The sequence below is a fragment of the Allobosea sp. NPDC003192 genome, from assembly GCF_050275675.1.
In the GTDB taxonomy this organism is placed as follows: domain Bacteria; phylum Pseudomonadota; class Alphaproteobacteria; order Rhizobiales; family Beijerinckiaceae; genus Allobosea.
Map to the genome: position 1 here is coordinate 107019 of NZ_JBNNPK010000004.1, position 114662 is coordinate 221680.

Here is a 114662-nt window from a genome sequence, read left to right on the forward strand (position 1 = left end):
CCTACAGCGTTTCGAAGGGCGCACTGGCGACACTGACGAAGAACGCCGCCTACGGGCTGCTTTCCGACCGCATCCGCGTCAACGGCCTCAATATCGGCTGGATGGCAACGCCGGGCGAGGATGCGATCATGCGCCTGCGCCATGATGCGCAGGATGGCTGGCTGGAGAAGGCCGAGGCCGGACGACCGTTCGGGCGGCTGATCGATCCGCGCGAGGTCGCCAAGGCCGTCGCCTATCTGGCGTCATCCGAATCGGGGCTGATGACCGGCGCCAACATCGACTTCGACCAGACCATTCTCGGCGCGCACGACTGAAGCGCCGCAGCACTCTCGAACCGCAGGACCACGGACGTGATGAGATTTGGATTGCTGGGCGCCGGCCGGATCGGGCGCATTCACGGGCTCAATGTCGCGACGCGCTCCGATGCGCAATTGGTCGCGCTCTCCGACGCCTCGGCCGAGGCCGCAGCCTCCCTCGCTCAGGCCTCCGGCGCCAAGGTCGCAACGACTGAGGCGATCCTCGCCGATGGCGGCATCGACGCCGTGGTGATCTGCACCCCGACCGACACCCATGCCGACCTGATCGAGGCGGCCGTTTCCGCCGGCAAGGCGGTGTTCTGCGAGAAGCCCGTCGATCTCGACGCCGGGCGCATCCGCCGCTGCCTGGAGGTGGTCGCGAAGTCCGGCAAGCCATTGATGATCGGCTTCAACCGCCGCTTCGATCCGAACTTCGCTGCGCTGGAAGGCCGCCTGCGTGCAGGCGAGGCCGGCGCGATCGAGATCGTCAGCGTGATCTCGCGCGATCCCGGTCCGCCGCCGGTCGAGTACGTCAAGCGCTCGGGCGGGCTCTTCCGCGACATGATGATCCATGATTTCGACATGGCCCGCTTTCTCCTCGCCGAGGAGCCGGTCGAGGTCTTCGCGCTTGGTTCGGCCCTGGTCGACCCGGCGATCGGCCAGGCCGGCGACGTCGACACCGCCGCCGTGCTGATGCGCACGGGGAGCGGCCGCATCGCCCAGATCTCGAATTCGCGCCGCGCCACCTACGGCTACGATCAGCGCATCGAGGTGCACGGCTCCAAGGGCATGCTGCGTGCCGGCAACATCCACGAGACCACGGTGGAGATCGCAACCAGCGCCGGCTTCCGAGCCGATCCCGTGCAGAACTTCTTCCTGGAGCGCTACGCCGCCGCCTATCGCGCCGAGCTCGATGCCTTCGTCACCGCCTGCCGCGACAGGCGTACGCCCTCCCCGTCCGGTCTCGATGGCTTGAAGGCCCAGATCCTGGCCGACGCCGCGACGGAATCCCGCCGCACCGGCAAGCCGGTCGCCGTCTCGCTGGAAGCGCTGTGATGACGCCTGCCGAACTCGAACTGCGCGAATATGCCGTGCTCGGCCTCGTCGCCGAGGCCAGCCATCTCGCGCTTGGCTATTTCGGGCGCAGCGACGCGCTTAACATCACGATGAAGGGCGCGCAGGACTGGCTGACTGCCGCCGACGGCGCCGTGGAAAACTTCCTGCGGGAACGGCTCGGACGGCTTTTCCCCTCCGATGCCGTGATCGGCGAGGAAGGCGGCGGCGAGGCGGCCGATGCGGTCTGGATCATCGATCCCATCGACGGCACCGCCAATTTCGCCCATGGCGATCTCAACTGGTGCATCTCGATCGGCCTCGTGCTCAACGGCCAGCCCGAGATCGGTGTCATCGCCGCCCCTGCGCTCGGCGAGGTCTACCGCGCCCGGCGCGGCAGCGGCGCAAGCCTGAACGGCCGGCCGATCCGGGTCTCGGGTACCAGCGATATCGGCCGCGCCAGCCTCGAATTCGGCTGGTCGAAGCGCAGGCCGCTCGACAGCTATATCGACATGGTCAAGCGCGGCTTCGAGGCCGGTGCAGCGGTCAAGCGCCCCGGCGCCGGCGCACTCGGCCTCTGCCACGTCGCCTGCGGCCGAACCGACGCCTATGCCGAGTTGCACATCAATTCCTGGGACGTCGCCGCCGGCCTGGTCATCGCGGCCGAGGCCGGCGCCCACGTCAACGACTTCTTCGAAGGCGATGCGATAGCGGCCGGCAACCCGGTCCTGTGCTGCACACCGGAGCTGACGGTGGAACTGGAGCGCATCACCGGAATCATGAGCCGGCACAGGGATCGTTGATCTTTTCCGGCGAACGGTCACTATCGACCCAACAAGAGCAAACAGAACCAACAATCGGGAGGACATCATGCAGGCATTGAACCGGCTCCGCGCCGGATTGTTCGCAATCGCAGCCACGGGTGCAGCCTTCGCCGCGGCTCCGGCCCAAGCCCAGGGCTCGCTCGTCATGTATTGCGGCGTGCAGGAGGAGTGGTGCCGCGCCATGAGCGGCGCCTTCGAGAAGGAGACCGGCATCAAGGTCGCGATGACCCGCAAATCGGCCGGCGAGATCTACGCCCAGCTCAAGGCGGAATCGTCCAATCCGCGCGGCGACATCTGGTGGGGCGGGACTGGCGATCCGCATCTGCAGGCGGCCGAGGAAGGCCTCACCCAGGAATACGAGTCGCCTGCCAACAAGGACCTGCACGAATGGGCGCTGGCGCAGTGGGAAGCCGCCAAGAAGCGCTCGGTCGGCATCTATGCCGGCGCGCTCGGCTTCGGCTACAACACCCAGCAGATCAAGGCCAAGGGTTTGAATGAGCCCAAATGCTGGGCCGACCTGCTCGATCCCAAGCTGAAGGACGACGTCCAGGTCGCCGACCCGAACTCCTCGGGCACCGCCTACAACCTGCTCGCCACGGTCGTGCAACTGATGGGCGAGGACAAGGGCTTCGACTATCTCAAGCAGCTGCACAAGAACGTCAGCCAGTACACCAAGTCGGGCGCCGCCCCGGCCAAGGCGGCGAGCCTCGGCGAGACCGCCGTCGGCATCGTCTTCATCCATGACGCCGTCGTCTTCTCCGTGCAGGGCGATCCGATCAAGGCCGTCGCCCCCTGCGAGGGCACCGGCTACGAGATCGGCTCGATGTCGATCGTCAAGGGTGCGCGCAATCTCGACAACGCCAAGAAGTTCTACGACTGGGCCCTGACCCCGGCGGCGCAGGCGCTCGCCGCGCCTGCCAAGTCCTATCAGGTGCCCTCGAACAAGAACGCGCCGGTTCCGGCCCAGGCGCCGAAGATGTCGGAGATGAAGCTGATCAAATACGACTTCGTCAAATACGGCTCGTCAGCCGAGCGCGTCCGGCTTCTGACCAAGTGGGACAAGGAGATCAAGGCGCTGCCCAAGTGAACGCACGCTGATCGCTGGCATCTGACACGGAAGGCGAGAGACGATGCGTCCCGCGACGAGGCTTGCGCTGCTGGCCGGCTGGCTCGGCTATGCGCTCATCCCCTGGTATCTGCCCGAGGGCATGAGCCTCGTCGGCTATCCCTTCGGCAGGGCCGGCACGGCGCTGGCGCTCGTGCTCTCGGGGGCAGCACCCTGGCTCGCGCCGGTCGGCATCGCCCTCCTGCTCGCCAGCCTGCTCAGCACCCGGCAGGAGAATGCCGGAACCGGCAAGCTCCTGGCCTGGATCGGCTTTGCCGGCCTCGCGTTCTTCTTCGCTCAGGGCTTTGCCGTCACGCTCAAGGACCAGGGCATGCCGGCGCTGGCGGCCCTGCTCGGCGGGGCAGGCGCGGCCCAGTCCGGCATGGGCTTCGGCGCGCTCATCACCCTCGTCTCGCTGCTGCTGCTGCTCTGCCACGGCCTCGCCTATCGCGGCCTGTGCCGTGGCGACCTGTTCACGACCTCCTCGATCGGCATCGTCATCATGCTGATCGCGCTGTTCATCTTCCTGCCGGTGGCGGTGATCCTGCGCAGCGCGCTGGTCGATTCCAGCGGCACGCTCGTCCTCGGCGAGTTCGTCGAGCGCTTCTTCAGCCCGACGATCTGGGGGCTTGGCTGCCTTTCGGCCAACGTCAACTGCGGCGTCGCCTGGAACACGCTGATCCTGGCAGTGCTGACCGGCCTCATCACCACCTTGCTCGGCCTCGCCTGCGCGCTCCTGATCCTGCGCACCGGCATGCCCGGCAAGCGCGCCATGCGCCTGCTCACCGTGCTGCCGATCATCACGCCACCCTTCGTCATCGGCCTGGCGCTGATCCTGCTCTTCGGTCGCTCGGGCCTGTTCTCGACGCTGATGTTCGACTGGTTCGGCATCCCGCGCTCGCGCTGGATCTACGGCCTGCCCGGCGTGCTGCTCGCCCAGGTGCTCGCCTTCGCGCCGATCGCCTTCCTCGTGCTGATCGGCGTCGTGCAGGGCATCGCGCCGAGCCTCGAGGAGGCCTCCCAGACGCTCGGCGCGAAGCGCTGGACCACCTTCCGCACGGTGACCTGGCCGCTGCTGCGGCCCGGCCTCGCCAACGCCTTCCTGCTCGGCTTCGTCGAGAGCATGGCCGATTTCGGCAACCCGCTGGTGCTCGGCGGCAATTTCGAGGTCCTCTCGACCAAGATCTTCTTCGCCGTGGTCGGCGCTGCGCATAATCAGGGCCAGGCAGCGGTACTCGCCATCGTGCTGCTCGGCTTCACGCTCGCCGCCTTCTGGGCCCAGCAACGCTGGCTCGGCGGCAAGTCCTACACCACTGTCACCGGCAAGGGCGATTCCGGCCTGCCGACGCCGCTGCCGCGCCGCATCACCTGGATCTCCGCCCTCGTCATCGGCCCCTGGGTGGCGCTGACAGCTGTGATCTACGTCGTCATCCTGATGGGCGGCTTCGTCAAGACGATGGGCCGCGACCACACCCCGACGCTGCAGCACTACATCACCGGCTTCTCGATCGACTTCAGTCGCGGCATCCATTTCGACGGCTCGGCCTGGCCGTCCTTCTTCACCACGCTGAAGCTGTCGATCATTGCGGCGCCGCTCACCGCCGTGATTGGCCTGCTCACCGCCTATCTGCTGACGCGCCAGCGCTTCGCCGGGCGCGGGGCGCTGGAATTTGCGACCATGCTGAGCTTCGCCATTCCCGGCACCGTGCTCGGCGTCGCCTATATCCTCGCCTTCAACGTCCCGCCGGTCGAGATCACCGGCACCGGCCTGATCCTGATCATCGCCTTCGTCTTCCGCAACATGCCGGTCGGCGTGCGCTCGGGCATCGCCGGCCTGTCACAGATCGACAAGAGCCTGGATGAGGCGTCGGCGACGCTCTCGGCCCGCAGCTTCACCACGCTCTGGCGGGTAGTGCTACCGCTGCTGCGCCCTGCCCTCGTCGCGGCGCTGGTCTACAGCTTCGTGCGCAGCATGACGACGGTCAGCGCCGTGATCTTCCTGGTCTCGGCCGAGTACAACCTCGCCACCGCCTATATCGTCGGCCGCGTCGAGGCTGGCGAGTTCGGCCTCGCCATCGCCTATTCCTCGGTGCTGATCGTGGTCATGGCGCTCGGCATCAGTCTGATCCAGCTCGGCGTCGGCGAGCGCAAGCTCGGCCGGCGCGGCACGCCCGCCCTCGCCTCCTCCGCCGCCGAGCCGATCAAGTAAGGACACGTTGCAGCCATGCCCAAGGCCGGCCCCGCCTCCGTCGAGTTCCGCAATGTCAGCATGCGCTATGGCGCGGTGACGGCGGTCGACAATGTCAATTTCTCGATCGAGGCCGGCAAGCTGGTGACGCTGCTCGGCCCCTCCGGCTGCGGCAAGACGACGACGTTGCGCATGATCGCCGGCCTGGAGATCGCCAGCGAAGGCGAGATCCTGATCGGCGGCAAGGACGTCACCCGGCTCTCCGCCGCCGACCGCGACGTCAGCATGGTCTTCCAATCCTATGCGCTGTTCCCGCATATGAACGTGCTCGACAACGCCGCCTATGGCCCGACGGTGAAGGGCCTGCCCAAGGCCAAGGCGCAGGAAATGGCGCTGGAGAAGCTGGCGCTGGTCGGCCTCAAGGGCTTCGAGAAGCGCTACCCCTCCGAGCTCTCTGGCGGCCAGCAGCAGCGCGTCGCCGTCGCCAGGGCGCTGGTGCTGGAGCCGCAGGTCCTGCTCTTCGACGAGCCGCTCTCCAATCTCGACGCCAAACTGCGCCGGCGCGTGCGCGAGGAGATCCGCGAGCTGCAGCAGGCGCTCAACCTGACCGTCGCCTATGTCACGCATGATCAGGAGGAGGCGCTCGCGGTCTCCGACCGCATCATCGTGATGTCGAACGCCCGCATCGCCCAGCAGGGCACGCCGCGCCAGCTCTATGAGGAGCCGGCCGACGCCTTCGTCGCCGACTTCATCGGCGACGCCAACATGGTCGGCGTCACCGTGACATCGGTCGCGGACGGGCGCGCGGATGTAGCGATCGGCCCGGCCCATGTCTCATTGCCGGCACGCGGCCTGCAGCCGGGGCCGGCCAAGGCGGCTATCAGGCCGCAGAGCCTGCTGGTCTCGCGCCATGAGAGTCAGGGCAGCCTGCCCGGCAGCATCAGAAAATGCGCCTATCTCGGCAACCATCTCGACCTGATGATCGAGACCGCTGTCGGCGAGCTCTTCGTCATCAGCCACGATGTCGACGACATGCTGGCGCCGGGCACGCCGGTCTGGCTGTCCTTCGCGAGTTCAGGGGTGATCCTGGTCCCCTGAGGCCGGCCGTCAGCCGCCGACCTGGAAGGAATAGCTCGCGCCGATGCCGAACGTGAACTGGTTGCGCTCCCCAAGCCTGTCGACGAGCGGCGAATTCCCGGCATCGCCAACCAGCCGGTCGTAGCGACCGAACAGCGTGGTGGAGAGGCTCGGCGACCACGCATATTCCAGCGATGAGGCAAGGCCGACCGATTTGGCGCTGGCGCCGGGCTTGTAGGCGGGGATCGTGCCATTGAGCGCTGCCTCTCCCGGCAGCACACCGAAATTCGTGCGCATATAGGAGGCGCTGCCGAGCGACAGGCGTGGGCCGACCGCGAAGGTGAAGCTGCCGAACCGCTCGACCCAATCGGCGGAGAAGTCGGCGACCACGCCATGATGGCCATTGAAGCCCTGGCGGACCTCGACGCGGGTGCGCAGCCGCTCGGGCAGCACCCAGTATTCGGCATAGAGGCCGGCCTCGACCGCCCAGGGAACGTCGCGCATGCCCCGGAGCCGATAGGTCGAGCCTGAATAGCGGCCGCCATTATAGGCGCCGACGACACCGACATCGAAGCGGTCGGTATCGTAGATGGCGTAGTCGAAACTGTCGTCCGGGGCGCTGAACCCGGCCGGTTCGCCGACCCGGCGCCAGGACAACGAGGGCATGAAGCCCGGGCCGAAGGACTTCGCGCCGTCATATTTCGGGCCAACCTGGAATGAGCCACCCAGCGTGATGATCCAGCCCTTGGCGGGTGTCGGATCAGTCAGGATCTTCTTGGTGTCATCATCGTCGTCATCATCATCGGCATCCGCCCGCACCGCCCCGTTGGAAAAGGCGAGCAGCGCAACGAGCCCGGCCAGGACGGCGGCGCGCTGGCGCCGGCCGCGGGCTGGGCGTTCATGACGTACGAGAGAAAGCATGGAGGAGGCGTCCCGTTGGTCGTCAGTCCGCGATCGCGCGGCCCAGCCTAATACCGAGTTTCTTAATGCGGTGCCAAAGGCTTCTTTCCGCTATGCCTAGCAATTTCGCAGCGCGCACCTGCACACCGTCACTGCGCCTGAGCGCCTCGATGATGAAATCGCGCTCGATCCGTTCCAGCTCGGCGTCGAGATCGCGCGGCAAGCCGTCCCGCTCGGCCCGGCGGCTGCCGTTGAACAGGTCCTGCGGCAGGTCGGCTGCGTCGATCGTCTGCGCCTTGGCGACGATCACCGCCCGCTCGATGCAATTGTGCAATTCCCGGATGTTGCCGGGCCAGTGATAGGCGCTCATCGCCGCCATGGCCGCCGGCGAGAAACCGGTGGCGCGCTTGCCCATCGCCTCGGCGAGCTCCGCCAGGAAATGCGCAGCGAGCAGCGGAATGTCGTCGGCCCGCTCGCGCAAAGGCGGCAGCTGGATCGGGAAGACGTTGAGCCGGTAGAACAAGTCCTCGCGAAAGCTGCCCTGGTCGACGGCCTGGCGCATATCCTTGTGCGTCGCGGCCACCAGCCGCACGTCGACCGTCTGCGTCCGGGTCGCCCCGACCGGCTCGAAGCTGCGCTCCTGGATCACCCGCAGCAGCTTGGCTTGGATCGGCAATGGCATGTCGCCGATCTCATCGAGGAAGAGCGTGCCGCCATCGGCGGCTGCGAAGCGCCCGATGCGGTTGGCAAGCGCTCCGGTGAAGGCGCCCTTCACATGACCGAAGAGTTCGCTTTCCAGCAGGGATTCCGGGATCGCCGCGCAATTGATCGCGATGAAGGGCTTGTCGCGACGCGGGCTGTTGAAGTGGATCGCGCGGGCGACCAGCTCCTTGCCGGTGCCGCTCTCGCCATTCAGCAATACGGTCGCCTTGGTCTCGCAGACCTCGGTGACCTGCTCGATCACGCGGCGGAAGCTGGCGCTGTTGCCGACCAGCGTATCGAAGCTGTGGCGGCCTTCGAGCTCGCTGCGCAGCCGCTCATTCTCGCGCACCACGTCGGCGAGGCGCAGCGCCCGCCTGATCGTGGCCGAGACGTCGTCGATCTCGAAGGGCTTGGCGATGTAGTCGAACGCCCCCTCCTTGACGAGGTCGACCGCGTCGCGCACCGCCGCGAAGGCGGTGATGATGATGACCGGGACCTCGGGCCAGCGCCTGCGGACCTCGCGCAACAAGGCGCGCCCGTCCATCACCGGCAGCCGCAGGTCGGTCAGCACCAGATCGAAGCGCGCCTGTTCGAGTTCTGCGAGCGCGGCGCGGGCGCTGTGCACCGCCGTGGCGCGGTATCCGAGATCTTCCAGCGCCGCTGCCAGCACGTCGGCGAGCCGTATCTCGTCGTCGACCACCAGGATGGACTGGTTCATGCCGGCGCTCCCGGTTTCGCCCGCGGCAGCGTGATGGTGAAGGCAGCGCCCCGTCCCGGCTCGCAGACGCAGGCCGTGCTGCCGCCATGGGCTTCCGCCACGCTCTGCACCTTGGCGAGTCCGAGCCCGGTGCCCTTGGCCTTGGTGGTGAAGAACGGGTTGAAGATCTCCTGCCGGATCGCGTCCGGCACGCCGGCGCCCTCGTCGCTGATCGTCAGCGAGACGGTCTCCTCGGTGGCGCGCAAGCTCGCCCGGATCATGCCGCCCTCCGGCATCGCGTCGATCGCGTTGAGGATGAGATTGAGGCAAGCCTGATACAACTGGTCGGGATCGCCAAGGACTGTCGCGCCGCCACTCTCGTCCTCGACGGACAGCTCGATCTTCTGACGGCCGAATTCGGGCGCCGCGATTGCCGCGACCCGGTCGATCACCGCGCGCAGCGGCATTTCGACCTTCACCGGCGGCTTTGGCTGGGCGAAGTCGAGGAAGTCGCGCACCAGCGTCTCGATGCGGCGGACCTCGTCGATGACATAGCCGAGCATCTTCTCCTCGGCGCCGCCGAGCTTGGCGCGGTTGCGCACCACCTCCGTCGAGGTCTTGATGATCCCGAGCGGGTTGCGCACCTCATGGGCGATCACCATCGCCGCCTGGCCGAGCGCCGACAGCCGATCCTTGCGCCTGAGCTCCGCCTCGAGTTCCTGCAGCTTGCCGAGCTGCTCGGCCATGCCATTGAAGCCGCTGGCGAGCTCGACGATCTCGCGCCCGCCACCCGCCGAAACGCGCTGGCCGAAATCTCCCGCCGCGATCGCCCGCACGCCATGGGTCAGGGCGCGCAGCGGCCGCACCAGCAGGTCCGAGGTCAGGATACCGACGACGATCGAGATCGCGCTGCCAAGCAGGAAGATGCCGAGGAACAGGCTCTCCCGACCGAGCTGCTCGAAGAAGCCCGCCTCGCTGCGCATGCCGATGAAGCTGATCGCGGCGAGCTCGCCATCGATCCCGCGCAGGCTCGAATAGACGGCCCGATAGCCACCGCCGTCGGCAGCCGGGTCAAAGACCGCCTCCTCTCCGGCTTCGAGCCTCGTCCGTACGCCGGCCGGTACCGTGGCGGTGCGATCGGGATGGGTCTGCATCACCGGTTCGAGCTGGCCGTTGAACAGCGCGAAGAGACGGATCTCCAGCGACGTCACCACCTTGATGCCGCCGAACGAGCCTTCGTCGAGCCAGGTCCCGATCAGGATATTGGCCGGCTGGCCGCCGATCTGCACGGCCTGAACGGCGCCCGCCATGATCCAGCGCTTGCCATCCGTCTCGATCCGGAACAGGCCGAGGCTGGTCTCCTCCGGCAAAGGTGTGAGGCTGCTGAAGTCGCGGGTCTTGAACAGGACATCGCCACCCGGGCGATAGATCGCGATCAGGTCGTAGCCGACCGAACTCAGCACCGCGAACTCGCGCTCGACGGTGCGCTGCATCTTATGGTCGTCGCCGGTCTGCTCCAGCCGGTGGCCGATGACGCCTGCGACGCGCTGCGCCTCCTGCGTCGCCTCGGCGATCTCCAGCGCGAAGAAGCGCGAGGTCTCGCCGAGCCATTGCTCGACATTCTCCTCGAAGGCGTCCGAGATCAGCCGGGCAGCGATATAGGCGGACGCCATCATCGCCGGCACGCTGACCAGCATGAAGCCGATCACCAGCCTGAATCTGAGCGATGTCATCCGTATCGACATGCCGGGGCTTGTTTCCTTCACCTGTGATCGTCGATCGACATCATGGTTGCCTCGACCAGGTATCATCGTCGCAGATCAGGCCGCCGAGCACGCAGCCACGTACCACAAGACTTTGCGACGAAGTCAGTTCGAGCGTGGTCCGATACATCTTGCCGTCGGCAGGGTTGTAGCCCTCGCCTTCCAGCCCCCCTTTTGCCGCCGGCTTGAAGCCGGAAAGAACCTGGAGGCCGATCAGCGAGCGCTTCCGCAAGCCCTCATTGGGGTTGAAGATGTCAAAGCGCGCCTCTTTCAGCCAGACGATCTTGCCGCACAGAGCCGACCCGCAGCGGCTGATCGCGATTTCCGATTCACCGTCCGAATCCCGCCAACGGCCAACGACATCGCTCATCGGGTCGGCGAGGGCCGGCAGTGCCACCAATAGAGCCGCCGCAACAAAAAAGGCCGGGCCAATCCCCCGCATCAGTCGTCACTCCCGAGCAGGACCACGCCTGCGATGATCAATGCGATTCCGCCGGCCCGCATCAGGTCGATCTGCTCGCCAAAGGTGGACCAGGCGAACAGCGGAACCGTGACATAGACCAGCCCCGTCATCGGGAAGGCGCGGCTGAGCGGCATGTCGCGCAGGATCGCCATCCAGACGACGAAGGTGCCGATATAGCCGAGCGTCGCGAACCAGACGCCCGGCAGCGACACCGCCTTCGCCATCATGGCGAGGCCGAACTCCATGTCGCCGAGCCCGTCCGCGCCCCATTTGAAGGCGAGCTGCGTGCCGGTGTCGAGCGCGACGAAAATGATCCAGATCGCGAGCTGGCGGGTCCAGGACGTCGTCGCCGGTGAAGAGATGCTGCTCATGCGGCCTTCCTTCGGGCGAGCGCTGCGAGGTCGGGGTCGAAGCGCTCGAAACCGAGCCAGGGGCTGAGCGAGCGCAGCGCCCATTGCAAGGGCGCAAGCCGGTGCCGGACATGCAGGGTCGAGGGCACCAGCCGGCTGCCGAAGCGCAGCTTGGAGGCATAGGCCGTCTGGCCGCTCTGCAACTTGCCGATGCCGCGCTCCAGGCAGAAGCGGACATTCGCCATCCAGCTCACGGCATAGAGGTTGTGCTCGCGGGCCAGCGGGTAGCGCATGCCCAGGAACTTATCGATCACGCGGTCGGGCTCGACCAGCAGCAGATTGAAGGCGGCAAGCTCCTCGCCGATCCAATAGAGCACGAACACCGCCCGCTCGCCGAGCGCCCGCGAGACGGCGCTGAAATAGCCGGGCGGCAGCACTTCGAGCTCGCCATAGTCGAGCCCGCTCCGTGCCCGTGTCGCCTCGTAGAGTTCGTCGATCCTGGGCTCCAGCCCGGCAATGTCGGTATGGGACGCGATGCGCACCTCCCCCGCCTTGGCGAGCTTGCGCCTGATGTCCTTGCGTGTCGCCGCCGAAAGCGAGGCGAGATAGGCCGCCTCGTCCTTGAAGGGCAGGTCGAGCAGCGCGATCGGCAAGCTGCCGAGCCGGGCGAAACCGGCCTGCTTCAGGCTGTGCCCAAAGCCCTCTTCCTCGACCGGCGCCAAGTCCTTCCAGATCACGAGATGGGCCTTCTCCTCGGCGGCCCGCCGCTCCAGCGCGGCAGCGAGCGCCCGGAAGGCGGCGGCGCGCCCGGCCGCATCGAGCTTCGGTGAAAAGCCGAGATGGCAGCGCTCTGCATAGGGCGAGCCTATGCAGAGCCCCTTCAGGGTGACCAGTCCCGGCGCATGACGGAACAGGGCGTCGCCAAGGCCCCTGAGCTTGCCCTGCAGCGGCGTATCGAGCCGATAGTTCAGCCGGAAGAACGGCGCCACCGCGACGACCTCGCCGCCCTCCTCGGCAATGGCCGCCGCCATGCGCAGCCCGATGCCGGTTTCCGCTGCGGCCGTGTTGCAGGCGCTGTAATAGGCATGGCATTCGGCTTCGCCGGGCAGGCAGGAGTCCCAGGCGGCCGGCGCGACCTCCGCGATACCTGCCAGGATGCGGACCCGGATCATGGTCATTCAGCCGCCACGAGCGGCAGCGCCGGCAGGCGGGCCTTGGCCAGCCGGGCCGCCAGGGCCAGCGAGCGCTCGATCACGATCTCATGCTGCTGGTCGATGGTGACGAGGTGATAGCTGTCGTCGAGGATCACCGCGTCGACCAGCCCGCCGAGCTTGCGCTGGATCTCGAAGGCGTTCTTGAGGTCGGCGATGTCGTCCTCGCGCGGATGCACCAGCAGCGCCGGGCATTTGACCAGATGGAGCTCGCGGCGGGTGACCGCGATCAGGTCCCACATCTCTTTCAGCGAACCCGAGGGCGTGCCGAGCAGCCCGGCCTCGGAGCTGTCGCCACTCGCCAGCGACGAGACCACCAGAGCGCGGGTGCGGGTGTCCTTCAGCCCGTAGGGTTCGCGCTCGACGAAACGATAGCGCCGCCCGAACGGGGTGTTGATGAACCACTTGAGCAGGAAGGCGTAGCGCGGGATCGACCAGCCATCATACCAGAAGGTCGGAGCATAGAGGGCGAGCCCATCGACCTGGCCGGGACGTTGGGCGGCGACATGCATCGCCAGCACCGCGCCCATGGACAGCCCGCCGACGATCACCGTGTCGCAGATCTCGCGCATGCGCCCGAGCTCGGCATAGACGCTTTGCGCCCAGTCGCGCCAGCCGGTGGCGAGGATCTCGGCCTCCCCGGCGCAATGCCCGGCAAGCTGCGGGCAATGCACGGTATGGCCGGCCCGGTGCAGCGCCCGGGCGACGAAGCGCAATTCGGTCGGCGTGCCGCCGAGGCCGTGGATGAGCAGGAAGCCGGTGCGGTCGCCGGAGAGGCGGACACTGAAATCGCGCATGGTCATCGGAACATGTCCGTCAGGCGGTTCGGGCGACGATGATGACGCCGCAGGTGATCAGGAAGGAGCCGATCCATTGCCGCCGGCCGACGCGCTCGCCGAGGAAGACGGCGCTGGCCAGGGTGATGGCAAGGAAATTGGCGCTGGCGATCGGGAAGGCGATCGAGAGCGGCACCTCGGCGAGGATGCGCAGCCAGATGAAGAACTCGGCGACATAGGTCGCGAGTCCGGCGGTGATCCAGCCGCAGCGGGCCACCGCCGCCGCAGTGGCCCGGAAATCGGCGCCCTGCGGCAGCCTGTCGGCGCCGATCTTGAAGCAGATCTGGCCGGCGACGTCGCAGACCACCGACAGTACGAACCAGAAGATGATCGTGGCATTCATGACAGCACTCGCTGGAAGCAGTCGATCAGCCGCGCGTTGACGCGGGCATTGACGGCGAGTTGCTCGGATGTCGGCCTGAAGCGCGCTGGATGGTCGAAATAGGCGAGCGTCGCGCGGAACGGATCGCTGAAGCGCGGCTCCGACCAGTCGCCGCAGACATCGGCGCCGACGATCCTGCGCTCGACCGCCAGCCGCTCCACCGCCGCCAGCAGATGCCGCAGGGGCAATTCACCCTGGTCCCAATTGGTGCAGGCCTCGCCCGGCCCGAGCACGTCCTTGTCGATCGTCAGCCAGACGGACTTGGTCGGGATCTGCGCGATCAATTCGTCGAGGAAATCCGACCAGTCCTCGTTCGCAAGGTTGCGCCAATGCAGGTGGCCGCTCTCCTGCCGGAAGCTCGCGGTCTTGCCATAGCGCCCCCAGACCCGCGACGGCTCATGCCGCCAGGGGTAGAGCGCGATCCGTCCGTCGGCCACGGCCCGTAAGTTTGCGAACTGCCATTCCGGGCGGACGAGGTCGTCGCTACATGGGCCGATCGTCACGACCTTATGGACATCAGGCAATTCCAGCGCCCGGTTGACCCAGGCGCCGCAATTCACCGTGGCGGGGAAGCTGACCCAGTCGGGATGGTTGTCGAAATGCACGACCGTGACCGGCTCCTCGACCCTGCCTAGCAGGACCGAGGTCAAGTGATGGAAATCGCCCGAGCCGTAGAAGAAGACGGGCACGCCCTGCCCTTCGCCATCGCGCCGGCCAAGCCGCTCCAGCAGCTCCGCCTTCGCCCGGCGGCCGGCTACGATGCGCAGCGCGCCAGCGAGGTCGGCGGCCTCGATACGCGCGGCGGTGCCGGCGTCGATGCGGTGGCGCAGCGGCTCCTGCGCCGCCACGCTGCCGTCGAGATCGATCGCACGCAGGCGCACCGGCCCCTCTCCGCTCTCAGGCGCCGGCGACGCGGGCGAAGAGCTGGTCGAGCAGCTCGATCGCGAGGTCGATTTCGGCATAGCTCATGGTCAATGCCGGCGCGAGGGTGATGACGTTCTTGTAGTAGCCACCGATGTCTAGCACGAGGCCGTAGCGCTTGCCGCCGACGTCGAGGTCGGCCTTCATGCCCTCGTCGCACATCAGGTCGACCAGCCGCTTCGACGGGGTGAAGCTGTCATGCGGCTCGCAGATCTCGATCCGCAGCGCCATGCCGAGGCCGTCGACCTCGCCGACGATCTTGTGCCGGCGCTTCAGCCCCTGCAGCCCCTCGAGGAAATACGCGCCCTTGGCCATGACCATGGTCTCGTAGTCCTCTTCCTCCATCATCTTCATCGCCTCGAGCGCCACGGCGGTGCCGAGCGGATTGGCGTTGAAGGTGGAGTGGGTCGAGCCCGGCGGGAACACGGTCGGATTGATCAGCTCTTCCTTGGCCCAGACGCCTGAGAGCGGGTTCAGACCGTTGGTGACCGCCTTGCCGAAGACGATCACGTCCGGCTGCACGCCGAAGTGCTCGATCGACCAGAGCTTGCCGGTCCGGTAGAAGCCCATCTGGATCTCGTCGACCACCAGCAGGATGCCGTGCTGGTCGAGCACCTTCTTGAGCTCGATGAAGAAGTTCGGTGGCGGGATCACGTAGCCGCCCGTGCCCTGCAGCGGCTCGACATAGAAGGCGGCGTACTCGGCCTCGCCGACCTTGGGATCCCAGACGCCGTTGTATTCGCTCTCGAACAGCCGGGCGAACTGCTGCACGCAGTGATGCCCGTACTCTTCCTTGCTCATGCCCTTGGGGCCGCGGAAATGGTAGGGGAACGGGATGAAATGCGCGCGCTCGCCAAAATGGCCGAAGCGGCGGCGATAGCGATAGGACGAGGTGATCGCCGAGGCGCCGAGCGTGCGGCCGTGATAGCCGCCCTCGAAGGCGAACATCAGGCTCTTGCCCTGCTTGGCGTTGCGCACGAGCTTGAGCGAATCCTCGACCGCCTGGGCGCCGCCGACATTGAAGTGGACGCGGCCCTTGGCGCCGAACTTACGTTGCGCGTCCTTGGCGATCATCGCCGCGAGCTCGATCTTCTCGCGGTGCAGATACTGGCTCGCCACCTGCGGCAGCGTATCGATCTGGCGCTTCAGCGCATTGTTCAGGCGCTGGTTGCCGTAGCCGAAATTGACGGCCGAGTACCACATCTGCAGGTCGAGGAAGCGGTTGCCCGCCGCGTCGAGCATGAACGAGCCCTCGCAGCCCGAGAAGATCTTCGGGAACTGCGTGTAGTGGACCGTGTCGCCATGCGAGCAGTATTCGGCCTCGAGCGCGAGCAGGCGAGCCTCCTCCTCGGCCAGCGTCGCCGCCGGCGCGGAGGAAACATCGACCGGCTCGGCGCGGTCGAGCAGGGTGAAGCCGTCATCCATTGATCATGTCCTTGCGTGCAGGGGCTGCCGGTTCCGTCGTGGTGTCCGACAGCAGGGTTTCGAGGAGGCCGACGGCCTCCGAGAAGGTGTTGAACGGGCGATGGCCGATGCCGTTGTCGCGGCAATGCGCGATCAGGCTCTTCTTGGCGAAGACGAGGTCGGCCTGGCCGGCGACGCAGAAATCCGAGCGGCCGTCGCCGACCAGCAGGGTCAGCGGGCGGCTCAGGCTGCTGGCGACGCGGCATTTGCAGGTGCCGCTCGTGCAGCCGCCGGAGGGGTCGGCATGTGGCGAGGTCAGCCGCCAGCGATCGCCGGGCAGCGGCTCGATATGATTGGCGACGACGGTGAGGCCATTGAGGCCGGCGCGGCCGAGCAGCGCGTGGATGGTGCGGTCCAGCCCGTCGGAGACGACCGTGACCGGGATGCTAGCGCGCTGGCACAGCCGCACGAAGGCGGCAAAGCCCCAGTCGATCGCCAGCGAGGAGACGAAGGTGTCGAACACGTCGGGCGAGGCGTGCAACAGCGCGACCTGGCGTTCCATGCATTCGCGCGAGCCGATCGCTCCGGCGACCCAATCGGCTTCGATCTCTTCCCAACCCGGTTCCGCGAAGCGCTGCAGTACGAGGTCGGTGGTGTCGTCGCGTGAGATGGTCCCGTCGAAATCGACGATAGCCTGCCAATTCATGCCCGCTGCGCTCCAGCCAGTCCGCGCGACGCTTCAGCAACCCCCGTGCCACACACCAAGCTATTGAAAAGGCGAGCTAAAGGGGCCGCGAGCCTGGACGGCGACTCCCGCTTTTTGGAGGCAGCTCCAATTTTTGGAGTTCTATGATCAGTTTAGGAGCGGCGAGCTTGCCCGGAGGTTGCCCGGTAACGGACGAGGGCCCCAGGCACTGGCTGCCCCGGGCGATAGCAGTGAAACCCGGGGCCATTCCGGAGGATTTCCGATCAAGCTTCAGGCAAGGATCCCGGCTCTACGCTGCGCTCCGGCCGGGATGACCCAGGTTCAATGGACCGGCGTGCGCCCTACCCCTTCGTCGATGGCGGCGTGCCGTGGGTGTGGAAGCTCTCGATCGTCTTCAGCCCCCAGGCCTGGCCCTTCTTCCGCTCTTCTTCCGTCCAGGTCACGGTCTGCCAGTCGGGATCGAGGATCAGGCGGGCGCCGGCATTGGCGATCTCGACGCGGTTTCCGGCGGGTTCGTAGACATAGAGGAAGAAGGTCTGCTGCACCGCATGCTTGTGCGGCCCGGTCTCGATGAAGACGCCATTCTCGAGGAAGAGATCGGCCGCCTCCAGGATGTGCTCGCGCTGGTCGACGGCATAGGTGACATGGTGGAAGCGCCCGCGCGCCGGCGTGTGATCGCGGGTGTAGGCGATGTCGTAGCTCTTGTTGTTGACGGTGAACCAGCAGCCGCCGACCTCGCCTGAATCGAGCACGATCTGCTCGGTGACGCGGCTGCCCAGCGCTTTCGGCATGAAGTCGCGGATCTTGGCGACATCTTGCGCCAGCAGATTGAGATGATCGAGCCGGCGCACCGCGCAGCCGCGGCCATGATTGCGCTGCGCCTGGTTCTTCAGCGCGGGCCGCTCCTTTTCCGGAGCGACATATTTCTTGGTGTCAAAGTAGATCTCGAAGACATGGTCGTCCGGGTCGCGGAAGCGATAGGCCCGGCCATGGCCGAGATCGCCCTCCGTCCAGCCTATGCCGCAGCCCATCGCCTCGATCGCCGCGACGCGGCGCAAGAGCGCCGCCTCGCTGGTGGCGCGGTAGCCGATATGGCCGACGCCGGTCGTCTTCGCCGCGGTGAGCTTCAGCGTATGGAACTCATAGTCGTCCCAGGCCCGCAGATAGACGCTGTCGCCCCCGCGCCCGCTCTCCGTCAATCCGAAGATCTCGACGAAGAAGTCGAGGCTTTCCTGCGGCTTGTCGGTGAAGAGCTCGACATGGCCGAGATGGGCGATATCGAAGCAAGGCTCGGTGCTCATCCCCAGACTTCCTTCGCCACTTCGAGGATGCGCGAGAGCTTTGCCCATTGCTCGTCCTCGGCCAGGACATTGCCTTCCTCGGTCGAGGCGAAGCCGCATTGCGGCGACAGGCAGAGCTGCTCCAGCGGCGCGTATTTCGAGGCTTCCTCGATCCGGCGCTTGAGATTGTCCTTGCTCTCGATCTCGCCGAATTTCGAGGTCACCAGCCCGAGCACGACCTGCTTGTCGCCCTTGGGCAGGAAGCGCAGCGGCTCGAAGCCGCCAGAGCGATCGTCGTCCCACTCCATGAAATAGCCGTCGACATTGATCTCGTTGAAGACCATCTCGGCGACCGGCTCGTAGCCGCCGGACGCGATGAAGGTCGACTTGAAGTTGCCGCGGCAGGTGTGCGTGGTGATCTGCATGTCGGCGGGCTTGGCCTTCAGCGCCGCGTTGAGCACGTCGCGATAGATGAAGACCAACTGCTCGGGATCGTCGCCCCGCTCCGCCAGCATCTTGCGCTGCTCGGGATCGCAGAAATAGGACAGGCTGGTGTCATCGAGCTGGAGATAACGGCAGCCGGCATCGTAGAAGGCCTTGATCGCCTTGGCGTAGACCTTGCCGAGATCCTCGTAATAGTCCTCGATCCTGAGATAGGCGCTCGGATCGATCGCCTTCCGGCCACCGCGATAATGCAGCATGGACGGGCTCGGAATCGTCATCTTCGGCACGCGGCCGGTCGTCGAGGCCAGGAACTTGAAATGAGCGAGATGCGGATGGTCGTCCGGGAAGTCGAGCTTGCCGGTGACGCGGACCGCATGGCCCTTGGTGGTGACGCCTTTGAACTGGATGCCTGAATCGGTCTCGAAGCTGGTGACGCCGGAGAGGCCGTCGAGGAAGTCGAAATGCCAGAAGGCGCGGCGGAACTCGCCATCGGTCACCGCCTGCAGGCCGACCTCCTCCTGCTTGCGCACGAGCTTCCTGATCTCCTCGTCCTCGATCGCGGTCAATTCGGCCTGACCGATCTCACCGGCCGCGAGCTTGGCGCGGGCATCCTTCACCGGCGCGCTGCGCAGCAGGCTGCCGACCATGTCGCCCCGGAACGGCGGCTTCTGTCTCTGGCTCATGGCGTTTCCTTTCCCTGGTTCTGTCGTTGATTCAGGCGGCTGCGAGGCCGAGATGGCGCTCCAGCCGTGACGGATCGGCGAGGAGCTCGGCACTCCCCGCGGCGAGGACGATGCGGCCGCGCTCGAGCACGATCGCCTCGTCGGTGAGTTCGAGGATCTTGCGGGCGTGCTGCTCGATCACGATCGCCGAGAGCCCCTCCTCGCGAACCAATCGCTTCAAGGCACGTAGCAATTCCTCGACGATGATCGGCGCGAGACCCTCGGTCGGCTCGTCCAGGAGCAGCAGCTTGGGATTGAGCATCAGCGCCCGGCCGATCGCCAGCATCTGCTGCTCGCCGCCCGAGAGCTGGTTGCCGAGATTGGCCTTGCGCTCAGCGAGGCGCGGGAACATCGCGAAGACGCGCTGCGTCGTCCACGCGCCCGGCGTCGCCACGGCGGTCAGGTTCTCCAGCACAGTCAACGACTTGAAGATGTTGCGCTCCTGCGGCACCCAGCCGATGCCGGCATGGGCGCGCTGCTCGGGCGAGGCCGTAGTGAGGTCGCGCCCAGCCAGCACGATCCTGCCGCCGCGCCGGCGGGTGACGCCGATGATGCTGTTGACCAAGGTGGTCTTGCCGACGCCGTTGCGGCCGAGCAGAGCGAGCGAACGCCCTTCGGCGAGCGAGAGATCGATGTCGAACAGCACCTGGGCCTCGCCATAGCCGGCGCTGAGGCGTTCGACATTGAGGAGCTCAGCCATGGCCGTGCTCCCCGAGATAGGCGGCGCGCACCGCCGGATCGTTGGCGATCTCGCTCGGCGTACCGTCCGCGAGCAGGCGGCCATTGACCAGCACGGTGATCCGCGTCGCGAAACGGAAGACGAGGTCCATGTCGTGCTCGATCAATAGGACGGAGACGTCCTCCGGCAGACCGGCGACCGTCGCCATCAACTCGCGCCGCTCCGCCTCCGGTACGCCCGCCGCCGGCTCGTCGAGCAGCAGCACGCTCGGCCTTGCCGCGAAAGCGGCGGCGATCTCGATCTGCCGCTGCTTGCCATAGGGCAAGGTCGCGATGCGCTCGTCCATGATGTCGTCGAGCTTGAAGCGGGCAAGGATTTCGGCCGTTTCGGCGACGAGTTCCTTGTCCCGATCGAGCGCCCGCAAGGACTGCCGGCCGCGGCCGAGCCGCTCGGAAGTAACCAGCGCGATCATCTCGACCGGCGTCATCGTTCCGAAGAGCTGGTTGATCTGGAAGGTCCGCGCCAGCCCGCGCCCAACCCGCGCCTCGCGCGGCAGCGTGGTGATGTCCTCGCCCATCAGTTCGACCCGGCCGGAACTCGGGCGCAGCACCCCGGTCAATTGGTTGACGAAGGTGGTCTTGCCGGCGCCGTTCGGGCCGATCAGCGCGTGGCGCGCGCCCTTCGCCAGGGTGAAATCGACATGATCGGTCGCAGTGATGCCGCCGAAGCTCTTGCAGAGATCGAAGGTCTGGAGCGCCACGCTCATGTCGGCGACCTCCGGCCGAGGCCCCCGATCCGGCCGACCACAGCCTTGATCCCACCGTGGATCAGCTCGCGTCCGCCGAGCACGAACAGGACGAGGAACAGACCGATCCAGAACATCCAGTATTGCGGCGTGAAGCTCGCGATCACGTCCTGCAGCAATTTGAAGGCGACCGCACCGATCAGCCCGCCATAGAGATAGCCGGCGCCGCCGATGATCAGCACCAGCATCAGGTCGGCCGAGCGATGGAAGGCGAGCACGTCGAGCGAGACGAACTGCGTGGTCTGGGCGAGCAGCGCCCCGGCCGCCCCGGCATAAGCCGCCGCGAGCGTATAGACCGCAACCAGCCGCCAGTGCAGCGGCACGCCCGAGGCCGAGGCGCGCAGGGGATTGTCGCGGATCGCCCGCAGCGACAGGCCGAAGGGCGAGCTCACAATGCGCCGCGCCAGCACGAACAGCACGAAGAGCACGGCGAGCGAATAGAGATAGGCGACACGGCCGAAGATATCGAACTCGAACAAGCCGAGCACCGGCCCCATCATGATGCCTTGCAGACCGTCGGCGCCGCCGGTGAGCCAGCCGAGCGAGTTCGCCAATTCCCCCAGGATCAGCGCGACGCCGAGCGTCACCATCAGCCGCGTCAGGTCGCTGCCGCGCAGGATCAGTGGGCTGGTGATGAGGCCGAGCAAACCGGCAGCGCCCATGCCGACCGCCAATCCCGCCAGCGGATCGGCGCTGGCATGCTTGGCGAACAGCCCGGCGGCATAGGCGCCGAAACCGAAGAAGGCGGCATGCCCGAGCGAGACGATGCCGGCATAGCCGAGGATCAGGTCGAGCGAGAGCGCGAACAGCCCGAGGATCGCGATCTCGTTGAGGATTAGGAGCTGGCGCGGCAGCAGGAAGAAGGCGGCCAGCGCCAGGACCCAGAACACGATCTCGGCCGGGTGCCAGCGCCGCGCGCCATAGAGCGAGCGCTGGACGCGCGCCTCGATGCTCTCCCCGCTCATGCCCGTCCCCTGGCGAAGAGGCCGTGCGGCCGGGTGATCAGCAGGACGACCATCAGCGCATAGATGATGAAAGCGCCGAGCTGCGGCACCAGGTACTTGCCGGCGACATCGGCGACCCCGAGCAGCATCGCCGCGAAGAACGGTCCGGAGATCGTCGAGGTGCCGCCGACCGTCACGACGATCAGGAAGTAGATCATGAATTTCAGCGGAAAGGTCGGATCGAGCCCCATCAATTCGATGCCGAGCGCGCCACCTAGCCCGGCAAGGCCCGAGCCAAAGGCGAAGGTCAGCGCGAACAGCCGGTTGACGGGGATGCCGAGGCCGCGTGCCACCCTGGCATCGTCGACCGCGGCGCGTAGCCGGCTGCCGAAGCGGGTGCGCGTGAAGCCCCATTGCATCGCGAAGGCCAGCGCGCCGCAGAGCAGGATGATGAAGAGCCGGTAGCGGCCGACCCCGATGCCGGCGACATCGAAGCGCCCGCTCAGCCAGGCCGGCAGCTGCACGAATTGCTGGCTCGAGCCCATCAGGTAGTCGGCGCCGGCGACCGCCATGAACACCAGCCCGATCGAGAACATCACCTGGTCGAGATGGCTCTTGGCGTACATCGGCCGGTACACCAGCCGCTCCAGCACCAGCCCCGCCAGCGCGGCGGCAAGGAAGGCCGCTGGCAATGCCATCAGGAACGGCAGGCCGAGCCGCTGCATCGCCAGCACGGTGACGTAGCCGCCGAACATGGCGAAGGCGCCGTGGGCGAGGTTGATGAAGTTCATCAACCCCATGGTCACGGACAGCCCGCAGGCCAGCACGAACAGGATCATGCCGTAGGCGACGCCGTCGAACAGGATGGTGAGCACGTCGGATCCGCCCTGGCCGGCTTACTTCTTCGCCTTGGTCGGATCCTTGACGTTCGGGATCGTCTCGAACTCCTGATTATAGAGCTCGCCGTTCACGCGCTCGACCTTGCGGATATAGACGTTCTGGATGATGTCGCGCGTCTCGGGATCGATCGAGATCGGCCCGCGCGGGCTCGTCCAGCTCATCCCCTTCATCGCGGTGACCAGCGCCTCGCCGCCTTCGCCCTTGGTCTTCTTCAGACCCTCATAGAGCGCGTGCATGCCGTCATAGCCGCCGACCGCCATGAAGTTCGGGCGCAGGCCGGGATTGGCCTTCTTGAAGCCCTCGACGAAGGCCTTGTTCTCCGGGCTGTCATGCGAGGCCGAATAGTGCTGGGCGGTGATGACGCCGAGCGCGATGTCGCCCATGCCGTTGAGGATGTCGTCGTCGGTCAAATCGCCGGTACCGATCAGCTTGATGCCGCTCTTGTCGAGGCCGCGCTCGACGAACTGCTTCATGAACTGGGCACCGACGCCGGACGGCACGAAGACCAGCAGCGCCTCCGGCTTGGCGTCGGCGACGCGCTGCAGGAAGGGCGAGAAGTCCGGGTTCTGCAGGGGCACGCGAATGTTCTCGACCTGGCCGCCGCCGGCCTTGAAAGCCTCCGAGAACGAGCTCTCGACGTCATGGCCGGGGCCGTAATCGGAGACGATGGTGATGACGCGCTTGGTGCCCTGCTTGGCGATCCAGGTTCCGAAGGGCGAGCCGATCTGCGGCACGACCTGGCTGGTGCGCACGATGAAGGGCGAGCGCTCGGTGATGATCCCGGTCGCCGCCGCCATCACCACCATCGGCGTCTTGGCCTGCGTCGCCAGCGGCGCGGTCGCGAGCGCCAGCGGCGTCAGGCCGAAGCCGGCAATGGCGGTGACCTTGTCGTTGACGATCAGTTCTTGCGCGATGCGGCGGGTGACGTCGGCGGTGCCGGTATCGTCCTTGACGATCAGCTCGACCTTCTTGCCGGCGACGGTCGCGCCCTTCTCCTGGATATAGAGATTGGCGGCAGCGGCGATCTGCCGGCCGGTCGAGGCGAAGGGGCCGGTCATCGGCAGGATCAGGCCGATCTTGACCGCATCCTGCGCCAGAGCCGCGCCGCTGACCGAAGTGGCCAGCGCAAGGCCGAGCATTCCTTTGAGAACAGTCCTGCGAATGGTCATGTCGTTCCTCCCGAGTGTTTAGCCGAGCCCCTTGCCGGGGCTTTCCTTGGATTATTCGCTGTCGTCGTCGCGATAGACGAGGCCCGCTTTGGCGAGGCCGTCGCGCATAGCGTACATGTCCAGCCCGAGTTCGCCAGCAGCCAGGCGTCTACGCTTTTCGTCTTCATTGGCCTCACGCTTACGGCCGGCGGCGGCGACCGCCTCGGCCTCGCGCCGCGGCACAACGACGACACCGTCATCGTCGGCGACGATCACATCGCCCGGATGGATCAGCGCCCCGGCGCAGACCACGGGCACGTTGACCGAGCCGAGGGTGGCCTTGACCGTACCCTTAGCCGAGATCGCCCGAGACCAGACCGGGAAGCCCATCTCGGTCAGCGTGCGCACATCGCGGACGCCGGCGTCGATGACGAGGCCGATGCCACCGCGCGCCTTCAGCGAGGTGGCAAGCAGGTCGCCGAACATGCCGTCGGTGTTGTCGGTCGTACAGGCGACCACGAGCACGTCGCCGGGCTGCACCTGCTCGATCGCGACATGGATCATCCAGTTGTCGCCGGGCTGGGCCAGCACCGTCACCGCCCCGCCGGCGATCTGGGCGCCGGCATAGATCGGCCGCATATAGGGCTTCAGCAGGCCGCTCCGGCCCATCGCCTCATGCGTGGTGGAGACGCCGAGCGCGGCGAGATCGGCCATCGCCGCAGTCGGGGCGCGCTTCCTGGTGCGGATGACGACGGGGTTCATGCCAGCGTCTCCAGCGCTTCCGGGAAGAGGCGCTGATAGGCCTCGCCATAGGTCATCGCCTTGCCGGAGTTGCGGCCACCCTGCATGCCGCGGTTCAGCGCGACGCGGGTGTAGTATTCCCAGAGATGCTTCTGCGCCGCGAGGATCTCGAACGCCTTGCGCTTCTGCTCCCAGACCTCGTCGATGTTGAGGATCACGTTCGGCTTGAAATTGCACTGCTCGGGCTGATGCGGCTCGAACAGGAAGACCGGCGGGGCGGCATAGGCGCGGCTGGGATCGGGCTTGTGGCCAGCCGCCTGCGCGATGATGCGGGCCTCCTGGGCGAAGCGCGTCGCCTCGGGATGGTCGACATTATAGGGGTCTTCGAGCGCATGGGTCAGCACGAAGCTCGGGTTCAGCTCGTGGAAGATGTCGATGGCGCGCTCCAGCATCGGCTCGGTGGTGCGCAGCGGATAGTCGCCGGCATCCATGAACTCGATCTCGGCGCCGAGCTCTGTTGCAGCCGCTTCCGCCTCCTCGCGGCGCTGCGCCTTGACCTCCGCCATCTGCACGCCCGCCTTCTTCCAGGCGAACTGGCTCTCGCCGCGCTCGCCATAGGACAGGCAGAGGATCTTGACGCGCATGCCGCGTTTGACGTGCAGCGCGATGGCGCCACCGGCGCGCCAGACGAAATCGCCGGGATGAGCCGTGATCACCAGCCCTGTCTTCTGGGCGCTCATTGCGTGCGCTCCTCTCTCACACTCTGCCGGCCGGCACGAAGGCCTGCCCCGCCATCAGGATACGCGCTGTCCGCAGTAGCCCGGCCCGCTCGACAACCGGCTGCTCCCCGCTTCCGCCGACCGTCAGCGTGACCGTGAACTCGCCGGTCGGATGCTCGACCGAGAGGGTACGCTCGCGCCCCCCCGGCATCACGACGACGGAAGCGGCAGGCGAACCCGGCAGCACGGCGGCGGTCGCGACCGTCACCGCGGCGAAGACGCCGATCGAGGCATGACATTCATGCGGGATGAAGCTGCGCGTCGAGATCGCCCCGCCCGCTTGCGGCGGCGCAACCAGCGCGATCTTCGGCACCACCTTCTTCGCGACGTCGCCGAGATTCATCAGCGGCCCCGCCGCGAGGCGTATCGCCTCGATCCGGGCTTTCAGCTCGGCATCCTCGTTGAGCTGATCGCGCGGCTCATAGCCGGTGCGCCCGACATCCGTAGCCCGCATCACGACCACCGGCATGCCGTTGTCGATCAGCGTACAGGGCACGCCCTCGATCACATCGACGACATTGCCGGTTGGCAAAAGCGATCCGCAGACCGAGCCCTCCGCATCGAGAAAACCGATATCGATCGGCGCCGAGGTCCCCGGCACGCCGTCGATGCGCGCGGAACCCTCCGCGCTCGCCTCACCGTCCGGCGTATCCATGGTGAGGTCGGCGATGGTGCCGGTGTTGATCGTCCGGACCCGCACCGTCGTGCGCGCACCACTCGCCTTCACCAGTCCACGCGAAAGCGCGAACGGCCCGATCCCGGCGAGGATGTTGCCGCAGTTCGGGGTGGTATCGACCGAAGCCGTCTCGACGCCGACCTGCGCGAACAGGAAATCGATATCGCATCCGGGCTCGTCCGAAGGCGAAACGATCGCGACCTTGCTGGTCAGGGGGTGGGCGCCGCCGAGCCCATCGACCTGGCGCTTGTCGGGCGAGCCCATCACCGCGAGCAGGACCGCGTCGCGCGCAGCGATATCAGCCGGCAGGTCGTCACGCAGGAAATAGGCGCCCTTGGAGGTGCCGCCGCGGATCAGCATGCAGGGGATGGCAAGTTGGCCCATCGCTCACTCCGCCGCCTTGATGCCGGCGCGGATGATCACCTCGCGCCAGAGCGCGAGTTCGGAGGCGATCAGCTTGCCAAAACCTTCCGGCGTCTCCGGCCGGGCGATGGCGCCGTCCTTGGCGAGCGTCGCAGCGAAGTCCGGCTGGCCGAGCAGCGTGTTGATCTCGCGGTTGAGCCGGTCGACGACCGGGCGCGGCGTACGTGCTGGCGCGACGATCCCGTACCATTGCACCGCCTCGAAATCCGGCAGGCCGCTCTCGGACAGGGTCGGCAAATCGGGCGCGAAGCCGACCCGTTCGCGCGCGGCGACGCCGAGCACCCGGAGCTGGCCGCCCTCCGCCAGGGGCAACACGGCCGGCCCGCCGGTTAGTGTGAACTGGATATTGCCGGCGACGATGTCGTTCACTGAGGGCGCGGTGCCGCGATAAGGCACATGCGTCGCCTCGATGCCGGCGCGATGGCAGAAATAAGCGGTGGCGATATGGGCGGCACTGCCCTGCCCGCCGGAGCTGTAGTTCAGCTTGCCGGGATTCGCCTTGGCGTAAGCGATGAACTCGCTGAGCGTCTTGGCCGGCAGCTTCGGATTGATCGCCAGGATGTTCGGCAGCATGGCGACGAGCGCGATCGGCTGGAAATCCTTGACCGGGTCATAGGGCACATTGGCATAGAGCGAGGGCGCGAACGCCAGCGTGCCGATATGGCCCATCATCAGCGTGTGGCCGTCAGGCTCGGACCTGGCCACCTGTCCTGACGCGTTCATGCCTCCGGCGCCCGGACGGTTCTCGATAACGAAGCCCTTGCTCGGGATGATCTGCTCGAGCTTGGCGGCGATCACCCGCGCCAGCACGTCGGTGCTGCCGCCAGGCGTGAACGGGACGACGATACGGATGAGCTGGTTCGGCCAGGCCTGCTGGGCGCTTGCTGGCCCAAGGCCGGCGAAGCCGGCAAGCCCCAGGCCGGCGAGGACAGAGCGACGATCCAACATCACCGGGCGCCCTCCTTGCGGCGAGCGCCGCGCAGCTGGGCGTCGGCGATCGCCTGGGCCAGGCCGGGATGGAGCCCCGCAACGCCGAGCATCTCCGCTGCCTCGCGCATCTCGGCCGAGCGGCGCACGCCATGGGTGGCGACACGCTCGCGCATATCGGCGGCGAGCGCATGGAAATCGATCGACGGGAAGGTCGCATGCAGGCTGGCGAAGACGGGGTCCTTGACGTCCCAGGTCTCGCAGGCGGCGGCGCAATCGACCATCAGCGCCTCCAGCCCCTTGATCACGATCGAGCGGCAGAGCTTCATCGCCGAAGCCCGGCCATAGATCTCAGAGACCGGCGTCAGGTTCATGCCGAGTTCGTTCAGCGCCTCGGATACGGCCTGCGCCTTGGGGCCACCGCTGAGGATCGCGACATTGAGCCCGGGCTTCAGCACCGGCGCCATCACCGCAGCTTCGAGATAGTCGGCACCGCTGGCGATCACAGCCTCGGCCGCCCGCTGCTTCGTCGAGGGTGCCGCGGAATTGACGTCGACGAAGACCTGCCCCGGCTTCAGCCAGGACGCCGCCTTGCTCGCCACCGCCTCTGCGCGATCGGCGGTGACGGCCGAGAACACGAAGGCTGCCCCCGCGCAGGCCTCTTGCGCGGAGACTGCTCGGGTAACGCCAAGCCCCTCCGCAGCGGCTTCCAGACGGGTGCCGGCTTCGCTGCCAAAGAGCAGATCATAGGCGCGGATGGCGACGCCTTCATTCGCCAGCAGGCCGCGCGAAAAGGTCTGGCCGACCTCGCCGAAGCCGATGAAGGCGATCGCCGTTGTGTTGGCGCCTGCCATTGCTGGCCTCTCCTCGCGCGTTTCGTCCCGTCGCGAGGTTCGACCAAAGTCATTCTGCCATCAAATGATAAGAATGCAGCGATTGATTACTTTTCTTCATCTCGCCGCGGCACGATGCTGCGCTTCAGCACCTGGCTCAGCAGCGCGATCAGGTCACGCGTCACCGGGCGCAGCGGCACTGATTTGCGCGTGATGATGCCAAGCGTGCGGGTCACAGCCGGCGAGCGCAGGGGAATAGCGACCAGCTCTCCGGCATCGACGACATCGAGCGAAAGCTGCGGCACCACCGCGTAGCCGATGCGCGAGCGCACCAGGCTGACGGCGGTGACGACGCGCTGGACCTCGTAGCGCCAGGTCAGGCTCTCGCGCCTGGCCCCCAGCGCATCGTCGATCAGGATGCGGTTGCCGGTCTCGGCGCTGATCCGGACCAGCGGCTCTCCCTGCAATTGCGCCCAGGTCAGCGAAGGCGCCTGCGCCAGCGGCATCGAGCGATGGCTGACCAGCACGAAAGGCTCCTTGACGACCGGCTTCAGCTCCAGGTCAAAGCGGTTGGCGGCGACGATAGTGACGCCGAATTCGGCCTCGCCGGACTGGACTTTGTCGGCGATCTCGGAGGCGGAGTTGTCGTGGATGCGGACACCGACGCCGGGATGGCGTGCCGCGAAGGCAGCGATCACCCCCGGCATGCAATGCGCCGCCACCGTCGGCAGGCAGCCGAGCGAGACCTGCTCATCGCCCTCGCGCAGCTCGACCCTGACCTCGTTGATGGCGAACCCCAAGTCCTCGAAGATGCGCCGCGCCCGCGGCAGCAGCGTCGTGCCGGCCGCGGTCAACGAGACCTGCCGGGTCGTCCGCAGGAAGAGCGGCGTACCCAACGACTCTTCCAGCTTGCGGATGCGGTGGCTGAGCGCCGTCTGCGACAGGTTGAGATGCGAGGCGGCAGCGCGAAAGCTGCCGCGCTCGGCGATGCTGACGAAGGCCTGCAGCCCGAGAACGTCCACCCTCATCGGACCGCCCTCCTCTTGCCGGAGATGAGATCGGCGAGTCGGACCAGTTCGGCCAAAGTCGCGGCGCCCATCTTCCGCATCACCTGGCCGCGATGCACCTTCACGGTCACCTCGCTCAAGCCGAGATCGGCCGCGATCTGCTTGTTGAGCCGGCCTTGGGCGACGAAGGCGAGCACCTCCTTCTCCCGCGCTGTCAGCGTCGCGAAGCGCTCTTTCAGCTCGGCGAGCGCCGCCTCGTCACGACGCCTGGCCTCGTCCTTCTCGATCGCCACACGCACCGCATCCAGCAGATCCTGCTCGCGGAACGGCTTCAGCAGGAACTCGACCGCGCCGGCCTTGATCGCCCGCACCGCCATCGGCACGTCGCCATGGCCGGTCAGGAAGACGATCGGGACCGGATCGTTCAGCGCGGAAAGCTCCGCCTGGAAATCCATGCCGCTCGGGCCGGGCATCCTGACGTCGAGGACGAGGCAGGAGGGCGTGTCGGGCCGCCGCGCCAGCGCAAACTCCCGCACCGAAGCGAAAGCCGACACCGCATAGCCGACCGAGCGGAACAGGCTGTCGAGCCCTTCGCGGACGGAGACGTCGTCGTCGACGACGAAAACGGTCGCTGGCTTATCCACGGCGTTCGTCCGATGTCGTGCCGGCAACCGGCAAGGTGAAGCCGAAGACCATGCCGCGCGGATGATTGACGGCGGCATAGATCGTCCCGCCATGCGCCTCGACGATCGAGCGGCTGATCGCCAGGCCCATGCCCATCCCGCCGGGCTTGGTCGAGTGGAAGGCCTCGAAGACCTGCTCGATCGCGGCCGGCGACAGGCTGATGCCGGTGTCACGGACGCTCACCGTGATCGTGCGGCCATCGCTGGCCGCGCCGACGAGCAGGTCGCGGGGCCCTGTCTCCAGCCCGCCCATCGCCTCGACTGCATTGATCACCAGGTTGAGCACGACCTGCTGCAGCTGGACCTTGTCGCCCAGCGGTTGCGGCAGGTCATCGGCCAGATCGGTCTGGAGCACCACGCGATGCCTGCGCAGCTCGCCGCGGGTCAAGGCAAGGACGTCCTCGATCAGGGCAACCATGTCGAGCCTGTCGCGCGAAGGCGGGGCCTTAGCCACGAGGTTGCGCACGCGCCCGATCACCTCGCCGGCCCGGTCGGCATCGGCGACGACGCGCTGCAGTGCCCGCCTGGCCTCGCCCGCATCGGGCGGCGTCGCCGCGAGCCAGCGTAGAGCGGCATGACCGCTGGCAACGATGCCGGCGAGCGGCTGGCTGACCTCATGCGCGATCGAAGCGGTCAATTCGCCCATGGTGGTGACTCGGGACATATGCGCCAGCTCGGCTTGGGTCTGCCGAACCCGTGCCTCGGCAGCCTCGATCCGTAAGGCGAGATAAGTGGTCGCGCCGATGGCGATCAGGCTCAGCGCTCCATTCGCCAACCCGGACTCCTGCACCCCGCGCGGCGTCAGCAGATAGCTCAGCACCGTCAGCACAGCGCTGGCGGCGCCGAACGAGACGACCACGACCGGCCGGTCGAACCTCACGGAGACCAGAATCACCGCGACATAGAGGACGGCAACCGCGATCTCCAGATTGGTGAAGGTGTCGCCTGCGAAGATCGCAGCCATCGCCGTGATCAGGCCGAGCCAGAGCCATGGTCTTTCGATGCGCATGCGCTCGCGATCGCGCATCATGCCCCGCCCTTCGCCGCCGGCCCGTCGGACCAACCTCTCGGACAAGACAGGCCGCAAGCCGGTCTGTCCAGCCCGGGCATCAGCTCGGATTGTCCAGCGTGAACAGGTCGGCATCCTCGTCATAGGCGAAGTATTCGCCATAGCGGGCCCAGTTCGTCACCGCCTTCAAGGTCGTCGCGGCATAGTCCTCCGACATATGGTCCTCCAGCTCGTCGCGGAAGCGCCTTGCCGGAGCCCTGTGGCTGGAGCGCTCGTCGAGCACCCGCCTTATATGGGCGGCAAGCGGCACATAGGCCGCGAGCTGCTGGGCGAAGAGGCGCTTGCGGCCGTCGACATCGCTGTCGGCGAAGCGTAAGCCCGCGGCGGTCAGCCTGATGTCGCCGCCTTCGAGATCGGCGAAGCGCAGCAGCTGCAGCGTCTCGGCGACCGGGAAGAGGTCGTCGATCTCCAGATGCAATTCGGCCGCGAGCGGCGGCAGGTCTGCCTCGCCCTGATAGGGCGCGCCCGCGATCGTCTCGATCAGCCCCGCCATCAGATTGGTCGAGACCCGTGGCAGCGCCATGGTGATGCCGGTGCCGGGGAAGAAGCCGTCGCGCGCCGGCGTGCCGGCCTTCGCGGTCATGCGGGCATAGATGTCCTCGACCAGAGTGCGGAAGGCGGGATCGAGGCGGCCACGCGGCTGCGGCAGCTCGACCTTCAGCTCGGCGATGACCCGGCCGGGATTGGAGCCGAAGATCAGGATGCGGTCGCACATCAGCACGGCCTCCTCGATATTGTGCGTCACCATCAGGATCGCCTCGATCGGCATCCGCCCTTCACACCAGAGGTCGAGCAGATCGGTGCGCAGCGTCTCGGCGGTGAGGACGTCGAGCGCCGAGAACGGCTCGTCCATCAGCAGCACCTTGGGATGGACCACGAGGGCGCGCGCCAGTCCGACACGCTGGCGCATGCCGCCGGAGAGCTCCTTCGGATAGGCGCTCTCGAAGCCGTCGAGGCCGATCAGATCGATAGCCGCGAGCGCGCGCTTGCGCCGCTCGGTCGGTACGACGCCCTGCGCCTCCAGCCCGAGCTCGACATTCTCCAGCACGCTCAGCCAGGGGAAAAGCGCAAAGCTCTGGAACACCACGGCGACGCCCGAGCTGGGCCCGGTCACCGTCCGCCCCTCGAAGGTGACGGTGCCGCCGCTCGGCTGGATCAGCCCGGCGATCGCCCGCAGCAGCGTCGACTTGCCCGAGCCGGAGCGGCCGAGCAGGCCGACGATCTCGCCGGGCCTGAGCTCGACATCGACCTTGTCAAGCACGACGAGCGAGCCGGCCGCGCCCTTGTCATAGCTCTGGCAGACCTCTTTGGCGCTGACGAGCGGAGTGGCCTTCTCGGCCTTGAAATCGCGGGTCGCTACGATCTCGTTCATGGCGGCATCCTCCTGCGAAAAGGGTCAGTCGAGGCGCATCCGGCGTTCCGCCATCACGTAGAGCGGGCGCCAGAGCAGGCGGTTGAAGAGCGTGACGAAGAGCGACATGACGGCGATGCCGAGCACGACGCGCGGGAAGTCGCCGGTCTCGGTCGCCTTGGCGATATAGGCGCCGAGGCCATAGGCCTCGAGCCTGGTGTCGCCCCAGCTCGCGACTTCGGCGACGATGCTGGCGTTCCAGGAACCGCCGGACGCAGTAAGGGCACCGGTGACGTAATAGGGAAAGATCCCCGGCAGCATGACGCGCCGCCACCAGGTCCACGAGCGCAGCTGATAAACGCTCGCCGCCTCGCGCAGATCGGTCGGGAAGGCGCTCGCCCCGGCGATGACGTTGAACAGGATGTACCATTGCGTGCCGAGCACCATCAGCGGCGAGAGCCAGATATCGGGGCTGGCGCCGGTCGCGACGATGGCGATGACGGTGAACGGGAACAGCACGTTCGCCGGGAAGGCGGCGAGGAACTGCGCCACCGGCTGGACGCGCTCGGCGACGGCCGGACGCAGCCCGATCCAGACGCCGACCGGGACCCAGATCAGGCTGGCGACGGCGATCAGCACGGTGACGCGCAGCAGCGTGACGAGGCCGCGCGCCAGCGGATCCCAGGCATCGGACCAGGACAGGCTCTGCCCGAGATAGACGATGGCGGTCCACATCGCCCAGAAGCCGAGCCCGAGGACTAGAGCGATCCAGGCCCGGTCGAGCGCCTTGCCGGTACCGGCACTGACCTCACGGCGCGCCGACGGCGCACCGCGGAACCGCACCAGCAGCAGCCGGCCGCCCAGCCAGGCGAGCGGAGCCGTCAGGCGCTTGAGCAGGCGGGTGCGCCGGGCGAGGCTGTGGACCCAGGAGCGCGGCTTCTGCTGGCCGGCGGTCTGCTCGAAGCGGAACTTGTCGGCCCAGGCGACGATCGGCCGGAACAGCAGCTGGTCGTAGAGGCCGATCACGATCGCCATCGCCAGCACTGCCCAGGCCACGGCGGCGAAGTCCTGCTCCTTGATGGCGAGCGCCAGCCAGGAGCCGAGGCCCGGCAACTGCACGGTGGTATCGCCGACGGTGATCGCCTCGGAGGCGACGACGAAGAACCAGCCGCCGGACATCGACATCATCGTGTTCCAGATCAGGCCGGGCATGGCGAAGGGTGCCTCCAGCCGCCAGAAGCGCTGCCAGGACGACAGCCCGAAGCTGCGGCTGACTTCGTCGAGATCACGCGGGACCGTCCGCAGCGACTGGTAGAAGGAGAAGGCCATGTTCCAGGCCTGGCTGGTGAAGATCGCGAAGATCGAGGCGCATTCGGCGCCGAGCTGGCTGCCCGGGAACAGCCCCATGAAGAAGGTGACGGTGAAGGTCAGGAAGCCCAGCACCGGCACCGATTGCAGGATGTCGAGCGCCGGGATGATCACCATCTCGGCGCGCCGGCTCTTGGCCGCCAGCGTCGCTATCGTGAAGGTGAAGACCAGCGAGGCGATGATCGCCGCGAACATCCGCATCGTCGTGCGCAGCGCATAATCCGGCAGCAGCGCCGGATCGAGCACGACCGGCTCCGCCACGAGACCGGGCAGCGGCGCACGCATCGCCGCAGCGCCGTGCAGCGCGAGGACGGCGAGCGCGACCAGCAGTGCGAGCGCGGCGAGGTCGTAGAGATTGGGCAGGACGCGGTTGCGCGCCAGGGTGGCGAGCGCGCTGCGGCGGGCCGCGTGGTTTATTGTAGACACCATGGCCCACCTCTTCGATCCCGGTGGGGCCGTCCAACGAGCGAGCGGGCACGCATGACGACGCGCGCCGCAGTGGTCGCTGCGCGCGATCGGTAGGCATGGCCACGTTGCTGCGACGGAAAGCCGGTAGTTGCGGAGCGCTTCGCGGTCAGCGCCGCGAAGACGTCCGCTCTCTGCGCCCTGGAGCAGCCGCGATCAATCGGACGATGGGATCGCGGCCGATACCTTGGTATAGCGCTGCCGCCACGCCCGGCAGCTCTGGATCAATCGGCGCGGCCGCGCGCCTCGACCGGCCATTGCGCCACCAGATCGGCACCGCGCACGACGTGCAGCACGTCGTGCAGGTTGATCGTCGGGTCGCAATGCGGGACCGTGCATTCGACGACCGTTCCGATCTGCAGCGCGCCCTGCCCTTCCGATGGCAGGATGCGGCCGAACTCGTCGCCGCACCATTCGATCCGCCCGACCAGTGCGCCGTTCAGGAAGACACGTGGCGGCGGCCCGTCGAGCGCAAAGCTCTTGCTGCCGCCATCGGTGATGGCGAAGCCGAGCGAACTGTGGCCGATCACGGTGACGGCGATGCGCAGCGCCGGCTTGAACTCCGACCCGCCGCGGCCATGCATGTCGACGCTGTCATAGGCCTCGTCCATGAAGACATAGGAACCGGCCTGGATCTCGGTCAGCAACCGGTCCTCGCCATCGAGGAGATGGCTGCCGGTGCCGCCGCCCGAGACGATCTCCGGCGCGAAGCCTGCCTCGCGCAAAGCGTGGAGCATTGAGGCAAGCAACCGGCCCATCTCCTGGTTGGCGGCACGGCGCGCGGCGAAGTCGTCGATGTGCTGGACACGGCCCTGATAGGCCTGGACGCCGCGATAGCGCAGCCCTTCCAGTCCGGATACGAGCCTCGCCAGCTCGACCGCCTCGGCCGGCGTCGCAACGCCGCTGCGCTTCAACCCGACATCGAGATCAACCAACACGTCGAAAGCCGTGCCATGTCGCTGCGCCGCCTCAGCATAAGCCGTCGCAAGAGCGGCCCGATCGACCACAACGCCGATGCGCCCACCGGCCGCCGCAGCGCGCGCCAGCGCGTCGATCTTGGCGGGGCTGGCGATCGGGGCGCTGAGCAGGAGGTCCCGGACACCGCCCTCGAACAGTGCCAGCAATTCGCCCGGCTTGGCGCAGCAATTGCCGAGCGCCCCAGCTGCCATCTGCCGGCGGGTGATCTCGGCGCATTTATGCGATTTCGCATGCGGCCTGAGGTTGAGCCCGGCCTTGCGGCAGGTCTGCGCCATCAGCGCGATATTGTGCTCGAACAGGTCGAGGTCGAGCACGGCCACCGGCGTCTCCAGCCGCGCCCGGCCGGCGGGCACGCCGACGAGTTTTTGGTTGAGCGCAGCTGCACCGAACAAGGGCGTGCTCATGTCCTTGCCTCCGCAAGTGCGACGCGTCGGTGGGTCGTGGCGTCGCGATCGATGCTCACGCCATCGGCAGCGAAGACCACGCCGTAGTCGCGCGCGGCCCCCTCCGCCGTGACCTTCCCTTCCCGTAGGTCGTCTTCGACGCGAATGGGATCGCGCAGCAGCGCATCGCCATAGCCGCCGCCCCCGGCCCCGATCAGGCGGAAGACGTCGCCTGCGCGTGCGGTGAAACTCTCCATCGGCATGGTCGGCAGGCCCTGCTCCGTGCCGTCGGCGCGGATCAAGAGGTGAGCGGAAGGCGCTCCGGGACTGCCGCCCTCGAAGCCGAAGGGCGGATGGTCGCGGCGATCACCGCGCAGCACGAAGCGGATCGGCGCGAGGAAGCGGAACTCGCGGACGAAGGAAAGCCCGCCGCGGAACTCGCCCGGCCCGCCCGTATCCGGCACGAGCCCATAGCGCAGCACCTCGACCGGCATGTCGGCTTCGATCATCTCGACCGGCTGGTTGGAGAGGTTGGCGGCAGGGTTGGAGATGCCCTCGATGCCGTCCTTGCCGGCGCGGGCGCCCCAGGTGCCGACCACCATCTCGTTGAGCACGAAGGGCCGCCCCTCATGCGTGCCGCCGGCGGCCAGCAGATAGGGCCCGCCCTCGGAACCGCCCATGGCCCGCTCGGGCACGATCTGGGCGAGCGCCTGCATGATCACATCGAAGACGCGGTACCCGACGACGCCGCGCGCCCCGCAGGCGGCCGGATAGCGCGGGTTGACCAGGCAGCCCTCGGGCGCGCGGACCGTGATGGGCCGCAGATATCCCTCGCAATTCGGGATGTCCTGCTGCGACAGGCAGCGTATGGCGCAGAACGAGGCCGATTCCGGCAGCGAGATCGGGCAGTTGATCGAGGCCGCGACCTGCTCGGCCGTGCCGGTGAAGTCGATGTCGATCGTGTCGTCGGCGACGGTGACGGTCGCGACGATCGGCAGCGGCTCAGGGGTCTCGCCGACGCCGTCGATATAGTCGGTGGCGCGATAGATGCCGTTCGGCAGCGCGCGGATGACGTCGCGCATCATCGCCTCGGCATGGTCGTGCAGTGCGTCGATATAGGCATCCAGCTCCTGCGCGCCGTAGCGGCCGATCAGCGTCTTCAGCCCCTCCTCGGCGACGTTGCAGGCGGCGATCTGGGCGCGGATGTCGCCGAGCACCTCGACCGGCGAACGTGTGTTCGCCTCGAGGATGCGGAAGACGGCGTCGACCGGCTCGCCGGCATCATAGAGCTTGAGCAGCGGCAGGCGCAGGCCTTCCTGCTGGATCTCGGTCGCATAGATCGCGACGCTGCCGGGCACGATGCCGCCGAGATCGGTGTGATGCGCCACCGTAGCGGCAAAACCCGAGAGTCGCCCGGCGACGAAGATCGGCTTCAGGATGTAGATGTCAGGCAGATGCTGGCCGCCCGAGCCATAGGGGTCGTTGGCGATCAGCACATCGCCCGGTTTCAGCCCGTCGCCATAGCGCTCGCGGACGAAGCCCATGATCCGCGGGAAGGAGCAGAGCTGGATCGGCAGGGTCAGGCCCTGCGCGATCACCCGGCCCTTCGCGTCGCAGAGCGCGGTCGAGTAGTCCATGATGTCGCGCACGACGGGCGAATAGGCCGAGCGCATCACGATCAGCGCCATCTCGTCGGCGGTCGAGGCCAGCGCGTTGCGGATCACTTCGAGGGTGATCGGGTCGATCTCGCGCGTGCTCATGCGGCCTCCAGGGCGATGTCGATATTGCCGGCCTCATCGAGCCGCGCGCTCTGACCGGGGCCGACCACGCAGGTGCAGTCGTATTCCTCGATGACGAAGGGCCCGCGCCGCGCCGTCGCGTCGAGATCGGCACGGCCGATCACGGCGATCGAGGCCGCGGCCCCGCCGGCGTTGAAGGAGACAGCCCGGTCGGCCCGGCGCATAGGCGCTTCCGCCGCGAATTGCTGGCGGGGGGCTATCAGCGGCAGGCGCGCCGTCAGGCGGGCGTTGACGAGATGGACCGCATCCTTCTGCGAACGATGGCCATAGGTGCGCTCATGCTCGCGGTGGAACAGCTCGCTGAGCTCGGCGAGATCGAAGCGTTTCGCCGGTACGGTCAGTTCATAGGCCTGCCCGACATAGCGCAGGTCGGCGGCATAGCGGAACTCCGCCTGCGCGAGATCGTAGCCTTCGAGCGCGAGGATACGGCTGGCATCGGTGCCGAGTTCGGCGAAGAGCTGTTCCAGCCCGGCATCGTCGAGTTCCCCTGCCCGCCGCCGCGACGGCCGCACGAACTCCTGCTCGACATCGGAACGCAGCAGGCCGAGCGCGCTGAAAACGCCGGCAGCTCGCGGGACGATGACGCGCCGGATGCCGAGCGCCATCGCGACCTCCGCCGCGACCACCGGGCCATTGCCACCGAAGGCGACCAGGGTCGCCTGGCGCGGATCGCGGCCGCGATAGGTCGAGACCGCCTTGACCGCCCGCGTCATGGTGGTGACCGCGAGCGTCAGCACGCCGCGCGCCGTCTGCTGGAGGTCGAGGCCGAGCGGGCGGGCGACCTGGTCGTTCAGCGCGGCGCGGCCGGCATCAGCCTTGAGCGGGAAGCTGCCGCCGGCCAGCGCCACGTCGTTGATGTAGCCGAGTGTCAGGAAGGCGTCGGTCAGTGTCGCCTGCTTGCCGCCCAGCCCGTAGCAGACGGGCCCCGGATATGCGCCTGCACTCTGAGGGCCGACCGAGACCTGGTTCATCTTGTCGATGGCGACGATGCTGCCGCCCCCCGCGCCGATCTCGGAGACGTCGATGAAGGGCATCTTGATCGGGTAGCCGCCGCCCTTGACCAGCTTGCTCGACAGGTTGATGCCAGCGCCGACCTCGTATTCGGTGGTGCGGGCCGGTTCGCCATGCTCGATCAGAGCCGCCTTGGCGGTGGTGCCGCCCATGTCGAAGGAGATGATGCTGGGCTCGTCACCGCCTGAGACCAATCGCGCGCAGGCGATGACGCCCGCGGCCGGACCGGATTCGACCAGCGAAGCCGCCCTCTTCACCGCCGAGCCCAGCCGCATGATACCGCCGCCGGAATGCATCATCTCGACCTGGCAGGTGACGCCGATCGAGGCGAGCCGCGCCGTCAGCGCGCTGGCATAGTTGCGCACGACCGGGCCGATATAGGCGTTCACCACCACGGTCGAGGTCCGCTCGTATTCGCGGATCTCCGGCAGGATCTCCGAGCCCCGGCAGATATAGACGGCCTCCCCGAGCTCAGCCCGCAGGATCTCCTCAGCCTCGATCTCGTGCCGGGGATCGGCGTAGGCGTGCAGGAAGCTGATCGCCACCGCTTCGACGCCCTCCTCGCGGAAGCGCTGCGCCGCCGCGATCACGCCTTCACGCGACAGCGGCACGCGCACGGAACCGTCGGGGCCGAGCCGCTCGCTGACCTCGAGCCGCAGGCGCCGCGCCGCCAGCGGCTTCGGCTTGTCGTATTGCAGGTCGTAGAGCACCGGGATGCGCAGGCGGCGCATCTCGAGCACGTCGCGGAAGCCTGCAGTCGTCAGGAGCCCGGTGCGGGCACCCTTGTATTCGAGGATGGCGTTGGTCGCGACCGTCGTCGCATGGACGATGCCGGTGATGCGGTCGGGCGTGGTCTGGTAGTCCTCGACCAGCGCCTTCAGCGCCTGGGCGATGCCGCGGCTGTAATCGTCCGGGGTCGAGGGCACCTTGCGGGTCTCGATCAGCCCGTCGTCGCGCGCGACCACGACATCGGTGAAGGTTCCGCCGATATCGATGCCGATCCGGTAGCTATGCTGCGCCATGGATGTCTTCCCGGGGTTCTGGAGCCGCCGCGTCGGCACGGACCGGCAACGGCGTGCGCCGGCCGGCGAGGCCTTTCGGCACGGCGGCGATGAGGGCTTGGGTGTAGGGGTGCTGCGGGCGGCCCAGCACATCGAGGCAAGGTCCCTGCTCGACGATCGCGCCCTTGCACATCACGACGATGCGGCTGCACAGCGTACGCACCAGAGCGAGATCGTGGCTGATGAAGAGCAGCGTCAGGCCAAGCTCGCGCGTGAGGCGCGAGAGCAGATTGATCACCTGCGCCTGCAGCGAGACGTCGAGCGCCGAGACCGGCTCGTCGGCGATCAGCACTTCCGGCTTCATCGCCAAGGCGCGGGCGAGACCAATGCGCTGGCGCTGGCCGCCGGAGAGCTCATGCGGCAGGCGTGCCCCGATCTCGGGGCCGAGCCCGACCAGCGTCAGCAGGTCGGCGATCTCGCTCTCGCGCAGCGCCTTGGGTACGCCGCACAGCGCCAGCGTCTCGCCGAGGCAACGCGCCACGCTCTTGCGCGGGTTCAGTGCGCTGCTCGAATCCTGGAAGACCATCTGCACGCGCCGGCGCCAGGGCCCGGCATGGTCGCGCATCAGCTCCGCCATCGACTGGCCGTCTAGCAACACCTCTCCGGACGTCGGCTGCGCCAGCCCGACCGCGAGCCCTGCCAAAGTCGATTTGCCTGAGCCGCTCTCGCCGACGATGCCGACGACGTCGCCGCGCATCACGTCGAGGCTGACTTCGTCGAGCGCGACGAGCCGGCTGTCGCGTCCGAGCAAGCGATCGAGCAGCCCGCCTTGCGGGAAGGATTTCGAGACGCCGCGCAGCGACAGGATCGGGCCGGTCATCGCGGCCTCCAGCAGGCGGTGCGGTGTCCGGCTTCGGCGATCAGCGCCGGCATCTCACTGGCGCAGGATTCTATGGCGTCGGGGCAGCGTGGCGAGAAGGGGCAGCCTACCGGCAGGCGCCCGAGCCGCGGCGGCGCGCCCTCGATCGCGGTGAGCGGGCCGACCGGGCCCGAGAGGCTCGGCACGCAGGCCTTGAGCAGGCTGGTATAGGGATGGCGCGGGGCGCGCTCGATCGCCTCGACCGGCCCGTCCTCGACGACCTTGCCGCCATACATCACAACGACGCGATCGACGATCTCGGCGACGAGCTGCAGGTTGTGCGAGATGAAGACGACGGCGAGGCCGAGCTCGCGGCGCAGTTCCGCGATCAGGTCGACGATCTGCGCCTGGACGGTGACGTCGAGCGCGGTCGTCGGCTCATCGGCGATCAAGAGGCGCGGCCGGCAGGCGATGGCCATCGCAATCAGCGCGCGCTGGCGCATGCCGCCGGAGAATTCATGCGGATAGGAGGCGAGGCGCTTGCCGGCATCACGGATGCCGACGCGCTCCAGTGCTTCCGCCGCTATGCGCCGCGCCTCGCCGATCGAAACATGGCGATGCGCCCGCACTACATCGGTGATCTGGCGGCCGATAGTCAGCGCCGGGTTGAGCGAGCTCTGCGGGTCCTGGAAGACCATGGCGATGTCGCGCCCACGCAGCGCCCGCACGCGCTTTTCATCGGCGACGAGCAAGTCTTCGCCGTCGAAGAGTACGCGCCCGCCAGTGGCGCGGGCCGGCGCACCGAGCAGGCGCATCACCGCGAGCATGCTGAGGCTCTTGCCCGAGCCGGATTCGCCGACGATGCCGACGGCTTCGCCAGGCGCGACGGAAAAGTCGACGCCGCGCACCGCCTCGACCATGCCGCCACCGGCTGAACGAAAGCCGACGCGCAGGCCCTCGACGCGGAGCAGGACCGGGCTCATGCGACCAGCGTCCTGGCTTCGCTGCGCGGATCGAACAGCTCGCGCACCGCATCACCCAGGAGGTTGAAGCCGATCACGGTCAGCGAGATGGCAAGGCCCGGGAAGACCGGCAGCCACCATTCGCCGGAATAGATCGCGCTGCGGGCATCGGAGAGCATGGTGCCCCAGCTCGGCTGCGGCGGCTGCACGCCGAGGCCGACGAAGCTGATCGAGGCCTCGATGACGATGCCGATCGCGACCAGCAGCGTGCCCTGCACGATGATCGGCGACAGGCAGTTGGGCAGCACGTCGCCAATGATGATCTGCCAGTGCGAAGCGCCCTGCAGGAAGCGGGCACGGACATAGTCGGCCCCGGCGATGCGCTTGGCGACCGCATAGGTGACGCGGGCGAAGACCGGCGAGAACAGGCAGCCGACGAGGACGACGATCTTGACCTCGTTCGGCAGGAGCAGCGGCCCGACTGGCAATGGGCCGACACCAAGGACGCCGACGATCGCGATCGCCCAGACCAGCAGCGGGATCGAGGCGACGCCGTCGACGATGCGCATCACGACCTGCTCGCCGAGCCCGCCCTTGTAGGCGGCGAAGATCCCGGCGGAAACGCCGATCAGGGCACCGATCAACACCGCGCCGATCCCGACCGATAGCGAGGCGCGCGCGCCGAACAGAATGCGGCTGAGGACATCGCGGCCACCCTGGTCGGTGCCGAGCCAATGGCTGGCATCGGGCGCAACCAGCCTGTCCTCGATATTGAGCGCGAGCGGGTCATAAGGCGCGATCAGCGGCGCGAAGATCGCAGCGAGCACGATCAGCCCGACGATGCCGGCACCGAGCCAGCCGCTCCAGTCGAGGCCATCGAGGGCTTTGCGCAAATTGCTCATGCCGCCGCCCTCTGGCGCGGATCGAGCACGCGGTTGATCAGGTCGGCACCGAGATTGGCGAAGACGAAGATCGCTGTGAATAGGAAGACGATGCCCTGCAGCAAGAGGAAGTCGCGCTGCGAAATCGCGTTGAGCAACGCCCGCGACAGGCCGGGGATGTTGAAGACCTGCTCGATGATCAGCGCCCAGCCGAACATGTAGCCGAAGGAGAGCGCCGCGAGGTTGACCACCGGCGGCAGCGCATTGACCAGCGCGTAGAACACGACCTGGCGCGACGATAGCCCCATGGCGCGGGCCGTGCGGACATAGTCGCCGCGCAAGGTCTCCTGCAGGCTCGCCTGCGTCATCCGCGCCAATACGGCGATGTAGTAGACCGCAAGCGAGAGCGAAGGCATCAGGATGCTCTGCAAATGCAGCTTGAGGCCGGCCGAGAGCGGGACATAGCCGCCGGGCGGCAGCAGGCGCAGGTCGACGGCGAGGAAGCGGATCAGCACGATGCCGAGCCAGAAGGCCGGGATCGACAGGCCGAGCACCGAGACGAAGCGGCTGACCCGGTCGAAGGTGCCCCCCGGCTTGAGCGCCGCGAGCACGCCGATGCCGATGCCGAAGACGAGGGCTATCAGGAAGGCGAAGAGCACGATCGACAGCGTCACCGGCAGCGCATTGACGATCTCGGCTGCGACGTCGCGGCCAGTGACGAAGGACTTGCCGAAATCCCCGCGCATGACATCGCCGAGCCAGGCGGCGTATTGCGATAGGAACGGCCGGTCGAGGCCATGCGCCTGCTCGAACTGCGTGATCTGCTCAATCGTTGCATCCGCCCCGAGCACGATCCGGGCCGGGGACCCCGGACCGGATCGTGTCAGCGCAAAGAGCGCGAGGCCGACGAAGAGCAGCGTGCCGATCGAGGAGACGATGCGGCCTGCGACGAGGCGGAGCATGGCAGGCTCGCTTCAGACCTTGATCTCGCCCGGTGCGATGGTCAGGCCCTGGTTGACCTTTACATCCTGGAGCGTCTGCCGCCAGAGATTGGAGGCATGGACATAGCCGAGCACGCCGAGCGGCGCGTCGCGGGCGACGAGTGTTTGCAGCTTGCCATAGAGCTCCTTGAGCTTCGGCTCCTCCGTCTCGGCGAAGGCGGCCGCGAGCGTCTGGTTGAACTCGGGATTGTTGTAGCCCGTGCTCTTGGACAGCACCTGCTCCGGTGTCAGGCAGACCTGCATGATGTAGCTCGGCTCGCCCGGCGACATGAAGACCTGCAGCGCCGCCTGGTGCTCGCCGCGGATCGCCTGCTGGATCAGCACCGAGAACTCATAGACCTTGAGGTTGACCTTGATGCCGATCTTGGCGAGCTGGGCCTGCACGAAGATCGCCGCGTCCTTGGTGTCGAGCAGATAGGGCTCGGCCTGGATGCTGAGATCGAACTCTGCACCGCTGGCGTATTTCGATTTGGCGAGCAGGGCTTTCGCCTTGTCGAGATCGAAGCCGAGTTCCTTGTCCGCCTCGGCGTTGAACCACCAGCCGCGCGCCGGCGCCGGCACGGAGGACGGGTCGAGCAGCCCGTAATAGACCTTCTCGCCGATTGTCTTGCGGTCGATCGCGGCGGAGACCGCCTTGCGGAAATTCACGTCGTCGAAGGGTGCCTTCAGATTGTTGGTGTACATCAAGAGCGCACCGCCCAGCGTCGGGCGCGAAGCACCGGTGATGCCCGGCATGGTCTTCAGGCGGTTGAACTCGCGCGGCGGCGGGGCACTGATCAGGTCGACCTGGCCGGTGAGCAGATAGGCGACGCGGGTCGCGTCCTCCGGGATCATCTTGACGACGAGCCGATCCCAGTGCGGCAGGCCTTTGCGCCAGTAGTTCGGGTTCTTCTTGAAGCTGATATAGTCGTTCGGCTTCCACTCCTCGAAGACACCGAACCCGGTGCCGACGCCAGCGGGACGCGACTTGAAATAGTCGTCGCCATGCTCCTTGCGCGAGCCGGCCGGGTAAATGCCCATGTATTTGGTCAGGAAGTAGAGCCAGGGCCCGTAGGGCTCCGACAGCTCGAACTGGACCTTGAGCGGATCCAGCACCGTGACCTTGGTGATGCGGGTGAAGAGCGAGCGGCGCGCCGCCTTGTTGGCGGGATCGAGCAGATAGTCGAAGGAGTATTTCACATCCTCCGCCGTCATCTTCTTGCCGTTGTGGAAGGTGACGTCGTCGCGCAACTCGAAGGTGTAGGTCTTCTTGTCCGCGGAGATCGCCGGCAGCGCCTTGGCGAGTTGCGGTTTCAGCACGCCGTCGACATCGTATTCGACCAGGTTCTCGAACACGGTCTGGCCGAGCACCATGGCGTCGTGATTGAGCTGGTTTATCGGATCGATGGTGATCGGGTTGCTCGGCAGGACGATCGTCAGCGTCTTGCCGTTGTTCGGTTGAGCGTGGAGCAGGCTCGCGGGCAGCAGGCCGCCGAAAACGCCGCCTGCTGCAGCTGCGAGAAACGCACGGCGATTTGTCGGCACGGTCAGCATCGGAGTCCCCCTGTTTTATTGGCAATGCCTTGGCGGCGCCGGAGACCGGCGCCGCGCCGAACGGGGGAAAGCTAGAGCGCCAGGGCGGCGATTAAAAATAAGAAGTGCTTGCCACTCGATTGCCTCTGACTATCGTCTTGAGTCATGCGCTATACCTTCGGTCAGGCGGAAGCGTTCTACTGGGTGGCCCGGCTCGGAGGCTTCCGTGCCGCCGCCCTGCATCTCAACCTGTCGCAGCCGACGGTCAGCCTGCGCATCAAGGAGCTCGAGCGTATCCTCGGCGGCGAATTGTTCGACCGTTCACACTATCGACCAGCGCCGACGACGCTGGGCAATACCATCTATGCCGATGTCGAGCGCATGCTGGCCCATGCCGAGCAGGTGCAGCGCCACAGCAAGGAAGGTCTGCGTGGGAGGAGCCTGCTGCGCATCGGTGCCGCCGATTCCTTCGCCGCCGCCATCCTGCCCGATCTGCTCGCCCAGCTGGCGCGCCGCCACGCCGAATTGCAGGTCGACGTCACCGTCGACTTCAGCACCAAGCTCGAACAGCTATTGCTCGATCGCTCGATCGACATCGCCTTCCTCTCGCAGCCGCGCGCACATGACGGGGTCACCATCGTCCCGCTCTGGCTGATCGACCTCGTCTGGGTGATCGGCGAGAGGCTTCCGTTTCCCGGGAAAGTCGCGACGCCGGAGAATCTCGTCGACCTGCCGATCTTCACCAACAGCTCGCCATCGGGCCTGTTCACCACCATCCAGATGTGGTTCGGCGCGCATGGCCTGAAGCCGCGCCGTCTCAACACCTGCAATCCGCTGACGGTGATCGCCCGTCTCGCCAGTGCCGGCACCGGCGCGGCGATGATCCCGCGCGAAATGATTCATCTTTCGGGTGAGAAGCTCGCGCTCCGCGTGCTCGAAGCCGATCCGCCGATTCCATCGCACAATCTCTGCGCGATGTGGTGGAACAACGAATCCGCCGACGAGTGCGGCTATCTCGCCAATCTCGCCCGCGAGATCGCGACCGGCTGAGTGGCATGGGTGCATCTTGCGCAGGCGGCTTGCGGAATTTGCGGGCGACAGGGGGCATAGCCGCAGAGCCGCTCATGCATTAGGCTCCCTGCGGGCCATCTCATAATAGGCCAGCCAAAACAGGGGATTGTAATGGACGAGCGTACGCTGAGCAGCTTGATCGAGAACGTGAAGGACGGTGCGATTTCCCGTCGCTCCTTCATTCGCAAGCTGGCTGCTGTCGGCATCACGGCGCCGATCGCTTCGCAGATCCTGGCCTGGAACGACGTCGCCATGGCGCAGGCGTCGCTGCAGTACAAGCCAACCAAGGCCGGCGGCGGCGGACCGCTGAAGATCCTGCTCTGGCAGGCTCCGACGCTGCTCAATCCGCATTTCGCCAGCGGCACCAAGGACCAGATCGCCGGGCGCATCTTCTTCGAGCCGCTTGCCGGCTGGGACAAGGACGGCAACCTCACCCCGCAGCTTGCCGCCGAGGTTCCGACAAGGGCCAATGGCGGGCTCTCCGAAGACGGCAAGGTGGTGACCTGGAAGCTGAAGCAGGGCGTCAAATGGCATGACGGCAAGCCGTTCACCGCCGACGACGTCGTCTTCACCTGGGAATACGCCGCCGATCCGGCGACCGCCGCCTACACCACCGGCTCCTACACCAACATCAAGGTCGAGAAGGTCGACGACCACACCGTCAAGGTCATCTTCAAGGAAGCGACTCCGTTCTGGGCCGACCCCTTCGTCGGCGTCGTCGGCCAGATCCTGCCGAAGCATCATTTCGGCGAGTACAAGGGCGCCAAGTCGCGCGAGGCCCCGGCCAATCTGAAGCCGGTCGGCACCGGCCCGTACAAGTTCGCCGAGTTCAAGCCGGGCGACATCCTCACCGGCACCCGCAACGAGGACTATCACGTCAAGAACCAGCCGCATTTCGACACGATCGAGGTCAAGGGCGGCGGCGATGCCGTCTCGGCGGCACGCGCCGTGCTGCAGACCGGCGAATTCGACTATGCCTGGAACCTGCAGGTCGAGGACGAGGTCCTCAAGAAGATGGAGACAGGCGGCCGCGGCAAGGTCAGCGCCGTGCCGTCGGGCGACATCGAGTTCATCATCCTCAACACCACCGATCCCTGGACCGAGGTCGACGGCGAACGCTCCAGCGTCAAGACCAAGCACCCGACCCTGTCGGATCCCAAGGTGCGCCAGGCGTTCAACCTGCTGATCGACCGCGATTCGATCCAGAAGTTCATCTATGGCCGCGGTGGCCGGGCGACGGCGAGCTTCGTCAACGAGCCCAAGCAGTTCCGGTCGCAGAAGCTGAAATACGAGTTCAATATCGAGAAAGCCAACAAGATCCTCGACGAGGCTGGCTGGAAGCGCGGCTCCGACGGCATCCGCGAGAAGGACGGCAAGAAGCTCAAATACGTCTACCAGACCTCGATCAACGCCCCGCGCCAGAAGACGCAGGCGATCATCAAGCAAGCCTGCCAGAAGGCCGGCATCGACCTCGAGCTGAAGTCGGTCACCGCCTCGGTGTTCTTCTCCTCCGACGTGGCGAACCCTGACACCTACACCAAGCTCTATGTCGACATCGAAATGTACACGACCACCCAGCCGCAGCCGGATCCGGAGCGCTTCCTCAACCAGTTCACCTCCTGGGAGATCGCCAACAAGGAGAACAAGTGGCTGGGCCGGAACGTCTCGCGTTATTCCGATCCGGAAGCCGACAAAGCCTACAAGGCTGCCCAGAAGGAACTCGACCCGGCAAAGCGCGCTGCGCTGCTGATCAAGGTCGACGAGATCTTCTGCGAGGCCAATGTGATCCTGCCGCTGCTCTCGCGCACCCGCGTCGCCGCCTCGGCGACCAACCTGATGCACGATCACAGCGGCTGGGACGTCGACACCTGGAACGTGGCTGCCTGGTATCGTAGCTGAGGCTGGCTGAATCGCTCGCGGACGGCTGATACCGTCCGCGAGCTGCCGCTTCCGCGCGAGCCGATCCGGCCCGTTGGTGTCTCATCGCCATCGGGCTCGCGCGGCTCGCTTTAGCGACACCCCGCTTCACGGGAATCCTTGATGGCGACCTATCTTCTAAGGCGATTGCTGATCGCCATTCCGAGCCTGCTCGGTATCAGCCTGATCCTGTTCACGGTCCTGGCGCTGGCGCCGGGCGACCCGTTCTCGGAGATGGCGACCAATCCCAACGTCCCGCCCGAGGTACGCGAGGCGCTCCGCGCCAGCTTCGGCCTCAATGACCCGATCATGGTACGTTATCTGCGCTGGCTCTCCGCCATGGCGCAAGGCGACTGGGGCTTCTCCTTCGCCAGCCGCATCAATGTCGATACCCTGATCCTGCAGCGTGTCCCAACCACCCTCTTCGTCGTCGGAACCTCGCAGATCCTGGCGCTGTGCATCGCGCTGCCCGTCGGCATCTACGCTGCGACGCGGCCCTATTCGATCTTCGACCAGATCGCCAACACGCTCGCCTTCGTCGGCTTCTCGCTGCCGACCTTCTTCACCGGCCTGCTTTTGATCCTGCTGTTCTCGATCAAGCTCGACTGGTTCCCCTTCGTCTACCGCTCCGACATCGCCGCCAGCGGCTGGCGCTGGTACTGGGAGATGTTCCGCCAAGCGATCATGCCGATCACGGTGCTCGGCCTGTTCCAGGCGGCATCCTATACGCGCTATGTCCGTTCCGCCGTGCTCGACGTGATCCGGCTGGATTACGTCACCACAGCGCGCGCGAAGGGCCTGAGCGAGAAGCGGGTCACGCTCCGGCACATCACGCGCAACGCGCTGATCCCGGTGGTGACACTCGTCGCCCTGCAGATGCCCGCGGTCTTCGGCGGCGCCATCGTCACCGAGCAGATCTTCCGGATTCCCGGCATCGGCTCGCTGCTGATCGATGCGATCCTCGCCAACGACACCCCCGTGATCATGGCCGTGACCTTCGTCTTCGCCTGCCTGGTCGTCCTCTTCAACCTCATCGCGGATCTGCTCTATGGCTGGCTCGACCCTCGCATCTCCTTCGGCTGATCCGGCCGTCGGCAACGCCGGGGCGGCCATATCGGTCTCGCCTGGGCGTGAAACCTGGCGGCGCTTCCGGCGCCACAAGCTCGCCATGGCGAGTGCCGTCATCCTCGCTTTGCTGATCCTTGGCGTCGTCGTCGGCCCCTGGATCTGGACCATCCCGATCAACGACATCGACTTCTCGGCGACGTTGCAGGGCCCGTCGCTGGCGCATCCCTTTGGCACCGACGATCTCGGTCAGGATATCCTGGCGCGGATGATGTATGGCGGGCGCATCTCGCTCGCGGTCGGCCTCGCCGCCATGGTGGTCGCGACCACCGTCGGCGTCCTGATCGGCGCCACGGCCGGCATGTCGCGCAAGGTCGCCGATCCCGTGCTGATGTGGGTGACGGACCTCTTCCTGTCGCTGCCGCAGCTGCCGCTGCTGCTGCTGGTGATCTACCTGTTCCGCGAGCAGCTCAAGGCGGTGTTCGGCGTCGAGGGCGGCGTCTTCATCCTGATCGTCGTCGTCATCGGCGGCCTGCGCTGGATGCCGGTGGCGCGGCTGGTGCGGGCGCAGTTCCTCTCGCTGCGCGAGAAGGAGTTCGTCGAAGCGGCCAAGGCCCAGGGCGCCACCAAGTTCCGCCAGATGACGCGCCACATCCTGCCCAACGCGGTCGGCCCGGTCATCGTCGCCTCGACGATCGAGGTCTCCTCGGCGATCATCGCGGAATCGACGCTCTCCTTCCTCGGCCTCGGCTTCCCGCCTGATATCCCGACATGGGGGCGCCTGCTCTTCGACGCCAAGGACCATCTCGACACTGCCCCGCACTGGGCCCTGTTCCCGGGCGCGGCGATCTTCCTGACCGTGCTGTCGATCAACTTCATCGGCGACGGTCTACGGGACGCGCTCGACCCGCGCCGGGTGATCTGAGCACGCGACACACGCCAGGCCGGTAAAGCCGGCCTGGTGGTGCTTTTACTCCATCGTTCGCTCACGTCGGGCGGAAGGGCGGTGGATAGCCCGCCGGGCTTTGACTGCACGGTGAACAGCGGTCAACAATGGGACTCTCGATCGCTTGCGGCGCAGCGATCTCTGCTGAATCGTCCGCTCGGCCGAATCGGGCAGAATCGGAGCACCGATCGGGGGAAAGCAGAGCTGATGGATGCAATCCGCGACCGGCTCGTCATCGTCGAGGATGATCCCGTCACCCGTGCGGTCATCGCCGGCTATTTCACCGACCAGGGCTTCCAGGTCGAGGAAGCCGAGACCATCGTCCAGGCCCGGCAGGCGGTGCGGCGCTTCAGGCCGGACCTGATTTTCATCGACGTCGTCCTGCCCGATGGCGACGGCTTCGAGCTCGCCCGGGAGCTCCAGTCGGTTTCCGATGCCGGCATCATCTTCGTGACCCGGCGCGACGCCGATGTCGATCGGATCGTCGGTCTCGAGCTCGCCGCCGATCACTATGTCAACAAGCCCGTCGACCTACGCGACCTTCTCGCCAGGGCTCGTTCGCTGCTGCGCCGCCGCCGCATCGAGCGCGACACGGCGCGCCGCAACACCGTCGCCACCTTCGGCCCGTTCACGATCGACCTGCTCCGCCGCGAGCTCGCGACGAACAATGGCGAGCCGATGCGCCTGACGAGAGGCGAGTTCGATCTGCTGGCTGCGCTCATCGAGAGCGACGGCTATCCCCTCAGCCGCGACTACTTGATCGAGGTCATCAGCAACCGCTTCACCGATGTCGACGCGCGCAGCGTCGACGCCTTGGTCGCGCGCCTGCGGAAAAAGCTGGGAGACACCGCCAAATCGGGGATCATCGCGACCGTCAGCGGAAAGGGCTACAAAATCGGCGTGCCCGTCGAGCGCGACGTCTAGGCGACTCCCGCCGCGACAGGCGCCTCGTCCTCCAGTCCGGCCAGTGCCGCCAGGGCATCGCCGCGGGCCAGCCCGAGCCCCTCGACTGCAAGCGCAAGCGCCTCCTGCTCCGCGCTCGCCGCGTCGCGTTCGAGTGCGGCGGCGAGCGCGAAGACCTGCCCGAGGCCGACCGCGCCGGCCGAGCTTGCCAATTGATGAGCCAATCGTCTCAACTCGCTCCGCTCGGGAGCCGACAGGGCGGCCTGCATCGCTGTCAGGATCGCCTCGGAAACCGTCGCGAAGAGCGTCACGAGCTGCCGCGTACGCTCATGCCCGATCAGGCGGCGCTGCGTCCGGAAGAACACGACGTCGACGGGCTGCTCGGCCGACAGGGCAACGACCTGGCTCCGGCCGGCACGGTTGCTGCCGCGCCCGATGACCTGCAGCAGGGCCGTGGACGTGATCGGCTTCGACAGGATCGTCGTCAGCCCCGCCGCGCGCATGCGCCGCATCGTTTCCGGCGAGACATCCGCCGTCAGCGCGACGATGCGGGGCTGCGTGATGCCGGGCAGCGCGCGGATCGCCAGGGCGGTCTCTATGCCGTCGATCCCGGTCATGTGCATGTCGAGCAGCACAAGATCGAAGGCGCGCTTGCGCAGCGTCTTGAGGGCCGCCTCGCCGGAGGCCGCGGCCTGCACCTTGTGGCCGGCCTTGCCGACCATCAGCCGCGCGACTTCGCGGGTCACCGGATCGTCGTCGACCACGAGGATCGCCTGCAGTTGGCCTGTCGCGACGTCGCCCGGTCGAGCCGCGGCCTTGGCCGCGACCACCGGGAGCTTGACCGAAAAGGCGCTGCCCTGCCCCTTGGCGCTGACGACGGAAATCGAACCGCCCATCAGCTCCACCAGCTTGCTGCAGATCGCCAGGCCGAGCCCGACCCCGCCATTGCGCCGCCCCGTTTCCGGGTCGACCTGCACGAAATCCCGGAAGATCTGGCGCTGCATCGCCCGGTCGATGCCGATGCCGGTGTCACGCACGTCCAATCTCAGCTCGAGGCTCTTCTCCGAAGGCACGCGCTGCAGCTCGGCGGCGAGCTCCACCTTCCCCCGCTCGGTGAAGCTGATCGCGTTACGCAGCAGGTTGACCAGGATGCGGTGGATCTTGCCGGCATCGCCATGCAGGCGCAGCTCCTCGGATGGAGGGCGCAGCGTCAGGACGAGCCCCTTCTGCTCCGCCAGCGGACGCATCAACGCCACCGCGGCGCCGAGAAGCGCGCCAAGGTCGAAATCCCGCCGATCGAGGCTCTCGGTCCCGGCCTCCAGCCGCGACAGATCGAGCGTCGCATTGGCGAGGTCGACCAATGCCTCGCCCGAGGTCGCGGCCATGGCGACGAGGCGGCGGTCGCGTTGGCTGAGGCGGCGCCGATCGATCAGTTCGAGCACGCCGAGGACACCGGAGAGAGGCGTGCGGATATCGTGCCCGACCACAGCCAGGAACCGCGACTTCGCCCGTGTCGCCTCCTCCGCCGCCTTTTGCCCGGCGGAGGCAAGTCGCAGGGCCTGCTCCAGTGCCGCGGTGCGCTCGGCAACCTTGTCCTCCAGAACCGCGCGGCTTTCCGCGAGACGCTCGGCCATCACGTTGAACTGCTCTCCCAGCTCCTGCAGCTCGTCGCCGGTGTGGATCGCGATCCGCGCGTCGAGCTCGCCCTTGCCGATCCGCGCCGCGCCCTCGTCGAGGACCTTGATCGGCGCGACGAGCCTGCGACTGATCATGATGCCGGCCAGCACCGCGACGAGCAGCGTCAGCAGCAGAAGCATCAGCGAGCGCAGGATCGAGGCATGGATCGGCGCGAAAGCCTCACTCTCCGGCAGGTCGATCACCACGTTCCAGTCGACGTCCGGGACGGCAGTCATGACGGACAGGACGCGCCTGCCCTCGATATCCGTCACCGAAAGCCCGGCCCTCGCCACACCGGCAGCCTCATGCGCGTTCACAAGCGCCGCCAGATTGGTGTTGCGCAGCACGAAGCGCAGGTCGGGGTGCGCAATCAGCCGGCCCGAGCGCGTGACGATATAGGCGCGCCCGGCCTCGCCGACCTTGAGCCGGGACACCAGCTCCCGGATGAAGACGAGATTGACGGTCGCCCGCGCGGTCCAGTTCGGAGGCGAAGCCGCACGCCTCAGCAGCACCATGTGCGGTTCCGAGCCGCGCCGGAACTCGACTTCGCCGTGGAAGCTGCCCTGAGCCTGGGCTGCCTGGAAACCCGGATCGGTCGACCAGTCGGAGCCGCCATCCGCGCGGTCCCGCGCATAGCGCGACAGGAAGAGTTGCTCGCGCCCCGACGGATCGATCAGGCGCAACTCCAGGACGGCCGGAACCTGCCGCATCAGCCGCAGGCCGTCGAGCCGGCGCTCCTCGGGCGAGTTGCTGGTCGCGCCGCTCTGAGAGGCCCAGTCGAGATGATTCATGATCTCGGCGACGAAAGCGCCAATTTTCTGAGCCGCCGCCCTGGCTTGCTCCTGCTGGACCCGGACCAGGAGCGCTCTCTGGTCCGAGAAGGCGAAGAAGGTCGCGATCGCGGTGTTGAGCCCGAGCGCGAGACAGATCGCGACGCCGACGAAGAGCGCGTATTTGCGGGCGAGCTCGCCGCGTCGGCGTGGGAGGTGCCTCTGCCCGGTCAGATCGTCCTGCGTCACGACAGGATCCGTTGCGCGCGAATCCGCAGCGAAGCCGGCAGGACGAGCCCGAGGGCCGTAGCGGCCTTTTCATTGATGACCAGCTCGAAGCTGCGCGAGAACTGCACCGGCAATTCGGCGACGTCGGCCCCTCGCAGGATCAGGTCGATATAGGAGGCGACCATCTCGGCCGTCTCCTCCCGCGCTCCTGCATAAGACATCAGCCCGCCCTGCACGGTGAAGGTGTCGAATGGATAGACGGCGGGCAGGGCCAGGCGCGCCGCGGCGGCGGTGCAGAGCGCGGCATGGCGGAAGGTGAAACTATCCGGCAGGAAGACCAGGCCGCCGCCCGCTCCCTGGCCGGCAAATCCCGCGATCATGCCGTCGATGGCGGAAGGCTCGGTCACCTGGAGGGTCTCGAAGGCCGGCCCGCCTGCGGGCGCGGCCGCCCGCAGGCGGGCGAGATAGGTCGCGCCGGCCGCCGGTGTCGTGCGCGGATTGAAGACCACGCCGATGCGGCGCGTCGCCGGCGCGATCTCGGTCAGCAGCTCGACCCATTTCTCCGACATGGCCGGGTCGTTGTTGCTGAAGCCGGTGGCATTTCCGTCGGGACGTTCGAGCGAGCGCACGAATCCACTTCCGACCGGATCGGAGGCCGTCGAGAACAGCACGGGAATCCGCCGGGTCTCAGCCAGCACCGCCGCAGTCTCGGCGCTGGAGCCGACGACGATGATGTCCGGCGCCTCGCGGACCACCTCGGCGGCGGCCCGGGCAAGCTCGGCGCCACTTGCCCCCCACGCCCTCCAGCCGATGCGCAGATTCTTGCCCTCGATCCAGCCGCGCTCGGCCAGCAGCCGATAGAGCTCGCCGATCCGTGCACTCACGACAGGGTGGTCGAGCGGCAGCCCGACCATGATCGAAATCCGCTTGGCCGGCTCCGCCGAACGGACCGCCCGCCCCGGTATAGCAAGACCGCATGTTGCCAAGGCAACCAGGAGAGAGCGGCGGTGCATGCAGCGAACCAGATGAAGGACGGAGCCCGGCCGCTCCCCTGACGGCAATCTGACACGCTCCGCCCACTTGCGTCGAGAGCAATAGCCGCTGCGCAAGCTCCGGCACGACCGCTCCGGCAGCCTGGCAATCTCACCCGATTGCGGAAAGCCCGCTCGCGCGCCCATGCTTTGCTCTGCGAGCATCTGGCTATGGGCAATTCAGTCTGGCGACATCTTGAGCGACCGGAATTGGTGCGACGTTTCAAGGCCGCGCCTCTACGGGCCTCGCTCTTGGGCGCGAAGCCACTTCCTGGCCACCTGCTGCGCCTCGATCTCCGACCCGACAACCTTGAACGGATAGGGGATGAACGCGGCGAGCGCTGCGTTGAGCAGCTTGCCGAGCAGGGCCTTGCGCTTGGCCTCGTTCGGCTCGACCCGGACCGCGCCGGCGACGAGCCGACCGAGATCCTTGCGCCTGCGCTTGAACCAGTCCTTGTAGAGCCGGTTGAAGCGAGACGACTGCTCCGGCCGCTCGGCGCCGTCGAAGATCAGGACGAAGCCTTCGCCGCGGGCTAGCAGCGCGTCGAACGCTGCGAGCAGGTCGTCCGCCTCTGCGTCCGGGATCACGGCCGGCATGGTCCAGCGCACGACCGGCCAGCACGAGGCGTCGATGATGCTCATCGCCGCCCCTCAGAACTTCAGGCTGGCACCGGCGCCGATCGTCGCGCCGCGGGCATAGACCGCGCCGTAGACGGGAGCGCCGGTCTGCACACTGGTGCCATAGGGCTGGGCGAAGGTGACATAGCGCTTGTCGAGCAGGTTCTCGCCGAAGATATAGGCCTCGCCCTTCCCCCATTCGACGCCGAGCCGGGCCGAGAGCAGATGCACCGCCTTCAGCTTGGCCAGGTTGCCGGCTTCCGAATAGCGCGGGCCGATATAGTTGTAGCCGACGCGGGCGAGCAGGTTCGCCGGGCCGAAGGCCGCGATGCCGAGCGTGCCCAGCGGGGCGCGATAGGTCACCGAGGCCTTGCCGGCCCATTCCGGCACCTGCGGCAGCTGGTTGCCCTTCTTCAGCCCTACCTGCGCGGCGGCCGCGGCTGCCGGCACGTCGGTGATCTCGGTCGAGGTATAGGTGATGCCGCCGGCGAGTTCCCAGTTGTCGGTGATGCGCCAGCTCGCATCGAGCTCGACGCCGTAGCTTTCGGTGTCGAGATTGAGGGACTGCTGGGCGAAGTTCTGCAGGTCGTAGGCGAGGATCTGCTCCTTGCTGACATCGTTGTAGAACAGCGCTGCCGAGACCTTCAGCCGCTCGTCGAGGAAGGACGCACGGCTGCCGATCTCGTAGGCGATCGTGCTCGAGGAATCGTAGGGGGTGCGTGGCACGCCCGCCCACATCAGCGAGTTGAAGGTGCCGAAGCCGCCGCTCTTATAGCCGCGCGAGACGCTGGCATAGCTGATGAACTTGTCGTTCCACTCATAGGAGAGCGAGGCGCGGCCGGTCCAGAAATTATAGTCCCTCTTGCCGGCCTCGACGAAGACCGGGACCGTGCCGGGCGTGCCGTCGCTGTAGAACTGACCGTCATAGTCCTTCTGCTCGCGGGTGTAGCGGCCGCCGAGCGAGAGCTTCAGCTTCTCGATCACCGGATAGGTCACCTCGCCGAAGATCGCCTGACCGGTCGTGGTCTGGTGCAGGTTGTCGAAGCCCGAAACCGCCGGCCCGTAAAGGAAGACGTTGCGCATCGAGAACAGCTTCGCCCTGTCCTGATAGTAGGAGGCGCCGGCGACCCATTGCAGCTTGTCGCCGGGATTGGAGTTCAGGCGCAGCTCCTGGGTGAAGCGGGTCTGGTCGATGTTCCGGTCGAAATAATTCCCGGCGATGTTGGTGAAGGCGCTGGTCGGCATTCCGGTGATGCGGCTGCCGAGGAAATAGTCGGCGCCGTTATAGGTCAGGTCGGCGCGGATCGCGTTGTAGGAGGTTTGCGAGGTGAAGGTGAAGTGCTCGAAGCTGTGCTCGAACTTCGACTGGAAGGCATAGTTCTTCGTGACTTCGCGTCCCAGGTTCTGCGCCGCTTGGATCGGGAAGCCGTCGCCTTTCAGCGCGTAGTAGACCGGCACGCCGTCCGAGGAATCGATGCTGCCGCTGAGCGTCCAGGTCGTCCGATCGGTCGGCGTGAAGCGCAGCGTCAGGCGGCCCGTGGCGCTCTGCTCGCGGCCAAGATCGGGGCCCGCGACATTGTTGACGTAGCCGTCGATGCCGCGCAGGCGAAAGGCGAGGCGGGCGCCGAGCTTGTCCTTGATCAGTGGGCCGCCGACTGCGCCTTCGAGCATGCGGTGGTTCTGCGTGCCGTATTCGGTGCGCAGATAGCCCTTCCAGGTCTCTTCCGGCTGCACCGGCACGAGGTTGACGGCGCCGCCGGTGGTGTTGCGGCCGAACAGCGTGCTCTGCGGCCCCTTCAGCACCTCGACGCGCTCCAGATCGAGATAGTTGGCATTGGAGGAGCCGATCGGCAGCGGCGCGCCATCGATGAAGGTCAGCACCGAGGAATCATCCGGGCCGAGCGGGAACAGGATCGGCCCGACGCCGCGCATGATCAGGAACGAGGTCGAGCGGTCGCCGAAGCCCGGCATATAGATGCCCGCGACGTCCTTCAGCGCCGAGGGGGCGTCATAGGCGCGCTTCTCGTCGAGAAGCTGGCGAGTCTGGGCATCGACAGTGAAGGGCACGTCCCAGAGCCGCTCATTGCGTTTGCGCGCGGTGACGGTGATCTCGTCGAGCTCGATCGTGCTCTGGGCCAAGGCGATGTCGGCGGCCGGAAGCATGGCGGCAGCGAGCGCCGTGGTCGCGAGCAGGCGGAAAGCACGAATAGGGCGGCCCATCTGGGTCTTGCTCCGGTTGGTCATGGCGTGATGTCGATTTCGTCGGCGCTGCGCCCGGCGCCGAAGGCGAGAGCGGCTCCAGCGGCGCAAAGCAGGGCGGAGAGGCAAAGCAGGGCCGGCAGGCCGAAGCGGCCGATCACCAGCCCGGCCAGGATCGCGAAGACGGTCGAGACGAAGGCGTCGAGGCTCGCGAGGGTGGCGGCCTGAGTTGCGCCACGCGGGCCGCCGCAGCCCTTCAGCACGAGGGCGCGGAAGATGACGAAAAAGGCGTAGCCGAGCGCCATCACCAGCAGCGACAGTGCGATCGCGGCAAAGGGACCCACCTTGGGCGCGGCGAGCGCTATCGCGCCGAAGCTGAGCGCCGAGGCGAGGCTGATCACTGCCGCCATATGCCAGGCGCTGAGGCGTTGCAGGGCAAGGCCCGTCGCCCAGGCGGCGATCAGGCCGACGCCATTGGCGCCCGCCGCCGAGACCAATGCGATCTGGCCGAGGCTGAGGCCGGCATCGACCTGCAGGACCGGGAGCATGCCGCCGGCGAGCGCGAGCCCGCCATGCAACGTCAGCGAAAGGCCGACCCGCCGCCGCGACGCTGCACCGACGAGGAAGCGCCAGACGCCGCGCCGCGTGGTCTCTGTTGCCTCAGGCACGAAGGAAGGAAGCGCCGCTACCGGCAACGCCAGCGCGGGCAAAGCGAGGGCAGCCATGACGCCCATCAGCAACCAGATCACGACGTGCCAGTCGGCGCCATCGCAGGCGAGGATGCCGAGGCCCATGGCGAGCCCGCCGAGCGCGAAGCCGCCGCCCTGCAACGCGGCGCTGCGTGCCCGCTCCACCGCCGGCAGCATCGCCATCAGATAGCCGTCGAGGGCGATCGTCGCAGTCGCGATCAGCACGATCAGGGCGGTCGCCGCGAGCGTGATCGAGACAGCGCCGCTGGCTGGCGAGAAGGCGAGCAGCGAGGCGATGCCGAGGACGGCGAGTGCAAGACAGATCAGGACGATCAGGCGGTAGACCGGCGCGCGCTGCCGGCCGAGCCGGTCAACCATTGGCGCCCAGATCGCCCTGAGTGCGAAGGGCAGATAGGCGAGGAAGACGAGATTGGCGATCTCGGGCGGCTGGCCGGCCTGGCGCAGGCTCGCCGGCAGGATGTTGTAGATGAAGAACAGGGGTACGGCCGCGGCGGCGTAGACCGCGCCGATGCCGAGCCGCAGCATGCCGCCGGCGCCCAATGAGCTCGCCCGGACGCTCTCGGTTACCGCTGTCATCAACGTAGCCTCCAGCCGGCGGCGCGGTCCTGCGCCTGCCAGAGCCGGGCGTAGAGGCCGCCCAGCGCCAGCAACTCCTCATGCCGGCCGCGCTCGACGATCCGGCCGGCTGCCATCACCAGGATCTGGTCGGCGCCGGCGATGCTGCGAAGGCGATGCGCCACGACGACGACGGTGCGGCCGTCCTCCAGCACGGCAATCGCCTGCTGGATGGCGCGCTCGTTGAGCGGGTCCATCGCCGAGGAGGCTTCGTCGAGCAGCAGGATCGGCGCATCCTTCAGCAAGGCGCGAGCGACGGCGACGCGCTGACGCTCGCCACCGGACAGCGTACGCCCGCCCTCACCGATGCGTGTGTCGAGCCCGCCCGGCAGCGCGGCGATGAGCTCCTCCAGCCGGGCGGCGCGGATCGCAGAGCTGAGCTTGTCCTCGCTGGCCTGCGGATCGCCGAGCAGGAGATTGGCGCGCAATGTGTCGCGGAAGAGATGGACGTCCTGATTGACGAAGCCGGTCAGCGCCTGCAGCCGGGCGGGATCGAGCGTCGAGAGATCGGTGCCACCGAGGAGGACGCGCCCGGAGGTCGGATCGAGGAAGCGCAGCATCAAGGCGAGCAGGCTCGACTTGCCGGCCCCGCTCGGGCCGACAATGGCGACCGTTGCGCCCGGCCTGACCTCGAAGCTGACATCGCTGACAGCCTCCGGCTTGTCCGCGCCATAGCGCAGATGCACGCCGTCGAGCTTCAGCGCCAGCGGCCCTCCGGCCTCGGTGACATGCCCACCCAGCACGGCCTCGGCCAGAAAGCGCGAGATGTTGGCCTCGGCCTGAATGCCAAGCATGACGACCAGCGCCTGCGGCAGCACCGCCATGGCCAGCGCCTGGCTTGCCGCCAGCGCCAGGAAGAAGGCCGGCACCAGAGAGAGCGACAGTCCCGCTTCTCCGCGCCAGGTGAAGGCGAGGAGTGCAAACGGCAGAGCGAGCGTCATCGCGAAGGCGGCGAGCCCCTGCAGTGAGACGACTTGCGGCGTCGAATCGAGCATCAGCCTGCGCATGCGCCGGGCTGCGTCGGCGAGGCGAGCGAAGGCGCCATCGCCGGCGCAGAAGGAACGGAACACGGCGATGCCCTCGCCATATTCGCCGATCAGCTGGTTCAGCCCGGCGATCTCGATGTTGCGCGTCGACAGAAGCCGCCTGAGCACGCGCCCCGTGACCGGCATGGCAAGGAGCCCGAGCCCGAAGGCGAGGACGACGCCAAGCGCGGTCACGGCATCGAAGACAAAAATGCAGGCAAGCAGGCATGCACCTGCGGCGAGCCCACCGAACAGGCGGTTCAGGCTGAAGGTCGAGACCTCGTTGATCCAACGGCCATCCTCGCTGAACAGTGTCGCAAGGCGGGCGGCGCTCCAGCGCTGCAAGGCACCGATCGGCACGGCGCGCATCCGGTCGAGCAAGCGGTTACGGACCGTCTCGGTGACGACGTTGCCGGCATGGAAGCCATTGGCCCAGGCGCGGCGGATCAGCAGCATACGCAGTGCTACTGCGACTGGGACGGCGGTTGCATAGGGCAGCATCGCCGCGACATCGGCATTGCCCTGATGCAGGCGCAGCAGGCCGAGCGCAACCGCAAGCGCCGGCAGGGCGGCGGCGAGCCCTTCGAGAAAGGTCAACAGCATGGCGCGCAGGAAGGATCCGCGCGCCGGGCCGAGATGGGCGAGGAGCAAGACGAGGAGCTTCATGCCAGGCTCTCCTCGCGAGCCGTGACGGGCGCATCGGGCTGACCGGAGGCATGGCGGTGCCGGCGCACTTCCTCCTGCGCACGCCACATCGCGGCATAGAGCCTGTCCTTCGCCAGGAGTTCGGCATGCGAGCCTTGCTCGGCGACGCGCCCTCCATCGAGCACCGCGATCAGGTCGGCCTGGGCGATGGTGTGCAGGCGATGCGCGATCACGATCAGGGTACGCTGCCGGGCGAGCGCCGCGATCGCGTCCTGGATCAGCGCCTCGTTCTCCGGATCGGCAAAGGCGGTCGCCTCATCGAGGATGAGGATCGGTGCGTCCTTGAGGATGGCGCGCGCGATCGAGATGTGCTGGCGCTCGCCGCCGGAGAGGCCGAAGCCGCGTTCGCCGATCAGGGTGTCGTAGCCCTGCGGCAAGGCCGAGATGAAGTCGTGCGCTTGCGCGGCCTGCGCTGCCGCGATCACCTCATCATCGGAGGCCGCGGGCTTCGCCAGGCGGATGTTCTCCGCCACTGTGCCGGCGAACAGGAAGACGTCCTGGAAGACATAGGCGACATGGGCGTTGAGGACATCCGGCGCGATCTTCCGGACGTCGACGCCGCCGATCTGGATGGCGCCGGCCTCGACATCGTGGAATCGCGCGATCAGACGGGCCAGGGTCGACTTGCCCGAGCCGCTCGGCCCAACCAGAGCCAGGCAGCGTCCAGGCGCGACCTCGAGCTCGATCCCGTCGAGCACGCGCCGGCTGCCATAGCTGAAGGTCACACCGACAAAGCGGACGGAGGCGTCAGCCGGCGTCTTCGCCTGGGTGGGCGCCGGCAATTCGGGCGTAGCGAGAACCGCGTCGATCCGGTCGAGCAGCTCGACCTGCTTCATCAGGCGATGGCTGATGCCCTGCAGCGAGGAGAAGACGTCGCCGAGCCCATAGGTCACGGCAAGGAAGGCAGCGAGAGTGCCGGTGCCGATCCAGCCCATTGCCGCCATCCCGAGCCCGGCGGGCGCGGCGAAGAGCAGGTGGCTGGTCAAGAGCACCTGCGCGACCGATCCGGGCACCACCGCATGGCGCGCCCAATTCTCGGAGAGCTCGGTCATCTCCGCAAAAGCGCGTCGCGCCCGGGCGGTCGCCTGGCCGTCCTGGTTGAAGGCGCGCACGGTCGGCAGACCGTCGGCCATCTCCGCCACGGTTTCGGCCATGCGCGCCTGGATCTGGAGATAGTCGCGTGTGACGCCCTCGCCCTGCCGCATCACCCGGCCAATCAGCACCATGCCGAGACAGAGCGGCAGCAGCGCCAGGATGGTCAGGCGCCAGTCGATCAGCGCGAGCAGCAGGATGGCGACGACCGGCACGACGATCGCCGCGCTGAACTCCGGCACGAGATGGGCCATGCCGTCCTCGACACCCTCGACATCGTCGAGCAGCACGGTGCGGAGTTCACCCTTGGAGCGATCGTCGAAGAAGCCGAGCGGCACCCGCGCCAGCTTGGCGGCCAACTCGAGGCGCAGTTCCTCCTGCGTGGCGAAGGCGATGTGGTGGGAGAGCCCAGTCGAGAGGGCGAAGAGAGCATGGCGCCCAGCGACGCCGGCGAGGGCCACCAGCCCGAGGAAAGCGAGCCAGCTTCCGTTCGCGGTGCCGTCGAGTAGGGCCGCAAGCGCCAGCGCCGCCGCGAGATAAGGCGTCAATGAGAGCAGCGCGGCGGCCGTGCCACAGACAATCGAGAGCGCGAGCAGCCCGCGGCGGCGGTGCATCAAAGCGAGCAGCCGCCCTGCAACTGCGCCGAGCGAGACGGGCGCACTGGCCGCCGCTTCATGTTGTGTCCGGGCGACGCCGGCCGTCTCGTCGTGATCTGTTGCCGTCACCGGAAAACTTCTGAACCGCTGAACCTGCGGCCGTTCTATGGCGCGACCAGGATGGGCTCCACGCGCCCGGCCTTTGCGGTCCGGTGTTTTTCCTTTGCGGGCGCGAACGCCCTGGAAGGCTTAAAAATCCTGCGATGGCGGCCGGCCGAAACGGCGGCGATAGGCAGTGGCGAAATTGGCCGGGCTGGCGAAGCCGACGCGATAGGCGATCGTCGCGACCGGAAGCTCGCGCCGCCGCACCAGCACGCGCGCGACTTCGAGGCGCCGATCGCGCAGATAGTCGATGATGGTGGTGCCGAAGGCGGCCTTGAAGCTGCGGCGCAGATCGGTCTCGTTCAGGCCGATCGTCCGGGCGAGCTCCGGCACGCTCGGCGGATCGGCGAGGCGTGCATCGAGCAGCAGGCGGGCCTGTTCGGCATGGCTGCGATGGGCGCGCGATAGAGCGGGGATGGCGCGCTCGTTCGCATCGTGCAGCAAACCTTCCAACTCGATCAGGGCCGAGAGGATGCGACTCTCGGCATAGATCTGGCCCAGCGCGCCGGAATACGGGTTGTCGGCGAGCTGGCCCAGCAGGATCCGCAGCGCGACGCTGTGCTCGATTTCATAGAAGGCGAAGCCGCCGTCGAGCAGGCGGCCAAGGCCGGCGCTCCCTGCCGACCCGTCCTCCGCGAGGCTGCGCAGGAAATCGGCGCCGATATGAAAGCCGCTCATCCGGCAGATCTGGCCACGGCGCTGGCCCGAGGTGATCTCGACCTCGCGGCCAACGCCGAGCAATGTCGGCACGCCGATGCGCTGACTTGCGATCGAGCGGCCGCCGACAAAGCCGGTGTGCTCGCCGGCGGTCAGCATGCCGACGAACAGGCTCGGCCGGTAGCAGCCGACGACGCGCTCCTCGTTGAGGTATTCGAGGTCGCAGCCGGTGACGTGGACGTCGGGCCGGACCGGCTCCATCCAGTAGCTGCCGCGGGCGAAAGGGAGCGCGGGGCGCGCCTGCCTCGATGCCCCGCTCAGGTCGAGATAGCGCGTGCTGTCCATATAGGCCGCAACATCTTCATAGGTGATCTGGCCGCTGGCATGGAGGGCGCCATCGCTCGCGGTTGATTGCCCGTTGATGGTGAATGCCATTGCAGACCCTACCGAAAATCTAGCGCGGGAGGGTACGATACTGTTTTAGGCGCAGGCAATGCGTCGGCACCAAACAAGAAATGGAATAATTTTCAACTTTTACAAATTACCGCGATATCACTTCAAGCAGGAATTCATGCAGGCGACCTCTCAAAGCTGCAATGTAGGACCATCCCTGCAATTCAGCGTTGGCGGACAATGAATCAATCCAGCGAGAGCCCGAGATTGAGCCGAACCGGCCAGTCTAAAATAACGCGTCAACTCTGAAAATCGGCCCCGGACCGGGGAGCCGACGAGCACTTGTTGGCTGCAGGAACAGCTCGACCTATCCAATCGTCTCTACTGAACGGCTCCAATAGGCGACCAGCTTCTGCCGGCCATCGATGAAGCAGGGCAGCGATCGCGCCTGGTCGCGCAGCTCGCGGACCGCGGTCTTCTCGGCCGCGACCCAGAGATAGCCTCCATCCTGTGTCCGCGGAGCGTTTGCGAGCAAGCCGCCGATGCAGCTGCCGGAGACGCCGTTGCCGCTGCCGGTGAGCCAGGTCACGCGCGCGCCGGAGTGCTCGGGCAGATCCTGGACATGCGCTTCGTCGGCGAGTTCGACGAAGATGTCGCTGAAGATCCCGGCCGGGGTCTGTTCGAGGATGCGGGCGACCGCGGGAAGTCCGGTCGCGTCGGCGATCAGGAGCTGCCAGCGCAAATCGGCAGGCGGTGCATAGAGCCCGCGCGGATTGTTGATGACGATGCGCTCGCCGACCGAGGCAGTCATCGCCCAGTCGCTGGCCTGGCCGCCGTCATGGACGACGAGGTCGATATCGAGCTCGCGGCTCGCGGCATCGAAGCGGCGAACGGTGTAGGTCGAATAACGAACGCGATGTCGTTCCTCCGGAAAGATCCAGCGGCCCTCGGCGTCGATCGCCGGCAGGATGAGCTCGCCGCTCTCCGGATCGGGGAAGAACAGGCGGATGTATTCGTCGGGAATGCCGGTCGAACGGAACTGCGCGAGGCCTTCGCCGGAGAAGGTCAGCCGGACCATGCCCGGTGTCAGCATCTCTCGCCGTGCCAATGTCGCTTCGTGGAACGGGCTGCTGCTCATGCTCTCTCTGGCCTGGTTGGCACTGCTCATGATGCCGCTTTTTCCATGGCGCAGGCACGGGCGCAAGCGGCTTAGCCATTTGATTTCTTTAGACTATCTCTAAAACATCGTCGTTGTGACAGTTGGTGTCCGCTGTTATGGACGCTTCACCGATGGCATCCGAGGAGCCTTTTCGCCCATGCCCGCGAGCCTCGATGACATCGAGAGCCTCTATATGCTGGAGCAGCATCGGCTCGAGCGGCTGGCTGCTCGGCGGGTCGGAGCGTCCAACGCCGCCGACGTCGTGCAGGATGTCTTCATCACGCTGTGGACGCGGGCGCGCGAGCAAATCGGCTGCTCCTCGGCTTATCTGACCCGTGCGACCCACTACACTGCGATCAGCCATTTGCGGGCGGCGCGCCGGCGCGCCAGCCTGCCGCTGCGCCTCACCGAGGAGCAGTATGTCGCGCCCGTGGTGCTACCCGATCAGGCGGTCGCGGCACGGCAGGACCTCGCGCGCCTCGATGATGCGATCGCCGCCCTTCCGGAGCGGACCCGCCAGGTCTTCCTGCTCAACCGGCTGCACGCCTGCTCCTATGAGGAGATCGCGTCAGCGCTCGGGTTGTCCTACAGCACGGTCGAGCGCGAGATCGCGCGGGCCCTGCTGGCCTGCCGCGACGCACTGCGCTAGTTCCGGACCATGTCCGACGAGCGGCAGATCGAGAAGCAGGCCATCGCCTGGTTCACCCGGATGAACGGCCGGCCGTCGACGGCCGACCGCGACGACTTCGCGCGCTGGCTCGCTGCTTCGGCAACGCATGAGCAGCATTACGCGAATGTCGAGCGGCTCTGGGCCGATCTTGGCCCGTTCTCCGACACTGTCGAACGGCGCGAAGCCGCCGCGCTCGCCGGCCCCTTGCAGAAGATCGAGGAACTGCGACGTCAGCGCAGTCGCGGCAAGGTTGCGGCCGGTGCCGTGCTCGGCTTGCTACTTTGCCTCACGGCGGCCTGGCTCTGGCTGGAGCGCCCGCATCTCCTCGAGGATTGGCAGGCGGACTATGCCACGGCGCGCGCCGAGCAGCGCAATGTGACGCTGGCCGACGGCTCGACCGTGCTGCTCGACGCCGACAGCGCGATCGCGGTCGATCTCAGCGCGACCGAGCGCCGGGTCGAGCTCGTCCGCGGCACCGCCTTCTTCAGCGTCGTTCCGGGGCAGGCGCCCTTCACCGTCGCCGCGCGCAACGGCGAAGCGCGCGTGCTCGGCACCCGTTTCGAGGTTTCCGCCGAGGCTCGCGAAGTCAGTGTCACGCTCGACAGCGGCAGCGTCGAGGTCGCCCTGCGCGACGGCAGCAGTCGTCTCGTCCTGGAGCCGGGCGAAAGCGTGACCTATGCAGCCGCTGGCCTCGGCAACGCCCATGCCGTCGATCTCGCCGAGGCCACGGCCTGGCGCCAGGGCCGTTACATCTTCACCAATGCCCGGCTGGCCGATGTGCTGGAGCGGATCGGGCGCTATCGCGGCGGCCGTATCCTGGTGATGAGCGGGGGGCTCGGCGATCGGCGCGTCAGCGGCAATATCGCGCTGCGCGACGGGAATGCGGCCTTGGCAGCCGTGCAGTCCTCGGTTGGTTTCCAGGTGACCACGCTCGGCCGTCTGACACTCGTCAGCCCCTGACCTGCGGGGTGCTTGAGCCCGCGCAAACTTTTTTCTCCGAACGATGAGGGTGGTGCCCGCTCCCAGGCGACAAGGAGATGAAGGCGGCGCGCGACAGGTGCGCGGAGCTGTCGGCATCGCCGGGTTTCGGGAAGGTTGGGGCATGGGCAAGGCAAGGTTGGGCAGGATGGGGCTCCTGCTGGCGACGACGATGTTGGTCGGTGCGGGCACTGCAGGCGCGGTGAGGCCGGCGCAGGCGCAATCGGCCTACAGCTTCAACATTCCCGCCAAGCCGGTGCGCGCGGCGATGAACGACATCGTGCGCGTGACCGGGATCGACGTCGTCTTCGCCGAGACCGCCGCCGCCTCGCGTCGCGGCAACCCGGTGAGTGGCTCGCTGACCACCGGCCAGGCGGTCGCCGCACTGCTGTCCGGCACCGGCCTGTCCTATCGCTTCAGCAATGCGACGACGGTCGAGATCTTCGATCCCGCCCGACCGCAGCCGGGCACGGCAGGGGTGCCGGTGGGCGCGATCCCGCTCGATACGATCAACGTCACCGGGACAGGCGTGCCGGGTCTCGCACCGGCTTATCCGGGCGGCCAGATCGCCACCGGCGGCCAACTCGGCGTGCTCGGCGCCAAGAGCGTCATGGATGCGCCGCTCACGGTCACGAACTACACGGCCAAGCTGATCGAGGATCAGCGGGCGCAGTCGATCGCGGACGTGGTCAAGAACGACTCCGCCATTCGTAATGTCGAGTCGACCAATGTCGGCAACGCCAATTATTTCGTCATCCGCGGCATCCAGATCGGCAATGCCGCCGTCGGCTTCGGCGGGCTCTTCGGCATCGCGCCGAACGCCCAGACCACGCTCGCCGGCATCGAGCGGGTCGAGATCGTCAAGGGGCCGGGCGCCTTTCTCGGCGGGCTTTCGCCGAGCGGTGTCGGCGGCATCATCAATCTGATCCCCAAGCGCGCCGGCGACGAGCCGCTGACCCGTTTCACCGCGACCTGGATCGGCAACAGCCAGTTCGGCGGCCATCTCGATGTCGGCCGCCGCTTCGGCGAGAACAAGGAGTTCGGCGTCCGCGCGAACCTGCTCTATCGCGACGGCGGCACGCCGATCAGCCAGCAATCGCAGACCCTGCTCAACGGCACGCTGGGCCTCGACTACCGCGGCGAGGCGCTGCGGCTCGCGCTCGATGTCGGTCACCAGATCCTGAACACCGACCGGATGAACAACACAGTGACGCCGCTCGCCGGCCAGCGCGTGCCGCGCCCGATCGAGCCAGACAAGAGCTACGTCTCACCCTGGAACTACAGCAAGTTCGCTGACACCTATGGCATGCTCTCGGCCGAATACGACATCACGCCGGATGTCACCATCTACGCCAAGGGTGGTGCCAGCCGGATGGACTGGGACCAGGCGGTCGAGGCCGGCACGCGGCTGATGCCGAATGGCAACTTCACCGCGACCAGCGCGGCCTATCTGATCGACATCAACCGCCATTCCGGCGAGACCGGCTTGCGCGGCCACTTCGTCACCGGCCCGATCGAGCATGAGGTCGCTGTCTCCGCCAATACGCTGTTTTCGGCCCGCGCCGGCGCACCGCAGCCGACGCCGGTGGTGACGCAGTCCAACATCTACAATCCACGGTTCTCGGTGATGCCGTCGCTCGGATCGCGTATCCGCTACAAGCAGAACGAAAGCACCTTCAGCAGCTTCTCGGTCTCAGACACGCTCTCGATGCTCGACAAGCGCGTCCAGCTGACGCTCGGGCTGCGCCGGCAGTATGTCGAGGCCAAGACCTTCGCGGCGGTGAGCGAGGCCGTGACCTCACGCAACACCAGCAACGCCCTGACCCCGATGCTCGGTCTCGTGGTCAAGCCGCTCGAGAACGTCTCGCTCTATGCCAGCTATATCGAGGGGCTGACCGTCGGCACCGTTGTCGGCAACACCTTCGCCAACGCCGGCCAGATCCTGCCGCCCTTCGTCACCAAGCAGTACGAGGCCGGCGTCAAGGTCGACTGGGGCACGATGCTGACCACGCTCAGCGCCTTCCATACGACGCAGGCCTCCGGCATCGCCGATACAGTGACCAACACCTTCCGCGACAATGGCGAGACCCGCTATCGCGGCATCGAGCTTAACATCGCCGGCGAGGTCACGTCGGGCGTGCGGGTGCTCGGCGGAGTGACCCTGCTCGACGCCAAGCTGACCCGTACTCAGGACGGGCTCTACGACGGCAACACGGCACAGGGCGCCCCGCATGTGCAGGCGAATCTCGGCGTCGAGTGGGATCCGGGCTTCGTCCGCAACCTGACCCTGTTCGGACGGATGATCTACACCGGTTCGAACTATGCCGATGCCGCCAACCTGCAGAAGCTCAAGGCTTGGACGACCTTCGACATCGGCGCTCGCTACAAGATCGAGCGCGCCACCGGCAAGCCGATCACGCTGCAGGCCAATGTCACCAACCTGTTCAACAAGGCCTACTGGACGACCTATCCGGGCTTCAACCTGCTCTATCCGAGCGAGGCGCGCATGGTCTCGGTGTCCTCGACGTTCGAGTTCTGAACGACGTGCGAGGTCGCAAGCTCTCGCGGCGCGCTTTCGCGACCGGGGCGGCGGCGCTGCTCGGTGCCAGCGCCGGCGCCGGCGCCGCCAAGGTCGCGCCGGCGAAACGCCAGGTCGAGACCTCGCTCGGCCGGCTCGACATCCCTGCCATGCCGCAGCGCGTCGTCGCGATCGACTCGCGCATCGGACTGGAGCAGGCGCTGGCCTTCGATCTGCCGCTGGTCGGCTACAGCCACAGCCGGGCCCGGTCCTGGGTCCCGGTCCCGGCGAGCGTGCCCTTTCTTGCCGCACCGCCCGACCTCGAGCAGATCCTGATGCTGGCGCCGGACCTGATCCTGTGTCCGGACAGCGCGCCGAACTCCGACTGGTGGCCACTGCTGCGACTGCCGGCGATCGCTCCGGTGCTGCCGAGCAATCACCGCATCACCTGGCAAGAAAACCTGACACAGCTGGGCGGCTGGCTCGGACGTCCGGAGGGAGCAGCGCGAGTGGTTGCCGCTCATGCCGAGGCGATCGCGGCAATACGGGTGCGACATCGGCCGGTCATCGAGAGCGCACTCTTCGCGGCCGTCCATTACGACGCGATCAAGCGGCGTCTGCTGGTGCGCAGTGCCGGCACCCGCTACGGCCTCGTGATGCCGGCCCAGGTGCTGGCCGAGCTCGGCGGCCGAGAGGTCAGCGCCGATCGGCTCGGTCCCAATGGCGAGGTCGCGCTCGATTCCTTCGGTGACGTGCTCGGTGCCGTCGACGCGATCCTGCTGATCGATTTCGGCGATGGCGGGCCGATGGAGCTGGCGCACGAGCCACTCTGGCAACGATTGCCGGCGGTAAGGGCCGGCCGGGTCGAGACCGTCGTCGGCAACTGCACCTTCGGCTCGCTCTATACGGCACGCTATCTCGCCCGCGCCTGGGACGCGCTCTTTGCGCGGCTCTCGGCATGACCGGCCGTTTGCGCAATGCCTTCATGACCGCTTGCCTGCTCGCAGCCGCGATGCTGGCCAGCCTGCTTGCCGGAGCGAAGCTGCTGCCGCCATCGAGCCTGCTCGACCTGCTGCAGGAGCGCGACAGCGAAGCGGCGCTGATCCTTGCGCAACTGCGACTGCCGCGGCTGGTGCTCGGCCTTGTCGTCGGCGCCGCTCTGGGCGCTGCCGGCGCGATCATCCAGGCCGCGACGCGCAACCCGCTCGGCGATCCTGGCCTGCTCGGCATCAACGCCGGAGCGAGCCTTGCGGTGATCATCGGCTCAGGGCTGTTCGTACTCGGCCCGGCGGCCAATGTCTGGCTCGCCTCCGGCGGAGCGGCACTGGCAGCGCTCGCCGTCCATGTGGTCGCCGGCGCCCCATATGGCACCTCGGCGCCGGTCAAGCTGACGCTCGCCGGCGTCGCCGTCACTGCCTTCTGCTTCGGCGTCGGGCAGGCGATCGCGCTCGCTGATCCCGAGCGCTTCGACCTCGTCCGCAACTGGCGGGTCGGCGCCCTGTCGGGCAATGGGCTCGCATTGCTGCCTGCGATCGCAGCGCCGTTGCTCGCAGGGGCGATCCTCGCTGCGCTGCTCGCGCCCCGGCTCAACCTGCTGGCACTCGGCGAGGATCGCGCTGCCGCCCTTGGGCTCAGCGTCGGCTGGACGCAGGCGGGTTGCCTCCTTGCCGTCGTCCTGCTCGCAGGGGCGGCGGTCGCCGCCGCCGGACCGATCGCCTTCATCGGCCTCGCCGCGCCGCACATCGCACGCCGCCTCGGCGGCGTCGATCAGCGCATCATATTGCCTCTGGCAGCGTTCGTCGGTGCGGCACTCGTCGCCGCCGCCGATGCGCTTGGACGCGTGGCGGCGCCGCCGGCCGAACTTCCCGTCGGCATCGTCAGCGCGTTGATCGGCGCGCCGATCCTCGTCGCGCTGGCGCAAGCCCGGCGCGGCCAGACTTGACGATGCCCTTGGCAGCTGAGATTCCGGTGCAGGCCAGATCATACCGCAATGCGCGCACTACCCGCCGCACTCTGGCGGTCGACCTCGGCCTCGCAGCCGCATGCGTCGGCCTAGGCCTGGTCGCGCTCACGCTCGGCACCATGCCGGTCTCGCTGACCGATGCCGCCCGCGCACTGGCAGGCGAAGCGACAGGCGCAGTGCAACTCGTCGTGCTCGAATGGCGCCTGCCGCGCATCCTCGCGGCACTCTGCGCCGGTGCCGCGCTCGGCATGGCGGGAGCCCTGTTCCAAACCTTGCTGCGCAATCCGCTCGGCAGCCCGGACGTGATCGGCTTCGACGCCGGCGCCTTCTCCGGCGCGATCCTGGCGATGCTGGCCGGCGCTGCGGCCTCGATCATCGCGCTGGCCTCCTTCGCCGGTGGGCTTCTTGCCGGACTTCTCGTCTATACTGCGGCTGGCGGCGGCCATGTCGAGCGCAACCGCCTGATCCTGGTCGGCATCGCCGTCGGCGCCGGCTTCACCGCCCTGAATGACTGGCTGATCTTCACCGCTCCGCTCGATTCCGCGCTGATCGCGGCGAGCTGGAAACAGGGCGCGCTTGCGGGCGTCGACCGGGGCCGTCTTGCGATCGGAGCAGCCGTTCTGCTCGTGCTGCTGCCGCTTGGTCTTGCTTGCCGTCGCAGCATGGATGCGCTCGCGCTCGGCGACGACAAGGCGATGTCGCTGGGCGAGCCGCCAGGCCCCGCGCGACTGCGCCTGGGCCTAATCGGCATGTGCCTGACCGCGACCGCCACCCTGATCGCGGGGCCGGTCGGCTTCGTTGCCCTGATCGCGCCGCATGCCGCACGTCGGTTCGTCGGCGGCGCCGGACTGCCGCTCTCGACCTCCGCCCTGTTCGGCGCCCTCTTCCTGCTCGGCAGCGATTGCACCGCGCGGCTCCTGTTCGCGCCGCGCTCACTGCCTGTCGGCGCAATCACCGCCTGTCTCGGCGGCCTGTATTTCGTCCTGCTGCTGCGGAGCAGGATGCGGCGCGGTGCGGATTCATGAGCACGACCTCTCCCCTCGAAACCCGTGAATTGCGCGCTGGCCACGGCTCCAGGGACATTCTGCGCGGACTCGACCTCGCTTTTCCGCGAAGCGGTTTCACCGTCATCATCGGTCCCAACGCCTGCGGCAAGTCGACCTTGCTGCGCACGCTCGCGCGCCTGCACGAACCGTCCGACGGCAGCGTCCTGCTCGACGGGCGCGCCATCGCCGATTTCAGCCACCGCGAGCGGGCGCGCAGGCTCGCCGTACTGCCGCAAGGAGCCGAGACGCCCGACGGGATCACCGTCAAGGAACTCGTCTCGCGAGGACGCCATCCGCATGGCGGATTGTTCAGGCGCCGGTCGGCTGGCGACGAAGTTGCCGTGCTTGAAGCCATGGCGGCCGCCGGCGTCGCCGATCTCGCGGCGCGTCGCCTCGACGAGTTGTCGGGCGGACAGCGCCAAAAAGCCTGGATCGCCATGGCCCTCGCCCAGGAAACCGATCTCCTGCTACTCGACGAGCCGACGACCTTCCTCGACCTTGCCCACCAGATCGAGGTGCTGGAGCTCTGCCGGGCGCTGAACGGGGTGGGGAAGAGCATCGTCGCCGTGCTGCACGACCTGAACCAGGCCTGCCGCTATGCCAGCCATCTCCTCGTCATAAAGGACGGGAGAATCCACGCGCAGGGCAGCCCGGCCGAGATCGTCACCAGCGAGCTGATCGAAGCGGTCTTCGGGATACCGTGCATCGTCATCCCCGACCCCTTGGCGAAAACGCCCATGATCGTGCCCGCCTTCGGGAAAAACGACTGACGCGGGGCGGCTCGCCGGCAAGGCTGCAGGTCCCTGGCGGTGCGCCAGAAATATGGATCAGAGCTTCGGTGGCGGCAGGTTCAATTCCTGCGTCAGCCATTGCGTGAACATGCGTACCGAACGGCGTGCTTTCGCCACGCGCGGAAAGACCAGGTAATGGCCGACATAGCGGACATCCTGCGCCCGCCCTGCAAGAGGCACCACCAATCGGCCGTCGGCGATCTCGCGCTCGGCGAGCCGCGTCGACTCGAGCGCGACGCCAAGGCCGTCCACGGCCGCAGCGATCGCCATGAACGAGCGATCGAAACGCGAGCCGCGCGGCGTCGGCGGGCTGATGTCGTTGGCGCCGAACCAGCTGGTCCAGCGCACCCGCTTGTTGTCGCTCTCGATCAGCTTCGCGCCGAGAAGGTCTTTCGGTGAGTTGATCTGCGCGGCGAGCTCCGGCGCGCAGAGCGGGGTCACCGTTTCCTCCCCGAGCGGGATGACGATCAGCCCCTCCTGCCGCGGCGGCCCGTAGCAGATATCGGCGTCGAACTCGTCGTGCTCGAATTGCGGATAGTCGACGCCTGCCGCCAGCCGCACTTCGAGACCGGGCTGCTTGGCGAGGAGATCGCGCAGGCGCGGCAGCAGCCATTGCGCCGCCATCGACGGCGCGCAATGCAGCCGCAGCAGATTGCCGGAGCGGGCGCCCACCGTTTCGATACCCTGCCGCATCTCGTCGAAGCCCGCCGCGACATGGCGCAGCAGCGCTTCGCCGGCGACATTGAGATGGACGGCACGGCTCTGTCGCTCGAACAGCGCCGCACCCATCAGGATTTCGAGCTTGCGGACAGCGTGGCTGATCGCGCTCGGCGAAATCCCGAGCTCCTCGCCGGCGGCGCGGAACGAGCCCGTGCGGGCGGCCGCCTCGAAGGCCTGGAGCGCGGAAAGCGGCAGGCGTCGCATGGTGGGCTCCTTGGACGCATTCGGGGGTGATCGTTAGGTGAATGCAGTTCACGCCATAGCGCAATCTTTGCGTTTTTCATGCGCCGAAGCATGAGCCACCCTCAGGCAACAAGAATTTGCCGATTGAGGGATGGAATGCTCCTGCAGAACAAGACCGCCGCGATTTCGGGCGCCGCCAGCGCGCGCGGCATCGGCCTCGCCACCGCCAGGCTATTCGCCGCCCATGGCGCGCGCATCGCCATCCTCGACATCGACGAAACTGCGGCAATGCAGGCGGCGGCCGAGCTCGGCCCGCAACATATCGGCCTGCGCTGCGACGTCGCCGACAAGGCGTCCTGCCAGAAGGCGGCCGACCGGGTCATCGCCGCCTTCGGCCAGCTCGACATCCTGATCAACAATGCTGGCGTCACCCAGCCGGTCAAGACGCTGGAGATCGACGAAGCGAGCTGGGACCGCGTCCAGGACATCAACTGCAAGGGCGTGCTGTTCCTGAGCCAGGTCTTCATCCCGCATATGCAGGCGCGGAAGCAGGGCGCGATCGCCTGCATGTCCTCGGTTTCGGCGCAGCGCGGCGGCGGCATCTTCGGCGGCCCGCACTATTCCTCGGCCAAGGCCGGCGTGCTCGGCCTCGCCAAGGCGATGGCGCGCGAGTTCGGCCCCGACGGCATCCGCGTCAACTGCGTGACGCCAGGCCTGATCCAGACCGACATCACCGGCGGCAAGCTGACCGACGAGATGCGCAAGGACATCATCAAGGGCATCCCGCTCGGCCGGCTCGGCGACGCCAGCGACGTCGCGGGCATCTACCTCTTCCTCGCATCCGATCTCTCTGCCTACGTCACCGGCGCCGTCATCGACGTCAATGGCGGCATGCTGATCCACGGCTGAACCATGAGCACCGCTCCTCTCGGCCACAACGTCTCGCTCGAGCGCCGCGCCTGGAACATCCGCCGCCACGCCATCCTGATGGGCGAGGTGCAGGGGCAGGGCTATATCGCGCAGGCGCTCGACATCGCCGATGTCCTGGCCGTCGCCTATTTCCACGCCATGCACTATCGGCCGGACGATCCGGACTGGGAGGGGCGCGACCGCTTCCTGCTCTCGAACGGCCACTACGCGATCGCGCTCTACGCGGCGCTGATCGAGGCCGGGATCATCCCCGAGGACGAGCTCGAAACCTATGGCTCGGATGAGAGCCGCCTGCCGATGTCCGGCATGGCGAGCTACACCCCCGGCATGGAGATGTCTGGCGGCTCGCTGGGCCTCGGCCTCTCGATCGCAGTCGGCAAATGCCTCGGCCTCAAGCGCAAGGGCTCCGCGTCCTATGTCTACACCCTGTTCTCAGATGGCGAGCTCGACGAGGGCTCGGTCTGGGAGGCGATCATGTCCGCCGCACATTACGGGCTCGACAACCTGATCGCCGTCGTCGACGTCAACAACCAGCAGGCCGACGGCCCCTCAACCAAGGTGATGGGCTTCGAGCCCCTGACGGAAAAGCTCCAGGCCTTCGGCTGGTTCACCCAGCGCGTCGATGGCAACGACCTTCCTGCTGTCCGCGGCGCCTTCGACGCCGCAAAGGCTCAGGCGGGCAGGCCCAGCATGATCATCGCCGATACGCTGATGGGCAAGGGCGTGCCCTTCCTCGAAGCGCGCGAGAAGAACCATTTCATCCGGGTGGAAGCCCACGAATGGCAGCTCGCGCTGGCGGCGCTCGACGAGAGGAAGCCGTCATGAAGCCCGGCGCACCAAACCCCGGCTCCGGCAAGCCGCGCCTGACGACGTCGGCGATGATCGCCTCGATCGCCGGCGAGGGGCAGCGCACCAGGCCCGCACCGTTCGGCCATGCGCTGGTCGAGCTGGCGAAGCAGGACGCTTCCATCGTCGGCATGACCGCCGATCTCGGCAAATACACTGACCTGCACCTCTTCGCGCAGGCCTTTCCCGACCGGCATTACCAGATGGGCATGGCCGAGCAGCTGCTGTTCGGCGCCGCCTCCGGTCTTGCGTCGGAAGGCTTCACGCCCTTCGCGACGACCTATGCCGTCTTCGCCTCGCGCCGCGCCTACGACTTCATCCACCAGACGATCGCGGAGGAAGACCGCAATGTGAAGATCGCCTGTGCCCTGCCCGGCCTGACTTCGGGCTACGGGCCATCGCACCAGGCGACCGAGGACCTGGCGCTGTTCCGCGCCATGCCGAACATGGTGGTGATCGACCCCTGCGACGCGCATGAGATCGAGCAGGTCGTGCCCGCGATGGCGCGGCACAAGGGCCCTGTCTACATGCGCCTGCTGCGCGGCCAGGTGCCGCTTGTGCTCGACGAGTACGGCTACAAATTCGAACTCGGCAAGGCCAAGCTCCTGCGCGACGGCTACGAGGTCCTGTTCATCTCCTCCGGCATCATGACGATGCGGGCGCTGGAGGCCGCCAAGGCGCTGGAGCAGGACCGCATCGATGTCGGCGTGCTGCATGTGCCGACGATCAAGCCGCTCGACACCGCGACGATCCTCGAAGCCTGCGCCAAGCCCGGCCGGCTCGTCGTCGTAGCCGAGAACCATACGGTCAATGGCGGGCTCGGCGAGGCCGTCGCCGGCCTCTTGATGCGCGAGGGCGTGCATCCCGCTTTCCGCATGATCGGCCTGCCGGATGAGTTCCTTGCGGCCGGGGCGCTGCCGACGCTGCATGACCGCTACGGCATCTCGACGGACGCCCTCTGCGGCAGGGTCAAGAACTGGCTGAAATAGCCGGAGCACGCTGCGGTTCTCGCCAAGAGGAGCACGCGACGGGGAGGAATGATGAAGACGATCGGCTTCGTGGGGCTCGGCTCGATGGGCCTGCCCATGGCGATCAATCTGGGCAAGGCCGGCTTCGCCGTGACCGGCTTCGACCTGCGCGCCGAGGCCCGCGGCGCCTTGCGGGCTGCCGGTAGCGAAGCGGCCGGCTCGCTCGTCGAAGCGTTCTCCGGCCGGGACGTTGTGGTGCTCATGGTCGTCAATGCCGCGCAGGCCGAGGACATCCTGTTCGGCCAAGGCGCGCTGACTCAGCTCGCTCCGGGCGGCACCGTCATCCTGATGGCGACCTGCCCGCCGGCGGCCGTCGCGGCGCTCGCCGCCCGCGTCGAGGCGGCCGGGCATAAGCTGGTCGATGCGCCGGTCTCCGGTGGCGTCGTCGGAGCCGAGGCGGGCAGCCTGACCATCATGGCGGCGGCGCGCCGGCCCGTCTTCGATGCGGTGAAGCCGGTACTCGACGCCATGGGCTCGAAGGTCGTCTTCATGGGCGAAGAGCCGGGACAGGGAGCGACGGCGAAGGCCGTCAACCAGCTGCTCTGCGGCGCCCATCTCGCCACCGCGGCGGAGGCGCTGTCGCTGGCCGAGAAGCTCGGCGTCGACACCGGAGCCATGCTGGACATTGTCTCCGGCTCGGCCGCCTCGAGCTGGATGCTCAGGGATCGCGGCTCCCGCATGCTCGAACGCGAGCCGCGCGTGACCAGCGCGGTCGACATCTTCGTCAAGGATCTCGGCATCGTCCTCGAAGCGGGGCGCGATGCCAAGGCGGCGCTGCCGATGGCGGCGCTCGCCCATCAGCTCTTCCTGTCGGTCTCGGGGCGCGGTCTCGGCGCACGCGACGACAGCCAGGTGATCGCCGCCTACCGCGCGATGCAGGGGCGTGACGCGACCTGATCCGGAACAAGCAGCAAGAGCCGTCGAAACGGCGAAAATGGGAGGATGACATGACGAAGATCGATCTGCCGGCCGAAGACCTCAGCCGCCGGAGCCTGCTCGCAGCAGGGCTGGCGATCCCTGCCGTGCTGAGCTTCCCGCGTGGCGCGCACGCTCAGGTCACCATGACGCTCGGCCACAACGCCGCCGCCGGCAACCCGCGCTGGGTCGCGGCCGACAAGTTCGGTGAGCTGCTCAAGGAGCGCACGAATGGCCGGCTCGCCGTGCGTGTCGCCGGCGCCGAGCAACTCGGCAACGAGCAGTCGCTTCTGACCAGCCTGCGCACCGGCGCGGTCGACATGACCGTCAACAGCCAGGGCTCGACCTCGGCCCTGCTGCCGGAGCTCGCGGCCCTCGGCCTGCCCTTCCTGTTCCCGAATTCCGCTGCTGCCTTCAAGGTGCTCGAAGGCCCGATCGGCACCGAGTTCGACCAGCGCTTCGCCAAGATCGGCATGGTGCCGCTCGGCTGGTGGGATAACGGCATCCGCCACATCACCAACAGCAAGCGCCCGATCGCGAAGCCGGCCGACCTCAAGGGCCTGAAGATCCGCACGCCGCCCGATCCGATGACGATCGACATCTTCCAGGCGCTCGGCGCCGGCACGGAGCAGATTTCGTTCGGAGAGCTCTATGTCGCGCTCCAGCAGGGCGTCGTCGACGGGCAGGAGAACCCGCTCGTCAACATCGCCTCGTCCAAGCTCTTCGAGGTGAACAAGTACATCTCGCTCTCGGCCCATAAATGGGAGTGCTCGCCCTTCCTGATGTCGCAGATCACCTGGATGCGCCTGTCGCCGGCCGACCGCGAGGTGGTCAAGGCGACCGCCAAGGAGGCTGGCGAGTTGCAGCGCAAGCTCTTCCTCGACGCCGAAACCAAGTTCGCGGCCGAATTCAGGGCGAATGCGAAGCTGCAGGTCAACGAGGCCGACCAGGCCGCCTTCCGCGAAGCCTCCGCCAAGGTCTACGACGCCTGGAAGACCAAGCCCTTTGGCGATTTCGTCGACCGGCTCGCCAAGGCGGCGCGGGGGTGATGTGATGGACAGGCAGCCCGAGACAGGGTGGCGCGCCAGCGCCATCGCCCTGGCCGATGGCATCGACCGCCTCGTCGCCAGGTTCTGCGAGATCGTCGTCATCGCGGTCGGCTCGGCGCTGCTCGCCATGCTCACCGCCAATGTCGGGGCGCGTTACGCGCTCGATTCCGGTGGCTTCCGCTTCGCGCAGGAGCTGCCAGAGCGGCTCTTTCCGGTCTTCATCATGGCCGGCGTCGTGCTCGGCGTGCAGAAGGGCGGGCACATGGCGGTCGAGACGGTCCTCGCCATGCTCGGCCGGCAGGGCGCGCGGATCATGCTGCTGGTCGGGCATGCGATCGTGGTCGGCAGCTATGTCCTGCTCAGCAAGGACATCCTGCTGCTCGCCGAGATGCTCTGGATCGATCGCTCTCCGGTGATGGGGATCCCGGCGAGCTATGGTTACTACACCCTCGCGATCGGGCTGGCGCTGATCATCGTCGTCACCACGACGCAGGCCGTGCGCGTCGCCCTGATGGGTCCGGAAGCGATGCCCGTCCCGGCGCCCGAGGAGCAGGTCGCATGAGCCTCACCCTCATCGTCTCCTTCACCGTCCTGATGCTGCTCGCCATCCCGGTCGGCCATGCGCTGATCGTGGCGGCGGGCACGGCACTGCTGGTGCAGGGCCAGATCCCGCTGACGATCATCGCCCAGCAGATGTACCAGCAGACCCAGTCCTTCCCGATGCTGGCGCTGCCCTTCTTCATGCTGGCGGGCTCGCTCATGCTCGGCGGGGCGTTGGGCAACGAGCTTCTCGCCTTCGCCTCCAAGGCGATGCAGCGCTGGCGCGGCGGGCCGCTCTCGACCACCGTGGTCGCCTCGGTGGTGTTCGGCGGCGTCTCGGGCAGCGCCGTCGCCAATGCCAGCGCGCTCGGCTCGGTGCTGATCCCCTGGCAGAAGCGGCAGGGCTATCCGGCCCCGCTCTGCGCCGCCAACAACGCGACCTCGGCGATCATCGACATCCTGATCCCGCCCTCGATCCCGCTGATCCTGTATTCTCTGGTCTCGAACGTCTCGATCGCCGATCTCTTCACCGCCGGCATCCTGCCCGGCCTGCTCATGGCCGGCGGCTTCATCGTGCTGTGCAGCTGGACCGCCCGCAGGCGCGGCTATGTCTCGCCAGAGGCTCCCGTCTCCAAGGCGGAGCTGGCGCGGCTGGCCTGGCGCAGCATGCCGGCGCTCTTGATGCCGGTCTTCATCCTGCTCGGCCTGCGCTTTGGCATCGCGACGCCGACCGAGATCGCGGTTCTCGCCGTGCTCTACGCGCTGGTGCTCAGCGTCGTGCTCTATCGCGACATGAGCTGGCGCCGCTTCCGGATCAGCATGGTCGAGGCGGGCGTCGCCACCGGCGTGGTCATGCTCGTCATCATGGGCTCGGCCATCGTCGGCTGGATCCTGACCTTCGACCAGGTGCCGCAGCGCTTCGCCGAATGGGTCTCGGCGACGATCTCGAACCCCTATTTCGTCATCCTGGCGATGAACATCCTGCTGCTGCTCGTCGGCATGCCGATCGACCTGCCGCCGGCGATCCTGCTGCTCGGGCCGATCTTCGTGCCGCTGGCGGCCTCGATCGGGCTCGATCCGGTCCAGCTCGGCATCATCATGGTGCTGAATCTCGGCATCGGCCTCTACACGCCGCCGATCGGCACGACCTTGTTCATCTCGACCTCGATCGCCCGGACCTCGCTCGGCGAGACCACGCGCGAGCTCTGGCCCTTCTTCGGGGTGGCGATGATCGTGCTGTTGCTGGTGAGCTATGTGCCGGCGCTGACGATCTACTGAGCCGGTTGGCCCGGGCCGCGGCGTCCTGACTCTTTCGGGCTCGCCGACATGGCACAAGCATGTCGGCGAGCCCATATGCGATGGGCCGATTGCATACATCGGGACCATGCCATGGCGCCCATTGCTGTCCGTTCCGCCTCTCGCGACGAGGAACGCACCGTCTCCGCGCTGATCACGCTCGCCTTCGCGAGCGACCCGATGGCGCGCTGGTCGCTGAGAGAGCCCCATGCCTATCTCGCCGTGATGCCCGAGCTGATCCGCGCCTTCGGCGCTGCGGCCTATGACAGCGACAGCGCCTATGTGAGCGAGGACGGCAGTGGCGCGGCGATGTGGCTGCCGCCCGGTGTCGAGCCCGACATCGAGACACTCGATCGCCTCATTCGGGAGAACGCCGATCCGGCGATCCTGTCGGACGTCGAAGGGATATTCGATGCGATGGCGCGTTATCACCCGGAGGAGCCGCACTGGTATCTGCCGCTGATCGGCACCGACCCGATGCGACAGGGCCAGGGCATCGGCAGCGCGCTCATGCAGCATGCGCTCGTGCGCTGCGATCGTGATGGCGTCGCGGCCTATCTGGAATCGTCGAATCCGCTGAACATCCCGCTCTATCAGCGGCATGGCTTTGAAATCTTGGGAACCATCCAGATCGGATCGTCCCCGGTCCTGACACCGATGCTGCGCCCGCCACGCCCTGCCGCCGGCTGATCGGCGAAGCCGGTTCGCCGGATCTTACAGGCGCGAGCGCGCCTCTTCCGCCACCACCTCGGCGGTGATGCCGAAATGCCTGTAGAGTTCCTCTGCCGGTCCCGAGGCGCCAAAGCCACTCATGCCGACAAAGCCGCCATCCTCGCCGATCCAGCGCTCCCAGCCGAATTTCACGGCGGCCTCGACCGCGACGCGCACGCAGTCCTTGCCGAGCACCGCTTGCCGATAGACGCGGTCCTGCGCCTCGAACAGGCTCCAGCAAGGCATCGAGACGACCGCGGTCGGAATGCCCTCCTGCTGCAACAGCTCGCGGGCCGCAAGCGCGATCTGAACCTCCGAGCCCGTCGAGAGCAGGGTCACCGTGCGCGCTCCACCGTCGGCCTCCACCAGCACATAGGCGCCCCGCGCTGAGCGGTTCTCGCTGCCACCGTCACGCCGCAGTTGCGGCAGGCTCTGGCGGGCGAAGACGAGGGAGACCGGGCCACTGCGGTGTTCCAGCGCGATCTCCCAGGCCTCGGCCGCCTCGACAGCGTCGCAGGGGCGCAGCACGAACATGTTCGGCATCGCCCGCAGCGAGGCGATGATCTCGACCGGCTGGTGCGTCGGCCCGTTCTTGCCGATGCCGATCGAGTCATGGCTGAAGACGAACAATGTCGGCAGCCCCATCAGCGCCGCCATGCGCATCGCCGGCCGCTCATAGTCGGAAAAAGGCAGATAGGTGACGGCGAGCGGGATCACGCCGCCATGCGCCACCATGCCGTTGGTGAGCGCGCCCATCGCATGCTCGCGCACCCCGCAATGGAGATAACGGCCCGCGCGGTCACTCGCGTTGAAGGCGGCGAGCTGGCGCTTGTGGTTGGTCGGCGCTTCCAGATCGGCGCAGGCCGTCATCATCTCCGGCAGGACCTCGTAGAGCGCGGCGGCGATCTCGCCGGAGGACGCGATCGAGAACTCGGCCTCGCCGCCCTGTGCGGCGCGCACCTTGAAGGCATGGATGGCCTCGCGCCAGCCCGCTTTCAGGGTGCGCCCGTGCACGCGCTCGAATTCGTCGCGCACGGCATTGCTTGTCTCCGCAAGCCGTGCGGCCCAGGTCGCACGCTCCTGCGCACCGCGTGCTGCGGTCGCGCGCCAGGTTGCCGCGATTTGCTCGGGAATCTCGAACGATCCGCCCTCCCAGCCGAAGCGCGCGGCCATCTCGGCGCGATCCTCCGGGAAGAGCTTGCCGGAATGGCCGCCGCGCTGCCCCTCGAGGCGCAGAATGCCGCGCGCGATCACCGTCTTGCAGGCGATCAGCGAAGGGCGCGGATCGATCTTGGCAGCGTCGATCGCCGCATCGATCGCGGTGATGTCGTGGCCATCGATCTCCTGCACGTGCCAGCCGGCGACGCGGAAGCGCGCGGCGACGTCCTCGGAGATCGAAAGCTCGGTCGCGCCGTCATCGGTGATGGCGTTGTCGTCCCAGAAGAATGTGAGCTTGCCCAGCCGCAGATGGCCGGCGATTTGGATGACCTCCTGCCCGACGCCCTCCTGCAGGCAGCCATCGCCGACAAAGGCCCAGGTTCGGTGGTCGATGAGCCCGTCGCCGAAGCGGGCGTTGAGCGCGGCTTCAGCGATCGCCATCCCCAGCGCGTTGGCGATGCCCTGGCCGAGCGGGCCAGTGGTGGTCTCGATGCCGGCGGCCGGCTCGTATTCGGGATGACCGGCGCAAGGTGAGCCGAGTTCACGAAATCGCTTCACCGCGTCCAGAGAGATGTGATGGTAGCCGGTCAGGTGCAGCAGGGAATAGAGCAGCATCGAGCCATGGCCGTTCGAGAGCACGACGCGGTCGCGATCGGGCCAGGTCGGGTCGGCCGGATCGAACTTCAGATGCCGCGCATAGAGGGCGGTCGCGATCTCGGCCATGCCGAGCGGCACGCCCTGATGGCCTTCGCCCGCGGCGAGAATGGCGTCGACCGAGAGAAACCGGATCGCATGGGCCATGTCGGCAAGAGCCGCCGGACGCGATCCAGCGGGCGCCCCCCATTGTGAGATGTTCAAGTTCTGCCTCTCGCGATCGAACGTCCGGAGAGCAGATTGTGCCCAAGCTCAAGCGCTGGCTAAAACGCGAAATTTAGAGCGAAGCATGAACTTGATTCAGCTTTCAGCGCGGAAGGCGGCTTCGCGTGCAGTCGATCGGTCATCTCTCCATGCCTGGCGCACCGTTCCAGGCGCCGATCCGATATTGCCTAACGGTAGTTCCGCTCTCATCGGCTTTGACCCAATTGCTCGGCCGCGCGTTTGGCGGCGAGTGACCTCGACGATCCCAGCACGGCATAGCCAAGCTGACCGGTAAACCAGAAATAGGCGACGAGATCACCATCCCGCCGCGAAACACCAGACCCAGGTCGCCGATCGGGCGCGAGCCTGTTGTCATTTCAGCCTCCGCAGCCGGGTGACGTTGCCCGTCACGAAGCGGAAGGGAGGGCGTGGATCCTCGTCGAAGCTGGTTAGATTGACCGTCGGCAGCAATTCGTCCGTCACCGGATCGATCACGCTCAGCGTGTTGGAATCCTCATTGGTCAGGAAGACCCGATCGCCGGCGCGCGGCCCTGCCCCCGCAGACCCGTCCTGTGCCCTTGCGATGGCCGGGCTCAAAGCAAAGGCAGCGGCTCCCTGAAGTACCGCGCGGCGGCTCGGTTCGGTCGGATGACTGCTTAGTATGCCCTCTCCTCGTTGAGCAGGTAAGATGCTCCGCGCCGCCGATTATTCCCTGGTCGGGCCAGGGCTCACGCTTCCGTGATAGCGGCAAGTTCGCAGCTTCCTGGAAAAGCCCTGCCCGCCCGGAACCTCGGTGGTGTCGAGCTCGCGGGAAGCACCGATCAGGTCGGTCGCGTCTCGATCAACCTTTGTGGGCGCCTCGACCGCGACGCTTCGGCAGAATCTCGACCGGCACTGGCATAATGCCTGCCCCTCTCCTCCCCCTGCTAGCGACAAGGCGCTTCCGCCCGGAGCCCGCGAGATCAAGGGCACCCAGCGGCCGGCGCTCGGTTTCGTTTGAGATCGACCAGATCGCGGATCGGCCAAGTCGCAGCGAGAATCGTCGCGCCCGATATATTGTTCTTCAAAAAGAACAAAATCTTGCAAATCATTGCCGCAAATCGCATCTCAGCCCGATGAAGAGCACTCCGCCAACTCCGACAAGACAAACATCCCATATATGCAACGCCAAAGACAATAAATGACTTTCGCCGAATGTTCTTTAAAAAGAACATTCTCATTGACGCCCGCAGAGCGGAGCTCCAAGCTTCAGTCATGGCTCATCCGGCTCAATCGACACGCCGGCACAGCATTTCAGGAGTTGGTCATGGCGATTGGGAAGAGGGTTTTGTCGCGCCGGCAGGCAGCGACCTTCGTGGTCGGCGCCGCACTGTCCTTCGGCCTCGCCGGGTCGGCTGCCGCCGCCGAGGGCCGGCTGCGCATCGCCAAGCAGTTCGGCGTCGTCTATTTGCTGCTCGATGTCGCCGCCGAGCAGAAGCTGATCGAGAAGCATGGCAAGGCGGCCGGCGTCGACATCAAGGTCGAGTTCACCCAGCTCTCCGGCGGGGCGGCGGTGAACGACGCGCTGCTCTCCGGCTCGATCGAGATCGCCAGCGCCGGCGTCGGCCCGCTGTTCACCTTATGGGATCGCACCAAGGGCAAGCAGAACGTCAGGGGCGTCGCCTCGCTCGGCAACTTTCCCTACTACCTCGTCAGCAACAATCCGAATGTGAAGACGATCGCGGACTTCACCGACAAGGACAGGATCGCCCTGCCCGCCGTCGGCGTCTCCGTGCAGTCGCGGATCCTGCAATGGGCCTCCGCCAAGCTCTGGGGCGACAAGGAGTTTGCGAAGCTCGACAGGATCAGCGTCGCCCTGCCCCACCCCGAGGCTGCTGCTGCGATCATCAAGGGCGGCACCGAGATCACCGGCCATTTCGGCAATCCGCCCTTCCAGGAGCAGGAACTGGCCGAGAACCCGAACGCTCGCATCGTGCTCAAATCCTACGACGTCCAGGGCGGGCCGGCTTCCTCGACGGTGCTCTACGGCACCGAGAAATTCTACAGGGACGCGCCGAAGACCTACCGCGCCTTCCTCGATGCGCTCGACGAAGCCGCGAAGTTCATCACCGCCAACCCAGAGCAGGCGGCCGACATCTATCTCAAGGCCAATGGCGGCAAGGGCGACCGCAAGCTGCTGCTCCAGGTCATCAAGAACCCCGAGGTGAGCTTCAAGGTCGAGCCGCAGAACACACTGGGTCTCGGCCAGTTCCTGCACCGCGTCGGCGCGATCAAGAACGAGCCCAAGGCGCTGTCGGATTACTTCTTCGCCGATCCGCGCATCGCCGCCGGCAGTTGAGCGCCGGCATGACGCTCGTCGCTGACGAACTCCTGCGCGACAGCTCGGTGGCCGAGACCCGGCAGGCGCGCGCGGCGCGAGATGTGTCGGCAGCAGCAGCCCCCGACATGAGCGCTGGGCCGCTGCTGCAGGTCGACGGCGTCAGCCTCGAATACCGCACGGCCGAGACAATCGTGCGCGCCACTCACCGGGTCGGCTTCGATGTCCATGAAGCCGACCGCTTCGTGTTGCTCGGCCCGTCCGGCTGCGGCAAGTCGACCCTGCTCAAGGCAGTCGCCGGCTTCATTGCTCCAGTCGAGGGCGGGATCAGGCTCGGCGGCCAGCCGGTCAGCGGGCCCGGCCCCGACCGCATCGTCGTCTTCCAGGAGTTCGACCAGCTCCCGCCCTGGAAGACCGTCCTGCAGAACGTCACCTTCCCGCTCACGGCCTCGCGCACACTGGCGCGCCGCGAGGCACTGGAACGGGCCCGCCACTATGTCGAGAAGGTCGGCCTCGCCAAATTCGCCGACAGCTATCCGCACCAGCTCTCCGGCGGCATGAAGCAGCGCGTCGCCATCGCACGCGCACTCGCCATGCAGCCGAGCATCCTCCTGATGGACGAGCCCTTCGCCGCGCTCGACGCACTGACCCGGCGCCGGATGCAGGAGGAATTGCTGGCGCTCTGGGACGAGGTCCGCTTCACCCTGCTCTTCGTCACCCACTCGATCGAGGAGGCGCTGATCGTCGGCAACCGCGTCGCGGTCCTATCGCCCCATCCCGGCCGGCTGCGGGCCGAGTTCAACAGCCACGAATTCGATCTCGCCAGCACGGGCGGCGCGCCGTTTCAGGCCGCCGTTCGCCGCCTGCATGAACGGCTCTTCGAACATGAACAGCCCGGCGCGGGAGGGGCAAAGCCGTGAGCCTCGCCCAGCCGCCGATCCGGCCGGAATACGATCAGCCGCTACCGCCCTTCATCGCGACGGTGCTCGAACGCCGCCGCCCGCTGCTCGAGCGCCTCGCCGGGCAGGGCTGGCTGCGCAAGGGCCTGATCCTCGTCGTGCTCGCCCTCCTCTGGGAGGCGTTGGCGCGCTGGCAGGACAATGACCTCCTGCTGCCGACTTTCCTCGCCACGGTCCAGGCGCTGTTCGAGGGGCTCACGAGCGGCGAACTCATCCAGCGCGCCCGGCTCTCGCTGGTCGTGCTGGCGCAGGGCTATGTCGCCGGGCTGGCGCTCGCCTTCCTGCTGACGACGCTGGCCATCTCGACCCAGATCGGCCGCGACCTGCTCTCGACCCTGACCGCGATGTTCAACCCGCTGCCGGCGATCGCGCTCCTGCCGCTGGCGCTGCTCTGGTTCGGCCTCGGCTCGGGCAGCCTGATCTTCGTGCTGATCCATTCGGTGCTCTGGCCGGTCGCGCTCAACACTTTCGCCGGTTTCCAGGGCGTGCCCGAGACGCTGCGCATGGCCGGCCGCAATTATGGGCTCACCGGCCTGCGCTATGTCTTCGGCATCCTCGTGCCGGCGGCGCTGCCGGCGATCCTGTCCGGCCTCAAGATCGGCTGGGCCTTCGCCTGGCGCACGCTGATCGCCGCCGAGCTGGTCTTCGGCGCCTCATCGGGACGCGGCGGCCTCGGCTGGTACATCTTCCAGAACCGCAACGAGCTCTATACCGACAAGGTCTTCGCCGGCCTGCTCCTGGTGATCCTGATCGGCCTTGTCGTCGAGAACCTCGTCTTCGCGGCGATCGAGAGAGCGACGATCAGGCGCTGGGGGATGGCGCGCTGATGCCGCTGTCGCTCGCACTGACCCATGCCTTTCTGCACGGATCTCCATCCATGACCGCTGCCCTGCACTTCGCCGACGCTCCTTCCTCCGCACTCTCCGAGGCCTCCGCCGGAGACGATCCGAAGGCCTTGCTGCGGGCGCGCTATCGCACCGAAGGCCAGCCGGAGCCGGCGCAGTGGAACGAGGTCATCGGGCAGATCCTGGCGCATCGCTCGGTGCGCTCCTACAAGCCCGATCCATTGCCCGAAGGCACGATCGAGACGCTGGTCGCGGCGGGACAATCCGCCGCCAGCTCGTCCAACCTGCAGACCTGGAGCGTGGTCGCCGTCTCCGATCCCGCCCGCAAGGCGCGGCTCGCCGAGGTCACCGGCAGCCAGAAGCACATCCTGCAGGCCCCGACCCTGCTGGTCTTTCTCGCCGATCTCAGCCGGCTGGATGCGCTCGGCGCCGCTCGCGACCATGCAGTTGATGCGCTCGACTATCTCGAGACCCTGTTCGTCGCGATCATCGATGCGGCGCTGGCCGCGCAGAACGCCGTGCTAGCCGCCGAAAGCCTCGGCCTCGGCACAGTCTATATCGGCGCCCTGCGCAACGATCCCGAACGGGTGGCGAAAGAACTCGGCCTGCCGCCGAAGGTGTTTCCCGTGTTCGGCCTCTGCCTCGGCTATCCTGCCCCCGAGGTCGTAACCGGCATCAAGCCACGCCTCTCGCCCGCGCTCGTCCTCCACCGCGAGCAATACGGCACCGGCTACGCACCCGAGCCGGTCGCGGCCTATGACATGGCGATCCAGGACTTCCAGGACGAGCAGCGGATTCCGCAGATGCCCTGGTCGCGCCAGGCGCTCGCACGCGTCGCCGGGCCGCAATCCCTGAGCGGGCGCGACCGCATGCGCGATGCGCTGACTGCACTCGGCTTCGCGCTGCGCTGAGGTGTCTCCGCGGCAGCGGCGCTATAATGGTGATGTGAAACGAAATGGCGGAGCCCCGCCTCGGCGGGATCGACGATGAGCTGGATCGACGTCACCTATCACCTGCGTGGCTCGCCCGAGGATGCCGAGGCGCGCGCCAGGGCGATCACTGTCGAGCAGAGCATCGAGATGCCGCCCGAGGCGGTCGACGACCCCTTCGTCCTCGGCGAGATTCTCGGCCGTGTCGTCGCGGTCGAGCCCGAAGGCAACGGCCTGCATGCGATCCGCATCCTGCTCTCCGCCGCCACGGTGGGCGACGATGCCGGGCAGCTCCTCAACATGCTGTTCGGCAACTCCTCGCTGCATGATGACCTGACGCTCGCCGAATTCGCCTTGCCGCCCGAGCTGCGTGCCGGGTTCGGCGATGGCCCCCAGATCGGGCTCGACGGCCTGCGCCAGCGCGTCAATGCGGCCGGGCGTGCCCTGACCTGCTCGGCCCTGAAGCCGCAAGGATTGCCGCCGGAGGAACTCGCGCGCCTGGCCGAGGCCTTCGCGCTCGGCGGCATCGACTATGTCAAGGACGATCACGGGCTGGCGACGCAAGCCTACAGCCCATTCCCGCAACGCGTCGCGGCCTGCGCCACGGCGGTACGTCGCGCCAGCGCCCACACCGGCCATCCGACCCGCTATGTCCCGAGCCTCTCCGGTAGCCTCGACGCAGTGCGTGAGCAATTGCGCATCATCGACGAGGAGGGGCTCGACACGGCAATGATCGCCCCGGCGATCCTCGGCCTCGCTAATGTCCAGCAGCTCAGGCGTGACTATCCCGACATCGCCTTCCTCGCTCATCCGAGCCTGGCGGGCGCGGCGCGGATCGACCCGGCCTGCCTGACCAAGCTCTGGCGACTCGCCGGCGTCGACGCGGTGATCTTCCCCAATCATGGCGGCCGCTTCGGCTACTCCGCCAACACATGCAAGCGCATCGCCGAGGCCGCGCTCGCGCCCGAACCGGGGCGCGCGGCGATCGCCCCGGTCCCCGCAGGCGGCATGAGCGTGGCGCGCGTGCCGGAGATGCTCGACTTCTACGGCCGCGACGTCATGCTGCTGATCGGCGGCAACCTGCTCGCCGAACGCGACAGATTGAGCGAGGCCACGGCCGCGTTCGTCGCCACGGTCCGTCAGCACTCGCAAACGCAAGCCCGGGCAGAATCCCATGCCTGACATGACCAAGGACAATGCTCCCAACCTGCGCCGGCAGGAAGACGGCTTCGCCTGGGAGGGCGTCGAACGGCTCGCCTACAAGCAGGACGGCGACGCGCCGTTTCGCAACGTCTCGCGCCAGATCCTGTTCTCGCGATCCGACCTCGCCGGCGAACTGCGCTATTTCGAGGTTGCGGCCGGTGGCCATACCACGCTGGAACGTCATGGCCACGTCCATGGTGTCATGATCATCCGCGGCCGCGGCCGTTGCCTCGTCGGCTCTGAAGTGAGCGAGATCGGCCCGCTCGACCTCGTCACCATCCCCGGCTGGAGCTGGCATCAGTTCAAGGCCGCGCCCGACGAGCCGCTCGGCTTTCTCTGCCTTGTCGACGCCACCCGCGATCGCCCGGCGCTGCCGACGGCGGAGGAGCTTGCGACCTTGCGTGCCTCGCCGGAGATCGCAGCCTTTCTCGACGGCTGAGCGCCGCACGAAGCCAGGAGACAACGTCAGCGCCGGCAGTCATTGCAAGCATTATCAAATACCTGAGAGCATGCGGAATAGCGGGCAGAGAATTCGTCGAACTGTCAGATATCCTGCTCACACATATCAAATTCAGCGCGGCTGATAGTCAGGCCGGCGCGAGCGCGGCTTCCACCCGAATGCAGCGGACGAGCCGGCCCTCGCCAAGTGCCACCGCCGGAGGCAAGCCTATCCGGCAGACCTCCTCGGCCTGCTTACAGCGCGGTGCGAAGGAGCAGGAGGACGGCGCCTCGTTCAGTGGCGGCGGTGCGCCGGGGATGGCCTCCAGCCGCTCGCCCTTCCTCGCCCCATGCAGGTTGGCGGCAAGGAGGCCGCGCGTATAGGGGTGGCGCGGATCCCTGAGCAGCTCGCGCACCGTGCCGGTCTCGACGATCTGCCCGGCATACATCACGGCGAGACGGTCCGAGACCTCGACCGCGACACCGATGTCGTGGGTGACGAAGATCACGCCCATGCCGAGATCGCGCTGAAGCTGGCGTAGCAGCAAGAGGATCTGGATCTGCACGGTCGCGTCGAGCGCCGTCGTCGGCTCATCGGCGAGCAAAAGCTTCGGGCGGGCGGCGAGCGCGAGCGCGATCATCGCGCGCTGGCGCATGCCGCCGGACATCTCGTGCGGATAGGCTTTGAGGCGGCGCTCCGGCGAGGGGATGCGCACCAGCTCGAGCAGTTCGAGCGCGCGCGCCATCGCCTGCTTCGCCGAGAGCTTCTCATGGCGCATGATCGCCTCGGCGATCTGCTCGCCGACCGTATAGACCGGGTCGAGCGCCAGCGCCGGGTCCTGGAAGATCATCGAGGTGACGGCGCCACGATAGGCCGAGAGCTCGGCCGGGGTCATCGCCAGCACGTCCCTGCCGTCGACCATGACCTTGCCGCCGATCTCGGTGCGGCTTTCCGGCAGGAGACGCAGCAACGTCTTCAGGGTCACGCTCTTGCCCGAGCCGGACTCGCCGAGGATTCCCAGCACCTTGCCGGGCTCCAGCCTCAGCGAGACGCCGTTGACCGCATGCACCGTCTGCGCGCCCTTGAAGCGCACGGTGACGTCTTCCATCGCGACGAGAGGCAAGCTCATGCGGCATCCTCCAACGCAGGAGCGCGGCTGTGGCCGGAGCCCGGGATTTCTACGTGGCAGGCAACGAGCCGCTCGCCGCTGCCAACTGAGGTCAATGCCGGCTTGACCTTGGAACAGACCGTCTGGGCGTGCGGGCAGCGCGGGTGGAAGCGGCAGCCCTCGGGCGGGTTGATCGGGTTCGGCGGATCGCCCGCCAGCGGTGCCTCCATCGTGCGATGGTCCGGGTCCATCGACGGCATCGCCGAGAGCAGCGCCCGCGTATAGGGATGGCGCGGATCGTCATAGAGTTCCTCGACCGGCCCGATCTCCACGACCTCGCCGAGATACATCACCATGACCCGGTCGCTGATGAAGCGGACGACGTTGAGGTCGTGGCTGATGAAGATGTAGGTCAGCCCGTATTCCTCGCGCAGATCCATCAGCAGGTTGAGCACCTGCGCCTCGACCGACTTGTCGAGCGCCGAGACGGCTTCGTCGAGGATGACGAGGCGCGGCCCGAGCGCCAGAGCGCGGGCGATGTTGACGCGCTGGCGCTGGCCCCCGGAGAGCTCGTGCGGATAGCGCGCCGCGAAACGGGTGGGATCGAGTCCGACGCGGGCGAGCAGGTCGCGAGCCCGCAGGATCGCGCCGGACTTCGGGACGCCATGCACCATGGGGCCGAAGGCGATCGAATCCTCGATGGTGAGCCTCGGGTTCAGTGAGGCGAATGAATCCTGGAACACCATCTGCGCCTGGCGGCGATAGTCCTTGAGCGAGAGCGCCGAGCTGCCGACGGCTTCGCCGTCGAACAGCATCTCACCCTTGTCCTGTGGAATCAGCTGCATCACCACGCGGGCAGTGGTCGACTTGCCGCAGCCGGATTCGCCAACGACGCCGAGCGTCTCGCCCTTCATCACCGCGAAGTCGACGCCGTCGACGGCGCGCACCACGGCGCCGCGGCCGAGCGGGAAGTGCTTGGTCAGCGTGCGCGCCTCGAGCAACGGCGTGCCGGCGCCGCCGCGATCGATTCCGTCCTCGGCATGGAGCGAGAGGGACATGGGTCAGCCTTTCACGTCCATGGCCGAGCGCAGCCCGTCCGACAGCAGGTTGAAGGAGATCGAGGTGATGAAGATCGCGACGCCCGGCAGTGCGGCGACCCAGGGCTGGACATAGATCGCGGTGCGCAGCGTGTTCAGCATCAGCCCCCATTCCGGCGTCGGCGGCTTGGTGCCGAGGCCGAGGAAGGAGAGGCCCGAGGCCAGGATCATCGAGACCGAGATCAGGCTGGTGGCATAGACGAAGATCGGCCCGAGCACGTTGCCGAGGACATGGACGCGGATGATCGTGCCGGAGCCCGCCCCCGAGGCCCGCGCCGCCTCGACATAGTCCATCGAGCGCACCTGTGTGGTGACGCTCTCGGCGATGCGGGCGATCGGCGGGATGAAGACGATGGTCAGCGACAGCAGCGAGTTGAAGATGCCGGCACCCAATGCGCCCGAGAGCGCGATCGCCAACAGCACCGAGGGGAAGGCGTAGAAGATGTCGACCGTGCGCATCGTGATGGTGTTGAACTTGCCGCCGAAGAAGCCGGCCGCGACGCCGATGACCGAGCCGACGGCGAAGGCGATGAAGACCGGCACCACGCCCATGAACAGCGAGAGCCTGGCGCCGTGGATCAGGCGCGAGAGCATGTCGCGGCCGAGCTCGTCGGCGCCAAGCGGATAGCCCGGCGTGCCGATCGGGCGCAGGCGCCGCAGCATCGAAGAGCGCGTCGGATCGGCCGGCGCGATGTAGTCGGCGAAGACCGCCATCAGGATGATGGCCAGCACGACGATGCCGGCGCCGACTGCGACCTTGTCCTTGCGGAAGCGCCTGAAGACGCCGGACCAGTAGCCGGCCGAGCGGGCCGGCGGCGGCACGAGCGCGGCAGCGCTTCCCGAGGTCACCGCGCTCATCTCAACGCCTCCTCACGCGAGGATCGAGCAGGCCCTGGACGATGTCGACGAGGACGTTGAGCCCGACGAAGAACATCGCCAGCACCAGGATCGTGCCCTGCAGCAATGGTAGGTCGCGCTGGAAGATGGCGTTGCCGAGCAGGAAGCCGGTGCCGGGCCAGGAGAATACTGTCTCGATCAGGATCGATCCCCCCAGCAGATAGCCGAGCTGCAGGCCCATCACCGCGAGCGCGGTCGGCGCGGCGTTCTTCACGACATGGCGGAAGACGCCGAAGTCCATCAGCCCTTTGGCCCGCAGCGCCGGCACGAATTCCTGGTTCAGGATGTCGGCAACAAGGGCGCGCACCGTGCGCGAGATGATGCCCATCGGGATCACCGACATGGTGACCGCCGGCAGGATCATGTGGCTGACATGCTCCCAGTCCCATTTCCAGGCAGCCGAGCCGCCGGGGCCGGCCCCGCCCGGCGGCAACCAGCCGAGCTGCACCGAGAACACGATCACCAGCACCATGCCGAGCCAGTAATGCGGAACGGACACGCCGAGCACAGCGAGCAGGGAGGCGAACTTGTCGAGGAACGAGCCGCGAAAATAGCCGGCGACGAAGCCGAAGAAGCAGCCGAGCACGAAGCCGATCAGGGTAGCGAGGCAGGCGATCAGCAAGGTGTTGCCGACCGCGCGCCAGACCTCGGCGGCGACCGGCCGACCAGTCGCGATCGAGGTGCCGAGATCGCCCTGGACCGCCTTCCAGAGCCAGAGCCCGAACTGCACCGGCAGCGGCCTGTCGAAGCCATAGAGCTTCCTGATCTCTTCCTGCATCTGCTGCGATGCGTCCGGCGGCAGCACCGAGGTCAGTGGGTCGCCCGGTGCGATATGGACGAGCAGGAAGCAGAACAGGCTGACGCCGAGCGCCACCGGCAGCACATAGAGGATGCGCTTGGCGAGATAGGTCAGCATGGCCGGCCCCGCGTCATTCGCCGCTCACTTGTCCACGGTGATCGGCGAGAAATCCTGGAACCAGTTCTGTGCCTGGACGAAGCCCTTCACCTTCGGCGACATGGCGCGCGGGTTGACGTCGTGCGTCACCATCAAGAAGAGCGCGTCGTCGACGTATTTCTCGTGAGTCTTCTGCAGGATCTTGGTCTGTTCGGCCGGATCGAACGTCGTGCGGATCTGCTCGAACAGCTTGTCCATCTCGGGGTCACAATAGAGGCCCCAATTGGTGCCTGCCGGCGGCTTCAGATCGCATTGCAGATGGCGGATCAGCCCGGTGAACGGGTCCTGGATGAAATAGGTGTAGTTCATCCCCGTCCCCTTGCGCGAGGATTCATGGTTGGCGCCAGCGCGCCAGATGTTGATCAGCGTGTTCCACTCGACCACCTCGAAATCGACCTTGATGCCGACCTCGGCGAGGTTCTGCTGCACGAACTCGTTCATCGGCAGGGGCTGCATCTGGCCCGAGCCCGATGGGGCGATCAGGATGCGCGTCTGCAGCGGCTTGGCCGGCGAGTACCCGGCTTCCGCCAACAGTTTTTTCGCCTCGGCCTGGTCGAGCTTCAGCTTGAACTTCGGATTGCCGAACCACTGATGGCCGGGCGGGTAGAAGCCCTCGGCCGGGATCATCAGGCCGCCGAGCAGCTCCTTCAACCCCTCGCGGTCGACGGCGAGATTGGCCGCCTTGCGCACGCGGATATCGTTCCAGGGCGAACCCTCGGCCCGCGACAGGTGCCAGGTCCAGTTGTGCGGATAGGCGTTGGTGACGATCTTGAAACCGGCGCCTTTCAGTGAGGGGATCAGGTCCGGAGACGGCGCCTCGATCCAGTCGACCTGACCGCCGCGCAGTGCCGCGGCACGAGCATTGGCCTCGGGAAGCGGCAGCAGTACCAGCTTGTCGAGCTTCGGCACCCGCGCCTTGTCCCAGTAATCCTTGAAAGGCGACAGCTCGGCGCGCTCGCGTGGCTGGAAGGCGGTGAGTTGCCAGGGGCCAGTGCCGGAGGGAGTCTTGGCGAAGGCTTCCCAGCTCTTGCCGAGCTTCTCCCACTGCGCCGGCGAAGACATCATCACCCACGCGATCTGGTAAGGCAGCGTCGCGTCCGGCGCCTTCGTGATGATCTCGACCTTGTATTTGTCGATAGCCTTGTAGCCGGCGACGGCCGGAATGCGCGAGCGGCCTTGCGCCGCCTGGCGCTGGTCGAATTGCGGGCTGTCGTTCTTGAGCAGCTTGTCGAGGTTCCAGACCACCGCCTCGGCAGTGAACTCCGAACCGTCATGAAACTTCACACCCTCGCGCAGGACGAACGTCCATTTCGTCTTGTCGGCAGCGTCGGCCGCCCAACTGGTGGCAAGGCCCGGCGTCAGGTCGGAGGCCTTGTCAGCCTTGCTCAAGTCCCAGTTGATCAGCGCGTCATAGACCGTATAGCCCATGAACCGCATGCCTTCGCCGCCCTGGTCGGTCTGGCCGGTAGTCAGCGGAATGTCGGAGGCGGTCATGCCGATGCGCAGCGTGCCTTGCGCCAATGCCGGCTGGGCAAGGAGCGCGACGCCGGCGGCGAGCGACAGGGCGAGAGCGGAACGGATCATCGGTCACCTTTGATCTGGACGTGTTCTGAAATCGGCTCAGCAAGGGCCGTGCCACGCGCCTGAAGCCGCTGGAACCCCGCCGTCAGGCTCGCCCCTGCGGCGAGCGCTGACGTCTTGAACGCCGCATTCGATCGGCGAAGCGAAGACATGGATGGTCGGGACAAGCCCGACCATGACGACAAGAGCGCGGATCGGCGCGAAGACCGCGATCGTCACTCCATCGACATCGGCGCGAGATCAATGAACCAGCTCTTCGGCTGGACCACGCCCTTGACCTTGGCGCTCATCGCGCGCGGGCCGACATCGTGCGCCACCCAGACGAAGGGCGCCTCCTCGACGATGCGGGCATGGAGCTTGGCCAGCGCCGCGTCGCGCGCCGTGCCGTCGAAGGAGGTGCGGGCATCGGCGATCAGCTTGTCGAACTCGTCATTGCCGAAATAGCCCCAGTTGTTGGAGACCGGCGGGAAGGTCTTTGTCGAGACGAAGCGGACCATGGCGAAGAACGGGTCCATCGCCGCATAGGTGACGTTGGTGGCGTTGGCGCCGCGGGCATTGGCGTGCTTGGCGCCCTCGCGCCAGTTGGTGAAGACGGCGTTCCACTCGCCGACCTCGAGCGCGACGTCGAAATAGCAGTCCTTCAGCGCCTGCTGCATGAACTCGTTCATCGGCAGCGGCTGCATCTGGCCGGAGCCCGAAGCCGAGGTCAGCACCTTGACCTTTGCCGGCTTCGAGGCGGAGAAACCGGCCTCTGTCATCAGCTTCTTGGCAGCGTCGAGATCGTATTTGATCTCGAATTTCGGATTGCCCCACCAGGGATGTCCGGGCGGCACCGTGCCTTTCGGCACCTCCATCAGCCCGCCGAGCAGCGTCTTCAACTCCTCGCGGTTGACGCAGAGATTGGCGGCGTGACGCACCTTCTTGTCGAGCCAGACCGAGCCCTCGGCGAAGGAGAGCTGCCAGGGCCAGACATGCGGCTGGGCATTGGTGTAGACCTTGAACCCGCGGCTCTGGATCTGCGGCACGGCGTCCGGCGCCGGCGCCTCGATCCAATCGACCTGGCCGGAGAGCAGGGCGGCGGTGCGGGCGTTCGCTTCCGGCAGCGGCAGCAGCACGATCCGGTCGACCTTCGGAACCCGCTTGGGATCCCAATAGGCCTTGTTGGCGACCATCTCGAAGCGTTCGCGCGGCACGAGGCGCGTGCCCTTGAACGGACCGGTGCCGGATGGGTCGGCCTAGAAGGCGGTCCAGGCCTGCTTGGCGCGCTCGGCGGCATCGGTGACCGAGGCCGGAACGGCGGCGAGCTTGGCGGCCCAGTGCATGGGCGATGCCATGTAGAGATTGGTCAAATTGATCGGCAGGAAGGCGTCGGGCTCGGACGTCGTCAGCTCGACCGTAAGGGGATCGATCGCCTTGGCCGACTTCAAGGTCGGCATACGCGAAACGGTGACGCCCACCTGATCGGCAGCAAAGTGAGCCGCCTCTTTGTTGAGCACTTTCTCGACATTCCAGACCACCGCGGCAGCATCGAAGGCCGAGCCGTCCTGGAACTTCACGCCCGGGCGCAGCTTGAACACCCATTTCGTCTTGTCGCCGGCATCGACCGCCCATTCGGTGGCGAGGCCGGGAATGACGACACTGGCCTTGTCGGCAGAAGACAGGTCCCAGTTGGTCAGCCCGTCATACATCGGGATACCGGTGAAGCGGTTGCCTTCGAAACCCTGATCAGGCTGGCCGTGCGTGCGCGGGATATCCGCGGCGGTCATGCCGATGCGCAGGACTTTCTCCTGCGCCAGCGCGGCTCCCGCGAGTGCAGTCGAGAAGCCGAGCGCCAGCATAACGGCGCGCGTGATGGATGTGGACGTCATGACGATACTCCCCTCGAGGCCCGGCGTTGGTTCGCGCGGATCGAAGTGGAGATAGCAACGGGCGTGCCACTGGCCGGGTAGGCGTGATCAGCAAAGAGAAAGAAGGCGTCGGCCGCAGCTCGACTCCAACTTGAAGCATCTCCGGAATGACCGCTGCCGGGGATCGCGCCAAGGGCCGCTATCGGCGCAAAATAGTCTGACGTTAGCGCTGAAGATCGATCCAGTAGCCCGACCGATAGGCGATCGGCAGGAAGCGCTCATGCAGTCGCCGTAGCGTGTCCTCGGCATCAAGATCGGCGAACAGCTCGGGATGCAGCCAGCCTGCAATCCGCTGGAGGGCCACGAACTGATAGGGGCTGGTGTAGAACTGGTGCCAGATCGCGTGCATGCGGCCGGACCGGACCGCCTTCGCGGACTGGAAGGCGGGCCGCATCGCCAACGCGGCGAGCTTCGCCTGCGCCTTGCGAAGATCGGCGCCAGGGCCGAGGCCGACCCAGGCTCCGTTCGGCGCCAGCGCCTCCCAGTTGCCGCCGGTAACGATGACTACATCCGGGTCCCGCACGATGATCGTCTCCGGATTGATCGTTCCGAAGGTGCCGGGAAGCAGTTCGCTGCCGAGATTGATGCCGCCGGCCATCGCGACCATGGCGCCGAAATTCTCATTGCCGAAGGTCAGGCAGCATTCGTCGGAATAGCCGGGAATCCGGTCGAGCATGACGAGAGGCTTGGTGAATGGGCCCGCCGCGGCAAGCCGCTCCGTCACGCGCGCGATCTCTGCGGCCCGGAAAGCGATCAGGTCTTCGGCAACCTCGCTTTTGCCGAAGACCTGTCCGAGCAGGCGCAGCGACGGCTCTGTGTTGCGCGAGGGCGCATGCCGGAAATCGACATAGACGACCGGGATGCCCGCAGCGGCCAGTCGCTCGACCAGGCGAATTTCTGCGGCCGGGCGTTGCGTCTCGGCACCGAGCACGACGAGATCGGGCTGGAGCGAGATCGCCTTCTCGATGTCGAAGGCACCACTGTTTGGCGAGCCGAAGCGCGGCAGCGCCTTGGCTTGCGGAAAGCGCGCGACATAGGCCGCATGCGTGTCGGGATCGGATTTCTCGAAATCCTCGCCCCAGCCGACGATGCGCCCGAACGGATCATCGCGATCCAGCGCCGCGGCGACATGGATCTGCCGGCCTTCGCCGAGGATGACACGGCGGACGGGGGCCGCGACGGTAACCTGCCGCCCCGCCACGTCGGTCACCGTGACGGTCTCCGCCACGGCGCGCGCCGGCGCGAGCGCAAGCCAGGCCACCAGAACAAGCGCAAACGACTGCGCCATGCCGCAGGACCGCACGCCGCTCATGCTAGAGATCCATCGACATCGACAGCCGGACGGTGCGCGGCGCGCCGACATAGAAGGTGCCGAAGGAGGCGACGCTCGACCAGTACTTGGTGTCGGCGACGTTCTGGACCGTGGCACGGAATACGGTCTTGCGCCCGGCAACCTCGGTGGCGTAACGCGCGCCGAGGTCGAACCTAGTCCAGTCCGGCAGCGACTGGGTGTTGGCCGCATCGATATACTGCTTGCCGGTGTAGACGAGCGCGCCAGTGAGCGTCAGCCCCTTGAGCCAGGGCACGTCCCATTCGGCACCGAGATTGAGCTGCACCGGCGCGACACCGATCGGCCGATTGCCGAGATTGGCTGCGACTGCGGTCTTGGTCAGCTTGCCATCGAGCAGCGAGGCGCCACCCAGCAAGCGCAGCTGCGGCGTGACCTCGCCATAGACGCTAAGCTCGAGCCCGCGCACGCGCTGCTCGCCGGTGACGGAGAACAGGCCGCCATTCAGTTCGCCGCTCGGCTTGCTGATCTGGAAGCCGGCGAGCGAGACGCCGAAGCTGCCATATTGCAGCTTGATGCCGGCTTCGTACTGCTTGGTGCGATACGGCGCGAAGGTCTCGCCGGCATTGTTCGCCGTTGTCGGAGCGACGTCGCCACGGCTCAAGCCCTCGACATAGTTGGCGTAGACCGAGAGGTAGTCGAGCGGCCGCAGCACGAGGCCGACCATCGGCGTCGTGGCGCTTTCGTCATAGGCCGAGGTCAGGATGCCGGTCCCCGCCGCATAGTTGTTGGTCGCGACCGATTGCCGGCGCACGCCGAGCGTCAGCATGACCCGATCGTCGAAGGCCGACATCGTATCGGCCAGCGCGAGACTGGTCAGGTCGCTGTCGGAGAGACGTGTGCGTGCCGCGCGAGTCGCAAACTGCGTGGCGCTCCAGCTCGGCGCGTAGATGTTCGAGAGGACCGACGTGCCGTTCGTCAGCGCCCGCTCGATCGTCTCTCTGTAGTAGGAGGCCTGCAAGGTCAGCTGGTGCTTGACGAAGCCGGTCTCGAAGCGGGCGCGGACGCCGGCGTCATAGCTCTGGCGGCTGACGCCGAGATCGAAATATTGCGGCGTGTGGCTGGTGTCGCCGCGGGCGTTCAGGATCGTAGGCAGGCCGAAGAAGCGCTCGACCCTGGTCTGCGAGCCGCCGACATTGCCGAAGACCGTGATGGTGTCGGTGAGATCGAATTCATTCTTCCACAGCACCGAGCGATCATCGATGCGCGACCATTCCCAGGACTGGATGACGTTCTCGCGCCCGCTCGGGGCTGACGGGACGCGCAGACCGCGCGGCATCAGGAAGGGGCGGTTGGGCGCGTCGAACTCGTCGCGCTGCGCCAGGGCATAAAGCCAGCTGCGGAAGCGCGCACCCTGATAGTCGAGCGCCAGCGAGCCGATGCCCGTGGTCTCGGATTGCCTGTCGATGGCAGTGTCACCGCCTCGCAGCGAACCGTTGACGCGCACGCCGAACTCTCGTCCGGCACCGAAGCGGCGGGCGATGTCGAAGGTCGCGCCGCCATAGGCCCGCGACGAGAACTCGGCGCCGACGCGGGTGAGATCGCCCTCGGCGCGCTTGGGCACGACGTTGATCACGCCACCGACGCCGCCATTGGGCGCGATGCCGGTCAGCGCCGCCGCCGGGCCCTTCAGCACCTCGATGCGCTCGGCATAGTCGGTGAAGACGCGATAGTTCGGCGCGACGCCATAGACGCCGTCGAAGGCGATCTCGCCGCTATTGCCCTCACCGATCGGGAAGCCGCGGATGTTGAAGGAATCGACGATGCCGCCGGACGGATGCGAACTGCGCACCGACGGATCGAGGATCAGCGCGTCGGCGACCGTCGAAGCCTGGAGGTTGCGGACGAGCTCGCCGGTATAGCTCGTCGTGCTGAACGGCGATTTCAGCGTCTCGGCATTACCGAGCAGGCCGAGACGGCTGCCCTGCGCAACCTGTCCGCCAGCAAAGGGGGCTGGGACACCCGAGGCGCGGGCCGGGCCTTCGACGACGATCTCGTCGAGCCGGACCTGACCGTCATTGCGCTCCTGGGCACTTGCTGCCGAAGCGGCGACGGCGGCAAGGGCCGTGCCCGCGAGCAAGGACAGCGGGAGTCTTCCGCGCCGGGCAACACTGCATGGAACAGAAGGACACTGCGACGTCGCGAGACCAATTTTAGACATGACGAGACCCTTGAACCGCTACCGGAGCTGATTCCGACTGGCAGGGACCCTGTTCGTCACGAACAAAAAAGAAAAGCACGCAGACGTTGCAAAGAATGATGGTCAGTAGATAGCAGATATACGTGCCAATTTTGCAACGAATACTTTATAATGACTTCAATCAGTGCATTTTCGCGAACATGCCGACATCGCCGCCCGAACCCTCGCGCGACGTCATCTGATGATCGAGCGATGCGGTAGCGCGGTACGGCCTCGACCGTCGACCGCGTTTATTCGTGGGGGGCTTCTGAAAATTAGAGGCAGCTCGCCGTCAGGCGGCGTAACGCCTGACCAGCTCGCGCGCGGCCGAAATCTCGTCGCAGATCCACTCGTCGACCAGCCGCACTTCGCGGCGCCGGCGCATGCCTGGCGGCCGGACGAGATAATAGGAGATGCCGGTCGGCACGGCCTTGGGCAGCGGCACCACAAGCCGACCGTCCTGGATCGCCTCATGGGCAAGGACGACATCGGTCATGGCGACGCCGAGCCCGGCCTCGGCGGCGCTCAGCGCCATGTCGAGCGCGTCGAAATCGAGCCCGTGCCGGGTCTCGATCTGCATCCCCGATTTCTCGGACCAGGTCCGCCAGTCGCGCCGGTCCGGCAGCGGATGGAGCAGCGTCGCCTCGGGCAGGTCCGCGCCTGAAAAACGGCCACCGCCATAGGAGGGCGCGCACACCGGCAGTATCCATTCCGGGTAGAGCTCGGTGACGCAGTCGAGCGGCCAGTTGCCCATGCCGTAGCGGATGCCGAGATCGGCGTCGGCATCGTTGAGCGTCATGTCGTTCAGCCGGGTCTGGACGCTGACCTTCACCAGCGGGTGCCGCTCCTGGAAAGCCTTCAGGCGCGGCAGCAGCCAGCGCAGCGCGAAGGTCGGCAGGCACTTGATCGTGACCGTTTCCTGCTCGGCGCGGAACGGCGTGATCGCATCGGCGATATGATCGAACGCCTCCTTGACGCTGAGCGCGAGGCGCTGGCCGGCATCGGTGATCTCCAGCCCGTTATGCGTGCGCTGGAACAGCGGCGTGCCGAGCTGATCCTCGAGGATCTTGACCTGCCGGCTGACGGCGCTCTCGCTGACATTGAGCGCCGCTGCGGCCTTCTTGATGCTGAGCTGCGCCGCGACGATCTCGAAGCAGCGCAGGGCATTCAGGGAGGGCAGCCGCCGGGTCATGGCTGCGGGCTCGGACGCGGTGCTGTCGCGGCCGCCCGTCTCATCGGATGTCCATGCGCGGGTCGAGCGCATCCCTCAGCCCGTCTCCCGTGAAGTTGAAGCTCGTCACCGCCAGTGTAATGGCGATCCCGGGCAGGATCGCAAGCCATGGCGCGCTCGTCAGGTAGATCTGGGCGTTGTTGAGCATGTTTCCCCAGCTCGCGGTTGGCGGCTGGATGCCGTAGCCGAGGAAGCTGACATAGGATTCGAGCAGGATGGCGCGGGCGACGTTGAGTGTCGCCGCGACGACGATCGGCGCCATGGCGTTGGGCAGGAGCTCGCGGAGCATCACCCGCAGATGCGAGGCGCCGAAGGAGCGCGCCGCCACGGCGTAGTCCTGGTCGCGCAAGGCCTTGATCTGCGCCTCGACGATGCGCGCGACGTTCATCCAGGACGTCGCCGCAATCAGCAGGACCATCGAAGGCACGCCCGGCTTGACCAGCGCCGCCAGCGCCAGCAGCAGGAAGATCGTCGGAAAACACAGGATCGCATCGACGAAACGCATCAGAGCTGAACCGACAGCGCCGCCATGATAGCCGGCGACCATGCCGGCGCCGGTGCCGATGGCGATCGCGATCGCCATGGCGGCAAAGCCGATACCGAGCGAGATGCGTCCGCCCATCATCAGCCGGGCCAGCATGTCGCGGCCGAGCTCATCGGTGCCGAGGAGATGCGCACTCGCCAAGGGCGGAGCGAAGCGGTTCATCACGTCGATACGGGTTTCGTCGAACGGCAGCACGGCCGGGCCGAGAAAGCAGATGAGCGCCAACACAAGGATGATAGCCGCGCCGGCCATGGCGAGCCTGTGCCGGCGGAAGCGGCTCCAGGCGCTTTTCCGGGCGAGGCCACCGGTCTCGATCGGCAACTGGAATACATCTGCACTCATGGGTCAGCCCAGCCGGATGCGGGGATCGGCGACCGCGTAGAGCATGTCGGCGATCAGCGAGCCGATCAGCACCATCAGCGCCGACAGCATCAGGATGCCCATCACCACCGGATAGTCGCGGTACTCGATCGAATCGAGGAAGAGCCGGCCCATGCCCGGCCAGGTGAAGACCGTCTCGGTGACGAGCGCTCCGCCGAGCAGCGTCGGGAACTGCAGGCCGGCGAGCGTGATCAGCGGCAGCAGCGCATTGCGCAGGGCATGGCGGCGCAGCACCGCCTGCTCCGGCAGGCCCTTGGCGCGGGCGGTGCGGATATAGTCCTGGCCGATCACGTCGAGCACGGCCGAGCGCGTGAAGCGCGCCCAGATCGCGGTCTCGACCAGGGCCAGCACCATGACCGGCGCTATCATGTGGTGCAGCATATCGGCGAGCGAGCCGTCGCCGATCGTCTGGCGGTTGCCGGCCGGCAGCCAGCCGAGCTCGACCGAGAAGAGATAGATCGCGATCAGGCCGAACCAGAAGGTCGGGATCGACAAAGCGATCATGGCGCCGACCGTCGCAGCCATGTCGAAGATCGAATAGCGCCGGATCGCACCGAGGATGCCGATGGCGCAGCCGAGCAGCATGGCGATCAGCGTCGAGGCTGCCATCAGTTCGAAGGTTGCGCGCAGATGCGAAGCGATGACGCTCCAGACCGGGGCGTTGTCGCGATAGGAGCGCCCCCAGTCTCCGGTCAGCATGCGCCGGAGCCAGTCGAGATATTGCACCGGCAATGACCGGTCGAGGCCGAGCTCGCGGCTGATCCGGTCGAGATCTTCCTGCGTCATCTGGGCCGACTGGGCGAATTGCGACATCGGCCCGCCGGGTGCCAGATGCAGGATGGCGAAGCCGATCGCCGAGACGATCGCGAGGAGGAGCAGCGACTGCCAGAGCCGCCTTGCGAGGAACGGACCCATCTTCGCCGGTCACGCCGCCCAGTACCAGCGCCGCATGTTCCAGCAGCTCGACGAGCAGTTGATGTTGGGCTGGAAACCCTGCAGGCCGTCCTTGATGCCCTCGGCCAGCACGGTCTGGTAGATCGGCAGCAGGACGAGATCATCGCGGATGATGCGCTGGATCCGGCCGTAGATTGTCTTGCGCTCCTGCGGGTCGAACTGGCTGGCGCCTTCGGCAAGCAATCGGTCCATCTCGGGATTGCCATACTGGTAGGTGTTGAGCCCCGCACCGGCCTTGGCCGGGATCGCGGTCGAGGCGAAGCGCGGCGTCACGTCGGGATCGTTGCCGATCATGAAGTTCGAACCGACCATCACCGACTCGAATTTCGACTTCTGCCAGAACTCGCCCCAGATCACCGCGCCCGGCATGTTGTTGATGCGCAGGCTCGCGCCGACCGCGCGCCAGTCCTGCATCAGCAATTGCTGCGACTGCTCGCGGCCGGGATTGCCGACGGTGGTCGAGTTGGAGAATTCGAGGCGCACCCCGTTCTTCTGGCGGATACCATCGGCACCGCGCGCCCAGCCGGCCGCGTCGAGGATGGCATTGGCCCTGGCCGGATCATGGCGATGCGCCGGCAGGCCGTCGTCATAGGCCCAGGACTCGCGCGGCAGGAAGGATTCGGTCGGCACCGGCAGCCCGTAATAGAGCGCGTCGATGCGCGCCTCCTTGTTCATGGCGAGATAGAGCGCCTGGCGCACCGCCTTGTCGGCGAAGGGGCCGAATTCGAGATTGAGCGCGATATGCTCGATGAACGGCGTCGGCGAGCGTGAGATCCGCCGGCCGCGCAAGCCCTGCGCTTCCTTGACGAAATGCGCCGCGATGCCGCCGATGCCGAGATAATCGACCTGCCCGGTGCGGAACTGCGTGTAGAGCACCGTCAGGTCAGGAATGTATTTGAAGACGACGCATTCGAGATAGGGGCCGTCGCCATGGTAGGCGGTGTTGGCGCGCAGCAGCAGATGGTCGCCTGCCGCGCGCTCGCCCCACCGGAACGGACCGGTGCCGACGGGCGCCCCGTTGAACGGCGCCGTATTCGGATCGGACGCCTTCTCCAGGATGTGCCTGGGGACGATGAAGGTCAGCGCCAGGATCGAGAGATAAGGCGAATAGGCGCTCTCCATGCGCCAGTGGATCTTGTCGGGCGCGACGACCTTGATGTCTCGCACCAGGCTGTGGCCGACCCGGTTGCGCACGCGGAAGCCGGGCGTGTTGATCAGGTCGAGCGTGTATTTGACGTCCTCGGCGGTGAACGGCGTGCCGTCATGCCATTTCGCGTCGCGCCGCAGCCTGACTTTCCAGCTCAGCCCGTCGGCCGAGAGGCCACCATTGGCGATGCTCGGCACCTCGGCGGCGAGGTCGGGGACCAGCTTGCCGTCGGGGTCGACGAACCAGAGCGGGCTGAAGAGCTGCCACCAGACGCCCTGGTCGACCTCGCTGCCCGGCATCAGCGGATTGAAGACCGTCGGCTCCTGCGACAAGCCGGCGACGACCTGCCCCTTGGGTTGCTGCGGAGGGCGCGTTTGTGCCCGCGCCCCACCGGCAGCCAGTACAGCGGCGCCAAGGCCGAGTGCCAGCGCCTCGCGCCGGCTGCGGAATCTGATGCGACTGCCCGTTTCGGTCATGTCGAACTCCCCTCATTGCATCCGGGCTGTGTTCAGCCTCGGTCATGTCTCGTCGGGTCGGCGGTTCAGCCGACCCCTTGGAGGCTGTTTCGTGCCGGCGACAGGTCACCAGCGGTCACGCCGAGTTCGGTCATGGCGGCTGGAAGGTCTCGCCCGGCAAGCAAGGCCGCTGTCGCCTCGCCCACCGCCGGCGAGGTCAGGATGCCGCAGCCGCCCTGCCCCACCAGCCAAAAGAAGCCTGGCTCCTGCGGCCGCATGCCGGCGACCGGTTCCGCATCGGCGACGAAGCTGCGCAAGCCTGCCCATTGGCTGAGCGGGCGACCGATGCGGAAGCTGGTGTCCTGCTCGATATTGTCGATCGCCTGCGCGACATCGAGATCGTCGGCATAGGCGTCGCCGGGCGCTGTCGGCGTCGCATCGGCGAGGCTGCCCATCAGGCAGCCGGGTTCGGGCTTCACATACCAGCGATAGTCGACATTGCTGACATGAGGCCAGGCGCGGGCGTCGACATCGGGTCGATGCGCGAAGGTGAAGGCGGTGCGGCGCTTGGGCACGATGCCGAGCGGGGCGATGCCGGCCATGCCAGCGACCTCGTCGGCCCAGGCGCCGGCGGCATTGACCAGCAGCGGCGCCTGCACCTCGCCGCCGGGCCAGGCCACCGTCCAGCCGGCTGCGCCACGGAGGATGACGTCGACACCGGCTTTCAGCACGACCGTCGCACCATTCGCCTTGGCGCCTCGCAGATAGCCTTGCAGCAAAACGTCGACATCGATGTCCATGGCGTCGGGCTCGTTGACGCCGGCATGGATCTTCTCCGGCCGCAACGCCGGAAACAGCGCGAGCGCCGAAGGGCCATCCAGGCGTTCCGCCCGGGCGCCGACCGAGAGGATGCGCTCCTCCAGCCGCGCCAGCCTGTCTTCCTGGCCGACGGCAGCGACCGTCAGGCAGCTGCGTGGCGTCGTGATCGGATAAGTGCAAAAGCCGGCCGGCGGCGTTTCGAGAAAGGCACGGCTCGCCTGCGCCATGCGCCGCATCGTCGGCGCGGTGATGCCGACGGTGAACTGCGCGGCCGAGCGCCCGGAGCTGTGATAGCCGGCCTGCTCCTCGCGCTCGATCAGCGCGACCGATCCGTGCCGGGACAGGAAGTAGGCCGCGGATGCTCCCGCGATCCCGCCGCCTATGATGATCACATCGACCCGCATCGTCCCCGCACCAGCTTTCCGGTCATCGGCCGCCGGCAGCCCCACCGGCAGGATCAACGACAGCACCGCGCCGCCCCGCAGTCGATTTCAATAATTGGGGGCCGGCACCTCAAAAGCTGGGTCGCCGAGCAGCCCGAATTCCCTGAGCCCCGCCCCCAATTATTGAAATCGACATCGCTACCGCGCCGGGGCTTGCCTTGGCCCGAACAGACAAGCGGAGCAACACCCATGAGCGGGATCGGTTTGCAGGCGCCGCGCCGGCGCAACATCTCGTCCGGCAGCGCCTTCGAGGCGCAGTACAGCTATAGCCGCGCCGTCGTGGTCGGCCCACATGTCATGCTGTCGGGCACGACCGGCTATGACTATGCGACAAGCACGCTTGCCGAAGGCGCCGCGGAACAGACGCGCCAGCTCTTTCGCAACGCCGCTACCGCCTTCGCCGAGGCCGGAGCTGGCCTCGCCGACGTCGTCCGCGTGCGCATGTTCATCGCCCGCGCCGCCGACTACGAGGCGGTGATGGCGGTGTTCGCCGAGGCCTTCCGGGAGGTGAAACCGGCCTGCACCACGGTCGAGGCCGGGCTCTTCGACCCCGACATCCTGGTCGAGATGGACATGGACGCCATCGCCGATGTCGATGCTTAGCCTGCGCTCGCACGTTCCTGACGACGTCATCACGGCTGCCGATCGCCTCCCCGGGCAGGCTGATGTCGTCGTCATCGGCGGCGGCATCATCGGTGCCGCCGCCGCTTTTCATCTCGCTGGAGCCCGGCAGAGCACGGTGCTGATCGAGGCCGACAAGGTCTCGTCGCAGCAATCCGGCCGGAACTGGGGCTTCGTCCGGACGCAGTACCGCGACCCACTGGAACTGCCGCTCGCCATCGAAGCGCTCGCACTCTGGCCCGAGCTCGAGCGCGAACTTGACGCCCCTGTCGGCTGGCGCCGGACCGGCTGCGTCTTCGTCGCGGCGACGCAGAAGGAAATGGCGGCCTTCGCCGGCTGGCATGACAAGACACGCGACATCGCTCGCGAGGCCCGGCTGCTCTCCACCAGCGAGGTCACAACCCTGCTGCCGCCGCTGCGGGGCAGGGCGGAAGGCGCGCTCTACACTGCGAGCGATGGGCAGGCCGAACCGGTGCTGGCGACCACGGCCTTCGCCCGCGCCGCAGCGCGGCGCGGCGTCCGCATCGTCGAGGATTGCGGTGCGCTCGCCATCGAAACCGCGGGCGGGGCTGTCAGCGGCGTGCAGACAGAGCACGGCCTGATCCGCTGCAGCGTCGTCGTCTGCGCTGCCGGCACCCAGAGCCACCGGCTCCTCGCCCCGCTCGGCCTGTCGCTGCCGCAGCAGAGCGTGCGCAGCACCGTCTCCCTCACCTCCCCGCTGCCCCCGCTGAGCGAGGCCTGCTTCTGCGGCTTTGGCATCGGCCTGCGCCAGCGTGCCGATGGCTCCTGCATCATCGCCGCCGATTCGACCTCCGACATCGACCTGTCGCTCGATTCCTTCCGGGCTGCCCGCTTCTTCCTGCCGGGATTGCTGCGCCATGGCAGCGGCTTCTCGCTGCGGCTCGGGCGTCCTTTCATCGACGATCTGCATCGGCGCGTCTCGGTACCGGGTCACGAGCGCGCCGTTGCACGGCGCCCCAGCATCCCGGCCAACTCCAAGCTGGCGGCACGCACCGGCGCTGCGATCCGCGACCTGTTCGCCGGCGCCGCCGGGATCGAGATCGTCAAATCCTGGGCCGGCCGCATCGATGTCCTGCCTGATGCGCTGCCGGTGCTCGATGCGCCGGCAGAGATCGGCGGGCTTATCGTCGCAACCGGCTTCTCCGGCCACGGTTTCGGGCTCGCTCCCGCAGTCGGCCGACATGTCGCCGGGTTGGCAAGAGGCGAGCCCCCCGCCGCGATCCTGGCGCCACTCAGGCTGGACCGTTTCGCGCGCGGCACCTATTCGGCACCACACGCCCCGCTCTGACCACGACGATCGCAATGCGGAACGGGCTTGGAGAGGATCGGTCATGACGCAGACAACCGGTATGGAGGCGGCCGCGCGCGAGCACATCCGCCGCTATTACGACGGCACGCTGCGGCCGGACGAGATGGTCGCGGCAATGTCGCAGGAGACCGGCTGGTTTCCATCACGCGTGGTACGGCGGGGCGAGGCGGTCTCGCCGCTTCCCAATGACGGCTGCAGGTTGCCGCCGCTGGAGATCCGCGATCACGGCCGAACCTTCGATCTCTACGACTATCTCTCGGTCAACCGCGTCGCCGGATTGATGGTCCTCCAGGACGGTGCCGTGATCGAGGAGAGCTACTCGCTCGGCATCGGGCCGCAGACGCAGTGGAAATCCTGCTCGCTGGCGAAATCGGTCACCGCCACGCTCTATGGTATCGCGCTGCGCGAAGGCACGATCGAAGCCCTCGACGATCCCGTGACGCGCTACGCACCGCTCGCTGGACTCTATGCCGGCGTCTCGGTGCGCCAGCTCCTGCGCATGGCAACCGGCGTGCGCTGGAACGAGGATTATACTGACCCGACTTCCGACCGGCGCCTGCTGATGGACACCCAGATGAACTGGGAGCCGGGTGGCATCGTCAGGCATATGGCAAGCCTGCCCGCCGAGACGCCACCGGGTGGCTCCTGGAAGTACAATACCGGCGATTCCTATCTCGCCGGTCTCGTCCTGGAGCGCGCGACCGGAACCGGTCTCGCCGACTATCTCTCGGAAAAACTCTGGTCGCGGATCGGCATGGAGGCCGATGCCTCCTGGTGGTGCGAGAGTCCGGGCGGCATGGGCATAGCCGGCAGCGGCCTGCAGGCGACGCTGCGCGACTATGCCCGCTTCGGCCAGTTCGTGCTCGATAATGGGCGGATCGGCTCGCAGGAGCTGCTGCCGGAGAGCTGGCGCGAGGAGGCGGGCTCCCCCTATCGAATCGGCGAGGCGCTCATCCCCTATGGCTACATGTGGTGGATCCCCGTGCTCGACGATCCCGCCTTGAAGGGCACCTTCCAGGCCGAAGGCATCTACGGGCAGTTCATCCACATCAACCCGCGCAAGCGCCTGGTGGTCGTGGTGTTGAGCGCCCGCTCGAAACCGGGCTATCGGCGGCGCCTGGAAATCAACGACGACGCCTTCTTTTTGGCGTTGGCGAACCGTCTTTAGGAATAGCAGCGATCACCAATTCGGTCATCACGACGGCGAGCGGCAAAGCGCTCGGACGGTGCCATACCTTCGTGCCCGGTGAATACCTGTCACGGCTCCAACCAACCTGGAGCGCCCTTCCGGAATGTCCGGTTCTGGCAAGCTCCCAATATCCGCAATTGGCGCGAAACGGCCCCCCTTTTCAAGGTTTCAGCGCTTCTCGTTGGATGGGAAACGGGAGCATCGCGCGGTGACCTTCCGGCTCTTGGGCGTGACAAGGACAGGTCCGCTGCCCTGCGCAAAAACTGCACGAAAATCCTGAGTTTCTGCCGATCCTCGCCAGAGTCCCTGCGAGCGGGCAGCGCATGGATGGCGCATGGCGGACATCATCGCTCTCCGATCCTTCAGGCCAAGACTGCCGCGTAGGCTGGTCGAGGATGGCTGGTGGCTGGAGACGAGGGTGCAGACCGTCTGTGCCGAAATCCTCGCCTTTCCGGTCCGGGCGTCAGCCCTGGCCGCGGGCGGCTCCCGCCGAGATCGACGACCATGCCAGCCCACGCCCTCGAGCCCGCCGCCGCCAGCCCGCAGCCTGTCAAACGACCAGCCGGATGGCTGACGATCCAGCTGGCGGCTGCGGCGGTTCTGGTAGCCTTGGCCGATTTCCTCTTCTACGACCACCGACTAGGAATCTCGCTCGCGCTCTTCCTCAGCGCGCTCGCCTTGGCCTCGGCCTGCCTCAACCCGATCCGGGCTGGAACCTCCCGGCGCCGGCAAGCTGCGATCCTGATCGCCGCCGGACTCCTGCCGACCATCGAAGACGTCACCTGGCTCTCGGTGGCGATCGCTTTGCTGGCTGTCACCGCATCCGCCCGGATGCTGACCGAGACCCGTGCATTGTCATGGCTGGAGCATCTGCGCGCCGCGTTGCGCTTGCCGTTCGCCGGCCCCTTCCGCCTGCTAGGCGATTTTGCGCGCGCAAGCCGCTATGGCCGGCGCCGTCAGGTGAAATCGGGTGTGCTGGCCGGGTTGCTGGGCTGGGCGGTGCCGCTGCTGCTCTGTGCCGTCTTCGCCGCGCTGTTCGTCTCGGCCAATCCGCTCCTCGAGATCTGGCTGAACCAGATCGATATCCCCGCCATTCTCGAACAGCTTTTCTCCGGGCGCTCGCTTTTCTGGGCAGCGATCCTCTGCCTGATCTGGCCCCTGGTCCGGATGCGTTCGCTTCGCCGTCGCAGGCGCGGCGTCTCGAAGCTGCCGGCGATCGCGGCAGCGACCGATCCGCTCGATCTGTTCAACGACCTGACCGTCAAGCGCTGCCTCGTGTTGTTCAACGGGCTCTTCGCCATCCAGACCGCGTTGGACCTTGCCTATCTCTGGGGCGGCGCCAGCCTGCCCGCTGGGCTCACCCATGCCGGCTACGCCCATCGCGGTGCCTATCCGCTGGTCGTGACCGCGCTGCTGGCAGCCGCCTTCGTGCTGGTCGCGATGCGTCCCTCGGGTGCGGGCATGCGCTCGCCCCAGGTCAAGGTACTGGTGCTGGCCTGGGTCGGGCAGAACATCCTGCTGATGCTGTCGGCCCTGCTGCGTCTCAAGCTCTATGTCGATGCCTATTCGCTGACCGAATTGCGCATGGCCGCCTTCGTCTGGATGCTGCTGGTCGCAGCCGGTCTTGTCCTGATCCTCATTCAGATCCTGTCGCAGCGGCCGGTCGGTTGGCTGGTCTCTGCGAACGTCGCCACGCTGGCGCTGGCGCTCTATGCCTATAGCTTCGTCGACACCGCGGTCGTCATCGCGAACTACAACATCCGCCATTCCTACGAGATGCGGGGCACGGGCCAGAGGATCGATGTCGCCTATCTCTGGGCGCTGGGACCGGGCATCATCCCGGCGCTCGATCGCTATGCACCCCGTATCGTTGCTGTCGGGAATCCTCCTTCCCAGATCAAATGGGGGTGGTCGCAGGAAAAGGTCGCCAGCTACCGCGACGGGCTCGCCGGGCGTCATCGAGCCGCCCAGATCGACTGGCGTGCCTGGAGCTTCCGCGACTGGCGGTTGTCGCGGTATTTGGCCACCGTCCCGCAAGCACCGTTCAGGGCGATTCTGGTGCCGCCGGCCGGTACACCCAAGGAGAAGTGATGGCGCCGCGCATTCTCGTGGTCGACGACGACAGCCATATCCGCGAGGTGATCTGCTTCGCCCTCGAAAAGGCCGGCATGGTCACAGTGATCGCGCGCGACGGGCTGGAGGCGCTCAGTGCCTTCAGGCAAGGCGCGCCGGACCTGATCGTCCTCGATATCGGCATGCCGGAGATGGACGGGCTCGAAGTCTGCCGGCAGATTCGGAAGTCTTCCGAGGTGCCGATTCTGTTCCTCTCGGCGCGGGACGACGAGATCGACCGCATTCTCGGACTGGAACTCGGCGGCGACGACTATGTCACCAAGCCGTTCAGCCCGCGCGAGCTGGTCGCCCGCGTCAACGTGATCCTGAAACGCCTCCGCCTCGGCCAGGGCGTACAGGACACCGAGCAGGTCCTGGCCTGGGGTGCTCTCAGCCTTGACCCGGCGCAGCACTCGGCTCGTTTCGATGGCAGCGAATTGCTCCTGACCGCCATCGAGTTCGCGATCCTGCGTACGCTGATCGCAAGGCCGCGCCAGGTCTTCAGCCGCAACCACATCCTCGATCAGGCCTATGGCGGCGCGATCCACGTCTCCGACCGGACGATCGACAGCCATGTCCGTAACATCCGCTCGAAGGTCCTGAAGGCGGGCGGCGACAGCGTGATCGAGACCGTGCACGGCGTCGGCTTCAGGCTCGGCCGCTGCGAGGCCTCGTCTTGACCGGCATAGGCCAATCACCGGTGCGGGTGGCATCGAAATGGCGCCCGAGCCTCAGCCTGATCGTATTCGTCATGCTGAGCGCCGTGCTGGCGCTACCTTTCGTCGGATTGTTCTTCTTCCGGATCTACGAGAACCAGCTCGTGCATCAGGCTGAGTCCGAGCTGATCGCCCAGAGCGCGGCGCTGGTGGCGGTGATCGGGCAAGATCTGCGCGTGAATCTGCCAGCCGATGCCGCGCTCGGAGCGATGGTCCCACCAGAGAACCGATCAGCCGATGCACTGGCGCCTGTCCTGCCCTCGCTCGACCTGGCGCGGGACCAGCTGCTGCCCCGGCGGCCGGACGCGCAGCCAGTACCGCAGCCCGCCACCGAAGCTTTTCGTGCCGCTGGCGCGCGGCTGGGGCCGCTGCTCGCCGAGACGCAGCGGGTGACGCTGGCTGGCTTCCGATTGCTGGATCCCCAAGGCATCGTCACCGCCGGGCGCGAGGAGCTCGGCCTGTCGTTGGCGCATGTCGAGGAGGTTGCAGCGGCATTGCGCGGACAGTTTGCCGCTGCGCTCCGGCTACGCATCTCGAAGAACGAGCCACCGCCGCTCTATTCGTTGAGCCGAGGCACCGGCGTGCGCGTCTTCACCGCGATGCCGGTCATCATCGACGGCCGGGTCGCCGCAGTTCTCTATGCATCGCGCACGCCGAGCAACGTCTTCCGCCACCTCTATGAAGAACGCGGCAAGGTCGTCGCGGCAGGGCTCTCGGTCGCCGCCCTGACCCTGTTGATCGGGTTGGCCTTCCATCGGGCGATCACGCGGCCGGTCAAGGAGCTGATCGCCAGGACGACAGCGATCGGCAAGGGCGACCGCAACGCCTTGCTGCCGCCGAAGCATCACGGCACGGCCGAGTTCGCGACCCTGTCGCAGAGCTTCCTCAATATGGCCAGTGCCCTCAATGCGCGCTCGGACTTCGTAGCCACCTTCGCCGCCCATGTCTCGCATGAGCTGAAATCACCGCTCACCTCGATCGAGGGGGCTGCCGAACTGCTGCGCGACGATATAGAAGCCGGCGTGGGCCGCATGACAGATGCCGAGCGCCAGCACTTCCTCGACAACATCGTCGCCGATGCCAAGCGGCTGACCGCGATCACCAACCGCCTGCGCGAGCTGGCGCGCGCCGAAGCGACGCCGACGGACGGCGCAACCTCGCTCGGCCCCGTGATCGAAGTGCTGCGCAGCGCGTTTCCGCGGCTAGCGATCCAGGCCGGCGGCGACTTGGCCAGCCCGATCGGCATGTCCGCAGAGAACCTGCAGATCGTACTGTCGCATCTCGCCGACAATGCCGAGCGCCATGGTGCGACCCGGCTCGCGGTCGATGCGGAGCCGCAGGCCGACTCGATCCGCCTGCATGTTCGCGATGATGGGCAGGGCATCTCACCGAACAATCGCGCGCGGATCTTCGACAGCTTCTTCACCACGCGCCGTGACAGCGGCGGTACCGGTATGGGGCTCGCGATCGTCCGCGCGATGCTCGAAACCCACGGCGGAACGATCTCGCTCTCGGACAGCGAGCACGGTGTCCATTTCACGGTCACACTTCGATGACGATCTGCTGAGCGATCGAACTCGGCCGTTGCGCAATGCCGCCATTCGCGCATCGAGCCAATGTCCGGTTCTGATACTGTGGACGCTCTCCAGCCCCGCGGGAGCTCAAGCTCTCGCAGAGATGGAGGAGAGCATGGGTCAGGCAATCACGATCGGTTGGATATCGCGAAGTCGGTGTTCCAGGTTCATGGCGTGATCGACGAGATGGACCGGGAAACCGCGGCGCAGGAAGAGGGTCTGGAAGCCCTCGCGCCCGTCGGAGATCGTCTCCCAGCTCCGCGCCGATTGAAAAGCGCCATGCAGCATGACGATCGGCAGCGGCTTTGGGTTCTGCGGAACCTGATAGAAGGCGTAGAGATCGCTGACGTCAGCCCGAAGGTGGGCGGCTGTTACCGGCGATGCGGGCTCCGATCGGGACCGAATTTCGACCGATTTGATCGCGCATCGGGCGAGTGTTTCAAACCTTGGAATTCTCCGCAGCAGCGGGAGCGCGCATCCCGCCGCCTTGACAGGAGGGCACATTCGCACTTAGCTTTCTCCTAAATCGTGTTAGGTTGAATTTTTGGGCAGGAAACGCTTGGTGAAGCGCGCACCTCCACTCGACCGAGTCAGTCGCCGCGTCACCAGCGCGGAAGTCGCCAAGCTCGCCGGCGTCTCGCGGGCCACAGTTTCTCTCGTTCTCAATGATCGCGGTGGAGAGCTCGGCATCTCGGCCGAAACGCGGGCTCGCGTTGCCGATGCCGCCGCCCGGTTGAGCTATCAGCCGAGCCATGCTGCGCGCTCGCTGCGGCGCTGGCGCACCAACGTCATCGCGCTGCTGCTCTATACGCTGGACAGCTTCTACAATGCCGAGATCATCGGCGCCGCCCATGCCGCAGCCCTCGAGCGCGGCTATTCGCTCAACATCATGTCGGCGAAGTTCGACGAGGTGCATCGGCGGGCCTATGCGCTACTCTCGGGCGGCGTCGCCGATGGCGTCATCGTCGCGGCGCCCCCGGCCGATCTCGCCGCCGACCTGAAGAAGCTCGCCGAGAACGGCATGCCGATCGTGGTCATGCAGCACCACAGTCCCGACCCGGCACTCCAGGCGGTACGCGTCGATCTGGAAACCGGCGGCTATGTCGCGACCCGGCATCTGATCGATCTCGGCCA

General features: G+C 67.0%; 99 protein-coding genes and 2 pseudogenes (2 of these 101 cut by a window edge). 39 read left to right on the top strand and 62 right to left on the bottom strand.

The annotated features are described in order from the left end of the window. The 6 genes from ACQKLX_RS07465 to ACQKLX_RS07490 form a co-directional block, all read left to right on the top strand. Positions 1-314: the 3' end of an SDR family oxidoreductase gene (locus ACQKLX_RS07465; RefSeq protein ID WP_427360893.1), read on the top strand. Its footprint begins 487 nt before the window's first position; the window shows 314 of its 801 coding nt (coding positions 488-801); its start codon lies beyond the left edge, outside the window; the stop codon is at positions 312-314. A 36-nt stretch (positions 315-350) separates the two neighbouring features. Further along, entirely contained in the window at positions 351-1352 is a 1002-nt protein-coding gene (gene iolG / locus ACQKLX_RS07470) for an inositol 2-dehydrogenase (protein WP_427360895.1), read from the top strand. Then, positions 1352-2152, top strand: a complete 801-nt coding sequence (locus ACQKLX_RS07475; RefSeq protein ID WP_427360897.1) for an inositol monophosphatase family protein — start codon at positions 1352-1354, stop codon at positions 2150-2152. The genes iolG and ACQKLX_RS07475 overlap by 1 nt, the downstream gene beginning before the upstream one ends. A 67-nt stretch (positions 2153-2219) precedes the next feature. After that, entirely contained in the window at positions 2220-3260 is a 1041-nt protein-coding gene (locus tag ACQKLX_RS07480) for an ABC transporter substrate-binding protein (protein WP_427360899.1), read from the top strand. Positions 3261-3303: 43 nt separating this feature from the next. After that, positions 3304-5487 (top strand): ABC transporter permease, encoded by a 2184-nt coding sequence (locus tag ACQKLX_RS07485; protein WP_427360901.1) that lies wholly within the window; start codon positions 3304-3306, stop codon positions 5485-5487. A gap of 15 nt (positions 5488-5502) precedes the next feature. Then, entirely contained in the window at positions 5503-6564 is a 1062-nt protein-coding gene (locus tag ACQKLX_RS07490) for an ABC transporter ATP-binding protein (RefSeq protein WP_427360903.1), read from the top strand. Between the two features lie 9 nt (positions 6565-6573). Here the strand turns inward: ACQKLX_RS07490 and ACQKLX_RS07495 are convergent, their stop codons facing one another. The 36 genes from ACQKLX_RS07495 to ACQKLX_RS07670 form a co-directional block, all read right to left on the bottom strand. Next, on the bottom strand, positions 6574-7464 hold the full coding sequence (locus tag ACQKLX_RS07495; RefSeq protein ID WP_427360905.1) for a MipA/OmpV family protein: 891 nt from the start codon (positions 7462-7464) through the stop codon (positions 6574-6576). A gap of 22 nt (positions 7465-7486) precedes the next feature. Next, complete coding sequence (locus tag ACQKLX_RS07500; RefSeq protein WP_427360906.1) at positions 7487-8863, bottom strand: sigma-54-dependent transcriptional regulator; 1377 nt, start codon at positions 8861-8863, stop codon at positions 7487-7489. Next, positions 8860-10575 (bottom strand): sensor histidine kinase, encoded by a 1716-nt coding sequence (locus tag ACQKLX_RS07505; protein WP_427360908.1) that lies wholly within the window; start codon positions 10573-10575, stop codon positions 8860-8862. Before ACQKLX_RS07505 ends, ACQKLX_RS07500 begins: the two co-directional genes overlap by 4 nt. Positions 10576-10627: 52 nt before the next feature. After that, positions 10628-11047 carry a DUF2147 domain-containing protein gene (locus ACQKLX_RS07510; RefSeq protein WP_427360909.1) on the bottom strand — a complete coding sequence of 140 codons (420 nt, stop codon included), beginning with the start codon at positions 11045-11047 and terminating at the stop codon, positions 10628-10630. After that, entirely contained in the window at positions 11047-11439 is a 393-nt protein-coding gene (locus ACQKLX_RS07515; protein ID WP_427360911.1) for a DMT family transporter, read from the bottom strand. Before ACQKLX_RS07515 ends, ACQKLX_RS07510 begins: the two co-directional genes overlap by 1 nt. Beyond that, positions 11436-12596 carry a GNAT family N-acetyltransferase gene (locus ACQKLX_RS07520; RefSeq protein ID WP_427360913.1) on the bottom strand — a complete coding sequence of 387 codons (1161 nt, stop codon included), beginning with the start codon at positions 12594-12596 and terminating at the stop codon, positions 11436-11438. The genes ACQKLX_RS07515 and ACQKLX_RS07520 overlap by 4 nt, the downstream gene beginning before the upstream one ends. Then, complete coding sequence (locus ACQKLX_RS07525; protein WP_427360915.1) at positions 12593-13432, bottom strand: alpha/beta hydrolase; 840 nt, start codon at positions 13430-13432, stop codon at positions 12593-12595. Before ACQKLX_RS07525 ends, ACQKLX_RS07520 begins: the two co-directional genes overlap by 4 nt. 13 nt (positions 13433-13445) lie before the next feature. After that, the gene (locus tag ACQKLX_RS07530) at positions 13446-13808 is read right to left on the bottom strand and encodes an EamA family transporter (protein ID WP_427360917.1); all 363 of its coding nucleotides are present in this window, start codon (positions 13806-13808) and stop codon (positions 13446-13448) included. Beyond that, the gene (locus tag ACQKLX_RS07535) at positions 13805-14728 is read right to left on the bottom strand and encodes an arginase family protein (protein WP_427360919.1); all 924 of its coding nucleotides are present in this window, start codon (positions 14726-14728) and stop codon (positions 13805-13807) included. The genes ACQKLX_RS07530 and ACQKLX_RS07535 overlap by 4 nt, the downstream gene beginning before the upstream one ends. 16 nt (positions 14729-14744) lie before the next feature. Next, positions 14745-16193: an aspartate aminotransferase family protein gene (locus tag ACQKLX_RS07540; RefSeq protein ID WP_427360921.1), complete on the bottom strand. Its 1449-nt coding sequence runs from the start codon at positions 16191-16193 to the stop codon at positions 14745-14747. Further along, positions 16186-16878: an MtnX-like HAD-IB family phosphatase gene (locus ACQKLX_RS07545; protein ID WP_427360922.1), complete on the bottom strand. Its 693-nt coding sequence runs from the start codon at positions 16876-16878 to the stop codon at positions 16186-16188. Before ACQKLX_RS07545 ends, ACQKLX_RS07540 begins: the two co-directional genes overlap by 8 nt. A gap of 341 nt (positions 16879-17219) precedes the next feature. Further along, entirely contained in the window at positions 17220-18179 is a 960-nt protein-coding gene (locus ACQKLX_RS07550; RefSeq protein ID WP_427360924.1) for a catechol 2,3-dioxygenase, read from the bottom strand. Next, a complete protein-coding gene (locus ACQKLX_RS07555; RefSeq protein ID WP_427360926.1) occupies positions 18176-19285 on the bottom strand; it encodes a 5-methyltetrahydropteroyltriglutamate--homocysteine S-methyltransferase in 1110 nt (369 codons plus the stop codon). The genes ACQKLX_RS07550 and ACQKLX_RS07555 overlap by 4 nt, the downstream gene beginning before the upstream one ends. A 31-nt stretch (positions 19286-19316) precedes the next feature. Then, a complete protein-coding gene (locus ACQKLX_RS07560; protein WP_427360928.1) occupies positions 19317-20024 on the bottom strand; it encodes an ABC transporter ATP-binding protein in 708 nt (235 codons plus the stop codon). Continuing rightward, on the bottom strand, positions 20017-20769 hold the full coding sequence (locus tag ACQKLX_RS07565; protein WP_427360930.1) for an ABC transporter ATP-binding protein: 753 nt from the start codon (positions 20767-20769) through the stop codon (positions 20017-20019). Before ACQKLX_RS07565 ends, ACQKLX_RS07560 begins: the two co-directional genes overlap by 8 nt. Next, positions 20766-21773: a branched-chain amino acid ABC transporter permease gene (locus tag ACQKLX_RS07570; protein WP_427360932.1), complete on the bottom strand. Its 1008-nt coding sequence runs from the start codon at positions 21771-21773 to the stop codon at positions 20766-20768. The genes ACQKLX_RS07565 and ACQKLX_RS07570 overlap by 4 nt, the downstream gene beginning before the upstream one ends. After that, on the bottom strand, positions 21770-22627 hold the full coding sequence (locus ACQKLX_RS07575; RefSeq protein ID WP_427360933.1) for a branched-chain amino acid ABC transporter permease: 858 nt from the start codon (positions 22625-22627) through the stop codon (positions 21770-21772). The genes ACQKLX_RS07570 and ACQKLX_RS07575 overlap by 4 nt, the downstream gene beginning before the upstream one ends. A 21-nt stretch (positions 22628-22648) precedes the next feature. Beyond that, entirely contained in the window at positions 22649-23821 is a 1173-nt protein-coding gene (locus ACQKLX_RS07580) for an ABC transporter substrate-binding protein (protein ID WP_427360935.1), read from the bottom strand. 51 nt (positions 23822-23872) lie between these two features. Beyond that, positions 23873-24562: a 4-carboxy-4-hydroxy-2-oxoadipate aldolase/oxaloacetate decarboxylase gene (locus tag ACQKLX_RS07585; protein WP_427360937.1), complete on the bottom strand. Its 690-nt coding sequence runs from the start codon at positions 24560-24562 to the stop codon at positions 23873-23875. After that, entirely contained in the window at positions 24559-25281 is a 723-nt protein-coding gene (locus ACQKLX_RS07590; RefSeq protein ID WP_427360938.1) for a PIG-L deacetylase family protein, read from the bottom strand. Before ACQKLX_RS07590 ends, ACQKLX_RS07585 begins: the two co-directional genes overlap by 4 nt. Positions 25282-25297: 16 nt before the next feature. Continuing rightward, a complete protein-coding gene (locus ACQKLX_RS07595; RefSeq protein WP_427360940.1) occupies positions 25298-26380 on the bottom strand; it encodes a 4-oxalomesaconate tautomerase in 1083 nt (360 codons plus the stop codon). 3 nt (positions 26381-26383) lie between these two features. Continuing rightward, positions 26384-27367, bottom strand: a complete 984-nt coding sequence (locus ACQKLX_RS07600; protein ID WP_427360942.1) for a Bug family tripartite tricarboxylate transporter substrate binding protein — start codon at positions 27365-27367, stop codon at positions 26384-26386. Further along, the gene (locus ACQKLX_RS07605; RefSeq protein ID WP_427360944.1) at positions 27367-28200 is read right to left on the bottom strand and encodes an NAD(P)-dependent oxidoreductase; all 834 of its coding nucleotides are present in this window, start codon (positions 28198-28200) and stop codon (positions 27367-27369) included. Before ACQKLX_RS07605 ends, ACQKLX_RS07600 begins: the two co-directional genes overlap by 1 nt. An 86-nt stretch (positions 28201-28286) precedes the next feature. After that, positions 28287-29207, bottom strand: coding sequence for a LysR family transcriptional regulator (locus ACQKLX_RS07610; RefSeq protein WP_427360946.1), 921 nt, complete (start codon positions 29205-29207; stop codon positions 28287-28289). Continuing rightward, on the bottom strand, positions 29204-29830 hold the full coding sequence (locus tag ACQKLX_RS07615) for a response regulator transcription factor (protein ID WP_427360948.1): 627 nt from the start codon (positions 29828-29830) through the stop codon (positions 29204-29206). The genes ACQKLX_RS07610 and ACQKLX_RS07615 overlap by 4 nt, the downstream gene beginning before the upstream one ends. After that, positions 29823-30899 carry a sensor histidine kinase gene (locus ACQKLX_RS07620; RefSeq protein WP_427360950.1) on the bottom strand — a complete coding sequence of 359 codons (1077 nt, stop codon included), beginning with the start codon at positions 30897-30899 and terminating at the stop codon, positions 29823-29825. The genes ACQKLX_RS07615 and ACQKLX_RS07620 overlap by 8 nt, the downstream gene beginning before the upstream one ends. A 79-nt stretch (positions 30900-30978) precedes the next feature. Continuing rightward, positions 30979-32310, bottom strand: coding sequence for an ABC transporter ATP-binding protein (locus tag ACQKLX_RS07625; RefSeq protein WP_427360952.1), 1332 nt, complete (start codon positions 32308-32310; stop codon positions 30979-30981). 24 nt (positions 32311-32334) lie between these two features. Further along, complete coding sequence (locus ACQKLX_RS07630; RefSeq protein WP_427360954.1) at positions 32335-34086, bottom strand: ABC transporter permease; 1752 nt, start codon at positions 34084-34086, stop codon at positions 32335-32337. A 260-nt stretch (positions 34087-34346) separates the two neighbouring features. Beyond that, positions 34347-35504, bottom strand: coding sequence for a DSD1 family PLP-dependent enzyme (locus ACQKLX_RS07635; RefSeq protein WP_427360956.1), 1158 nt, complete (start codon positions 35502-35504; stop codon positions 34347-34349). Beyond that, entirely contained in the window at positions 35501-37243 is a 1743-nt protein-coding gene (locus ACQKLX_RS07640) for a hydantoinase B/oxoprolinase family protein (RefSeq protein WP_427360958.1), read from the bottom strand. Before ACQKLX_RS07640 ends, ACQKLX_RS07635 begins: the two co-directional genes overlap by 4 nt. After that, the gene (locus ACQKLX_RS07645) at positions 37240-39315 is read right to left on the bottom strand and encodes a hydantoinase/oxoprolinase family protein (RefSeq protein WP_427360960.1); all 2076 of its coding nucleotides are present in this window, start codon (positions 39313-39315) and stop codon (positions 37240-37242) included. The genes ACQKLX_RS07640 and ACQKLX_RS07645 overlap by 4 nt, the downstream gene beginning before the upstream one ends. After that, positions 39302-40174 (bottom strand): ATP-binding cassette domain-containing protein, encoded by an 873-nt coding sequence (locus tag ACQKLX_RS07650; protein ID WP_427360962.1) that lies wholly within the window; start codon positions 40172-40174, stop codon positions 39302-39304. The genes ACQKLX_RS07645 and ACQKLX_RS07650 overlap by 14 nt, the downstream gene beginning before the upstream one ends. Then, positions 40171-41136 carry an ABC transporter ATP-binding protein gene (locus ACQKLX_RS07655; protein WP_427360964.1) on the bottom strand — a complete coding sequence of 322 codons (966 nt, stop codon included), beginning with the start codon at positions 41134-41136 and terminating at the stop codon, positions 40171-40173. Before ACQKLX_RS07655 ends, ACQKLX_RS07650 begins: the two co-directional genes overlap by 4 nt. After that, the gene (locus tag ACQKLX_RS07660) at positions 41133-42017 is read right to left on the bottom strand and encodes an ABC transporter permease (protein ID WP_427360966.1); all 885 of its coding nucleotides are present in this window, start codon (positions 42015-42017) and stop codon (positions 41133-41135) included. The genes ACQKLX_RS07655 and ACQKLX_RS07660 overlap by 4 nt, the downstream gene beginning before the upstream one ends. Beyond that, positions 42014-42958, bottom strand: coding sequence for an ABC transporter permease (locus tag ACQKLX_RS07665; protein ID WP_427360968.1), 945 nt, complete (start codon positions 42956-42958; stop codon positions 42014-42016). Before ACQKLX_RS07665 ends, ACQKLX_RS07660 begins: the two co-directional genes overlap by 4 nt. A 12-nt stretch (positions 42959-42970) precedes the next feature. Next, a complete protein-coding gene (locus ACQKLX_RS07670; protein ID WP_427360970.1) occupies positions 42971-44530 on the bottom strand; it encodes an ABC transporter substrate-binding protein in 1560 nt (519 codons plus the stop codon). 144 nt (positions 44531-44674) lie between these two features. Between ACQKLX_RS07670 and ACQKLX_RS07675 the strand changes: the two genes are divergently transcribed. From ACQKLX_RS07675 to ACQKLX_RS07695, 5 genes are all read left to right on the top strand, one after another. Further along, positions 44675-45559 carry a LysR family transcriptional regulator gene (locus ACQKLX_RS07675; protein ID WP_427360971.1) on the top strand — a complete coding sequence of 295 codons (885 nt, stop codon included), beginning with the start codon at positions 44675-44677 and terminating at the stop codon, positions 45557-45559. 132 nt (positions 45560-45691) lie between these two features. Continuing rightward, the gene (locus ACQKLX_RS07680) at positions 45692-47479 is read left to right on the top strand and encodes a peptide ABC transporter substrate-binding protein (RefSeq protein WP_427360973.1); all 1788 of its coding nucleotides are present in this window, start codon (positions 45692-45694) and stop codon (positions 47477-47479) included. A gap of 141 nt (positions 47480-47620) precedes the next feature. Continuing rightward, positions 47621-48580: an ABC transporter permease gene (locus ACQKLX_RS07685; RefSeq protein WP_427360975.1), complete on the top strand. Its 960-nt coding sequence runs from the start codon at positions 47621-47623 to the stop codon at positions 48578-48580. Next, positions 48546-49487: an ABC transporter permease gene (locus tag ACQKLX_RS07690; RefSeq protein ID WP_427360977.1), complete on the top strand. Its 942-nt coding sequence runs from the start codon at positions 48546-48548 to the stop codon at positions 49485-49487. The genes ACQKLX_RS07685 and ACQKLX_RS07690 overlap by 35 nt, the downstream gene beginning before the upstream one ends. A 228-nt stretch (positions 49488-49715) precedes the next feature. Then, positions 49716-50432, top strand: a complete 717-nt coding sequence (locus tag ACQKLX_RS07695; RefSeq protein ID WP_427360979.1) for a response regulator — start codon at positions 49716-49718, stop codon at positions 50430-50432. Here the strand turns inward: ACQKLX_RS07695 and ACQKLX_RS07700 are convergent. From ACQKLX_RS07700 to ACQKLX_RS07740, 9 genes are all read right to left on the bottom strand, one after another. Continuing rightward, the gene (locus ACQKLX_RS07700) at positions 50429-53107 is read right to left on the bottom strand and encodes an ATP-binding protein (RefSeq protein WP_427360981.1); all 2679 of its coding nucleotides are present in this window, start codon (positions 53105-53107) and stop codon (positions 50429-50431) included. The genes ACQKLX_RS07695 and ACQKLX_RS07700 overlap by 4 nt on opposite strands. Continuing rightward, positions 53104-54000 carry an ABC transporter substrate-binding protein gene (locus ACQKLX_RS07705; protein ID WP_427360982.1) on the bottom strand — a complete coding sequence of 299 codons (897 nt, stop codon included), beginning with the start codon at positions 53998-54000 and terminating at the stop codon, positions 53104-53106. Before ACQKLX_RS07705 ends, ACQKLX_RS07700 begins: the two co-directional genes overlap by 4 nt. 354 nt (positions 54001-54354) lie before the next feature. Further along, entirely contained in the window at positions 54355-54759 is a 405-nt protein-coding gene (locus tag ACQKLX_RS07710) for a hypothetical protein (RefSeq protein ID WP_427360984.1), read from the bottom strand. 9 nt (positions 54760-54768) lie between these two features. Then, complete coding sequence (locus ACQKLX_RS07715; protein ID WP_427360986.1) at positions 54769-56979, bottom strand: TonB-dependent receptor; 2211 nt, start codon at positions 56977-56979, stop codon at positions 54769-54771. Next, positions 56976-58220, bottom strand: a complete 1245-nt coding sequence (locus ACQKLX_RS07720; protein WP_427360988.1) for an MFS transporter — start codon at positions 58218-58220, stop codon at positions 56976-56978. Before ACQKLX_RS07720 ends, ACQKLX_RS07715 begins: the two co-directional genes overlap by 4 nt. Next, positions 58220-59950, bottom strand: a complete 1731-nt coding sequence (locus tag ACQKLX_RS07725; protein WP_427360990.1) for an ABC transporter ATP-binding protein — start codon at positions 59948-59950, stop codon at positions 58220-58222. Before ACQKLX_RS07725 ends, ACQKLX_RS07720 begins: the two co-directional genes overlap by 1 nt. Beyond that, positions 59947-61806 carry an ABC transporter ATP-binding protein gene (locus tag ACQKLX_RS07730; RefSeq protein WP_427360992.1) on the bottom strand — a complete coding sequence of 620 codons (1860 nt, stop codon included), beginning with the start codon at positions 61804-61806 and terminating at the stop codon, positions 59947-59949. The genes ACQKLX_RS07725 and ACQKLX_RS07730 overlap by 4 nt, the downstream gene beginning before the upstream one ends. Positions 61807-61926: 120 nt before the next feature. Beyond that, complete coding sequence (locus tag ACQKLX_RS07735; RefSeq protein ID WP_427360994.1) at positions 61927-62931, bottom strand: helix-turn-helix transcriptional regulator; 1005 nt, start codon at positions 62929-62931, stop codon at positions 61927-61929. 325 nt (positions 62932-63256) lie between these two features. Beyond that, on the bottom strand, positions 63257-64027 hold the full coding sequence (locus ACQKLX_RS07740) for a siderophore-interacting protein (RefSeq protein ID WP_427360996.1): 771 nt from the start codon (positions 64025-64027) through the stop codon (positions 63257-63259). A 178-nt stretch (positions 64028-64205) separates the two neighbouring features. On the opposite strand from ACQKLX_RS07740, the gene ACQKLX_RS07745 reads away from it, so the two are divergent. The 7 genes from ACQKLX_RS07745 to ACQKLX_RS07775 all read left to right on the top strand — a co-directional run bounded on the left by ACQKLX_RS07745 (position 64206) and on the right by ACQKLX_RS07775 (position 71993). Beyond that, positions 64206-64697: an RNA polymerase sigma factor gene (locus ACQKLX_RS07745; protein ID WP_427360997.1), complete on the top strand. Its 492-nt coding sequence runs from the start codon at positions 64206-64208 to the stop codon at positions 64695-64697. Positions 64698-64706: 9 nt separating this feature from the next. Continuing rightward, the gene (locus ACQKLX_RS07750) at positions 64707-65678 is read left to right on the top strand and encodes a FecR family protein (protein WP_427360998.1); all 972 of its coding nucleotides are present in this window, start codon (positions 64707-64709) and stop codon (positions 65676-65678) included. Between the two features lie 142 nt (positions 65679-65820). Then, a complete protein-coding gene (locus ACQKLX_RS07755; RefSeq protein ID WP_427360999.1) occupies positions 65821-68235 on the top strand; it encodes a TonB-dependent siderophore receptor in 2415 nt (804 codons plus the stop codon). Between the two features lie 5 nt (positions 68236-68240). Further along, positions 68241-69176 (top strand): ABC transporter substrate-binding protein, encoded by a 936-nt coding sequence (locus ACQKLX_RS07760; RefSeq protein ID WP_427361000.1) that lies wholly within the window; start codon positions 68241-68243, stop codon positions 69174-69176. After that, on the top strand, positions 69173-70156 hold the full coding sequence (locus tag ACQKLX_RS07765) for an iron chelate uptake ABC transporter family permease subunit (protein WP_427361001.1): 984 nt from the start codon (positions 69173-69175) through the stop codon (positions 70154-70156). The genes ACQKLX_RS07760 and ACQKLX_RS07765 overlap by 4 nt, the downstream gene beginning before the upstream one ends. A gap of 26 nt (positions 70157-70182) precedes the next feature. Next, a complete protein-coding gene (locus tag ACQKLX_RS07770; protein WP_427361002.1) occupies positions 70183-71202 on the top strand; it encodes a FecCD family ABC transporter permease in 1020 nt (339 codons plus the stop codon). Beyond that, complete coding sequence (locus tag ACQKLX_RS07775; RefSeq protein ID WP_427361003.1) at positions 71199-71993, top strand: ABC transporter ATP-binding protein; 795 nt, start codon at positions 71199-71201, stop codon at positions 71991-71993. Before ACQKLX_RS07770 ends, ACQKLX_RS07775 begins: the two co-directional genes overlap by 4 nt. Positions 71994-72050: 57 nt before the next feature. Here ACQKLX_RS07775 and ACQKLX_RS07780 read toward each other — a convergent pair whose 3' ends face one another. After that, the gene (locus ACQKLX_RS07780; protein ID WP_427361004.1) at positions 72051-72938 is read right to left on the bottom strand and encodes a LysR substrate-binding domain-containing protein; all 888 of its coding nucleotides are present in this window, start codon (positions 72936-72938) and stop codon (positions 72051-72053) included. 135 nt (positions 72939-73073) lie between these two features. Here ACQKLX_RS07780 and ACQKLX_RS07785 point away from each other — a divergent pair, with 135 nt between their 5' ends. The 8 genes from ACQKLX_RS07785 (at position 73074) to ACQKLX_RS07820 (ending at position 80211) form a co-directional block, all read left to right on the top strand. Continuing rightward, a complete protein-coding gene (locus tag ACQKLX_RS07785; protein ID WP_427361005.1) occupies positions 73074-73826 on the top strand; it encodes an SDR family NAD(P)-dependent oxidoreductase in 753 nt (250 codons plus the stop codon). A 3-nt stretch (positions 73827-73829) separates the two neighbouring features. Next, on the top strand, positions 73830-74672 hold the full coding sequence (locus ACQKLX_RS07790) for a transketolase (RefSeq protein ID WP_427361006.1): 843 nt from the start codon (positions 73830-73832) through the stop codon (positions 74670-74672). Next, the gene (locus ACQKLX_RS07795; protein ID WP_427361007.1) at positions 74669-75682 is read left to right on the top strand and encodes a transketolase family protein; all 1014 of its coding nucleotides are present in this window, start codon (positions 74669-74671) and stop codon (positions 75680-75682) included. Before ACQKLX_RS07790 ends, ACQKLX_RS07795 begins: the two co-directional genes overlap by 4 nt. A gap of 51 nt (positions 75683-75733) precedes the next feature. Continuing rightward, positions 75734-76618 carry an NAD(P)-dependent oxidoreductase gene (locus tag ACQKLX_RS07800; protein WP_427361008.1) on the top strand — a complete coding sequence of 295 codons (885 nt, stop codon included), beginning with the start codon at positions 75734-75736 and terminating at the stop codon, positions 76616-76618. Positions 76619-76668: 50 nt separating this feature from the next. Then, positions 76669-77685: a TRAP transporter substrate-binding protein gene (locus ACQKLX_RS07805; protein WP_427361009.1), complete on the top strand. Its 1017-nt coding sequence runs from the start codon at positions 76669-76671 to the stop codon at positions 77683-77685. Positions 77686-77689: 4 nt separating this feature from the next. Continuing rightward, positions 77690-78247 (top strand): TRAP transporter small permease, encoded by a 558-nt coding sequence (locus ACQKLX_RS07810; RefSeq protein WP_427361010.1) that lies wholly within the window; start codon positions 77690-77692, stop codon positions 78245-78247. Next, positions 78244-79503, top strand: a complete 1260-nt coding sequence (locus ACQKLX_RS07815; protein WP_427361011.1) for a TRAP transporter large permease — start codon at positions 78244-78246, stop codon at positions 79501-79503. The genes ACQKLX_RS07810 and ACQKLX_RS07815 overlap by 4 nt, the downstream gene beginning before the upstream one ends. Before the next feature lie 111 nt (positions 79504-79614). After that, positions 79615-80211 carry a GNAT family N-acetyltransferase gene (locus tag ACQKLX_RS07820; RefSeq protein ID WP_427361012.1) on the top strand — a complete coding sequence of 199 codons (597 nt, stop codon included), beginning with the start codon at positions 79615-79617 and terminating at the stop codon, positions 80209-80211. A gap of 24 nt (positions 80212-80235) precedes the next feature. Here ACQKLX_RS07820 and tkt read toward each other — a convergent pair whose 3' ends face one another. Beyond that, on the bottom strand, positions 80236-82191 hold the full coding sequence (gene tkt / locus ACQKLX_RS07825) for a transketolase (protein ID WP_427361013.1): 1956 nt from the start codon (positions 82189-82191) through the stop codon (positions 80236-80238). A gap of 429 nt (positions 82192-82620) precedes the next feature. Beyond that, positions 82621-82845, bottom strand: coding sequence for a hypothetical protein (locus ACQKLX_RS07830; protein ID WP_427361014.1), 225 nt, complete (start codon positions 82843-82845; stop codon positions 82621-82623). 709 nt (positions 82846-83554) lie between these two features. Here ACQKLX_RS07830 and ACQKLX_RS07835 point away from each other — a divergent pair. The 6 genes from ACQKLX_RS07835 to ACQKLX_RS07860 all read left to right on the top strand — a co-directional run bounded on the left by ACQKLX_RS07835 (position 83555) and on the right by ACQKLX_RS07860 (position 88940). Continuing rightward, complete coding sequence (locus tag ACQKLX_RS07835; protein ID WP_427361015.1) at positions 83555-84586, top strand: ABC transporter substrate-binding protein; 1032 nt, start codon at positions 83555-83557, stop codon at positions 84584-84586. Positions 84587-84693: 107 nt separating this feature from the next. Next, positions 84694-85485: an ABC transporter ATP-binding protein gene (locus tag ACQKLX_RS07840; protein WP_427361132.1), complete on the top strand. Its 792-nt coding sequence runs from the start codon at positions 84694-84696 to the stop codon at positions 85483-85485. Beyond that, positions 85482-86351, top strand: coding sequence for an ABC transporter permease (locus ACQKLX_RS07845; protein ID WP_427361016.1), 870 nt, complete (start codon positions 85482-85484; stop codon positions 86349-86351). The genes ACQKLX_RS07840 and ACQKLX_RS07845 overlap by 4 nt, the downstream gene beginning before the upstream one ends. Before the next feature lie 50 nt (positions 86352-86401). Beyond that, the gene (locus tag ACQKLX_RS07850) at positions 86402-87280 is read left to right on the top strand and encodes an NADPH-dependent oxidoreductase (protein WP_427361017.1); all 879 of its coding nucleotides are present in this window, start codon (positions 86402-86404) and stop codon (positions 87278-87280) included. A 75-nt stretch (positions 87281-87355) separates the two neighbouring features. Further along, positions 87356-88480 (top strand): RuBisCO large subunit C-terminal-like domain-containing protein, encoded by a 1125-nt coding sequence (locus ACQKLX_RS07855; protein WP_427361018.1) that lies wholly within the window; start codon positions 87356-87358, stop codon positions 88478-88480. Continuing rightward, positions 88473-88940, top strand: coding sequence for a cupin domain-containing protein (locus ACQKLX_RS07860; protein ID WP_427361019.1), 468 nt, complete (start codon positions 88473-88475; stop codon positions 88938-88940). The genes ACQKLX_RS07855 and ACQKLX_RS07860 overlap by 8 nt, the downstream gene beginning before the upstream one ends. 148 nt (positions 88941-89088) lie before the next feature. On the opposite strand, the gene ACQKLX_RS07865 is transcribed toward ACQKLX_RS07860, so the two are convergent. From ACQKLX_RS07865 to ACQKLX_RS07925, 13 genes and pseudogenes are all read right to left on the bottom strand, one after another. Then, entirely contained in the window at positions 89089-90069 is a 981-nt protein-coding gene (locus tag ACQKLX_RS07865) for an ABC transporter ATP-binding protein (protein WP_427361020.1), read from the bottom strand. After that, positions 90066-91106, bottom strand: coding sequence for an ABC transporter ATP-binding protein (locus tag ACQKLX_RS07870; RefSeq protein ID WP_427361021.1), 1041 nt, complete (start codon positions 91104-91106; stop codon positions 90066-90068). Before ACQKLX_RS07870 ends, ACQKLX_RS07865 begins: the two co-directional genes overlap by 4 nt. A gap of 3 nt (positions 91107-91109) precedes the next feature. Beyond that, the gene (locus tag ACQKLX_RS07875; RefSeq protein WP_427361022.1) at positions 91110-92003 is read right to left on the bottom strand and encodes an ABC transporter permease; all 894 of its coding nucleotides are present in this window, start codon (positions 92001-92003) and stop codon (positions 91110-91112) included. Between the two features lies 1 nt (position 92004). Then, positions 92005-92958: an ABC transporter permease gene (locus tag ACQKLX_RS07880; protein WP_427361023.1), complete on the bottom strand. Its 954-nt coding sequence runs from the start codon at positions 92956-92958 to the stop codon at positions 92005-92007. 24 nt (positions 92959-92982) lie between these two features. After that, positions 92983-94581 carry an ABC transporter substrate-binding protein gene (locus ACQKLX_RS07885; RefSeq protein WP_427361024.1) on the bottom strand — a complete coding sequence of 533 codons (1599 nt, stop codon included), beginning with the start codon at positions 94579-94581 and terminating at the stop codon, positions 92983-92985. 212 nt (positions 94582-94793) lie between these two features. Continuing rightward, positions 94794-96446 (bottom strand): annotated as a pseudogene (locus tag ACQKLX_RS07890) (ABC transporter substrate-binding protein). A 202-nt stretch (positions 96447-96648) separates the two neighbouring features. Further along, complete coding sequence (locus ACQKLX_RS07895; protein ID WP_427361025.1) at positions 96649-97797, bottom strand: ABC transporter substrate-binding protein; 1149 nt, start codon at positions 97795-97797, stop codon at positions 96649-96651. Between the two features lies 1 nt (position 97798). Further along, entirely contained in the window at positions 97799-99919 is a 2121-nt protein-coding gene (locus ACQKLX_RS07900) for a TonB-dependent receptor (RefSeq protein WP_427361133.1), read from the bottom strand. A 385-nt stretch (positions 99920-100304) separates the two neighbouring features. Further along, positions 100305-101204, bottom strand: a complete 900-nt coding sequence (locus ACQKLX_RS07905) for a LysR substrate-binding domain-containing protein (protein ID WP_427361026.1) — start codon at positions 101202-101204, stop codon at positions 100305-100307. A gap of 40 nt (positions 101205-101244) precedes the next feature. After that, complete coding sequence (locus tag ACQKLX_RS07910; protein WP_427361027.1) at positions 101245-102129, bottom strand: ABC transporter permease; 885 nt, start codon at positions 102127-102129, stop codon at positions 101245-101247. A 3-nt stretch (positions 102130-102132) separates the two neighbouring features. Further along, positions 102133-103083, bottom strand: a complete 951-nt coding sequence (locus ACQKLX_RS07915; RefSeq protein ID WP_427361028.1) for an ABC transporter permease — start codon at positions 103081-103083, stop codon at positions 102133-102135. Positions 103084-103092: 9 nt separating this feature from the next. Next, complete coding sequence (locus ACQKLX_RS07920; protein WP_427361029.1) at positions 103093-104745, bottom strand: peptide ABC transporter substrate-binding protein; 1653 nt, start codon at positions 104743-104745, stop codon at positions 103093-103095. Between the two features lie 65 nt (positions 104746-104810). After that, positions 104811-106013: an NAD(P)/FAD-dependent oxidoreductase gene (locus ACQKLX_RS07925; protein WP_427361030.1), complete on the bottom strand. Its 1203-nt coding sequence runs from the start codon at positions 106011-106013 to the stop codon at positions 104811-104813. 162 nt (positions 106014-106175) lie between these two features. On the opposite strand from ACQKLX_RS07925, the gene ACQKLX_RS07930 reads away from it, so the two are divergent. From ACQKLX_RS07930 to ACQKLX_RS07955, 6 genes are all read left to right on the top strand, one after another. Continuing rightward, entirely contained in the window at positions 106176-106589 is a 414-nt protein-coding gene (locus ACQKLX_RS07930) for a Rid family hydrolase (RefSeq protein ID WP_427361031.1), read from the top strand. Further along, positions 106576-107916 (top strand): NAD(P)/FAD-dependent oxidoreductase, encoded by a 1341-nt coding sequence (locus ACQKLX_RS07935; protein WP_427361032.1) that lies wholly within the window; start codon positions 106576-106578, stop codon positions 107914-107916. Before ACQKLX_RS07930 ends, ACQKLX_RS07935 begins: the two co-directional genes overlap by 14 nt. A gap of 43 nt (positions 107917-107959) precedes the next feature. After that, entirely contained in the window at positions 107960-109105 is a 1146-nt protein-coding gene (locus ACQKLX_RS07940; protein WP_427361033.1) for a serine hydrolase domain-containing protein, read from the top strand. A gap of 525 nt (positions 109106-109630) precedes the next feature. After that, positions 109631-111217 (top strand): DUF4153 domain-containing protein, encoded by a 1587-nt coding sequence (locus tag ACQKLX_RS07945; protein ID WP_427361034.1) that lies wholly within the window; start codon positions 109631-109633, stop codon positions 111215-111217. Then, positions 111217-111918 (top strand): response regulator transcription factor, encoded by a 702-nt coding sequence (locus ACQKLX_RS07950; RefSeq protein ID WP_427361035.1) that lies wholly within the window; start codon positions 111217-111219, stop codon positions 111916-111918. The genes ACQKLX_RS07945 and ACQKLX_RS07950 overlap by 1 nt, the downstream gene beginning before the upstream one ends. A 71-nt stretch (positions 111919-111989) precedes the next feature. After that, positions 111990-113510 carry a sensor histidine kinase gene (locus tag ACQKLX_RS07955; RefSeq protein ID WP_427361134.1) on the top strand — a complete coding sequence of 507 codons (1521 nt, stop codon included), beginning with the start codon at positions 111990-111992 and terminating at the stop codon, positions 113508-113510. A gap of 195 nt (positions 113511-113705) precedes the next feature. On the opposite strand, the pseudogene ACQKLX_RS07960 reads toward ACQKLX_RS07955, so the two are convergent. Next, a pseudogene (locus ACQKLX_RS07960) lies at positions 113706-113867 on the bottom strand (alpha/beta hydrolase); the annotation flags it as partial. Positions 113868-114090: 223 nt separating this feature from the next. Between ACQKLX_RS07960 and ACQKLX_RS07965 the strand changes: the two are divergent. Then, positions 114091-114662 carry the 5' portion of a LacI family DNA-binding transcriptional regulator gene (locus ACQKLX_RS07965; protein WP_427361036.1) on the top strand. It continues 502 nt past the right edge of the window, so the window shows 572 of its 1074 coding nt (coding positions 1-572); the start codon lies at positions 114091-114093; its stop codon lies beyond the right edge, outside the window.

Excerpts from the sequence above, each read along its gene's own strand:
- ACQKLX_RS07715 (WP_427360986.1), bottom strand. The coding sequence starts at position 56,979 with ATGACCAACCGGAGCAAGACCCAGATGGGCCGCCCTATTCGTGCTTTC.
- ACQKLX_RS07785 (WP_427361005.1), top strand. The coding sequence starts at position 73,074 with ATGCTCCTGCAGAACAAGACCGCCGCGATTTCGGGCGCCGCCAGCGCG.
- ACQKLX_RS07740 (WP_427360996.1), bottom strand. The coding sequence starts at position 64,027 with ATGAGCAGCAGCCCGTTCCACGAAGCGACATTGGCACGGCGAGAGATG.
- ACQKLX_RS07695 (WP_427360979.1), top strand. The coding sequence starts at position 49,716 with ATGGATGCAATCCGCGACCGGCTCGTCATCGTCGAGGATGATCCCGTC.
- ACQKLX_RS07545 (WP_427360922.1), bottom strand. The coding sequence starts at position 16,878 with ATGAATTGGCAGGCTATCGTCGATTTCGACGGGACCATCTCACGCGAC.
- ACQKLX_RS07480 (WP_427360899.1), top strand. The coding sequence starts at position 2,220 with ATGCAGGCATTGAACCGGCTCCGCGCCGGATTGTTCGCAATCGCAGCC.
- ACQKLX_RS07665 (WP_427360968.1), bottom strand. The coding sequence starts at position 42,958 with ATGCTCCGCCTCGTCGCAGGCCGCATCGTCTCCTCGATCGGCACGCTG.
- ACQKLX_RS07935 (WP_427361032.1), top strand. The coding sequence starts at position 106,576 with ATGTCGATGCTTAGCCTGCGCTCGCACGTTCCTGACGACGTCATCACG.
- ACQKLX_RS07485 (WP_427360901.1), top strand. The coding sequence starts at position 3,304 with ATGCGTCCCGCGACGAGGCTTGCGCTGCTGGCCGGCTGGCTCGGCTAT.
- ACQKLX_RS07620 (WP_427360950.1), bottom strand. The coding sequence starts at position 30,899 with ATGATGCGCGATCGCGAGCGCATGCGCATCGAAAGACCATGGCTCTGG.
- ACQKLX_RS07660 (WP_427360966.1), bottom strand. The coding sequence starts at position 42,017 with ATGAGCAATTTGCGCAAAGCCCTCGATGGCCTCGACTGGAGCGGCTGG.
- ACQKLX_RS07930 (WP_427361031.1), top strand. The coding sequence starts at position 106,176 with ATGAGCGGGATCGGTTTGCAGGCGCCGCGCCGGCGCAACATCTCGTCC.
- ACQKLX_RS07640 (WP_427360958.1), bottom strand. The coding sequence starts at position 37,243 with ATGAGCACGCGCGAGATCGACCCGATCACCCTCGAAGTGATCCGCAAC.
- ACQKLX_RS07815 (WP_427361011.1), top strand. The coding sequence starts at position 78,244 with ATGAGCCTCACCCTCATCGTCTCCTTCACCGTCCTGATGCTGCTCGCC.
- ACQKLX_RS07865 (WP_427361020.1), bottom strand. The coding sequence starts at position 90,069 with ATGAGCTTGCCTCTCGTCGCGATGGAAGACGTCACCGTGCGCTTCAAG.
- ACQKLX_RS07680 (WP_427360973.1), top strand. The coding sequence starts at position 45,692 with ATGGACGAGCGTACGCTGAGCAGCTTGATCGAGAACGTGAAGGACGGT.
- ACQKLX_RS07895 (WP_427361025.1), bottom strand. The coding sequence starts at position 97,797 with ATGAGCGGCGTGCGGTCCTGCGGCATGGCGCAGTCGTTTGCGCTTGTT.
- ACQKLX_RS07775 (WP_427361003.1), top strand. The coding sequence starts at position 71,199 with ATGAGCACGACCTCTCCCCTCGAAACCCGTGAATTGCGCGCTGGCCAC.
- ACQKLX_RS07860 (WP_427361019.1), top strand. The coding sequence starts at position 88,473 with ATGCCTGACATGACCAAGGACAATGCTCCCAACCTGCGCCGGCAGGAA.
- ACQKLX_RS07475 (WP_427360897.1), top strand. The coding sequence starts at position 1,352 with ATGACGCCTGCCGAACTCGAACTGCGCGAATATGCCGTGCTCGGCCTC.
- ACQKLX_RS07835 (WP_427361015.1), top strand. The coding sequence starts at position 83,555 with ATGGCGATTGGGAAGAGGGTTTTGTCGCGCCGGCAGGCAGCGACCTTC.
- ACQKLX_RS07655 (WP_427360964.1), bottom strand. The coding sequence starts at position 41,136 with ATGAGCCCGGTCCTGCTCCGCGTCGAGGGCCTGCGCGTCGGCTTTCGT.
- ACQKLX_RS07855 (WP_427361018.1), top strand. The coding sequence starts at position 87,356 with ATGAGCTGGATCGACGTCACCTATCACCTGCGTGGCTCGCCCGAGGAT.
- ACQKLX_RS07540 (WP_427360921.1), bottom strand. The coding sequence starts at position 16,193 with ATGGATGACGGCTTCACCCTGCTCGACCGCGCCGAGCCGGTCGATGTT.
- ACQKLX_RS07820 (WP_427361012.1), top strand. The coding sequence starts at position 79,615 with ATGGCGCCCATTGCTGTCCGTTCCGCCTCTCGCGACGAGGAACGCACC.
- ACQKLX_RS07690 (WP_427360977.1), top strand. The coding sequence starts at position 48,546 with ATGGCTGGCTCGACCCTCGCATCTCCTTCGGCTGATCCGGCCGTCGGC.
- ACQKLX_RS07625 (WP_427360952.1), bottom strand. The coding sequence starts at position 32,310 with ATGAACGAGATCGTAGCGACCCGCGATTTCAAGGCCGAGAAGGCCACT.
- ACQKLX_RS07550 (WP_427360924.1), bottom strand. The coding sequence starts at position 18,179 with ATGAGCACCGAGCCTTGCTTCGATATCGCCCATCTCGGCCATGTCGAG.
- ACQKLX_RS07905 (WP_427361026.1), bottom strand. The coding sequence starts at position 101,204 with ATGACCCGGCGGCTGCCCTCCCTGAATGCCCTGCGCTGCTTCGAGATC.
- ACQKLX_RS07580 (WP_427360935.1), bottom strand. The coding sequence starts at position 23,821 with ATGACCATTCGCAGGACTGTTCTCAAAGGAATGCTCGGCCTTGCGCTG.
- ACQKLX_RS07735 (WP_427360994.1), bottom strand. The coding sequence starts at position 62,931 with ATGGCATTCACCATCAACGGGCAATCAACCGCGAGCGATGGCGCCCTC.
- ACQKLX_RS07500 (WP_427360906.1), bottom strand. The coding sequence starts at position 8,863 with ATGAACCAGTCCATCCTGGTGGTCGACGACGAGATACGGCTCGCCGAC.
- ACQKLX_RS07950 (WP_427361035.1), top strand. The coding sequence starts at position 111,217 with ATGGCGCCGCGCATTCTCGTGGTCGACGACGACAGCCATATCCGCGAG.
- ACQKLX_RS07800 (WP_427361008.1), top strand. The coding sequence starts at position 75,734 with ATGAAGACGATCGGCTTCGTGGGGCTCGGCTCGATGGGCCTGCCCATG.
- ACQKLX_RS07805 (WP_427361009.1), top strand. The coding sequence starts at position 76,669 with ATGACGAAGATCGATCTGCCGGCCGAAGACCTCAGCCGCCGGAGCCTG.
- ACQKLX_RS07870 (WP_427361021.1), bottom strand. The coding sequence starts at position 91,106 with ATGTCCCTCTCGCTCCATGCCGAGGACGGAATCGATCGCGGCGGCGCC.
- ACQKLX_RS07720 (WP_427360988.1), bottom strand. The coding sequence starts at position 58,220 with ATGACAGCGGTAACCGAGAGCGTCCGGGCGAGCTCATTGGGCGCCGGC.
- ACQKLX_RS07840 (WP_427361132.1), top strand. The coding sequence starts at position 84,694 with ATGAGCGCTGGGCCGCTGCTGCAGGTCGACGGCGTCAGCCTCGAATAC.
- ACQKLX_RS07630 (WP_427360954.1), bottom strand. The coding sequence starts at position 34,086 with ATGGTGTCTACAATAAACCACGCGGCCCGCCGCAGCGCGCTCGCCACC.
- ACQKLX_RS07585 (WP_427360937.1), bottom strand. The coding sequence starts at position 24,562 with ATGAACCCCGTCGTCATCCGCACCAGGAAGCGCGCCCCGACTGCGGCG.
- ACQKLX_RS07650 (WP_427360962.1), bottom strand. The coding sequence starts at position 40,174 with ATGACCGGCCCGATCCTGTCGCTGCGCGGCGTCTCGAAATCCTTCCCG.
- ACQKLX_RS07635 (WP_427360956.1), bottom strand. The coding sequence starts at position 35,504 with ATGAGCACGCCCTTGTTCGGTGCAGCTGCGCTCAACCAAAAACTCGTC.
- ACQKLX_RS07555 (WP_427360926.1), bottom strand. The coding sequence starts at position 19,285 with ATGAGCCAGAGACAGAAGCCGCCGTTCCGGGGCGACATGGTCGGCAGC.
- ACQKLX_RS07590 (WP_427360938.1), bottom strand. The coding sequence starts at position 25,281 with ATGAGCGCCCAGAAGACAGGGCTGGTGATCACGGCTCATCCCGGCGAT.
- ACQKLX_RS07765 (WP_427361001.1), top strand. The coding sequence starts at position 69,173 with ATGACCGGCCGTTTGCGCAATGCCTTCATGACCGCTTGCCTGCTCGCA.
- ACQKLX_RS07515 (WP_427360911.1), bottom strand. The coding sequence starts at position 11,439 with ATGAGCAGCATCTCTTCACCGGCGACGACGTCCTGGACCCGCCAGCTC.
- ACQKLX_RS07795 (WP_427361007.1), top strand. The coding sequence starts at position 74,669 with ATGAAGCCCGGCGCACCAAACCCCGGCTCCGGCAAGCCGCGCCTGACG.
- ACQKLX_RS07850 (WP_427361017.1), top strand. The coding sequence starts at position 86,402 with ATGACCGCTGCCCTGCACTTCGCCGACGCTCCTTCCTCCGCACTCTCC.
- ACQKLX_RS07560 (WP_427360928.1), bottom strand. The coding sequence starts at position 20,024 with ATGGCTGAGCTCCTCAATGTCGAACGCCTCAGCGCCGGCTATGGCGAG.
- ACQKLX_RS07525 (WP_427360915.1), bottom strand. The coding sequence starts at position 13,432 with ATGACCATGCGCGATTTCAGTGTCCGCCTCTCCGGCGACCGCACCGGC.
- ACQKLX_RS07670 (WP_427360970.1), bottom strand. The coding sequence starts at position 44,530 with ATGCTGACCGTGCCGACAAATCGCCGTGCGTTTCTCGCAGCTGCAGCA.
- ACQKLX_RS07610 (WP_427360946.1), bottom strand. The coding sequence starts at position 29,207 with ATGAGGGTGGACGTTCTCGGGCTGCAGGCCTTCGTCAGCATCGCCGAG.
- ACQKLX_RS07910 (WP_427361027.1), bottom strand. The coding sequence starts at position 102,129 with ATGAGTGCAGATGTATTCCAGTTGCCGATCGAGACCGGTGGCCTCGCC.
- ACQKLX_RS07880 (WP_427361023.1), bottom strand. The coding sequence starts at position 92,958 with ATGCTGACCTATCTCGCCAAGCGCATCCTCTATGTGCTGCCGGTGGCG.
- ACQKLX_RS07755 (WP_427360999.1), top strand. The coding sequence starts at position 65,821 with ATGGGCAAGGCAAGGTTGGGCAGGATGGGGCTCCTGCTGGCGACGACG.
- tkt (WP_427361013.1), bottom strand. The coding sequence starts at position 82,191 with ATGGCCCATGCGATCCGGTTTCTCTCGGTCGACGCCATTCTCGCCGCG.
- ACQKLX_RS07605 (WP_427360944.1), bottom strand. The coding sequence starts at position 28,200 with ATGGCAGGCGCCAACACAACGGCGATCGCCTTCATCGGCTTCGGCGAG.
- ACQKLX_RS07915 (WP_427361028.1), bottom strand. The coding sequence starts at position 103,083 with ATGGGTCCGTTCCTCGCAAGGCGGCTCTGGCAGTCGCTGCTCCTCCTC.
- ACQKLX_RS07750 (WP_427360998.1), top strand. The coding sequence starts at position 64,707 with ATGTCCGACGAGCGGCAGATCGAGAAGCAGGCCATCGCCTGGTTCACC.
- ACQKLX_RS07675 (WP_427360971.1), top strand. The coding sequence starts at position 44,675 with ATGCGCTATACCTTCGGTCAGGCGGAAGCGTTCTACTGGGTGGCCCGG.
- ACQKLX_RS07710 (WP_427360984.1), bottom strand. The coding sequence starts at position 54,759 with ATGAGCATCATCGACGCCTCGTGCTGGCCGGTCGTGCGCTGGACCATG.
- ACQKLX_RS07810 (WP_427361010.1), top strand. The coding sequence starts at position 77,690 with ATGGACAGGCAGCCCGAGACAGGGTGGCGCGCCAGCGCCATCGCCCTG.
- ACQKLX_RS07595 (WP_427360940.1), bottom strand. The coding sequence starts at position 26,380 with ATGGGCCAACTTGCCATCCCCTGCATGCTGATCCGCGGCGGCACCTCC.
- ACQKLX_RS07530 (WP_427360917.1), bottom strand. The coding sequence starts at position 13,808 with ATGAATGCCACGATCATCTTCTGGTTCGTACTGTCGGTGGTCTGCGAC.
- ACQKLX_RS07510 (WP_427360909.1), bottom strand. The coding sequence starts at position 11,047 with ATGCGGGGGATTGGCCCGGCCTTTTTTGTTGCGGCGGCTCTATTGGTG.
- ACQKLX_RS07745 (WP_427360997.1), top strand. The coding sequence starts at position 64,206 with ATGCCCGCGAGCCTCGATGACATCGAGAGCCTCTATATGCTGGAGCAG.
- ACQKLX_RS07495 (WP_427360905.1), bottom strand. The coding sequence starts at position 7,464 with ATGCTTTCTCTCGTACGTCATGAACGCCCAGCCCGCGGCCGGCGCCAG.
- ACQKLX_RS07685 (WP_427360975.1), top strand. The coding sequence starts at position 47,621 with ATGGCGACCTATCTTCTAAGGCGATTGCTGATCGCCATTCCGAGCCTG.
- ACQKLX_RS07570 (WP_427360932.1), bottom strand. The coding sequence starts at position 21,773 with ATGAGCGGGGAGAGCATCGAGGCGCGCGTCCAGCGCTCGCTCTATGGC.
- ACQKLX_RS07920 (WP_427361029.1), bottom strand. The coding sequence starts at position 104,745 with ATGACCGAAACGGGCAGTCGCATCAGATTCCGCAGCCGGCGCGAGGCG.
- ACQKLX_RS07520 (WP_427360913.1), bottom strand. The coding sequence starts at position 12,596 with ATGACCATGATCCGGGTCCGCATCCTGGCAGGTATCGCGGAGGTCGCG.
- ACQKLX_RS07645 (WP_427360960.1), bottom strand. The coding sequence starts at position 39,315 with ATGGCGCAGCATAGCTACCGGATCGGCATCGATATCGGCGGAACCTTC.
- ACQKLX_RS07945 (WP_427361034.1), top strand. The coding sequence starts at position 109,631 with ATGCCAGCCCACGCCCTCGAGCCCGCCGCCGCCAGCCCGCAGCCTGTC.
- ACQKLX_RS07600 (WP_427360942.1), bottom strand. The coding sequence starts at position 27,367 with ATGTTGGATCGTCGCTCTGTCCTCGCCGGCCTGGGGCTTGCCGGCTTC.
- ACQKLX_RS07565 (WP_427360930.1), bottom strand. The coding sequence starts at position 20,769 with ATGAGCGTGGCGCTCCAGACCTTCGATCTCTGCAAGAGCTTCGGCGGC.
- ACQKLX_RS07490 (WP_427360903.1), top strand. The coding sequence starts at position 5,503 with ATGCCCAAGGCCGGCCCCGCCTCCGTCGAGTTCCGCAATGTCAGCATG.
- ACQKLX_RS07705 (WP_427360982.1), bottom strand. The coding sequence starts at position 54,000 with ATGGTCGGGCTGCCGCTCGACCACCCTGTCGTGAGTGCACGGATCGGC.
- ACQKLX_RS07725 (WP_427360990.1), bottom strand. The coding sequence starts at position 59,950 with ATGAAGCTCCTCGTCTTGCTCCTCGCCCATCTCGGCCCGGCGCGCGGA.
- ACQKLX_RS07940 (WP_427361033.1), top strand. The coding sequence starts at position 107,960 with ATGACGCAGACAACCGGTATGGAGGCGGCCGCGCGCGAGCACATCCGC.
- ACQKLX_RS07790 (WP_427361006.1), top strand. The coding sequence starts at position 73,830 with ATGAGCACCGCTCCTCTCGGCCACAACGTCTCGCTCGAGCGCCGCGCC.
- ACQKLX_RS07780 (WP_427361004.1), bottom strand. The coding sequence starts at position 72,938 with ATGCGACGCCTGCCGCTTTCCGCGCTCCAGGCCTTCGAGGCGGCCGCC.
- ACQKLX_RS07885 (WP_427361024.1), bottom strand. The coding sequence starts at position 94,581 with ATGATCCGTTCCGCTCTCGCCCTGTCGCTCGCCGCCGGCGTCGCGCTC.
- ACQKLX_RS07955 (WP_427361134.1), top strand. The coding sequence starts at position 111,990 with ATGCTGAGCGCCGTGCTGGCGCTACCTTTCGTCGGATTGTTCTTCTTC.
- ACQKLX_RS07875 (WP_427361022.1), bottom strand. The coding sequence starts at position 92,003 with ATGAGCGCGGTGACCTCGGGAAGCGCTGCCGCGCTCGTGCCGCCGCCG.
- ACQKLX_RS07505 (WP_427360908.1), bottom strand. The coding sequence starts at position 10,575 with ATGACATCGCTCAGATTCAGGCTGGTGATCGGCTTCATGCTGGTCAGC.